Origin of the sequence: Microcoleus vaginatus HSN003, from assembly GCF_022701255.1 — a bacterium.
Lineage (GTDB): Bacteria > Cyanobacteriota > Cyanobacteriia > Cyanobacteriales > Microcoleaceae > Microcoleus > Microcoleus vaginatus_B.
Map to the genome: position 1 here is coordinate 2,988,756 of NZ_CP031705.1, position 115,343 is coordinate 3,104,098.

Sequence of the window (115,343 nt, forward strand, 5' to 3'; positions counted from 1 at the left end):
TGCTTACCGCAAGGCGATCGAATTAAATCCAGATTTTAGCTGGTCTCACAACAATTTAGCAGACGTGCTGCTGAAGCTGGAACGGTGGGAGGAGGCGGTAAATGCTTACCGCAAAGCAACAGAATTAAATCCAGATTTTAGTTGGTCGCACAACTATTTAGCAGACGCGCTAATTAAACTAGGAAGGTGGGATGAGGCAATTTCGGCTTACCAAAGGTCGATCGAACTAAATCCTGACCATTTTTGGGCGCACAACAATTTAGCAGAAGCGCTGGTGAATTTGGAACGGTGGGATGAGGCAGTTGTTGCCTACCGGCGTGCTAACGAAGTTAATGCGAATTTCTTCTGGTCGCAGAACAAATTGGGCGACGCCCTGCTAGAAATGGAAAAGTGGGAGGAAGCGATCGAGGTTTACCGACGCGCGGCCGAGTTAAATCATGATTTTCCGTGGACTTATTACAACATGGCAACGGCTTTTGAGAAGCTGGAACGGTGGGATGAGTCGATCGCCGCTTACCGCCGTGCTGCGGAAATTCAGGCGGATTTGCCGTGGCTTTCGCAAAAGTTGGCTGATGCTTTGAGGATGCGATCGCAGTGGGATTTGAAGGAGGCGATGCGTTTGTACGGGCGCGCGATTCAGGAGAATCGTGATGACGTGCAGTTGTATCACAAGGCTCTGGAGATTGCGCCGAATGATGCTGACCTTTATGTTGGGTTGGCTGATGCTTTGGTGCGGAAGAATTGGTCGGATGGGGCGATCGTCTTTTATCAGATGGCGTTGCAGGTAAATCCCGAATGCGGTGAGGCGCACTTGCAGTTGGGGTCGCTTTTCGCGCAAAAGAATGATATGGAGCGGGCGATCGCTTGTTACCGCCACGCTATTGAGGTTCAACCAAATGGGTATAAACCTTACCAATTGTTAGGCGATGCTTTGAGTGCAAAAGGTCAGCGGGAGGAAGCGATGAACTGTTACCGCCGCGCGATCGAGTTAAAACCTGACGATCCGTATATCCACAACAATTTAGGAGATATGCTGCGACATCAAGGAGATGTGGAGGGAGCGATCGCTTGTTACCGCCGCGCCATAGAACTTAAGTCAGATTTCTCATGGTTCCACTATAATTTAGGGGAAGTATTGACCCAAAAAGGTCGAATAGATGAGGCAAGTTCTTGTTACCGTCAGGCCTTAGAGTTAGAACCCAAGATTTTCTAATTTTCTGTGCAAGATAGTCTGTATTTCGTAAGTTGAGCCATGCTCAAATATCCCATTTACCATTAGAAGCAATCAATCGAGATTAGAGGAATTACCATGAACCCTGAAGCAACTAAGTCCTTGGAAGAAGCCATTCAAAAGACTTTATCCACTCACGCTAAAAATGACAAAAGTTTTCTATGGATGGCATACTGGGTCATCTTTGAGCGTGAAGCAGATCCCGATGGATTAGATAGTTGGTTGGGCGAACTCAGTGCAGGTTTGTCTCGATCTGCTGTCATCAGAAGAATGATTGAATCAAATGAATTTCAAGCACGGCTTCCAGATGGTGAAGTCGGAAACCCACTTCTTCATAAACTTCACAGTGCCAGAATGAAAATGGTCAAGACACTACTTCCACCTGCTAAAGTGGTGTTAGACCTAGGAGGTTATTCCGCCTCAGATCCAAAAGGAGCGTTGCTACAGCTAGGTTATTCTTATGTTCCAGAAAAACTTTACATACTAGACTTCCATCCCGATAAAATGATGTTTCCGGGACCTGAGTGGTCAAAACAGGTTAAGTACAAAGACTGCGAAATTAATTATGTCTATGGAAGTATGACAGACTTAAGTTTATTTGAAGACAATTTTTTCGATCTAATTTGGTCTGGAGAGTCAATAGAACACATCACTGTAGAAGATGCGGAAAAAGTTCTTTCAAAAGCATACAAATTATTAAAACCGGGCGGCAAGTTAGCTCTAGATACCCCTAACAGGCGAGCTACTAAGCTACAAGTTCCCGACGGTTACATACATCCCGAACACAAGCTTGAGTATTATCACAAAGATTTATGCGAACTATTGGAGAAGCATAACTTCAAAATAATTCAATCTAAGGGACTGATTGACCTCTCACAGTCTATAGATACATCAAGTATGGATCATTTCAACGAGGAATTTCTTAACAGTGAAAACCTCAACGATAATCCAGATAAATCGTATTGTTTTTACATATGCTGTATGCGCGCAGAAGATTCATAGAGTTTGAGGGGACTGAATGCTGTCAGCTCATCTTCAAAACAATTTTTGCGAGACTTGATGTTGCAAAATATCTAAATCTGTCTGAGCCTGTTTTGCCGCCTGTCTCCAAGCTTGAGCTTGGGATTCGTACCACTTTTTCTCTTCTATTGTCCTCATAATATATTCCAGGCGATGTCTAATTTTTTGACCTATCGCCTGGGGATTGAATAAAGACCTAATCTCGTTAGCTGCTCTCGCTCCTACTTGCTGTGCTTGCGGATAATTTTCAAAAACATACTGCATGAGCGAAGCTGTATGATCAATATCCGGCTCAGCCCAGATACTACCTTTTGGGTAAAGTCCATAAGCTTCAGTAGTTGCCACTAGATCGTACTTTACCAAAAAACTATTGCCGACATTCATAAAATCGGTATTGGATGAATAAGCCGTAGCTATGACTGGCTTGCCGTAATACATTGCCTCCGCCATAGTCAAACCAAAACCCTCAGCCCGATGTAGCGATACATAGCAGTTACAATTATCTACTAAGGCATGAACCTCTTCCTTGCTTAAATGCCCTTCGATAAGTTGAATAGATGGCCAGTCTTCTGTCATTGCTTTTAGTTGATCGTACTGATTTTGATAGTAAGGATGAGGTCTAAACTTAATAATCAGTAAAACATCTTCATTAGACTTCCCAAAAGCTTTTTTAAACGCCTCAATGGTAGCAAAAGGATTTTTTCGCTCAAAACCGCTGCCCATGTCGAACATGAACAGAAAAATAAATTTGTCTTTAGGTAATCCTAAAGCTTCTCTGCCCAATTCGTTGGGCGGTAAATAAATGCTAGGCGGTAATTTCACAACTGGAAGAGGCGAGACATCGGAAATGGTTTCAGAAGTATAATTACTATAAGTCCACACCTCATCAAATCGATTAAAAGCCCCCATCCAAATATCAGGAAATACCGGAAGTTCCCAAATCCAAAAACCAATATTATAGCGATTATTAAAATATTCCGGATCGATAGAATTCAACAAGGATTCGTGCGGGTTGGTATGGACGATATTAATAGGATAAGAATAATCGCTGGAAAAATTGGTGTATGTAGAATCTAAGTTGCGTTGCGAATCTTCTTTCAGATCCTTGATTGTGAAAGGAATGTTAGCTGCTTCTATGGCTCTGATTGTGCCTCGCACACCCCCGCCCAACCCAAACTCGCCACTCACATGACCGATAATATTAACTCCAAAATTAAAATTTGTGTTATTGAACATGATTGAACTCCTCATCAAAAATATTTACAGTAAATCAAATTGGTCAAGTCTTAGCAAGCCTTTGGTATTGCGCTAGTTCAGATTGAACTTGCTGGGTTGTCTGGCGCCAAACTTGGATTTGGGACTGGGCAAAAGCCGTCTCTTGCTGCATCTGATGAATGCGGGTTGACCAGTTTGTAGATTGGTTCATCCGGTTTCTAATGATTTCCAACCGATTTTTGATTTTGATGCCTTGAAGTTGAGGACTCAGTAAAGACTTGATTTCTTGAGCGGCTCTTGCTCCTACTTGCTGGGCTGCTTGGGGATTTTCAACAACATACTGCATTAATGATGCTGCATGCTCGATACTGGGATCTGCCCAGTAATTGCCTTTAAAGTAAGGCCCATAATCTTCGGTCAGCGTCACTATGTCATATTTTACTGGAAAACTATTGCCGACATTCATAAATTCCATATTAGATGAGTAGCCAGTCGCGATTACGGGTTTGCCGTAGTACATCGCTTCTGCCATTGTCAAACCAAAACCTTCGGCCCGGTGCAGGGAAACATAGGAGTCGCAATTGGCAACTAAAGCATGAAGTTCTTCTCTCTTTAAATGCCCATCTATAAAGTGAACTGGCCAGCCTGCTGCTTGCGCTTTGAGTTGGTCTCGCTCTTTGGGGAAAAAGTTGCCATTAGAAAACTTGAGTACCAGTAAGACATCTTCATTCGATTGAGCAAAAGCTCGCTTAAATGCCTCCAAAGTAGCAAAGGGATTTTTGCGACCTATGGTACTGTGGAAGTCAAACATGAACAAAAAAATAAATTTGTCTTGGGGTAATCCTAATTGTTCTCTATCAAATGACGGTTCGGGAAATTCAAGGCTGGACATCATCTTAATCACAGGGACGGGAGATACGGGGGCGATCGCTTCAGCGCAGTAATTGCTATAAGTCCATATCTCGTCAAATAAAGAAAAGGCGTACAGCCACCCTGGAGGAAATAGCGGCAGTTCCCACGCCCAGAAGCCAATATTGTATCGACCTTTAAAGCATTCGCGATCGACCATGTTGAAAACAACGGGTTCTGGCAGAGTATGAATCAGGTTAATGGGATAGGGATTTTGCTCGGAAAAACTTGTGTAGCTGTTATCTAAATTTCGATGCCAATCTACCTTAATATCCTTGAGTGCATAGGGAACGCCAGCAGCTTCGATCGCTCTGAGAGTGGCCCTCGAACCTTCTCCCAGACCATATTCACCGCTCAGGTGTCCAATAAAATTGATGCCGAAATTAGAATCTATTGTTTGATTGAACATTGTTCGTCTTTTACTTAAGAAATATCTAGAATAAATGCTTGACAACTAAGTGCTATTGTGGTTAAGATTAAGAGTATTTTGCTAACTCTTTCTGTACCTGCAATGCTGTCTGTCTCCAAGCTTGGGCTTGGCGAGCCAATAGATCTCTTTCTGTCTGAAGTTCATGGAACCGATTTGACAACTGGGTATGATTTAGATGTCCCGTGATAAATTCAAGGCGATTTTTTATTTTTATACCTACAGCTTGAGGACTTAATAAAGACCTGATTTCCTTGGCTGCTATTTTTCCTGTTTTCTGAGCTTCCTGATAATTATCAAATACAGACTGCATGAGAAACGCAGCATGAGCAATATCTGGTTCCGCCCAGACACTTCCTTTGGGGTAAGCTCCGTAATCTTCAGTTGTTGTCACCAGTTCGTATTTAACCGGAAAACTATTGCCAACATTCATAAATTCCATATTAGATGAATAGGCTGTGGCTATTACTGGCTTGCCGTAGTACATGGCTTCCGACATTGTTAAACCGAATCCTTCAGCCCGATGCAGAGACACATAACAGTCACAACTATTAACCAAGCCGTGAATCTCTTCTTTTTTCAAATGCCCGTCTATAAACTGAAGAGATGACCAACCCTCAGCTAAATCAATTAGTTCCTGTCGCCGTTGCGGAAAAAGATGAGCATTGGCAAACTTGAGAACGAGCAAAACATCTGGATTAGATTTACCAAAAGCTCGTTTAAATGCCTCAACGGTGGCAAAGGGATTTTTCCGTTCAAAGGAACTGCCAAAGTCAAACATGAATAGAAAAATAAACTTATCTTTTGGTAAGTTGAGGTTTTCTCTTGTTAATAATGGTTGCGGGAATGCGAGGCTAACAGGAATTTTGAGTACAGGAACCTGGGAGACAGCCGAAAATGCTTCTGCACAAAAATTACTGGTAGTCCAGATTTCATCAAATAAATCAAAGGCCCACTGCCATTCAGAGGGAAATACGGGCAGTTCCCATAGCCAGACACCTATATTGTATTTGCCTTTGAAATATTCAGAACCAATGCCGGGAAAGTACCCGGCTAAAATCTGCTTAACCCAATTGGGGTTGGTTTGGACTATGTTGATTGGATATGGATTGTCGTCGGAAAATTTTTTGTAGCTGGTATCGGAGTTGGGTAGCCAATCTATTTTCAGATCCTTAGCTGCCAAGGGAATTTGGGCTGCTTCTAGGGCTCTGAGATTTCCTCTGGCGGCTTCTGCCAAACCAAAATCACCGGTTATATGACCGGCTAAATTTACACCCAAAGAATTATTTAGTTGATGATTTAACATTCGTCTTGTTTTTGGCTTAGTAGAAATAGCTGAAGTAGAAGGCATCTGATCGGCACTGGCCCTCTGTGGCCATCTGCGAGACGGGATTGGTTAAGCTTGGCTGGTCATTGATAATACCTAGCTGTCGCTTAAGGGTAGTCGTCGCAGCCTTTTGTTCACTCATAATAATACCGCCCATCTCCAATAATTATGAGATTATCCTAGTTATGGCTTTCCGCTTTTGTCTCAAGTTTAATGCCGTTTGATAAACTTCAATATCATCACTATTGAGAGCTGCTAGCTTAGCCACCATGTTTTTATCACCCAACACCTTGTTTACATAGGTATGATACCCTTGATATTTATTTTTATTATTCCAACCAATTTCTAACTCTGGCCAATCTAGGATTTCTTTCAAGTTGTTTAGATCATCCTGAAAAAATTCTTGGATACCTATAAAGAAAAAATCGGTGATTTCTATTCCTCGCAGGTATTCAGATATAACATTTTGATTTTCCGGCATCTCGGCAAATTCAACTAAATCAGGTTGAGTCTTATTTACATCTTCTTGAAAATCATTTTCACTCGCTTCAGCAGGCTTACCAATACAATCACAATACCCAGAAATTAAACGAGTAATCGGATGCCTCAGCCATGCAATTAGTTTAGGAGAAGAATATAACAAGCATTCTTTGTACCTGCTAGCTGGAAATTGACCGTGAATCACTTGAGTTTGCAGTCTAATTAAACGCTGATCCAAGATGGTGGCTAAGGGCAATTTGCCATCTTCCCAAAAAACTTGCTCTGCACCGTAAACCTGTTGGAGAACTTTGCCAAATGTTATCCCGGCTGTTTTGGGTACATGAATTGAAATAACTTCTAAACCCAAAGATGAAGATAATAATTCTTTCTTTAGGAGCTTCCACAGCGACTCAAATTCAGGTGATTGTCGCAGTATGGTGAGCAAGTCTTGGCGCGTCCTACTGCCGTTACCTAAATCCTGAATGTGGTGATTTTTCCCTTCCTTATCAGGCTTACGTTTGAGATAAGTCTCATAAGCAACTTCCAAAAATAATCCATCGTTCAGACCCTCAGTTTGTTGCAAAAAAGCTTCGTCCTTGAATACAGGCAGTTGAACTTTAGCTTGCGCTAATTCTCTCGTAATCCTAATTTTCATTATCTGTTCAAGGCGATTTCTAATTTTGTTGCCAACAGCTTGCGGACTCAGCAAAGATTTGATATCTTGAGCAGCTTTAGCACCTACTTGCTGCGCTTCCTGATAATTTTGAAAAACATATTGCATTAAAGACGCAGCATGATCAATGTCGGGTTCTGCCCAAACATTTCCTTGCGAGTAAGGGCCATAATTTTCCGCAAGTGTCACTAAATCGTATTTAACAGGAAAACTATTGCCTACATTCATAAATTCCATATTAGATGAGTAGGCTGTCGCTATCACTGGCTTGCCGTAATACATCGCTTCTGCCATTGTCAAACCAAAGCCCTCAGCACGGTGCAACGATACATAGCAGTCACAGCTTTTAACTAAGCCATAAAGCTCTTCTTTCTTCAAATGCCCATCTATTAAGCGAATGGAGGGCCAGTCCTCCGCTTGCTCTTTCAGTTGTTCTCTCTGCTGAGGATGAAAATGTCCGTTAGAAGACTTTATGACGAGCAATACATCCTCATTGTTTGATTGAGGGAAAGCTTGTTTAAAGGCTTCAATAGTACCCAATGTATTTTTGCGTGCTAGCGTACTGTGAAAATCAAACATAAACAGAAAAACAAATTTTCCTTGAGGTAGTCCTAATGCCTTTCTGTCCACAGATGTTGATGGTAGAGCAATACTAGGTGGTAGTTTGAGAACAGGAATTGGTGATTGCCTAGCTATTGTTTCAGCCGTATAATTACTATAAGTCCAAATCTCATCGAATAAATCAAAAGCATACTCCCAGACGCGGGGTAAAATTGGCAATTCCCAAGCCCAGTAACCAATATTATATCGCCCCTTAAAATATTCAGTACCCAGACCTTCAATCATGCCATCCCCTGGATTGATATGAATCAGGTTGATGGGGTATTGAATATTTTGAGAAACATTTGTGTAGCTATCATCTAAGTTCCTGTGCCAATCTACTTTAATATCATTAATTGTGAAGGGGATACCTACCGATTCCATTCCTCTTAGAGTGCCTCTTGCTCCTTCTCCCAAACCATATTCCCCGCTCACGTGACCTACGAAATTAATACCTAAAGAAGAAGTCAGTGTATTTTTCAACATACCAATTATTGTCCTACCCTCAACGGCTTTTAGAAGAATCAATTTAGAGACAAATTAATTGTCAAGTAACTTGACATTTTTGATCGCATTTTTCAAGCAAGTAAGTTAATATTGCTAGCTATTTTTATTTAACGTACTGCTACTGACACCTTACCATTAAGGCTGCGCCGCATCAATTCTTTCCATTCCGCTGAATTGATTAGCGAGTTGGTATCGAGGTGGACTCCCTTTTCCGAAGAGAATTGGGAAAATTTTTCTAACCAGTCCAAGATAGTTTCTGTTGGTGATAAAGGCGTACACTTCAAAGATTCTTTGAGAAAGTGAGCCATTCCGTTCTGATCGCCTTTGTGATAAGCGTACCATCCCTCCCACAACAGGAGTTTGTACTGAGTCTGACTTTGTTGCACATCAGCCTGCCTGTGAATGACTGGCGGAAGTTTCAATCTTTCCAATTCTCCCTGAGTCTGGTGCAGTTGAGCCTGAGATTGCTCCCACTCTCCCTGAGTCTGGTGCAGTTGAGCCTGAGATTGCTCCAATTCTCCCTGAGTCTGGTGCAGGTGAGCCTGAGATTGCTCCAATTCTCCCTGAGTCTGGTGCAGTTGAGCCTGAGATTGCTCCAATTCTCCCTGAGTCTGGTGCAGTTGAGCCTGAGATTGCTCCAATTCTCCCTGAGTCTGGTGCAGTTGAGCCTGAGATTGCTCCCACTCTCCCTGAGTCTGGTGCAGTTGAGCCTGAGATTGCTCCAATTCTCCCTGAGTCTGGTGCAGTTGAGCCTGAGATTGCTCCAATTCTCCCTGAGTCTGGTGCAGTTGAGCCTGAGATTGCTCCAATTCTCCCTGAGCCTGGTGCAGTTGAGCCTGAGATTGCTCCAATTCTCCCTGAGCCTGGTGCAGTTGAGCCTGAGATTGCTCCAATTCACCCTGAGTCTGGTGCAGTTGAGCCTGAGATTGCTCCAATTCACCCTGAGCCTGGTGCAGTTGAGCCTGAGATTGCTCCAATTCTCCCTGAGTCTGGTGCAGTTGAGCCTGAGATTGCTCCAATTCTCCCTGAGTCTGGTGCAGTTGAGCCTGAGATTGCTCCAATTCTCCCTGAGTCTGGTGCAGTTGAGCCTGAGATTGCTCCAATTCTCCCTGAGTCTGGTGCAGCTCCAACTGAGAGTGTACCAACACTGCTTGAGTTTGGTGCAGTTGAGACTGAGATTGCTCCAACTCTCCCTGAGTCTGGTGCAGTTGAGCCTGAGATTGCTCCAACTCTCCCTGAGTCTGGTGCAGTTGAGTCTGAGATTGCTCCAATTCCGCCTGAGTCTGGTGCAGCTCCAACTGAGAGTGTACCAATACTGCTTGAGTTTGGTGCAGTTGAGACTGAGATTGTGCCAATTCCGTCTGAGTCTGGTGGTGTTGAGACTTAGATTGCTCCAATTCACCCTGAGTCTGGTGCAGTTGAGTCTGAGATTGCTCCAATTCACCCTGAGTCTGGTGCAGTTGCAACTGGGATTGTGCGAATTGACTCTGTGCTTGATGCAATTGCGACTGAGACTGTTCACTAAGTTGCAGAAGCTGGTGGAATCCACCTAATTCATTCCTACGCTTTGCTCGCAGGTTCAGAGCCTCTTGATACAGTTCCATATCGAGACTATTGCTCTGTGCTAACTTCTTGACAATTTCGTTATCATCTAATATTTTTCGTAATTGAATATCATAATCAGGAAATGTATTAGCATTAGTAAAAAGAACGCTAAGATCACTCCACCCCATCATCGTTTTTAAGTCTTCTAAGTCTGACTGGAAAAACTCCTGAATTCCGACAAAGTAAAAATTACTCAGATGATTTTTCCCAATCAATTTAGCTACTATATTTCGCACCCCAGGAAGATTGGCAAACTCTACGATTCCCAAGACGTCCATATTGCGTGGAATACCAACCTTTTGCATCCGCCAAAAAAAGTAATTTGATATTAATCGCATTACAGGGTTTCTCAACCAGATTACTTTTTTAGCATTATGAAAATAGCCTTTGTACTTGTTTAAGGCAAAGTGACCATGAATAACTTTAATGTTTGCTGGTAAAGCAGATGGTTTAATTTGACTTTCGGGAACATTCACATTATCCCTGAAAACAGATTCAGTACCATAAACATCACTTAAAACTTGATAAAATGTTGTTCCTGCTGTTTTGGGTACATGAACCGATATTATTTCCACCTTCGCCTGAGTTTGATATTCGGGCTGGTTGTATTGCTCTAAATCTGTCTGAGGAGGGTGTAATTGCGCCTTGTATTGATCCACTTCCACCCGATTTTTATAGGGCCTATTGTAAAACAGAGGGGTAGGATCGATATTTAAGTCTAAATGAAAATCGTTGGAAACCTTACAAAGCTCTATAACAGCGATCGCATTTGCAAAGGGGAAAGGATGGTTGTACTCTACATTACTAAGTTCTATCTCTTCTATTTCTTCCCAAAGCATTTTGACGCTATCCTTTGTTGGATCTCTATTAATTAATCTTAAGAAACTTGTACGGATGGCTTCTTGAGGAATTCCATATTTTTTTAAGAGTGCCAGATACTGTGCGCTGAACTGAATGTACCATCCTCCATCCGTAAGGACTCCAAAGGGAACTGTAATCAATGCTTTTCCCTCAAGAGCCAGCAAATCGTAGATCTTCGCGATTGCCTTCAGTGGAGCTTCCCGATGATCGCCAATTTCTGTAGACTCACCGTAAGCACCGCCCGGAGCAAGTCCCTGACCTATATGTTCTACGGTAGAGATTGAAACTATAGCATCATATTTTTCCTCGGATTCAAGAGTCATTAAATCTTCGTTATCCACACCTATATCTATTTCAAATTTGTCTATAATTCTTCTTTTAATAACCCCCATCTGTTCGCCCAGTGAGCTTTCATAGCGCGAAAGTACGTTACCCACTTCTAGAACACGGTCTGAATTTTGGAGATTAATCAGAAAGTTAAACCCAATCGAAACTTCAACCGCTCTTTCCGACGGATTGTTATACGGTATGCGATTGTAATATAACTCTTTTCCTTTAAATAAAAATGTTTTTTGCCAGTTTGTCATTTTAGTTCCTCCTTAACGGCAATTAGTTCAACCACAATAATACCTATATACCTCTATGAATTTTGTTGAAACAAATGTTTTCATGTAAGATATTTCATCTACTATTATCTGCACGACTTGGTGCATTTTGTCCTTCGTCTCCTCTCCTGATTTTTCCTTGTTATTGGCTAGATTGCTTCGACCGAAGGCAACTTGCCTCAGTGTGGACAGACTGGTAGGGTTCGCAAAATGTTCCCCATGTCAACCGTAAATCCTCAATTCAGTATTTTACTGTGTTTGAGTAGGGTCAGGTCAGTCCAGTGAGTTCTTGTCTTGCTCGCACACTTCAGTTAAAATCAACTACGTTGCAAGTTTATCACAAGTGGCACTTATTCAAAATGAATGCAGAGAAAACGGCTGTAACCCATATCCACGAAGGAGATCATTTTCTAGAGTCAGGCAATTTAGATGAAGCGATCGCAGCCTACCGCCGTGCCATTGAGCTAAATCCTGACCTATCTTGGTCTCACCACAATTTAGGGGAAGCTCTAGCGAAACTCGGTCAATTCGAGGAAGCGATCGCATCTTACCGCCGCGCCCTAGAACTCAACCCGGATTTTTCTTGGTCTTATCATCACTTGGGGGATGCTTTAGATCGACAACAACAGTGGGAGGAAGCAGTGGCTGCCTTTCGTAAAGCTACTGAACTCAAGGCCGATCACTTTGGTTCTTACTGTGGATTGGGGCAGAGTTTGGTGAAACTGGGCCGGTTAGATGAGGCGATCGCGGCTTACCGCCAAGCAAGTATTCTTAACCCGGATGTGGATTGGATTTACGGCTGCATAGCAGATCTTTTACAGCAGCGAAGAGAGTTGGATTTGGAGGCTGCGATCGCCTCCTACCGCCGTGCAGTACAACTAAATCCAAATGACGTGCAAGCATACCGCAACCTCCTAAATATTCAACCAGATAACTTTGAAATTTATTTGGATTTGGGGAATGCTTTAGCGCAACAGGGGGATTGGCGCGGGGCGATCGACACATATCAAAGAGCGATCCAGCTTAACCCACAAGAGGCTTTAGTTCACAACCTTTTAGGGGAAGCGTTAGAACAACTCGGCGATCTAAACGCAGCAGTTGTTTCGTACCGAAGAGCAATAGAGCTTCACCCATTTTTTATGTCTGACGACCAGTTAGGAAAAGCCTTGGCTAAAGTCAGTTATCTGGAGCAATTTCCCCCGGACGACGCAGCCTTTTTGCAAAAAACCAACCACCTCAGCGATGCAGATTTCGTCCAAGAACTTTTCTGCGCCTATGTGAAACGCTCCCTAGACGAGAAAGGCATTGCGGGGTTTCTGGAAATTATGCAGTCAAGCGGGCGCTCGCGGCCCCAAGCGATCGCTGAAATCATCCGACCATCAACAGAATTTCAAAACAAGTGTAAATCTTTCTTGCCAGCTTCACTTGAGGAAGCTCACTGGCGCTTGGGAGACTTCTTTGCCCAAAAAGGTCAATGGGAGGAAGCCCTTGCCTCTTTCCACCAGGCACTTTCGCTTACACCCTCCATCACTCTAGCCTACCGCCGCTGGGCGGAAAATCTAGCAAAGCAAAATAAATACGACGCCCAAGTAGCTTTGATAGCTAAATTCTTGAACTCTATACTAAATCAATCATATTCAGCGGAATTCTACGCCTGTTTTGGGAAACTACTAGCGCGAAAAGGTCTGGTAAGCGATGCCGTACAGGCTTATGAAAAGTCACTGTTTATTCAACCTACTTCCCCCCACTCAGACGAAGTATATATAAATCTAGGGCAGATAATGCAACAGCAAAATCGACGAGAACAAGCCCTAAGATACTACCAAGAAGCCATAAAATTAAAACCAGATAACTGGGAAGTATACCTCCATGTCGGTCACATTTTATCCGACCAAAAACAACATTATGCTGCCCTAAACTATTACAGAAAATCCATCGAGTTGCAGCCAGAAATTGGAAATCTTTACATTTATTTGGGGCATTGTTTTTTAAAAATAAATGAAATAAATCACGCAATTAACTCTTACCAGAAAGCCCTGGCAAAACCTCCTCAACACTACCACGCTTATCTGGCACTAGCGGGCTGTCTCGTTCAACAAAATAGATTGGAAGAAGCGGTTTATTGTATAGAAGAGTTAATCAGTAAAGAGATTCCAGGAACTTACCTTGAAGCTCAAAAACACTTGGCAAATATTCTGCAGCAACAAGGTAAGCTAGAGGAAGCAAATGTTTGTTTCAAAAAAGCGCAGCCACTAATTCCTCCTCAAGGGTTTTATGCCTCAACTAGAGAGTGGGCCGTTGAATTTAAACTGGATGCAACTAACTATGCAGATATACATCCCCGCCATCAAGTCGAAATTGAGATGCCAAAAACAGTCGATAGAGAGGTGCATCCTGAACTGAAAAGCTGGAAGAAATTTGATTCACCGGCCACCTTTGTTGCCACAGTATCCGACGGAAGATTTTGTCAACTTAATGACAGAAAAACAGCTTACCTGGCGCCAGACCATAAGATCCTGCTAGATGTTTCAAGTGTTATAGATACCGGGAATTTAGGCGAAGTTACGTATTCTCCTATTCACAAAATTGACGGGACAGTAGCAGTTTTATCAGGGAATACAAGTGCCATATATTATCATTGGATGTTGGATACACTGCCAAAATTGGGACTGATAGAATTGAGCGGAATCGTACTCGATAGCATCGACAAATTTGTGGTGAGAAGTTACGATGCGCCCTTTCACAAGGAAACACTAAAGCTATTGGGAATTCCCGAACATAAAATCGTAGATAGCAGGAAATACCCTCATATACAAGCCGATAGGTTAATTGTTTCGTCTTACCCCGGCCTAGTCTGCTGTCCAACTAAATGGGCGGTAGAATTTCTCAGAAGCAAATTTCTGCCCGCCGCAGCGAAACCAAACTCCCTGCCGCCCGAACGCATATATATCAGCCGGAACCTTGGACAGAGCCGGAGAATTATTAATGAAGATGAAGTTTTAGAAGTTTTGCACCAACACGGATTTGTAACTATCTATGCCGAATCAATTTCGCTAGCAGAAACAGCTTCGCTGCTGAGGGGAGCTAAAGTTGTAGTTAGTATGCACGGCGGTGGAGAGACTAACCTGGTATTTTGCAGTCCGGGAACCAAGGTGATAGATATTTTAACGCCCCATCACCCGGCAATATGTTACTATATTCTCAGCCGTCAAGCGGGACTTGATTACTACTACTTAATCGGCGAAAGTATTGAAGGATCTTACTTGCGCCAACTTATTTACCAGATAGACGGTTTTGAAGATACGCTTGTCAACATTGACGCTCTAAAAGCTTTGTTCCAGATGGCTGAAGTTACTTAGAGGCAGGAGAATGGAATAAGTAGGAATGGGTTTTTAAATTAATTCGCTTGCTTGTGCAAGTGTTCCCATTCCACCCAAATTGACTTCAGGAAACTTGATGGTTGATTAAGCCCACAAAAGATAACTTTCTCTCAAAACTGGAATACAGAGATAATTGCGATTTGTAAGTGCAGCTCCTTCTCTAAAAGCCCGAACTACATCAGGACTCCAAGTTGTGTCATCTACAGCTATAACACCAAAGCAATGAGCGACTGTTTGTATGTCTTGCAGACAGGCTTCATATGTATGCAAGCCATCTACAAACGCAAAACATAACTGCTTATTTTTGATTTTAGCAATAGTTTGAGGATCCAAAGAATCCGATCTCACAATATCTATGACATCTCTATAGGCTTCTGTGTTTTTCAAAAAAGTTTCGTACTCCCCACCATGACAATTTTGAGTTCCCAGTTGCCACGGATCTACAGCTATCATTCGTCGGTTATATTTCTTAGCTACTTCAGCTAGCTTAACCGTTGTTCCACCCAAAAAACAGCCAATTTCAATCAAGTCACCAGCCCACCCTTTGGCACAATATTCAGCCACGCTAGCTATTCTTGCACTTTGTTGGATTGAACCTTGCAGAGCTAAAATCACATCCATGCGTTCTTGAGGGATTGTTTCCCACAGTATGCCGATCAAGTTTTTGACATGAGCGCTATAGTAAGAAAGAGTTTTATCGTGATGAACCTGCATTTCTCTAAGTTGATGTTGTGTTTGTTCCAACAAAGTTTCGGTTTGGGTTAACTGATACTTGATTTGTTCACTTTCGTCTTGACGCACTTGTTCTTGCGATTGAATTTGTTCTAGTTCCATTAGGATTTGAACTCCCTTTTATTGTGGTTTACTCGATTCTCTAATTTTTCGGTTTCTCTGTTTCCACTTCATTGTAAGGCACCCAAGCACCCATGGTTTCAGAATTATAACGCAGCCTTTGCTTGCAACTTGCCCTGAAATATATTACCACCAGATGCAAACAAAATATACCGAGTGATAGATATTATTTTTTCCTAAAACAAAATCAACCCAATTTATTTACCTGATTCCCCCAGCTTGCTGAGTTTAAATAATCGCCCCTTCCTACTTCCTCCCTCATTCCCACACATTCCAAGGAGCCTCTCCATTATCCCACAGCTCGTTCAAATACTTGTATTCCCGGTAAGTATCCATCGTGAAAAAGAAACCGCCGTGTCGGTAAGCCATCAATTGCCCTTCCGCAGCCAAACGCTGTAGCGGCTCTTGCTCTAAAACGCACTCATCTCGCCCTAAATAATCAAAAATGGGGCGGTTGAGTATCATGTATCCCGCACTTGCCCAGCCGTCTACTTCAGGTTTCTCAACAAACTCCCGTACCCGGCCGGAATTGTCTACATCTAGCATTCCGAAGCGAGGAATAGGACGCACTGTCGTCACAGTTGCCAGCTTGCCGTGGGACTTGTGAAAATCAGCCAGTTTGCTAATATCTACATCAGCAACTCCATCCCCGTATGTCACCATAAAGTTATCGCGAGCTATATATTTCTCCACCCGTTCACCCGCCCTCCAGTCATGCTTTCCGAGCCAGTTTCCGCCACTGTTACCTTAAAATCTTGCTGGCGATGCTCTTCGTGATAGGTAATGCAATTCTGGCGACCCAAGCAAATAGTAAAATCGGCGTTGCTGAATTGAGGTATGATAAGTGCGGGCAAGGGATGTTTGGGCTACCCGATTTGCCTCGTTTGAGGGCGATTGAAATCATAGGATGGATAGGGAACCGGAACATCCCAAAACTTAAGATAATGAATTACTAACCGAATAGAATGTTTAAGCATTTCTACCGACTTAGAATAGCACAGTGTCTTGCGATGAAGCCGGGCTTGCGTAATGTCGTAGTCGCGTATTCTCGCCCTCTACTCTGGTCATGTAAGTTTTACAGATAATTTGGTCTCCATCTGGGATAAACATGGGGTAAACTGGCCATCCATCTGTGATATAAAAGTAACATTTCCAATTGCCAACTAATTCCCATAGTTGTCGAAAAGTTATAGCACTATGATCTCCCAATACCCATCCTAAAATCCCTGGCTGAAAGTGATTTACTGCCGTCGCTCGCCAAAGCTTATTTTTTTTGACCAACAAACGTTTCTAGTTCATCAAGTTCTCCCACCCGGGGAATTGTGTCTGGTTCGTAAGCATCAGGGAGCAATTCTCCTACTTGCTTGACCCAATTTATAATGCTGGTGTGATGTACTCCTTTAATCCTCTCAATTGCTCGAAAACCCATACCATTGACATACATTTTGAGACATTCACGTTTAACTTCTTCCGAGTAACCTTTATGAGGTTGATAGCAATCTATAAATTGTCTGCCACAACCGACACAAATATAATTCTGTTTACCTTTTTTATGACCATTTTTATTAACATGAGTTGATTGACATTCAGGACATTGCATAAGCTCTGCGTTTTTTGAAGTGTTATTTTTTGGCGCTCGCACTATAACCTTATCATACCCTAATTCAGCAACGCCGTAAAATCATTATTCATCGCTTCATAATTCAGGAAATATTCCTTAATCATGTTGCCTTTGTAGCCCAAACACACAATAAAATCCAGGAAGCCGTAGTGGGCATAGGTCTTCATAATATGCCAGAGAATCGGATACCCCCCCACATCTACTAAGGGCTTGGGACGAAATTCTGTTTCTTCTCGGAGACGTGTCCCCAAACCGCCGGCTAATATAACTACTTGCATTGTTTCACATCTTGAAAAGGGTACACAACCGCTGATAATTCACAACAGGTATTTATTGCAAACAAAGGGCTATTTTTTATGAAAAAATTCTCACACCTTACCCATCCTCGCTTCCACCATCATTCGCACCACATCAGGCATCTTATACTTCGCCTCCCATCCCAATTTTTCTTTTGCCTTAGCCGGATTTCCCCTCCCAACTGCAATCTCCGTCGGTCTGTAGAGACTCGCATCGGTTACTAAATGTTCCTGCCAATCCAAACCCGCAGAAACAAACGCTGTCTGCACAAACTCCTCCAAAGGATAGCTTACACCCGTGGCAATTACATAATCGTCCGGTTCTTCCTGCTGCAGCATCAAATACATCGCCTCCACATATTCCGGCGCCCAACCCCAGTCCCGCTGCACTGAAATATTTCCCAAATGCAGTTTTTCGGAACTACCCGCAGCAATCCGGCACACAACAGATACAATCTTTTGCGTTACAAACCTCTCCGGCCGCAGCGACGACTCGTGATTGAACAAAATACCAGAACACGCAAACAAATTGTACGCTTCCCGATAATTCGCTACTTCCCAAAATGCCGTTGCTTTCGCTACCGCGTAAGGACTTCTGGGGCGAAAAGGCGTATTTTCATCCGCTGGATTGCCTCCGGTATCCCCAAAACATTCGCTGGAACTGGCATTGTAAAGTTTAATTTTGCCGCCTGTAAACCGAATTGCTTCTAACAGATTCAATGTGCCTGTGGCAATGCTTTCGAGGGTTTCAACGGGTTGTTCAAAAGACAGACCGACGGAACTTTGGCCGGCTAGATTGTACACTTCGTCGGGCTCAATTTTCGCTAGAACCTGTAAGACGCTGCGAAAATCGTTGAGAGACATGGATTCTAGTTTTACTCTGTCTCGGATGCCCAAACGGCCCAGGTTTCCGAAACTAGAAATTTGGGCGTCCCTGGAGGTGCCGCAAACTTCATAACCTCGATCGAGCAACAGTTTAGCTAAATAAGCTCCGTCCTGACCTGATATACCACTAATTAACGCTTTTTTCATACCACATTTTACTTCCAAAACTCTACCGTAGCTGTTGCTATTTTTTCAGGTTTTTAACTTTTATAGTCGGAATTTTTATTTTTTTAATATTTGGGGTTTTCGGAGAACTTAACCAAAGCAATTTTAAGCGTTTACTACGAACACACAACAAGTTTATCATCAAGCAGACCCGAAAGCCCGATCGAAGTATTATTGCAAAAAGTTCGATAGCTGGGAGTAGCAGCCTACGGATATCGGGCGCAGGACACGGCAGTGCCTTGCCCTGCGCCATATTTCATCTTCTACTCGCCAACTATCGACTGCCAAAAGTCTCTACCGCTCGAAAACAGAAATAACCAGTCTGCTAGAAATCGACTCAAAAGTACAAAATGTCAGCATTTTTTACCTTCTGCCGAATGACTAATGCCTTCTACCTTCGGATTAAGCTTCCCAACGTTCGGCAACCAATTCAGCCAAGTCAACCACCCGCTGACTGTAGCCCCACTCATTGTCGTACCAAGCCAAAACCTTTACCATGTCGCCATCCATCACCAGCGTTAAGCTGGAATCCAGAATCGAAGAAGCATCACTTCCGCGATAGTCGCATGAAACTAAAGGCAAATCGTTGTACTCCAAAATCCCTTTCATGGAGCCCGAGGCAGCTTCTTTGAACACTTGATTTACTTGCTCGGTAAAAGTCTTTTTCTCTACGTGAGCCACAAAATCGACTACCGACACATTGGGAGTCGGCACGCGCATGGCAATACCGTTTAACTTGCCCTTCAATTCCGGAATCACCAAAGCCACAGCTTGGGCTGCTCCGGTAGAAGTCGGCACAATATTCATTGCTGCCGCCCGGGCCCGTCGCAAGTCGCGGTGGCTGGCATCCAGCAAGCGCTGGTCACCAGTATAGCTGTGGGTAGTGGTCATCATGCCTTTGACGATGCCAAAATTTTCGTGCAGCACTTTCAGTACAGGAGCCAGACAGTTGGTAGTACAGCTAGCATTGCTGATGACTGTGTAGTCACTGTGCTTGTAGTTGTGGTGGTTGACTCCCATCACATAAGTGCCAACTTCTGAACCCTTGCCGGGAGCGGTAATTAGCACTTTTTTAGCGCCGGCAGTGATATGCTTCGATGCACCAGCTTGGTCAACGAAGACGCCGGTCGCTTCAATAATCAGATCAATACCCCAATCTTTCCAAGGCAAGTTTAGCGGGTTGCGATCGCTCACGCATTTAACTGTCTTGCCGTTGAGAGTAATGGAATTTTCATCCGCACTGATGTCCACATTCTTCAACGTTCCCATCATGGAATCGTATCTCAGCAAGTGAGCATTACTTCTGGGATCGGAAGTGTCATTAATAGCTACCAACTCTAGCTGGCTGTTTTCTCTGCCCAGCCAGCAGCGCGTAAAACTGCGCCCAATACGTCCAAAACCATTGATCGCGACTCGAATCACTTTAGTACCTCCTAACGATGGCAGCCTCTAGCTCAGGCTTAAATTTTGGAAAAATTTAAGAATTGACTTATGAGACAAGATCATATCGCAAAGGTCGATCCTTTATAACTTTTTGTGTCGATCAAAAAAGCTTGAACTTTTCTAGAAGGCTGAAATTGCAAGGCAGAAGGCATTAGGCTTTCTGCCGCTGGTTACTGGTAAAGCTGATGGGCTGCAATATAAGTTCGCACAACTTCCGGGACTAAGTAGCGGAGGTTGATCCTTTCGGCGCAGCAGCGGCGGATGTGGCTGGACGAAATCTCGATCGCAGGCATGGACAGCACCTCCCAGCGAATTTCCACGTCCAAAAGAGCCATTTGTTCGGCAACTCGTCGGCCCACAGCATTTGCCTGAACCTGCATCCTGTCCCCTGCAGAAGCGAGGGGTTTTCCACCCGGACAATCTCCCCACTCGGAGAGTTCCCCAATCTCCCCGCTTTCTGCTGTCTCTCGATCTCCCTGAATCGGACGCGGGGCCACCAACCAGTCGCACAACCCGACAATTTCCCTGCACCGGTGCCATTTGGGGAGAGTAAGGAGTGCGTCGCTACCAATAATCCAGTACCACCGATCATCGCCTGGATACAATTTTTGCAAATACAGCAGGGTGTCGATCGCAAAAGAACTGTCCGAAGGATTTGCCGACTGCGGCGAAAGTAGGAAGTCGGGGCGATCGCCGATCGCCAGAGCGAGCATTTCCCGGCGCTGCTCAAAACTTGCCAAATCCCGGCGCCATTTGTGAGGAGGAGAGCGATCCGGTACCCAAATGACTCGATCGAGATTAAATTGACTCGCAGCCCTCTCGGCTACCAACACGTGACCCCAGTGAACCGGGTCAAAAGTCCCCCCCAAAATCGCTATTTTCCCCATATTTCCCAAAACTCAGGATTAGTAGAGACATCACCCAAATTTTATGCTTGTACCCTTTTATCCGTAAGCTCTATCGCTTTTCGACTTATTCGACTAACTGCATAACTTGGTATATATACAATTAAGTGAGAATACATAATCAATAGTTGAGTTGCGATCGTGTCAATCTCTCACTTTCAAGAAAAAATGACCGTACAACTAGATAAATGACTACAAAATGAGCGAAATTTTGTTGTTCGTGGTAGTGTTTGTAAATCCTTATGGGTTTTACCCTCAATCTTGGTAGAAAGGTTGTGGGGCTTTTGCTGCCGTATCCCAGCACAGCAGGTGGATAGAAAGAGAAAGAATGCAGGAGTATGCAACCACCCAAAATGAGTCTATTGGCCCAGACCCCAGACCCCGTTTTCTGTGTTTTCTGTTACCTGCTATTTTCGAGCTGTGACTGTTCCGGAAAACTACTCGGTACTAAGTCATATAGGATACAAGACAAACATCTCTACAAGTCCCGCAAATCTAGGGACGCGCAGAGAATTTTGTACAAAATCTCTAGCGAACTGTATCCTGAAAAAACAATTCTTGATATGATATCGCGTGTTATTGGCGTGGTGTGGTGTGTGAGGAGCGAAGATGCCGAGTTCTGTTGATTTCAACGGTAGACCATTTCATTTCATCGGCATTGGTGGGATTGGGATGTCAGCCCTTGCCTACATTTTAGCTAAACGCAAGTTGCCTGTGTACGGCTCCGACATTAAATCGAGTCACATAACCGAGCGCTTGCAAGGAATAGGAGCTAACATTTTTTGGCGTCAAGACGCCAGCAATTTTGAATTATTTCAAACAGCCCTCAACGGTAGTAGTCCCGACCGGGGGGCACTTGGGGCCGTATCCTCGGCGGTCGCTGGCACCGTAGGGACTTCCGTCGCGACAGCCGAAGCTCCCAAATTGAACGGCAACGGTTCAAGCGGCCAAGCAATTCTAGGATTGCCTCAAGTAGTATGTTCGACGGCTATTCACCCGGAAAATGCCGAATATCGAGCTGCTTTAGATTTGGGCTGTCCGATTTTTCATCGATCGGATGTGTTGGCAGCGTTAATTCAAGATTACCAAAGCATAGCGGTAGCCGGGACTCACGGCAAAACAACTACTAGCAGCTTAATCGGCTTCATGCTGATGGCGGCGGGTCTAGACCCGACGATCGTGGTAGGAGGCGAGGTAAATGCTTGGGAAGGCAATGCCCGTTTGGGAGAAGGCCCCTACTTAGTTGCCGAGGCTGATGAATCCGACGGTTCTCTCGTCAAGCTGGTTGCCAAAATTGGCATAGTGACGAATGTGGAACTGGATCATCCAGACCATTACGATACCCTTGACCAGGTAATAGACACATTTAAGGTGTTTGCCCAAAACTGTCAAACCTTGGTGGGCTGCATTGACGACCAAATCGTCAAAGACTGCCTTCAGCCTCATGTCAGTTATAGCTTGCAGGCGGACAGCGGTGCTGACTACACGGTTTCGGGCGTGGAGTACGGAGCAGAAAGCACCAAGGCACGGATTTGGGAGCGAGGAACTTTCCTAGGGGAAATCGAGTTGAAGTTGCTGGGCACACACAATCTCAGCAATGCACTCGCTGCGGTAGCAGTGGGCCGATTGTTGGGGTTAGAGTTTTCGGCGATTGCCAACGCGATGGCTGGCTTTGAAGGAGCTCGCCGCCGTTTTGAGGTGCGGGGTTTTCACAATGACATTCTGTTTGTGGACGACTACGCCCACCATCCTAGCGAAATTCGTGTCACCTTGGCGGCGGCTCGCTTGCGGATCGAAGGTAGCGAAAAAAATCCCAAATCCCGAAGAGTGGTTGCAATTTTTCAACCCCACCGTTACAGCCGGACTCTGACATTTTTGCCAGAATTCGCTCAATCTTTTGGGGATGCTGATTTGGTTGTGGCTTGCGATATTTATAGTGCTGGGGAACCGAATTTAGGAGAGATTAGCGGGCAACAGGTTGCTGATTTGATTGCTAAAGAAGGCCGAGAGGTTGAGTTTGCGCCTTCCCTGGAGTCAGTCACTAAGTTTTTGACCAAAAATCTGCAACCGGGGGATTTGGCTCTGTTTTTGGGTGCTGGTAATCTGAATCAGATTATTCCAGAGGTTATGGCTTTTTATCAACAAGCCGATCGCCCGAATTAGCTCAATCGTACGCCCAGAAGAGTTGAGCCACAGCCAGGGCGGTGCAGGTTATACCGACACTGCTGAAAGGCTCGCTCAAAGGGGCGGCATAAGTTAGGTAAACGAATTTTCAACCACGTCTTCGAGCGAAGGTATTTTTAAGGATTTTCAAGATGGTGACTATCTCGAATGACTCCTCTGTTAAGGACAATCGGCGAGTGTATTCTCCTATTTCTTTGCGGGGAACTGATTGCAAGATTAATTCCCAAGTTTCGCTGGCGGGTCTGACTTCCTTCCGAGTCGGTGGCCCGGCCGAGTGGTACGTTGCTCCCCGCAGTATGGAGGCTTTGCAAGCGACTTTTGCCTGGGCTGACTCTGAAGGGGTGCCGGTGACTCTGCTGGGTGCGGGTTCTAATTTGTTGGTGAGCGATCGGGGTTTGTCCGGTTTGGTCGTCGGCACTCGCTACCTCAAAGAGGTGAATTTTAATCCAGAAACAGGTCAAGTTACAGCGGGGGCGGGAGAGTCAATTCCCCGCCTTGCTTGGTTGGCCGCTAAACGGGGCTGGAAAGGTCTAGAATGGGCAGTCGGCATACCGGGTACGGTGGGAGGGGCTGTGGTGATGAATGCAGGCGCTCACAGAGGCTGTACTGCTGATATTCTAGTCAATGCTCGCGTCCTATCCCCCGGCGGCAAGGTGGAAATTCTGACTCCCCAAGAGTTGGAGTACCGCTACCGGACTTCGGTGCTGCAAGGGGGCGATCGGCTAGTAACAGAAGCGACTTTCCAGTTACAGCCCGGATTCGATCGATCGCAAGTAATGGCAGAAACTAATGACCATTTCAGCCAGCGGCGGACAACTCAACCTTACCACTTACCGAGCTGTGGCTCAGTCTTCCGTAACCCCGGCCCCAAGACGGCAGGTTGGTTCATCGAACAAGCGGGACTGAAGGGATATCAGATCGGCGGCGCACAAGTGGCTCAGCGCCATGCTAATTTTATTCTTAACTGCGGGTCGGCAACGGCCAATGATATTTTTCAAGTGATCCGCCACGTTCAACAGCAAGTCGAGCAGCGGTGGTCGCTGTTGTTGGAGCCAGAAGTTAGAATACTGGGAGAGTTTCCCTTCTAAGGCATCATTGAAGTAATACGGAAACGGCAGACTGCCAGCCCACACACCATCAAAAAGTAGTTATGACAAAATCAGGACAAGGATTTGGCTTCGGCCTGGGCAAAATGAAAGAACTGACTGAAGCTTTCAAAAAAGCTCAGCAGGTTCAAGAAGGAGCTAAAAAGCTCCAAGAAGAGTTGGATGTAATGGAAATTGAGGGAACTGCCGGCGGCGGCTTGGTCAAGGTTTTTCTCAGCGGCAACCAAGAACCCCGCCGCGTGGAAATCTCACCGGATGCCCTCGGTGAAGGTGCTGATGTGGTTTCTGAACTCGTCACGGTGGCGATGCAGGATGCTTACGCTAAGTCTACGATGACGATGCGGGAGAAAATGGAAGAACTTACCGGCGGACTAAATCTCCCCGGTTTCGGTTAGTCATTAGTCATCAGTCCTCAGTCATCAGTGGTTAGCTATCTGTGTTTAAAAAGAAATCTATAGCTAATGACTGATTGATTTCTCTCAAGTACGAAACTTTGGAAAGAAGAAAGAAAAAATTTTCTTTCTTCTTTCCCATTAAAAATTACCAATTACTAATTATCAATTAAATGTCTTATAAGTTATTGTTTGTCTGCCTCGGAAACATCTGCCGATCGCCCTCAGCAGAAAATATTATGAATCACTTAATTGAACAAGCTGGTTTGAGCGATCGCATTACCTGCGATTCGGCCGGAACTGCTAGCTATCACATTGGTCGTCCTCCTGACAGGCGGATGGCATTAGCGGCAAGGAAGCGGGACATTGAATTGTTAGGCGAAGCCCGCCAATTTACCAAGAAAGATTTTGAAAATTTTGATTTGATTCTGGCTATGGATCGAGACAATTATCGCAATATTCTTGCCCTAGATGCGGCTGGAAAGTATAAAGATAAAGTGCGGCTGATGTGCGATTTTTGCCAGAAATACGACCTTAAAGAAGTGCCAGATCCTTACTACGGCGGCCCGGAGGGATTCGATCGAGTAATTGATTTGCTGCTGGACGCTCAAGCGGGATTGTTGGAGTACGTTGTCAGTCAAGAAAAATTAAGAGTTGGCGGTCAGCAATCAATTTAAATTAAAAAACTGCCTTTTTCCGCCCGAATATTAGCAATGCTGTAGGGGGGACAACGCTAACAAAACTCGTAACTAGGGAGATCACACTTGTTCCCGATCCCGCTCCCAAAATGAGACTGGGGGACAAAGAAAAAGTTAAACTTGTCAATACAAAATGGGGAGAATTGATACTCAAAGCAGCAATTGGCAACAAAATAGATGGATACCAAGGCATTAGCCAAGGTGTAGCAAACAAAAACAAAGTCAGAGTCGTCCATCCAATATCTGATACCAACTTTATTTCCGAATCTTTTTTGCGGAATAATGATTTAATTAACGTCCCTGCATAGTAAACAATCCAGCTTAAATACGCAAAATATTTGAGGAATGATAGAATACTTTCCCTAATTTCAACAGTGACATTTGGCAAAAAATTCAGAAATAAATTGATCGCATGGTGAAAAGAGCGAGCGGTCGCCCCGCCTGTTCCCGGGTTTAAAAGACTTCTCCAAGCTGAAACTGTTGGCATAAATGTATAAGTTATCACCGCGATAATTAATAAAGAAAGCAAGACTGATGCTGCTAAATCTTTCCACCGACGCTGCTTGCAGAGGAAAGCAACAACTAAGGGTAGCCAAATTATAGGTAAGGTTTTTACTAAAAAACCTACCCAAATTGCTAAAATTGCCAAAACATAACGTTGGTAATAAATACATCCTATTAAAACGATCAATGTATTGGCAAGAAGAACGTCAAGGTGAGCATTAGCTATTTGCTCGTTCAATAGCATGGGATTGACTAAATAGGCCAGTGTTATGAGGTTACGGTTTTCAGCATTTGTTAGCAACCGCCAAATTAAGTAGGCATTGAACGTGTGTACCAACACGCAGATTATTTTAAAAATATAAACGGCTAGTAAAGGACTAATTGGTACAGCAAGTGCTGATAGGGCAAAAAAGAATAAAGAAACGGGGCCGTAGGTAGAAGTTTGCCCCCAGTGGAGGAAGGGAGATACGTTAGAAATTAAGGTATCAGGATTATTCAAATAAGGATTAATTTTTTGTAAGCTCATCGCTCCGTAATGCAAGTAAATATAAATGTCACTGCTTTGGGGATAAGCTATGAGGGCAAGTGCCAGAAAGGGGATTGCATACTTGCAAATATCTAGAAAGCTGGAACTTGTCTGTTTTTTTTGAATTAACCAAATAATATATGTAACTGTTGCTATCAAGTAGGAACCGTTAATTAGAAGTCGGATGAGGCTGAAACCGCTGGTAGGGAAATCGTTATAGTTGTCTCCACCCTGTAAAACGCTGTAATACTTGGTGATTCCCATGGAGGTCATGGCCATACAGAAAATTATGGAAGCTGCTAATGCTGCTGCATATAGAATTTTCTGATTTTTTAAGTAATTGTTGACCATGATGTTATTTATTCAGTGTGGTAAGTAAGTGCAGGTAATTTTCTTGGCCCGAGCGTTGGCGGTTATCTGACTAAATGGTGTTCCATCGCAAAGCGAACGAGTTCTGCTCGGTTGTTGCTTTCAGTTTTTCTGAACAAGCTGCTGACGTGCTTTTCGATCGTTCGAGGGCTGAGGTGGAGTGTGGAGCCTATTTGAATATTAGAAAGACCTTCTGTCAGCAAATCTAGCACTTGCCGCTCTCGCTGAGTCAAAGTCGGAGCATTTTGGCTGGGAGATGCCCGTGAAGCGGAGCTATCCCGTAGGGAATCGCCTGTGTTTGACTTGTGAGTTAAAAAATCTGCTTCTGGCTTATCATTGGCTCTGCTGCGTGCCTCTGTTGGCGTTGGTTCGGGTTCGGGGGAACGAGAGGGGGCCTGAGCGATGAGAGCGTAGCGATCGAGCAAAGAGCGAATAACCGCCCCCAATTCCTGGAGTTCAAAAGGTTTAGCCAGATAATTGTCGCACCCCATCTGATAGCCGCGAATCCGTTCCTGCGTGGTCGTGCGTTCCGTCAAAAAAATCACCGGCAGCAAGCGGAAAGCGGGACGAGTCCGAACTCGCCGCACAAATTCGTAGCCATCCATCTCGGGCATTGTAATGTCGGTAACAATCAAATGGGGCTGAAATTCATCTACCAAGCCTAAAGCTTCTTTGCCGTTCTCAGCAGCGATTACAGAGTATCCGGTAATTTCCAGATAATCGGTAATTGACAAGCGAGTCGCGAAATCGTCGTCAGCAACCAGAATCGTTAAGGGCATGGGGGGAAAGTTAAAATTAAACATTAAAAATTAAAAGTGAAATGAGTCACTTTTAATTTTTAATTTTACTGTTTAATTCTCTTGATAACTGGCAGTTAAAGTTGCGGGTTGCCCTAATTTTCCCTCCAAAGCTACGCCGCGCCCGTTGGCGGCCAAATGCCGCAGAGTTTTGTAAATTGTCTCGATTTGCTCTGGTTTTCCTGCTTTTTTGGCTATTTCTGCTACAGAAAGAGGTTTTTCAGCGTTTTTGAGCACTTGCAGTACCCGTTGCTGCAAGTCCAATACAGCAGCGGCTGCTTTTTTGCCTGCTTCGACGCCCGGTTGGTGATAGGCATTGACATTCACCAAAGAACCGTAAAAACCTACGGCTCTTTCGTAGAGGGCGATTAATGCTCCTACTGTCCGAGGGGTGACTTGGGGAATGGTGACAGTAATGGAATCTCGGTGATTTTCGTACAAAGCTTGTCGAGTTCCCTGCAACAAACCCGACAAATAATCTCCTGAAGTGACGCCTGTTTCTACTTCTGGGGAAATGCCTTGCCTGTCTTGCAAAACTTCGATAAATGTTAGGAAGAAATTCGGCACGCCGTCTCGCAGTTGCTGGACGTAGGCGTGCTGGTCGGTGGTGCCTTTGTTGCCGTAAACTGCGATGCCTTGATGAACTGTGTTGCCGTCTAAATCTTGCTGTTTGCCGATCGATTCCATGACTAATTGCTGCAAGTAGCGGCTGAACAATAGCAGTGAATCTTTATACGGCAAAACTACCATATCTTTTTCGCCACGTCCGTTGCAAGCAAAATACCAGGACATTGCTAACAAGGCGGCGGGATTATGTTTGATTTCGGTGGTTCTGGTAGCTTCGTCCATGACTTTCGCGCCGTCGAGCATCGCCCGAATGTCGATGCCTTGCAAAGCTGCTGGCAAAAGTCCGACTGCTGACAATTCGGAAGTGCGTCCTCCCACCCAATCTGCCATTGGAAAAGTGGTGATCCAGCCTTCGGATTTGGCTAATTTGTCGAGTTGGCTGTCAACTCCGGTGATGGCAATTGCTTGTTTGGCAAAATCCAGTTTTTCGGCGGCGAAGGCTTTTTGAACTTCGAGCATCCCGTTGCGGGGTTCGGGGGTGCCGCCGGATTTGGAGATAGTAATTACTAGGGTGCTGGCGAGTTTGTCTTTGATTTTGTTAAGGATGCGATCGATCCCAGCCGGATCTGTGTTGTCGATAAAATGAATTGCTAGGGGCGGAATGTCTGGGGATAAAGCTTCGGAGACAAATTGGGGGCCGAGGGCCGAACCGCCGATGCCGATCGAAATTATGTCGGTAAATTGCGGAGCAAAGGGCGGTTTAATATCGCGGATTTGAACTTTCTTGACAAATGCTTCGAGTTGTGCTATGCCTTCGACTATTTCTTGTTTTAATTCTGGAGTGGGAGCTAAATCAGGGTTTCGCAGCCAGTAGTGGCCCACCATGCGGTTTTCGTCTGGATTGGCGATCGCACCTGCTTCCAAAGCTGCCATGTCTTTGAAAGCTTTGTCAAATTTGGGCTTCATTGTGGCGACGAAAGCGTCGTCGAATCCCATGCGACTGATATCGAGGTAAAGTCCCAATCCAGAGTGATAGTAAAGCCAGTCTTGATAGCGTTGCCAGAGTGCTGTGGCATCCATAGGAATTCTCTACAATTTTTTAATGTTCGATCGGCGTCGTCAGGAATCCACCAATTGTAGTTTAAAACGATCTGATGTACGGCTTTTGCAGAATCCTAATAAATTTAACCATTAGTCGTGTGAAGATAGCCGGAGCCGAAGGCAGGCAGAGCATTCGGCAAAATTAAACAATAAAAATATGACTTGGGCAACACTCTTACTAGGTCGCTCCCCGATTGATGACAACACCCCATAGATAGATCGAAAGTCAAGCAACAGCGGCACAGAGATTTAAGTGTAGTCGGGGTTGGGCTTTGGGGCCTGGTTTAACAATATTCAAATTCGGGCGATCGGGATCTGTAAAATAGGCATTGCGGTCAGGTTAAATATACTTTTAGCTGTCACTCAATAATCGGCTAAAAATATAGTTAACAACTGTCAACCATCTGAAGTGTAGTATAATATACAGATATTATAATTAAAGTGCGATCGACTATGCTTGCTCTATCTCCAGAATTAAAAGAAAGGTTAGCAACTCCGCTCAAAATCGGCGATTTTGAAGTTAAAAGCCGCGTCCTGCAATCGCCCTTATCCGGCGTTACCGATTTGGTATTTCGTCGCCTAGTGCGCCGCTACGCCCCGGATTCGATGATGTACACGGAAATGGTGAACGCTACGGGTTTGCACTACGTGAAGCAACTGCCAAGAATTATGGAAGTTGACCCGAACGAGCGCCCGATTAGCATTCAATTGTTTGACTGCCGGCCGGATTTCTTGGCAGAAGCGGCCCAGAAAGCAGTCGCAGAAGGAGCGGATACTGTTGATATTAATATGGGCTGTCCGGTTAACAAAATTACTAAAAACGGCGGCGGTTCTTCCCTGCTGCGAGATCCGGAAACGGCCGAGGCAATTGTGCGGGCTGTTGTGGAAGCGGTAGATGTTCCTGTCACCGTTAAAACTAGGATTGGTTGGACTGACAAAGAAATTAATATTTTGGAATTTGCGAAGCGGATGGAAGATGCGGGAGCAAAAATGATTACCGTGCACGGCCGCACTCGATCGCAAGGTTACACGGGCCCGGCAAAATGGGAGTGGATTCGCCGAGTGAAAGAAGTTTTATCGATTCCAGTTATTGCTAACGGGGATATTTTTTCAGTGGAAGCAGCGATGCGATGTCTGGAAGAAACCGGCGCAGATGGAGTGATGTGTTCGCGGGGAACTTTGGGCTATCCTTTTTTGGTGGGAGAAGTTGATTATTTCTTGAAAACTGGTGTGGAAAAGATAGCTCCGACACCAATTGAACGCCTCGAATGTGCTAAGGAACATTTGCGGGCTTTGTGGGAATATAAAGGTGAAAGCGGTGTTTGCCAAGCGCGCAAGCACTTAACCTGGTATGCTAAGGGTTTCCCGGGCGCTGGGGAATTGCGGGGCGTGTTGGCGGTGGTAGAAACGGTTGAACAAGGTTGCGATTCGATCGATCGCGCGATCGAGCAATTGCCCGCATAAACCTTACCCGCAGATGTCAATTAGGGATTACAGAAACAAAACCCACCTCTGCGGGCTAAGATTTAAGACACAGTTAAAAATTTGTGTGTGGGGGAAAGCATGGACTCATTAAAAGGGCGAGATTTATTAAGTCTGGCTGATTTAAGCATAGATGAATTAAATTATTTGCTGGATCTAGCAACCAGTTTAAAATCGGGAATGGTGAAGCTGAAACGCAATAAAGTTCTCGGCTTGTTATTTTCTAAAGCTTCAACGCGAACGCGGGTAAGTTTTACAGTAGCAATGTATAAATTGGGAGGGCAAGTGATTGACCTAAATCCCAACGTTACACAAGTCAGTCGCGGCGAACCTTTGGTAGATACAGCCCGGGTTTTAGACAGATATTTAGACATTTTGGCGATTCGGACTTTCGAGCAAAAGGATTTAGCAACTTTTGCCAATTATGCGAAAATTCCTGTGATTAATGCGCTGACAGATGACGAACACCCATGTCAAGTGCTGGCGGATTTAATGACAGTAAAAGAGTGTTTTGGCAAGCTAGAAGGATTGACCCTAACTTATTTTGGTGACGGTAACAACATGGCGAATTCGTTGATGTTGGGCTGTGCAATGACGGGGGTAAATGTCAGAATTGCTTGTCCCGAAGATTTCAAACCAAATTCGGAGATTGTGGAAAAAGCTAAGGCAATTGCTCAGGGAAAAACAGAAGTTACTGTGACTGCTGATGCAGAAGCTGCTGCGAAGAATGCTCAAGTGATTTATACTGATGTTTGGGCGAGTATGGGACAGGAAGAGGAAGCAAAAATCAGGATTCCTTTGTTTGAGCCATATCAGGTAAATGAACAATTGCTGAAGTTAGCAGATAAGAATGCAATTGTATTGCACTGTTTGCCCGCACACCGGGATGAAGAGATTACCGATGCAGTGATTGAGGGCAGTCAATCGCGCGTTTGGGATCAGGCAGAAAATCGGATGCACGCTCAGCAAGCTTTGCTCGCAAGCATTCTCGAAAGCGATTAGGAATTAGCTAAAAATTGGTCTTTCAAGCGGTTTTTAATAGTCCCTTTAGGGCGGGTGAGGAGCAACTGCCCACAAGAAAATTTAATTTTTGTGGAACGGGCATCTTGCCCGTTATTAATGGGGTTTTCAATTGGATATAATTGGTGGCAGCATTTCTTGAATTGCGATATTGAAAGCGGGAAATTCCAGCGGTGAAATGCTCGCAGTTTCCCCAAGAATTACTTCGCTTTGATACCCATCAACTGCGGGTTCTCGAAAAACGTGCAATTGTCGATCGCCCACATTTAGCACCCAATAATCGGCAATTCCCGATCGCGCATAAGCTTTGGCTTTAATTTCGCGATCGAAAGTTAAGCTGCTGTCTGCCACTTCGATAATTAGATATACTTCTGAGGGAGTGGGATGGTGAGTCGCATAGTCAAAAGGATCGATTCTGACTACGGCGATATCCGGTTCGGGTTCAGAATTGTCATCGAGTGCGATCGGGCTTTTATTATAAACAGCAGCCTGATTTCCCAGAAGATTGTGCAGCCGGCTAGCAGTGCGTCTAGTGGCGGAAGCGTGAACAGTTCCTTTTGCACTTATTTTTATAATATTTCCTTCAATTAATTCGACTCGTTCTTCTGGGTAAAAAATTCCGATTTCTCCCAGCTTGTGATACTCTTTAACTGTCCATTTACGGAGCGTAAAAGGGGCTTCTGTTATTAGCATATCTCGATTGATAAATTTATAATTTGATGTGGGATGATTTTATTTTAGCTTATGATATTAACTGATTTAACTGGTTCCCAGGCTCTGCCTGGAAACCGATATCTAGAGGCTCTGCCTCGCAAGCTTTTATGGAAATTGGAGGCAGAGCCTCCGGATCTGCGTTACCAGGCAGAGCCTGGTAACGAGTAGAGTTGACCCCCTACAAACGAGCAAAATTCGCTTTTGTTACTTCGCCCGCAGCAACATTAACTGTTTCTTGAATTTGACTTCCGTCAACTTTCAACTGATAAGTTCCCGGAGAAAGCTCGATCGCCCCAAACCATCCTTTACCATCGGCGCGCAGTTGACGCACCGGGCTAGCACCATCGATCGACTGCAATGTCAAGCTCGCACCGTCGCAAGTTTGAGCGCACTGCTGCAAATTTCCGGTGATCGCACCTGTAGTCGGCCGCGACTTCCAAGGCATATCGGGAACGGCTGCTGCTGTCGCCCACACCGGCTGAGTTTCAACGGTTTTGCCCGTAGCGCCGTCAACGTATTGACTCGGCTGCGAGAGCGCGGTATAAAACCAATCATTGCTCTGCGACAGGTATTTCCAAGGCTGGCGGGGCAAATCTCCGCTGCCGCCCGATCGCAGTTCGACATTGGTGTACACGTTGCTGCTAGCGTAGGAATAGAGCACCGTACCTGCGACGTGATTTCCTTTCGCAGACGGCTGTTCGGCGCGACGAATCTGGCCTAGAGTGTCTTCGATGTAGTTGAGGTAATTGCCGGGGCCGATCGCAATTTGGCGGTTGTACTGGTGGTCTTTGGCGTACTCGATCCAGTTGTCGTAAGCGAGTTTTTGCGATCGTTTGTACTCGCGCTGGTAAGTCATCGGCATCGCCATGTCTACGATCCCTTCTTCCAGCCAAGCGCGCCAATCCTGCAATACTTCTTTGTACGGCTGCGTTTGATACCATCCTGCGTCGTTTTTCGGGCCGTCTCCCCAGGCGATCGTGGCGGCGGTAATTTTAACACGCGGTTTAATCGCAAGGCTTTCTACATAAAGCTTCCGCACTAAATTTGTCACCTGATCGCGCCGCCACTGCATCCACGCGGGATCGGTGGGTGCGGGTTTGCCCGATCGACCTGTTTGCTGATTGAAACGGGCGATCGCAGTTGGATTGTAACCCCAAGTCGGCCCGCCGTAGCGCACATAATCCAACTGTACGCCGTCCACATCGTAACGCTTCAGCAAATCCAAATAGACGGAAACAGTATAATCTACGGCGTCTGGATGGCCGGGATCGAGATAGCCTTGGGCTTCCCCACCGTAAGTCAGCATTGCCCAATTGTCGCTGCCGGGGGCCGAAGGCCCGTGTTGTTGCCAAACGTGACCGGCGGGAAGTTTTGTGCCCGAAACCACAGGCAGCGTCACCATCCAAGCGTGTACTTCAATGCCTGCGGCGTGGGCTTTGTCAATCAAATCTTGCAGGGGATCGAAACCGGGGGGAAGGTTGGGATCGAGGGTGCGGGGTTCGATCGCACTCGTGTAAAAAGCATCGCCACGGCGGCGGACTTGGGCGACGATGGCGTTGGCATTTGCCCGCTGCGCGTCTGCGATCAATTTTGTGACTTCTTGAGGGGTTTTGAAGCCGGGGTTGAAGGCGTCCACCCAGAAGGCGCGAAATTCGGCGGTTTGGGTTTGCGGGGGCATAGTTGCGTTAGCGAAGCCCTCGAAGAGGATCGCCCGGGATGGGAAGTTTGAGAACCAACCAGGAGTCAGCAGAAAACTAATTGTTAAGCCAATCAGGAACAAGCTTGACAAAAAGAATGTTTTGGTATTTCGCATGAGAAGTGTGTGAGAGAGCGTTTAACAGTCCTTTACAGACTTTTGGTTTGAGCGTCCGCTTGACATTTTCGCACATCTTTGCGTTAAAGCAACTTATGGGGTCAAGCTGTGTTCTGGAATAGCGATCGCTTATACTGAACTCTGGTATTTTGTATACGATCACTCTATTTTTTCAATGTACGAACGCACTGATAGTGAGATAGAAGCAATTCAAGAACTTCTTTCGCCACACTTTGGGACTGGCTTTGAGCCTGACGAACTAGCAAATAGCGAACAGATAATAATCCAACAGGTATTGGAATACGTAGGTAGCCGATTTACCCGGATGAAGTATATCCTCGGTCTTGCCCTTGATTTTGCGATCGTCGCACAGCGTCTATCTAATGTTGATGACTCTGCCAAAGAATTAAGAGAGCAGCTTACAATTGAAGAATTATTTAAACGTTACCAAGTTGTCACTGAACGGGGAGAACAACAGGCAAATACACTAACTTTAAAATTTGCTCAATCTACTCAAGTAGGTATCCGACGTATAGAAGAGTCAATTGTTCAATTTTTTCACAGTTTAAATCGTTCTAAATATCCCAGTGCTTATGTTTACAATACAGGTCAATGGCAAAAGTTTCAAGACCTGCTGATTCTGTGTTTTCGTCTGTCCGAGTCTGGACGCTTTCAACTCTGCCAAAAACTTATTGATTTTGGTCTTGAACGATTGCAAAAGAACATATTTGTTACTAGAGAATCGTTACGAGTTCGTTTATTTCCCGAGATAATAAACAATTACCCGCGCAGCGATCCAGATGAGAATGGGGGTTTAGTTTTTCAAGCCATTGCTTGCGGTTATTTCAAAGCCGATCGGCCTCATCTCAGCTTTGTCGTTGATAAGGTACGAACAGGGTCGTCCAGACAGCGCCGTTTTGGAGATATTGACTGTTATTACGGTCTGGATCTAGAAATATCCATAGAAGTAAAAGACTGCCACATTTCGCTTAAAAACCTCAAGCAACAATTGGGAAGTTTCCAGAAACAAGTAACAGGCAATCAAATTCTTGGCGTGGCTTTTGTACTTTCCATAAACAGCGAAGCGCGTTCTCTACTTAGCGACGACGGCATCATTCCGTTCGCACAAGACGAGCTAATTAGATCCGTGAGGATCTGGGATTGGCCAAAGCAGGATGCTGCTGTGCATGAAATGCTTCACTATCTTGCTCACGTTGAACAGAATCCTAGTGCTGTTGCCAGGCTACTAGCATTTATCGGCGAGCGAGATCCCGAACACAACTCTCTTACTTATTATCAAAGTTAAACTATGATTTCAAGAGCAAGCTGAATGGGAAACTTTAAGTCGGCATTGAGCGACTTTACTTTTTGCGATCTGGCTCTAAAAATTTCATCATCTGAGTGGCTTTGATAAGCCTTGACAACTTCCTTGCCTACCGCCAATCCTAGTAGTGGCGGTACGGCATTTCCGACTTGAAGGTACTGTGATGTTCTCGAACCAATAACCTCAAAATCATCATCAAAAGATTGCAGCCTCAATCCTTCGCGGACAGTCAATCCTCGATGCTGACTAGGATGAGTAGCTCGTGCAGACGAAGGTTTTCTCATGTTAGATGTTACAGCAATAGCTGGTTTATTACTAGCTAGTCGAGCATAGCTATTGTGAAAACCGCTGGCTGGTTGAAGGCGCTCGGGAATAGACTTTCGGTTTCCACCATCTGGGATATACTTCAGAATTTCAATTAACTTTTGTGAATGATTGGCAGCCTCGTGATGTAGCAGTATGTTGGCGGTCTTGCGCCTAGCTATTTGATAGTCAGTTTGTGGCATACTCTGGTAAGATTTACATATTCCTCCAGCATTTAATGGCGGTAGATCTGAAATTGCATCAGCTACAGTCACATAATAGTGAGAAATTGGCACTGGAAACTCAGGCGGCAGCAATCCATCAAGCCAACCTATAAAAAAAGCACGTTTTCGCAGTTGGGGTACGCCGTAGTCAGCCGCCTTTAAAAGGCGACATTTCATGTGATAGCCGATATCAGCAAAGCTAGCGATGACTGAATCGCGCACTTTGCCAGACTGCATTACCAGCATTCCTTCAACATTCTCGATAATGACATAAGCAGGACGAATTTCAGCCACCAAGTCGCGAAAATTGCGCCATAAAGAATTGCGAGGATCTGTTATCTCTCGCTTGCCAACAGTGCTGAATCCTTGGCACGGTGCTCCCCCCGTAATAATGTCGATTTCTGCTGCCGAAATTTTAAAGAATTCCTCTATTTCGGAAACAGTTGTCTGGGTTAAGTCAGATACCAGACACGGAAGTGGAGATAGGTTGCGTTCAAAAGTTTGTTTGGCGTTTTCACAGTAATCTATGCCGCCGATCGCTTGAATGCCAGCACGTTTAAAACCCAGAGTTAACCCTCCCATGCCGCAAAATAAGTCAAGGCTGCGCGGAAAACGCTTGGTTTGAGTTTTTGTCATCGTCAGCTACCTCCTGATAGTTTCCACCGGGAAAGTTGTAGATTTTCGCGTCCGCTTGACATTTTCGCACATCGGTGAAATTTTGGGCGAAAATAAACTGAACAGGCGATCGCACTTTTTGAACAAATGATACTACCGCACTTTCAAACCCTAGCCCTTCCGGGTAACAGCTACTCAACTGCAAGCAATTTACTCGATCGAGTAGATGGCTGGCGCCAAGAAGCAACCCGAAAGTTGCAGCAAAGCCAGAGAGGAGAAAAGGGACAATTTTTAACACCTTCCTCAGTCGCAAGTTTGATGGCGGGAATGTTTGAATTTAACTGTCCCGATATATCGCTTTTAGATGCCGGGGCTGGTATTGGTTCCCTGTTAGCAGCCGTTGTTTGCGAACTTTGCCAGCGCCCAAACAAACCGCACAGCCTTCACGTTACAGCTTATGAAATTGACCTTATTTTGATTGAATACCTCAAGCAAACCTTAGAATTGTGCAGTATTGAATGTCAGCATTTTGGGATATCTTTTACCTGTGAGGTTCGCGAAGTTGATTTTATTCAAGACAGCGCCGATATGTTGCAGCCCAATCTATTTACACAACCAGTAAAACGGGAATTTACCCATGCAATTATCAATCCTCCCTATGCCAAAATAGACGCTAAATCCCAAGCCAGAACCTTGCTGCGTTCTATAGGACTAGAAACCAGCAATCTCTACGCTGGCTTTACAGTGGCTGCCGCTTACCTGCTCAAACCAAACGGTGAATTAGTATCGATTACTCCCCGCAGCTTTTGCAACGGTTTATACTTTCGAGATTTCCGCAAAGTATTCCTTCAAATGATGGCTTTACGCCAACTACACATCTTTGAATCCCGACAGTTGCCATTTCGCGATGATGCGGTGCTGCAAGAAACTATTATTGTGCGCGCCACCAAACAAATAGAACAGCCAGATACTGTACTAATTACCTCAAGCAGCAGCGTGGGCGACGACCTGGTTTTGTCTCACCAACTGCCCTATACCGCCCTAATTAATCCCAAAGATTCCGACCAATTTATTCGGATTTTACCGGATTCTCTCAGCCAGAAAGTAGTCGAGCAAATAGCTCAATTTACTTGCACCCTAGAGGAATTAGGCTTAACAGTTTCCACCGGAAAAGTTGTAGATTTTCGTGTTCGCTCTGACTTGCGACTAAAACCTGAGAACGGTACAGTTCCGCTGATTTATCCCGCACACTTCTCCGCTGGCGGTGTTGAATATCCCACAGCCACCAGAAAGCATCAAGCTTTAGCTGTCACGGAAAAAACTGCGGCACTCCTCGTACCTAACGAACATTATGTTTTGAGCAAGCGCTTCTCGTCAAAGGAAGAGAAAAAGCGAATTGTTGCAGTTGTCTGGGATGCCAATAAAATTAATAGTTCTCGCGTTGGCTTTGAGAACCATTTGAACTACTTTCACCAACAGGGACGCGGATTAGACCTCACCCTGGCGCGGGGATTGGCCGTTTATCTAAATTCGAGCTTGGTAGATGCGTTTTTCCGACTGTTCAACGGACACACTCAAGTTAATGCTACGGATTTACGCACTTTGAAGTATCCTAATCTAGAGCAATTACTTTTACTTGGCGCTCAAATTGGAGAAATATTTCCTACACAGCGGGAGATTGATCAACTTGTCGAGAGACAACTGCTTAACCCGACAAATCCGTTAGAAAATAGCCCAATGACAATCAAGAACCGTATTGATGAATCTCTAGAAATACTTGCAGCGCTGGGTTTTCCAAAAGGTCAGCTTAACCCACGTTCCGCCTTAACCCTTCTGGCTTTGCTTGACCTCAAGCCAAAGGATGCTTGGGAATCGGCGAAATCTCCACTTCGGGGAATCACACCAATTATGGAATTTATGGAGCAGGAGTACAGTAAAAAATATGCACCAAATACGCGGGAAACTGTGCGCCGCCAGACTGTGCATCAGTTTTTAGATGCAGGTTTAATTGTTGTTAATCCTGACAGTCCCGAACGTCCGGTCAACAGTCCAAAAACCGCATACCAGATAGAAGAAAGTGCTTTAGAACTGTTGCGAACCTATGGCATTTATGATTGGGACAAGAATGTTCGCGCTTACCTCCTTCATTTTAAGGGAGAAAATTTTTTGCAGGGTTATTCCAAAAATAGAAATATTTGTGAGTCAGAAGGCTGCTAAAATACACTGTTTATATGGCTGCCGCTGGCATCGGAATGACATATACTGTGATGCAAGCAATTTAATTAACCGGAATTGTCGATCGCACTCAGTAAATCAAATAAGTAACTAGGTAAAATATCTCTGCAATGGAAAAAAAGCATAACGCTGGATTGTGGGTATCAGTATTATACTTCGCTCAAGGTCTCCCTTACACCGTCGTTAATTTAATGTCGGTGATTTTTTTGAAAGGTATGGGAACCAGCAACGAGCTCATCGGATTGACAAGTCTGTTGTCTTTTCCTTGGGTTTTAAAAGGTTTGTGGGGCCCCGTGGTTGATTTGTATTCCACCAAACGCAAATGGATTTTAACAACCGAAATCCTTTGTGCTTTTCTGTTTGCTTTCCTAGCTTTTGGTGTATTGACGCCGGCACCGATTATTATATCACTTGTGATCTTTACGGCGATCGCCTTTGTGTCAGCTACCCACGACATCGCCATTGACGGATTTTATTTAAACACTCTCAATAAAGACCAACAAGCACTATTTGTCGGTGTTCGCAACACGGCTTATAGAGGTGCTGTCATTGCCGGAAGCGGTGTATTGGTTTTCTTAGCCGGGAAACTGGCCGAAAACCATTTAGTCGCCGGAAATACAGGCGACACCAAAATATATCAAGACATTCCGCTGTCACTTTTCGGTTCGGATTTTAGCGTGTCTGCGCTTAACTACGGATGGGCGACAGCCTTTGGCATTTGCGCGATTATGTTTGTGCTGATATATCTCTTTCAGCGGTGGTATCTTCCCTATCCTAGAAATTACGACCTAGAATCCGGCGCCCCCCAACAAACAACAAGCTTTATCGAAGCCTTTAAAACTTATTTTCAGCAAGATAAAATTGGTTGGATTGTTACTTATGTCTTGATTTTTAGGTTAGGCGATGCCTTGACGTTTAAAATGGCTCCGCCATTTTTAATGGATAAAGTGGAGAAAGGAGGATTAGCAGTTTCTACATCGGACATGGGTCTGTTATCGGGTACGATTGGGGTAATATTTCTGTTAATAGGAGGGTTACTGGGCGGCTATTTGATTGCCAAACAAGGATTGAAAAAATGGATGTGGCCGACGGCAATTCTCCAAAATTCAACTAACGTGCTGTATTGGCTGTTGGCAATCAATCAACCGGGGATTGAATGGGCTTATGCTGTAAACTCGATCGAGCAATTTACTTACGGACTTGGCGTAGCTGCCTATACAGTGTTCTTGATGCGGACTGTCCGCCCTGAATACGAAGCATCTCACTATGCAATTACAACGGCTTTTATGGCCGCAGGAGTGCTGATTCCGGGGGTTTTTAGCGGCTACTTGCAGGCGAGTCTCGGCTATCAAAATTATTTCTTGATGAGTGCACTGGCTGTCATTCCCGGTATGCTGACCATTTTCTTTCTGCCCCTAGAAGATGAGAAAAAATTGGCATCCATGCCCAGACCGGGACTTGACGATTTCGATTAATATCAAGTCCGGTCTCTATAACAATAATATCCGGGCGGGGGCGGGTTTACCCATGTCTGCACTTTTTTTTCGAGATTTCGGTGAACCCGCCCTTGGAGGAATATTGATGTTTTTAATCATAGAAGAGTATAAATTGTGCGTGTTTGTTTTCCTAAAATAAAATAAGGACACAACATTGTTGTATCCCTACCGAATATCTGTATTGCAAGCCGCCAACTAAATCGCCATAAAATCACTAGCTGTTAGCGGACTCCTGGGAATGCCAGGAATATTAGCTAGAACTTCGCCGTTACTGGCAATTTCGATAATCGTTGAAAAATCTCCTTCAGTAATTCTCACTTGGTTGAAGGTCAAACCTCCGCTCAAACCGATTAAATCTTGACCTTTTTGAAAGTCTACAAGTGTATCTGTACCGGCGCCTACTCCTAACACCATTACGTCGCGTCCAGCGCCACTAATTAAGAGATCCGCACCCGCTCCACCAATGAGCGTATCGTCTCCTTCTGCCCCGTTCAAATTGTCATCCCCTTTGCCACCTAATACCAGGTCGTTGCCGGTGCCAGCGCTGATAATATCGTTGCCTTTGTTGCCGCTGAGAGTGTCGTTTCCCCCATTGCCAGTGATAATATCGTTCTCTCCAAAACCTGATGCTGTATTGTTGGCATCGTCGCCGACTAAATTATTAATTTGGGAGGGAGCTAGAGCAGTTTGCATTGCTGCAACGTTTGCTAAAAATGAGGTTCCCGGAGTGGTTCTTAATTGTTCTAAACTGCTGCGCGATTGCAGCGATGTTCCCAAGGCGGGCAGTGCAAACTCTAAGCCAGCTAACAATTCTAAGTAATCTGAATCTGTAAAAGTGAAATCCGGGCTGCTCAACTGGTCTACAGTGATTTCTGTCTGAGTCAAGCCGGGAGGTGGAGAAGTTAACAAACCGCTTTGCGTGTGCTTGTCCAAGACAAGTAGCGGGTTGATACTCGGGTTAGTAAATGCTTGAAGAACTACTTGTCCGGGGATAAAAGCTTCTCCGCCTAAACTAACAAAATCGCCCGCGACTACGTAGTGAGTTACATTTTTTCCGGCGCCGACTTTCTGCGTGAATGTATCGACTGTACTTTGATCAACTCCGGGAGAATTGAAGGTGACAACATCTCCAATAGTAGATGTGAATTCAGTGGCGGCTAGTTGCGTTAGAGCGCCGCCCAAACCGTGTCCCAGAAGGTCGGGGGGCAAGCTGCTGGGGTTTTTGGCTGTATCTTGACTGATTTGGGTTAGCCAATTTCCTAAGGCTTCTTTGTTGGCTTCAAATTGGTTGAAACCTGTGCCGCGCGGGTCTCCGTTGGCAAGATCGTCTACGGGCGAGTCGGTGCCGCGAAATACTAAAACGGGCGGTTTGTCTGGGGTGGTGGAAATTAAGCCGATCGCGTGAAATCCAGTTCCGGGATCGTCAAAGGTGCGATCGATTTGGTAGCCAGCAGCGGTCAAACCCGTTTGAACTAAACTTTGAGACTGGGGGTCGTTATCTATGTAAACAAGTTGCTTGGCTATAGTTTCGTAAGCGGCGGGGGAGGAGGGCATATTTTTTTTATTTCCTGTCGTTTGATGGGTAATTAGGTTTTCAGCTACTTAACTAAGTTTACTATAAACTTCGTTTATTGACCATATTAATTGGTCATTTTTAGTGGCTTTTTAGGGGCCAATTGAGGAGAGATTTTTTAATAAAAAAAAACAATCTCGTGACAAAACCCATGTCGGTTTCGCGCCACCAAAACTACCAATTTTTATCCCCCTCAAGCTATACAAAATCTACCCGGGTAATAGCGCTGGCACCTACGCCTCTGAGAATAGCAAGAACTTCCCCAGTAACCGGGATACTAATTAAAGCTCCGTCACCCGCTTGGGTTACTATAACTTGAGGAAAAGTTAGACCCCTCGACAGTGTAATTAAATCTTCACCATCTTGAAAATCTAAAATCACATCTCCTCCGCCGCCGGATTCCAATACAAAGCGATCGCGCCCCGCACCACCAATTAAAAAATCGTTGCCAAACTCGCCGGAAACCAAATCGTTTCCGTCGCCACCCTCCAAATAATCGTTATCTCTGCCGCCGTACAAGAAATCGTCGCCATCACCACCGATGATGCTGTCATTACCTCGATTCCCTCTGAGAGTATCGTTACCGCCGTTGCCGATAACTGTATCCTCTCCCGGGCCGCCGGTAGCAATATTGTCGCGAGCGTCGCCTGATAAATAATTCGGTTGTAAGGGAGCTAAACCGTACTGCATTTGTCTGATTAACTGCACAAAAGAAAATTCTGGTGCTGTTCTCAAACTCTCTGCACCGCCTCTGCTTCTGATTGGGATTGACACATTGGCCAGGGGAACATTTAGGGCCGCGATAAATTCGTTAAAATCCGAGTCGTTGTTATAAGTAAATTCGGGACTGTTTAATTGTTCTACAGAAATTTGCCTCTGGAAAAAGCCCACGGGCGGAGTAGTTAACAAATTTTCCGTTCGATGTTTTGCCAAAACAGTTAAGGGATTAATACTCGGGTCTGTAAAACTTTGGATAAATACTTTTCCCGGGATAAATGCTTCCCCAAACAAGCTGACTACATCTCCGCTGACAATGTAGTGACTGACATTTTTGTTGCCTGCCCTGCTGAGATTTCTCCGAAAACTGGTGAATGTACTCGCTGACACTCCTGGAGAGTTGAAAGTAAAAATATCTCCGGTCAGAGATGTGTATTCGGTTGCTACAAGTTGAGCGACTGCTCCGCCCCAACTGTGGCCGATGACATCGGGCAATAATTTGCTGGGGTTTTTATTTGTATCTTGACCGATTTCTGTTAGCCAGTTTTTGATATTATCTTTATTCTTTTCAAATTCAGGTAAACCAATGTCCCGCGAGTCGGAAAAGATTGCGTCGCCGTCGATGAAGTCTGTACCTTTAAATACGAGGGCTGGCGGTTTTTGGGGATAGAATGAACCGAACCCGATCGCATAAAAGTTTGTTTCTGGGTCGTCGAATATGCGATCGATATAGTAGCCATTAGTATCTAGGAAACGCGAAACTTCATTTTGTTCGTTAGGTTTTTGATTCAAAAAAACAATTGATTTAGCCAGAGCTTCATAAACAGCAGGCGAGGCACTCATAATATTAGATGTTGTGGTTGTTGTTATTTGCGATCGCTCTCTTCTTGAGCTAAGTGTCCAATCAACCATTATAGCTGACAATATTTTATGGTACACTTGATAATATCAACTCAAGAATCAAGTTTTTGCGGTTATGGCAATCATTCGTCAATACATTGCTCCATTAATAGCGATATTAGTATTTTTCCTGGCTCTGGTGGCAGTCAGCGCTCGCATATTTTTGCCGGCTGACATGGCTGCCCCGGCACCGATTGAGGAAGCGATCCCCCAAAAGCAAGCGGCAGTAGTGAATCCAATTTTCTTGGGGCTAAATTATTCCGCTTTGCGTATCCGGTGAGCTGATGTCTGCTCAACTAATACCCGGCTACGGGCTGCGCTCAGGATCTGGACTCGATCGGGCAAAACTGGTAAAGTTTATGCACCGGACATATCGAGAGCTTTACCCGGATGGGGAATTGGGACATTTAGCTCAAACTGTCGAGCAGTATTTTTCTAACCAGACGCCGGTTTGGTGGGTAGAGTGCCAGAAAAACAGCCAGGAAGAGGCAGAAATTTTGCCGGTGCTTCCCTCGCAGCCTCTCAATCCACAATCTCAAGTCCAAAATCTTAACTCGGTTGTTGGATGTTTATGGTTGGGAAATGCGATCGACCAAACCACCGGAGAACGCTACGCTCACATTTTTTTGCTGTACGTAGCACCGGAACATCGCCGTCTGGGGATCGGTGCAGCTTTAGTTATTCATGCTGAAAATTGGGCGCGCGAAAGGGGCGATCGGCAAATTGGTTTGCAAGTATTTCTGAGCAATCAGCCGGCGGTGAATCTCTATCAAAAATTAGGCTATCAAAGTCATTCCGTCTCGATGCTCAAGTCTCTTTAAAAAATAAAAGGTAATGTTTGTAGTAAGGACGAAGAGTTTTGATACAGAAAGAAGCTGAAAACTTCGTGACTTTATGGGGACTGAAGTCTTGACTACGAACTTTATGGAGGAGTGAAGTCCTCACTATGAACCACATGAGGACTTCACTCCTCGCTCGGAATACTTTTATTGGTATTATCCTAGTTGCTGTTGACCGTTGTTTGAGTTGCTCAGGAGCATCCTCAGTACGGTAAAGTTTTTTTATGCACAATAACGACTACTCCAACGCCCTTGATACTGACACGGAACTGGAAAGCCCTTTGGAGCAAATTTATGACTCCGAACCCCCGCTGCCAGATCCCGAGGAAATGCTGCCTTTGCTGGAATCCCCGGAACCTCAGCACCGGATGATTGCGGCGCGGGCTTTTTGCGAACTGCAGGACGATCGAGCAATTTCGCATTTAATTAATTTGTTGAGAGACGGTTGCCCCTTGGTGCGGGTGAGCGCGGCTTATGGTTTGGGGCGAAATCCGAGTCCCGATGCTGTGGAACCGCTGATTCTTCAGCTCAACCGCGATTGGAACGGTTACGTTCGCAAAGGGGTAGTTTGGGCCTTGGGAAATTGCAGAGATCACCGCGCTTTGCCATCTTTAATTGATGCTCTGAAAACTGATATTTCGGCGGTGCGTTTGTGGGCGGCGAGTTCTCTGGGTCAAATGGCAAAGGTTGGTTACTATGTGGTAATTACTGCGATTCCGCCGTTGATTCAAGCGCTGCGGGGAGATTCTGTATCTGCTGTGCGGAGCAACTGCGCTTGGGCGATCGGGCAACTGGCGCGCGAATTGCCGAATAATATAGTGTACGCTGGGGCGATCGATGGTTTGATTGAAGCTTTAGAAGAAGATGAAGATATGGGCGTGCGGGAAGATGCTAAATCTTCGTTATTGCGAGTCGGCGACCCGCGCGGATTGCAGATAATTGAAGACTTAGAAATGGAAGGACTTTTGTGATTTAAACGCCCCCATTACTAATGATGCCTTTCATCAGTGCTAAAACAAGTTTTGGGTTCAAAAAAATCTTTGGTTCGCCCCAGAGCAAAGACATTTTGATTAGCTTTCTCATTGCTATGCTCTATGACGCACAGCCAACCATTGAAGACTTAGAAATTATTGACCCTTACGCCGCGCCCAGCGTTACTGGATTAAAAGACACTTACCTGGATGTTAAAGCCAAAATTACAGGCAACAAAACTGTGATTATCGAAATGCAGGTAATAAATGTAGAAGCTTTTACTAAACGGGTAGTGTACAATGCCGCCAAAACCTACGCAACTCAACTCAGACCTAGGGAAGGATACTCTAAATTAAATCCTCTGATTGCTTTAACAATTACTGATTTTATTCTGTTTGAAAATACCGAAAAATTTCTCACTCATTTTGTATTTAAAGAACTCGAAGAAAACTTCGAGTATTATAACAGAGAAATAGAATTAGTGTTTGTCGAACTGCCCAAGTTTAACAAAGAACTAGAACAAGTCGAAAACATAATTCAAAGCTGGATTTATTTTATCAAAAATGCTCCTCTATTCGAGGAAATTCCTGAAAAATTTGCATCCATTCCCGAAATTCAAACAGCTTTTTCCATCGCCAGCCGAACTAATTTAACCCTTAAGGAATTAGAGGAATTGGAAAAGCGGGAAATGTTTTTTGAAGACCAGCGCGGTGCTATTATTAAAAGCCGCCAAGAAGGCATAATTGAGGGGCAAACAGCATTAATCCTGCGTCTACTCGTGCGGCGCACGGGTGAAATCCCACCAGAAATTCAAACTCGCATCCAGCAGCTATCTCTCGAACAATTAGATGATTTAGGAGAAATATTGTTAGATTTTAGCAGTCAAGAGGATTTGATAGCTTGGTTGGAATCGGCTTCAGCATGAATTTATAACTTTTGCAGTCCTGATACTAAATCCGGCTTTCTTTAATACCCCCTTCATTCTTTATTTGCCGCAGGCGGGCTGTGTTTGTTTAGTAGCGGTTTCAACCGCCGAGTTTCTAATCTAATAAGTCGGGTTCCCGGCGCACTATCATGTCATAAAGCGGTTGAAAGCTAAACCATCCCATGCGGTGAGAGCCTACTTGCTGCTGTGTTAAACGCGCACATTCTGGCTGGATGAGAATTGGTTTTCCTGCTGCTTCGGCCATTAACTGGGCTTGACAAGAACGTTCCATTGAAATAAACCACCAAGCTGCTTCATCTACTGTTTGACCTACTGTTAACAGTCCGTGATTTTGTAAAATAATAGCTTTTTTCTCACCTAAAGTTTTGGCGATGCGTTTAGCTTCTTCGATTTCCAAAACAACTCCAGTGTAATCGTCAAATAAAGCTTGGTCTTGATAAAAAGAACAAGCATCTTGCGTCAGCGGGTCAAGCAGGCGGCCCAAACTCGACCAACTTTTGCCGTAGGGAGAATGAGCGTGGGCTGCTGCAATTACGTCGGGGCGGGCGCTGTGCACTTGGGAATGAATGGCAAATGCGGCTTCGTTGACGGGTTTATTTCCTTCAACAACTTCGCCTTTGTGGTTGACTAAAATTAGGTCGCTGACTCGAATTAAACTAAAGTGCATTCCAAAAGAATTGACCCAGAAATGGTCGAGGTGTTCGGGGTCGCGGACTGTGATGTGTCCGGCAATTCCTTCGCTGAATCCGAAGCGGGCAAATAATCGGAATGCGGCGGCTAAACGTTGTTTGCGGTGGCGGCGTTCTTCTTCAAGTGAGTTGAATGTTGGGGGTTGAATGGTGACTTTGGGGATTTTTATTGCAACCATATATTTTATTAGTGAAAAGACGGGAGGCAGAGCCTCCGAATCGGCATTCCCAGTCAGAGACTGGGAACGAGATAATTGGGAATTGTGGGACAGGCATCTTGCCTGCCGTACTAACCTGGGATTTCACTGAGGCGCAAACCTGCGATGTTTTTGCAGTCAAAGGTAGCGTTGTTGCCGGGGAGACGTTCTATTAATTCGATGATTTGTCCGGCGGGGTTTTGCAGAAACCACTGGGTTAATGAGCCGGAGTCTAAAGGACGCTCTGATAGCGGTTTAAAGTTTTTGTTTTGCCATATTTTAGCAGCATTCTGCACGTTTTCGACTCGAATCGCGACGTGGTGAACTGCTTCTAATCCTCTTTCTTGCTGGAAGCGGTCTGTTTGGTCGCCGGCTGCGTGGGGCGCATCTAATACTACTAAGCCGCCTGCTGGCATTAATAAGGTCATTAAATGCAGCCACAAGTCGGAGGGAACATTAATGTTTTCCGCACAAAAGTTGAGCGGGAACAAGTCGGGGCCTTCAACTGTTTTGGCGCCGAAAGGGCGGAAAGATGCGGCGTAGTTTTCGAGTTCGGTTCGGGTGGGAAATGTGATGACAAAGTGGTCGATTGAAACTGCTTCGCCGTACAGGTTTGTCTCAAAAATCCAGTTGGTTAAAAATTCAGGATTGGTAAATTTTGGGTTAAGTTCCACCAAGCCATTTTTTTCTATCAAAGGTGAGTCAAGATGGCTGTCAGTGTGGTTCGGGAATTTTAGGGTTTTCAGCTTAAAGTTTTTCATGTGTTTGACCCCGATGTGGAAGGAGGCAAAACTGCGAATTTCTTCTACAGGCTCAACAGCAATCACATTTTGTGCCTCTTAATTCAAAAATAACACAAAATTTAATAATTGCCCGTGTAAATCGAGTTCATTTGCCGATCGCGTTCCCGGCCAACCACGCCGTAGTCCAAGCACTTTGGAAGTTGAAACCGCCCGTCACGCCGTCGATATCCAAGATTTCGCCAGCAAAGAAAAGTCCGGGACAGCGGCGGCTTTCCATTGTCTTGAAATCGACTTCTTTGAGGTTGACACCGCCGCAGGTGACGAACTCTTCTTTAAATGCGCCTTTTCCGGCAATCTGATATTCGCCTTGAACGAGTTCTAGCAGGAGGCGATCGAGGATTTTGTTAGATAAGTCGGCCCAGCGTTTTTGCTCATCAATGCCGATCGAACTTGTCAAACGTTCCCAGAGGCGGCGCGGCACCGGAAACGGACAGCTAGAGACAATCAATCGGTGCGACAACTGCGACTTCACCGCTAGCAGTTGCTGCCGCAAAACTTCCGCATTGTACTGGGGAAGCCAATTAATCAGCACAGAGGTTTTATAATGGCGATCGTGCAAAAATCTCGCACCCCAAGCCGAAAGTTTCAGTACAGCAGGCCCGCTTAAACCCCAGTGAGTAATTAGCAAAGGCCCGCTTTGTTCTAATTTAGCTCCCGGCAATTTCACCTTAGCATTAGGAACAGAAATGCCGGCTAAATCTTTGATTCTGGTGTCTGAAATATTAAAAGTAAATAGAGAAGGAACAGGCAGTTCTACAGTATTACCTAACTCTTTTGCCCACTTATAACCCAAAGGATTGCTGCCTGTAGCGAGAAGAATGCGATCGCACTTCAATTTCTCCCCCGATTTCAACTCAATTTCAAAACTAGGGGCGGTGTCTTCGTGTTCGCCCTCTGCCGTATTTCCTGTTAATTTCTTTACAGAAACTACTGCATCGCCGGTGCGAATTTTTACGCCTGCATCCTCAGCAGCGCGGATCAAACAGTTAACAATTGTCCCCGAATCGTCTGTGGTCGGAAACATTCGCCCGTCTTCTTCTGTTTTTAACTTCACGCCATGACCGGCAAACCATTCTACAGTATCGCGGGGTTGAAATCGAGTAAAAGCACCGCGCAGAGCTTTCCCACCTCTGGGGTAATTCTGCACTAAAACACCAGGGTCAAAACAAGCGTGAGTAACGTTGCAGCGCCCGCCGCCAGAGATGCGAACTTTTGCCAGGAGTTGCCGGCCAGCTTCTAGTAAAGTGACGCGGGCCTGAGGGTAGGTTTTGGCACAGGTAATTGCACTAAAAAAACCAGCAGCACCGCCGCCAATGACTGTAATTTTGAGCATTCGATCGGACAAATTATTTCTCGCTTATTCTGGTTCAAAATCTGATTTTGCTGCCCCGCAAGTGGGACAAACCCAATCGTCGGGGATATCTTCAAAGGCAGTACCGGGATCTATGCCTCCGTCGGGGTCGCCTTCTGCTGGATCGTAGACGTAATTGCAAACTGTACAAACGTATTTTTGCATTTCCTTAACTCAATTTTATATTGTAAGCCTCTAGATTGTACTTGACAACACAACCTAATGCAATACCACTTTCAAAAACTAATGAGACTTTCGCCAATTCCCCAATTATTAACAATTAAGTTTTTCACAATTATAAAGTCTAAATTTTAATTAAGTCTTGCACAAATCTAAAATCTAAAATCTAAAATCGTCAAAGCCTCCAGAACCGCAGTTCTAGAGGCTTGATTGTATTTTTTATTAATTTAGTGCAATTGCAAGACTAGACTTACGCTAAACGCTTAGTCCAAACGCCGCTTTCATCTTCTTCATACTGCTGGTGAATGGCGTCCCAAGCGGTGTGTTCGGCTTGTATCGAGTCGTTGCTTTCGTCAAATGCGGCGTTGTAGGATTCCATAAAGGTTTTTTGAGCAGCTTCCGACAGGTGCGATCGCACTTCTGGAGACAAATCTGCCGGACTATTGCAGCGACCTTTAACGGCGCGTGGCAGCGTCATCTCGCTAACTGAAACTTCTTCGCCGCCTGCACTTTCTAGCAAGAGTTGAAATTCGCCCGATTTATCTGCGGCGACTTCTGCCATCACGAGAAATTCGCCTGCTTCAACGCGGGTTTGATAGATAGTTGCTTTGTCTTCGGGCATTCCCAAAGTGACTAAAGCGGAAACTAGACCAGCACCGGCCGAACCTGCGATCGCCCCGCTAGCTGCACCCAACAGTGCAGCACCCAGCGGGCCCGCCGAGACTACTGTACCGACAAAGGGAATAACCAACAGGCCGACGCCAGTTAGCAAAGCCAAAAAAGAACCGAATAAGGAACCAAAAATCGCCCCGCTTCGCAGACCGCCTAATATCACATCTTTTTTAGTAATAAAGCCGGCAATTTTAGTTTTAGATTGAAAGTTTTTTCCCATTACTGAGATGTGGTCGCGGGAAACTCCGCGATCGAGCAACCGCCGAATTACGCCGTCTAATTGTTCTTCTTCCTTAAATACGGCTGAAACTGTGCGTTCGGCTAAATATTCCTCGGTCATTGTTCCTCCTAGATCGTTTTTCGATTAGTTATGCTGGCTTTCAGTATAGGAAGACACGGTAGGGCGATCGCATCGACCGCGAGATAGAGGTCGATTTATCGGAGATATAGCATTTCTTACAAAGGTGAGGTACAATAACAGCAGTGAGTAAACCAATTCCAAATATTTGCTGATGTAACTTCACTAAATGCAAACTCTATGGCTTTTGCTAACTCTTTATAATTAGGTGTCTTGATAGAACGGAGAATATTTTTAAGTTTTGACCATAAATTTTCAATTGGGGAGAAATCCGGCGAATAGGGCGACAAGTATATTAATTTAGCCCCTTTTTTTTGGATGGCTTTTTCTACTTCTTCTCCGGTATGAATAGTACAATTATCCATGACTACACAAGCACCTTTCCATAACTTTGGCACTAATTTTCGGATAATAAAAGCCTCAAATGTAATTGCATCAGTTGTACCTATTAAATTAACTGATGTTAGGACTTCTTTGACCGATATAGCTCCAATTATTGAGACATTTCTTCCGCGTTTATTCGGTTTTGATCCCTTGGCTCTTGAACCTTTTAGAGATCGAGCATATAACCTAACCATTGCCAAGTTTACTCCACATTCATCAATGAATATTAAGTCTTTGAAACAAACTTCTCTAATTTTTTGCCAGAACTCGTATCGCAGGTTCTGAACCCTGTCAGTGCCTTTGTCTGACGGGAAAAGAGTTTTTTTTTCAAAGTCATGTTTAAGAGTTTTGCCATTCTTCCCATCGTTGCTACGCTGATGGTAAAACCAATTTTTTGGTACAGTAAATAACGGAGTTCTTCGAGAGTTGCATCATTGTTTGCTTCAATCAATTCCGCTAAAATTAGCAGTTGTTCTGCATTCAGTTTTAATTTGACTCCACATCGCTCAGTGCGAGGAGCAATGTTTTGGGTGTCACGATACTGTTTAACCAATTTTTGGACAAAACTTAGGGCTACACAAAAACGGTTAGCTATTGCTCTTTGTGACAGCGGTTCATTATGGTACACATCCATAATTTTTTGTCTAAAATCAATCGAATAAGTTTTCATTTTTACTAATGCGTGATCCTTGCTAAAATTTGAGATAGTTGTCATTCTAGTGACTGCTGCGGGTCGAGGGACTACTGCTCGAAGATCGCCCTATTTAATTAGAGCTGTATAACATTTTGAAGTTCTATATTTTTCACTCCGTTTAAGTCAGTTATATTATACCTCATCTTTCTAAGAAATGCTATAGTTTGAGGATCTATCAAAAGAGTTAAGCAAGTTTTTAAGGGCGATCGCTCATCTATTACAGATAGTTATTCAACTATAATAAACATTACAACTATTCGGATTATATTCTTATATTGTAACGGTTTGAGTTTGATTAGTTATTCATATTTCCAGGACTAACAATCAGCCTTTTATGCTGCTATCTCCGCGTCGATTTTGTCTTGATTCGCCTAAGAGTAGGCTAGTAAACCATAAATTTGTGTTTGTGATCAAGTCAAGTGCGGTTTTTCATCAATGATTTTTTCGGGAGTCAGCCCAGCATTAAAATCAATAGCAATATTTTCTACGGTAATTCGGGTTTTGGCGAGGCGTGGGTGGCTGTGGCAAGTTCCCGGCGTGCTGACAATTAGCGTTCCAATATCAACGGTAGTTGTCATATTTACCTCGATTGAGTTAACTTTATTCTATTGTAACGCAGCTTCATTTCTACCCGATCGCATTTATCAAGGTTAATCAATGCCATTAGCACCCCTGTTTCCTGTCGTTTATCCCATTCTCAAATCTGCTTTTCCCAGATGTCTGTGGACTGGAGATATCAACAGCCGAGAAATTGCCCTCACATTTGACGACGGGCCGCACCGTCAGCACACACCTCAACTGTTAAAAGTTTTAGATAAATACGACATCAAAGCTAGTTTTTTCTGGCTAGGTTTTTGCGTTGACAGGCATCCAGAAACGGCTAGAGAAGTGTACGATCGCGGACACTGGATCGGCCTCCACGGCTATCAGCATATATCGTTTCCCAAACTCAAAACCCACGAACTCAAACAAAGTTTAGAAGACACGCAAAAAGCAATTGCCAAAGCTTGCGATTTAGACCCAAAATTAATCCGGGACGTGCGCCCGCCCAACGGCATTTTTACGCCACGAACATTAGAGTTATTGCAACAGTGGGAATATCGCCCTGTAATGTGGAGCGTCGTCCCGGAAGATTGGGTGCGACCGGGGGTTATGAAAGTTATGGGTCGCATCGTGCAGCAAACTGAAAACGGATCTATTATTGTACTGCACGACGGCTATTGCGGCGGCGAAGATGTTGCAGCTTCGGCGGATAAAATAATTCCATTGCTTTTGTATAAAGGTTACAAATTCGTGACAGTAGATCGACTGTGGCAACAGACCAACATTCAAATAACAGGAAATTAAATCCATGAAAAAAACACTGTTTCTAGCATCTCTTTGTTTGGCGAGTGCCGGATGGGCGATCGAGCTTTCTCCTGCTTCCCTAAGTGCTGAAACTCCACTTGTAGTGCAGCAGCCAGCCAGGGGTGTATCCGCGCCTGCCCCCAACTCGAAAACCCCGCAAGTGGTACTGCTAAATCCGGGAGTGGAACCACGACAGGAACTGCGTTTAAAACCAGCTATCAATGTCAAAGAAACAACTGTTATGACCCTAAAAATGGATATGGAAATATCCGCCGCCGGTCGGTCTTCGCCTGTGGCTAAAATTCCCGTATCGGTGATGACTTTCGAGACCAAAGTCACTAAAATTGATCCCAACGGCGATATTCACTACGAGTTTGCTTATATTAATGCAGATATCGCCGGTGATACTGGAAATACCCAGTCAGCCGCCCGAGATGCCATGCGTTCCGCACTCAAAAACATGGTGGGAGTGAAAGGGTCTTTCATCATGGACAATCGCGGTTTTCATAAAGGAGGCGACATTATTTTGCCCGAAGGAGCTGACAATAACGTCAAACAAATGGTTCGACAAATGTCTAAATCTTTAGAGCAACTAGCCTCGCCGCTGCCTGCCGAAGCAGTCGGAAAAGGAGCAAAATGGCGCGTTTCTTCTTCCTCAGATTTGACGGGCATGAATGTCAAGGAAATTGCTACCTATGAATTGGCTAGCTGGCAAGATGGAGTTGCGTCTCTGAATGTAAGTATAGAGGAGCAAGCAAACCCTCAAAATATTACCTCTCCCCAACTGCCTGCTGGAACTACCTTAACCCTAAAATCTTTTAGTTCTCAGGGTCGGGGAAAAGTTACAGGGCGCTTGGATAGATTAAATCCTTTTCGCTCTACTGTGTCTATTAGTTCAAATAGCGAAATGAGTGCTAAAACTGCTGGCAGTTCCCAAGAATCAACAATCAAAACAAAAATGGCGATGGAGATGACTTTAGAGTCGAAGTAAGCTTTATTATACCAACTCTAAAAAGTAGGGACACGGCAGGGCCGTGTCCTTAGTCGCCGGTAAATTTTTAATAAATGGTATTAAATCGGGTTAATATAGCTGATATTATATAAACAAAATTTCCTAAAGTTTCGATCGCCAATTTGTAAGTAGAGGAGTCTGTTCTATGATTCGATCACACAGACGGCAAGCTATTATCGGTTTAGTGGTAGCCCTAGGGATAATCATCGGGAATTTCATGTTTCCGGGCCTGAATGTAGCGCCGGCATTTGCTCAAGCCAAATTTAAGGATGTTAACGACCATTGGGCGCAAGCTTGTATTGAGGAGTTAGCAGAGAAAAAAATTATCAGTGGCTACTACGAAGACGGCACTTTTCGCCCGAATCGCCCCGTCAGCCGCGCTGAGTTTGCGGCGATGGTTCGCATGGCTTTTCCCGATGCCAAAACCGTCCGCGCTCCGATCGACTTTGCAGATATTCCTACAAATTACTGGGGTTTTAAAGCAATTCGAGAAGCTTATCAGACGGGTTTTATGTCTGGATACAGTGGCAGTATCTTTAACCCGACTTTGAATATTACCCGCTGGCAGGCTTTGGTAGCTTTAACCAGCGGCTTGAAATATACACCTACGGGGTCGGCGACTGAGGTTTTGGAGGCGAGTTTTGAGGATGCGTCGCAAATTCCCGAACTGGCCAGAAGTGCGATCGCCGCCGCCACAGAAAAACAACTTGTGGTCAATTATCCGGCTGTTAAACAGCTAGAACCTACTCGGAATGTTACTCGCGCCGAAGTCGCAACTTTTTTCTGTCAGGCGATCGCCAAACCCGGCCAAACTGCCTTAGTTCCTGCCGAATATATCGCCCAAGTTCCGGCGAATATCGGCCCCCCGAGAACCACAGAAATCTCAGAAGCTGGGAAAGTTCGGGCGGAAGTTTCTTTCGTAAAAGAAGCAGAAAATGCTAAAAATCTCCGCATCAGAATTATCCGGGATCGTAAAAGTTTATTAGAAGAACCCGTGCTGATTTCAACTCGTTCTCTAGTAGATAACCCCGACCAAAAAGCCAGCGAAGAAATATCAGAAGGACGTTTTTTATCGCTGCGAATCCGTGATTTAGACGGCGACAAGGAACCGGAAGTTCTGGCAGATTTAGTGTCAATCAAAAGCGGCGTCCGCTGCTGCAATTATTCGTTTATTTACCGCTACGACTCGGCAGCTAACAAATACACTCATATCAAGCATTTCTGGGGCAATGTGAGTTACGAAATAGTGGATTTTGGCAAAAATGATATCCCAGAGTTTAAGAGTCAGGACGGCAGATTTTCCGAGGCTTTTACAAATTACGCTGATTCTCGCTTTCCGCTGCAAATTTGGCAGTACCGCCAAGGTAAAATGCAAGATGTTAGCAAAGAGTATCCGGTGGAAGTATACACGAATTCTGCTGAGCTTTGGCTAGAATCTAACAAGCGTTTGAGTGAAAATGGGGAGGTGAAAGGGGTTTTGGCGGCCTTCATGGCGAACAAGTATGTCATGGGCCAGGAGGCGGAAGGTTGGCAGTTATTGGAGAGAGTTTATCAAGGGCGCGATCGCACTGAATTCTTTGGGAAGTTGCGGGAGTTTTTGGTAAGTAGGGGTTATGGTAGTAAGTAGATTTGCAGGTCTTCAAGCGCCGATGAACGCGGATTAAGGCGGATAGTGTCTGTAGGGCGGGTTTGACGAATAATATCTAATTTTCACTAACAATATTACTAAACCCGCCCCCACACAACAGATAACCCACGTCAAATTTTACTTCGATACTAATCCAAAAAATGTACATGATGATTTACCCCTTTGTGGGGGCGGGTTATTTAAATCTTTAGTTACAGGCACGTATTGTGGGTAAAACCTGCTCTTACAGATAGCAGGAAAGTTGACATTTCGATTTAAATCGCCGAGTTATATAAAAAAATAATTTACCACCAAAGTTTAGTATTAAGCTAATCCGCCTTGAAATTCCCTGGCAAAATAAATTTTTACTCTTGTGGGTGGGCAGGAGATCCCGGCCTCAACATATAATTTAAATGCACAACAGCTTATACGTCAAGATAGTACCGTAAAATACCTACTTTTTATCAGCTAAATTCCCTATTAAAATATTCATCTAATTTATGCCCACATATTAATTTGTTTAAATAAACTAAATTTACTAACAAGGTGTGAAAAAATGCAAAGGGCTGTCGCTTTTTAGACCCTAAGCTAAAATAAAGAGAAAATCTCAGATATTTAATCACGGAAAATGGTATATCCACCTGCACCTTGGAATCTGCAAGGTTATGCTGTTCAGACTTTACAATTGGTAGATGTGGCACGAGTGCGCCCCTTGGTTCCCTCTGAGTTAGAAATTGTCTCTTTATTGCCAGGAAAAACCCTAGGCGGCATTTATATATCGTCCTACGGGTTGGGTTCGGTGATGGAGTACAATGAGTTAATTGTAGTTAGCGCGATCGCCAATTATGCTGGAAAATGGGGCGCTTGGATTTCCCACATCTACGTAGACAATCCTAACTCCGTAGCCGGCGGACGGGAAATTTGGGGGCTTCCTAAAGAATTAGCTCAATTTAGTTGGGAAGGTAGCGATTCGGTAAAGGCCGCACCCCTAGGCTACCGCGTCACAGTTAGCCAAGAAAACCGTCAACTGTGCAGCCTCAATTACAGCAAGCAAACTTTAGCCTTACCGCTGCCTTTTAGCGGAAATGTTTTCAGCGCTGACCGCAGCAATTTGCTGTTGTTTAAAGGAGGATTACAGTCTCGCAGCGGTTTGATTAAAGGCCAATTAGAAGTGGCAGAAGAAAGTCCTTTTGTTAGTTTAAACTTAGGTCAGCCCTTGCTAACCGTTGCCTGCGAAGATATGCGTTTAACAGTCGGTGCGCCGGAAGTTGTGGGAAACAGAGCCGTTGAATTCAGTTATTAGCTGTAAACTGCGGGTCTTCGTCCTCAACCTAAAAAAACAGAACAGCCAGAAACCCGGTTTCTTGAAGAAGCCGGGTTTCTGTCGCGGCGTATTAGTTTGAGCTACTTACTAATCTTTTTGAGGAGTTAGGCATCAAACGGCTAAAAACCGGGTTTTTTCCTAAATGCGTCGTTGCGACATCCGAGAAACCGGGTTTTTTTTCGTAAGTCCTATTTTTAAATGCCAGCCCCCGGAGCGGCTTCAGCACCCATTACTAAAACTGTACCGCGAAGGAAATCAATTTGCTGCTGAAAGTCCATCGCTTGAACCTTTCCTAATAAAGCTTTTCCTGCTTCTGGAAATTCATAGTCGGGAGGCATGGGTATAATAGTTCCTTCGTCCATTCCTAATGCTAAGAAATACCAAAAAGCCAGCTTAGTTTCAGGGCTCATCGAGCCGTACATCCGGCTGATTTCAGTATTGGCTTTTGAGGCAATGTCGCGCATTACTTGTAGTTGTTCTTCGTGGGGCAGCGGTTTGACTTGATCGAACAAACCCTGAGCGATTTCGGAACCGGAAGCACCGGGAGCCGCTGGCGTTATTGACTTGCCCATTTCGGTGTAAACAAACCACAGCAAAGCTAATTGGTCGTCTACACTCAAGCTCTGAATATCTGCTTTTCCTTGGTCGTAAGCACCGGAAGTAGTAAATGTCATTCAAGCCTCCAAAATAATATGTATTGCTCAGCTTTCTTAGTTAGAAAACTTTTTTTTTTGCTACTTAGTTAAAGTACCTAATAAATAGTGATGCTAGAATCTTGCTTAAGGCAGATATGATCCCGGACATAAGTTCGTTGAGTAAACTCACCAAAATTGGGAAAATTTGCAACCAAAGGATGAGGAAAATTTGACAAGATTGTTGTGAGCTGTGATCCAGATTAGGATTGTTTAGCCGATCGACGATCGCCTATAATCGCAACAGACCTCTATTTAGGTGGCTGTTATGTCGATCGCAACTGCAAAACGCTTCACCATAGCGGAATATCACCGCCTGACAGAACTGGGGTTCTTTGGTGAGGACGATCGAGTTGAGTTAATCAAGGGAGAACTTGTGAAAATGGCAGCTAAAGGTACCGCTCACGAAACCTGTCTGAGAAGATTATTGCGGGAATTAAGCGCCATAGTAGCAGAGCGGGCAACTTTACAGTGTCAATCTCCCATCGTTTTACCGACAAACAGCGAACCTGAACCTGATTTTTCGCTCGTACAAAATCGCCCTGACGACTATCTATCCTCTCACCCCTGTCCAGGGGATATACTGTTGCTGATTGAGATTGCAGATTCTTCTTTGAGTTACGACAAACAGGTTAAGCTCCCCCTTTATGCTGAAGCCGGAATCTCTAACTATTGGATATTTAATTTATCACAAACTTGCTTGGAATGTTACAGCGAGCCGTATCAGAATGCCCCTGGCCAATTTGGTTATCGCAGGACGCTGATTTTTCTGCCCAACGAGTCTGTTAATCTGCCTTATTTTCACGACTTGGCGCTCGATTTATCGAGAGTGTTTCCGCCAACTATAGAATCCTGAAGGACTCTGATATTATTCCAAAGAAAATAGGCTGGCAAACAGCCAGCCTAGAATCAGGAGAACTTTATTTCCCATTCGTGGAAAGTCTAGCTAAACAAACCCGAAATACCACCGACTGCTATTGCTCCAGCCAAAGCAGAAACAACCACAGAAGTCAGAGCCGTACCGAACAGCCACCAAGCAGCAGTTGCTGCGGCTTCGCGCGCATCTTCTCCTTGCTGCTTGGTCTTTTTCTTGAGCTCTTTGATGCGTTTTTTGGCTTCTGTTTGTAAGCGTTCGGAGCGCAATAAAACGCTGTCCCGGGCTCCTTCCATTTGGTCAACAATTCGGTGAGCGTCAGTCTCGGAAATATCGGAACGAGAACTCAGCAGGGCAACTAAAGTACCGCGATCGAACTCACCTAAACGCTCTTTAATCGCGTCAAATCCGGCCTGCGGGTCGTCAAACACTTTGCGGAAGTCCCGCTTGATGCCTTCGTAGTTGAGCTCTGGTCGATCGAGCGAATTGAGGTAATCCCGAATTTTCCCGAAAATACCATCCATTGCTGACTGAAACTTGTCCTGAACCATTTGAACTTGTTCGACAATTTGGTTGCGGACAGATCCAATTTGGTCGGCAATTTGGTTAGCTTCCTCTTCCGAGATGTCTTCCCGCTGCGACAGCAATGCTACTAGAGTATCGCGGTCAAAGTGCTTCACGCGATCGCCCAAACTTTGGATCCCCATTCCCGGCTCACTAAAGAGCAACTGCAAATCGCGTTTGATGCCTTCAGGATTGAGCGCTTCCTTGTCCGTATTCCGCAAGTAATTTTCCAAACTTCCTTGGAAATCGCGGACTGTTTTTTGAGCGCGAGATGCCAAGCGGCGGGGCGATTTCACGATGCTGCGAATCGAATCTTGCACGCGATCGATCGTCCGATTGATCTGTTCTTCGCTCAAATCTTCCCGTTGCGACAGCAGCTTGACCAAAGTTTCGCGATCGACCTGAGAAAGTCTTTCCCGAAGTGCCAAAGTACCCTCTTTCGGATTTTCAAACAATTTAGTCAAATCCCGATTGATGCCTTCTGGATCAAGTTCATCGAGGTTTGTATTCCGCAGGTACTCGCCAATTTTTCCAGTAACTTCCTCGTACTGTTGCTTAGCTCTATCTGCCACCATTTGCGGCGCGTGGATAATGTTATCGCGCACAGATTCCATCCGGTCGATCGCCTGATTTATCTGTTCTTCGCTGAGGTCTTGGCGCTGTGACAGCAACTGCACCAGCGTATCGCGGTCGAATTGGGACAAGCGTTCTCTCAGTGATTTCAATCCGGCTTCCGGGTCGCTTAAAAGCGTTTGAAACTCGCGCTCGATCGCTTCTGGATTGAGTTCTTCCTTATTAGTATTGCGGAGATAGTCTTCTACCTTTTGCCGCAATTCTTGCGCTTTCGATTTCGCTTGCTCTTGCAATTCTTGAGCTCTAGAAATCACGCGATCGCGCGAACTTTCGAGCCGCCCGATTAACTGATCGGCTTCCTCTGGACTGAAATCTTCCCGCTGACCGAGCAACTGCACCAAAGTATCGCGGTTAAACTGAGACAGGCGATCGCGCAAAGCCTCAAAACCAGCATCCCGGTCTTCCAAAAGCGCTTGGAAATCCCGTTCAATACCTTCAGGATTCAGCTCATCTTTGCCAGTCGATCGCAAATAATTCTCAATCCGGCTGCGTAAATCTTGAGACTGTTCTTCACCAGCAGCAGCTTGCACAATTTCCAACACTTCTTGGCGGACAGCTTCAAGCTGTTCGGCAATTTCCGCCGCCTGTTCGGGAGCAAACCCCTCACGGCGGCCCAGAATCCCTACAAAATAATCGGGATTAAACAGCTCTAACTGGCGCAAAACTGCTCCCGGAGAAGCTTCCGGGTCGTAAATAACATCCCTAAATTCCTGCTTGATTGTCTCCCGGTTGAGATGCCAAGGTTGGGTATTCAGCAAGTAGTTTTCCACATCAGCCTTAGCTGTATTGAAAGGCAGCGCAGGCACTTTGTCGCCCACCTTAGAAGCCAAAGATTTAGCTTGTTCCGTCCCTTTGGCTGTCAGTTGCTGCAACTGACCAGTGATTTTTTCAACATCCAAATCCGACAAATCCGTCCGCGACAACACAGTGTTCACAAGAGCTTCCACACCCAACTGCATCGCTCGCTTCATGCCGCCTGAGCCCGATTCCGATGTACTTTCCAGAATTTGAGACAGCTTGGCGTTGAGTTCGTCAGACTTCAGCAAATCCGGAGCCGCAAACTTGAGAAAATCAACCAACTCTAAATTCGGGTCTTTTTGCTCTTGCTGCTTGCCGAATGTTTGCTTCCAAACGCCTTCGAGTTGGTCGGCAACTTGAGTTATTTCCTCTTGAGAAAAGTCTGTCCGACTCTTAATTAAATCCACAAAAGTCTGGCGGTTAACATTATTCAGAACGTCGCTTCCCGCAAGAGATTTGATATCTGCATCGCCCAGCAACTTTTCAAATTGACCGCGAATTTCTTTAACATCTAGTTTCGGTAACTGCAAAGCACCCACATAATCTTGCAGTGTTTCGCGAATGCTCTCCGGGTCTACCGCCGAACTCAATTCGCGGCGGACAGCGGCAACAGATGCCTCTACAGTGTTGACCATTTGGTCGCTGGCCATCTTGCCGCCGATCGCTGCACCAGCAGTACCCATGACGCCTTGAACGCCTGAAAAAGCAGTTTTTATCAAGGAACCGATCATCGAACCGACGGCGCTAGAACCGAGCCACACCAGCGTTAAAAAGTACGCAGCCCAGATTACCACACCAATAATTGCCGCTCCATCTACCGAGGCAATTGAAGTTAGTTTGACTGCCAGAAAACAAGCCAAAAATAAAGCCAGGTTAACGGTGACTAAAATCCAACCCCCGACTAAACCTTCGATTTTCCGAACTTTAGTGCCTAAACTTTCTGACTCATCATCATCGTCACCGTCGGGCAAAGCCTCGTCCCAATTTGAGATTTTGGCAGCTATCGAGAAATTTGTTAACAGGAATTGGAAGCCGAAAGCCATAATGACTCCGGCGATTAATGCCACGAAAAACTGCGGGCTTAAAAACATCAGCCCTCCGATATCGGGGTGGTCAAATGGCACATCTATTTCTACTGGCATTTGGGAAATATTGAGTTTGGGACTGTACAGCGACATTAATAACTCGCTTTCTAACATAAATTACCTCCTACACTTTTATGCCGAGTTAGGCATAGCAAAACTTTACCCCAACTTTCTTTAGCGGGGATTTTGTAATCTTTAGATGATGGTTTGTTTTGGTCAGGCTTAATCTTACGGAAGCCCTTATTAGTGAAATTGGGATGAGCCGTAAATCACTTCTCTAGTGATCTCATCCTTACTGCTTATTATGCTTGTGGAAGGTAAAAAATAAATCCGTCTAAAGTCAGAAATTAGTTTTTATGAGACTGGTAGCAGCAGAGTTCGCATAAAACGGGCAAGTTTGAGGCGGGGGGCGATCGCCACCAATGATCAATAGTAGTAAAGTGCGATGTGGTACACTCTAAATATCGTAGAGTACGCTACCTACTTAAGGATTCCGTTTGATTTTTAGGTTCAAAACGAGCTAGTAATTCCGAGGGATTGAGCTGCATAATCACTCTGGTGCGATCGAGGGTTTCTAAATCTAATTACAGGCAATTCAACAAACAGGATATCGGGTGCGCCGCCGCCTAGGCTACGAATTTTTGCCGCAGCATTTACCCTCGCAGTTGCGAATGCTGCGAATACAGCCGTACTCCTCGAAACGCTGGCTGTGTTTGCGAACAGTAGGATAGGCAAGTAAATTGAAAGGAATTCCGGTTAGTTTGTAAAGCAATCGACCAGCAGCATGAACAATATCCCAAATTTCGCTTAAATTAGGTTCTCGAACAAATTCTCCTATTTCATCTTTTAAGGCAAGCCACTGAGATTGCACAGTAGGAGAGTGACAATTATCAAATACTGCCATACCTTTTTCGTAATTTTGCCAAATTTTATTCATATATTTAATCAAATCCGCCTCACGTCTGATAATATCAGAAGTTAATCTAAGATTACAATCATCCGGTATTTTAAGGAAATCAGCCATGCGACTCTCTCAAATGCTTTTTGTCACCCTGCGCGAAGACCCGGCAGAAGCAGAAATTCCTAGCCACAAACTATTACTCCGTGCCGGATACATCCGGCGCATCGGTAGCGGTATATACGCTTATCTCCCATTAATGTGGCGAGTTCTCAAAAAAGTATCTCAAATTGTGCGCGAAGAAATGGACGCTACCGGCGCTCAAGAATGCCTCCTCCCGCAATTGCAACCGGCCGATTTGTGGCGGGAATCCGGCCGCTGGGATACCTATACTCAAGCTGAAGGTATTATGTTTGCCATGACAGACAGGCAGCAGCGAGAATTGGGACTGGGCCCAACTCACGAAGAAGTAATTACTACAATTGCTAAAGATATGATTCGTTCTTATCGGCAATTGCCTTTACATCTTTATCAAATTCAAACTAAGTTTCGCGATGAAATTCGCCCGCGTTTTGGGTTGATGCGCGGTCGCGAATTCATTATGAAAGATGGCTATTCTTTCCACACTAACGAAGAAAGTCTGAAAAAAACTTATCAGGATATGGCTCAAGCTTATAGCAATATGCTGCGCCGGTCTGGCTTACAATTCCGAGCAGTAGATGCTGATTCGGGAGCAATTGGCGGTTCTGGTTCTCAAGAGTTTATGGTGCTGGCAGAAGCGGGAGAAGATGAAGTTCTTTATACTGAAGACGGTCAGTATGCCGCTAATGTGGAAAAGGCTGTCTCGATGCCTGCTGATGCGGAACCCTCGCCCTTTGCCACTTTTGAAAAGCGGGAAACGCCGGGAACTGAAACAATTGATAAACTTTGCAAGTTTTTGAAATGTTCTCCGACGCAAGTTGTCAAAAATGTGCTTTACCAGGCTGTTTACGACAATGGCATCACAGTATTGGTATTGGTAAGCATTCGCGGTGACCAAGATGTGAATCAGGTAAAGTTGCTGAATGAATTGACAAAGTTAGCGGGTAATTATCAAGCTAAAACTGTTTTATTTTTGACTGTTCCCGATGCGGAAGCTCAGCGGAAATGGGCTGCTAAATCTTTACCTCTCGGTTATATGGCTCCCGATGTTGCTGATGATTATATCGCTGGAAGCAAGGAGGTAAACTCTAAGTTTTTGCGTTTAGTCGATCGCACTGCAGTTGACCTGACCAACTTTGTCACCGGTTCAAACGAATCAGGATACCACGTTGTCGGGGCGAATTGGAACAAAGAATTTCCTCTACCAGCAACGGTTGTAGGTGTCAGAACAGCCAAAAAAGGCGATCGGGCAGTGCACAACCCCGAACAAACCTTGCAAAGCGCCAGAGGCATCGAAGTCGGCCACATCTTCCAATTAGGCACCAAATACTCCCAAGCAATGGGCGCCACCTACACCAGCGAACAAGGGGAAGAAATGCCCTTTATTATGGGCTGCTACGGCGTCGGCGTGTCGCGGCTAGCTCAATCGGCCGTAGAACAATCCTACGACAAAGACGGGATAATTTGGCCAGTGGCGATCGCCCCGTATCACGCCATCATTAGCATCCCCAATATTTCCGACGCTCAACAAGTAGAAGTCGCCGAAAAACTCTATGCAGAACTCAATCAATCTGGCATTGAAACCCTACTAGATGACCGCGATGAACGAGCCGGAGTTAAATTCAAAGATGCCGATTTAATCGGGATTCCCTATCGCATTGTTCCGGGCCGTTCGCTGAAAGCAGGCAAAGTTGAAGTCGTGGAAAGAGCCAATCACAAATCACATGAAATTCTTGTTGATGAAGTCAATTCTACGTTAAAACAGTGGATTGAAGCCGCCATCAGCTAAGGCTTTTTAACCAGTAAGGTGCGCGCACCGCGCAGCTACATTTAGGCTCGCAATGTACGCGGTGTACACCCTACATTAGCTCCCCTCTTGGGAGCATCTCAATGAAAGCAGCCAAGCTAGAAATTGAAGACAGGAGGCAGGAGACAGGAGACAGGATGCACGAGGAAAGAGGAAGAAAGAAGGAGCCAGAAGAAGTGTTTTTACAAATATGAGATGCTCCCCCCCTCTTCCCTCTTCCTGACATCCATCACATCCGTTACATCCGTTAAATCCGTTACAGAATCCGTTGCCGAACTTCCTTCTTCCTTCTGATGTGAAATTATCTAAAACTTAAAACTCGATATGAATCTGAACCTAAATCAGTTTCTTCGATTCCCTCAATCCCGAATTGGGCGGTACTTAGCCCAAGTAACGGTCGTTGCTGTCGTTTACGCCGTGGGGGCGAGGCTAGCAATTTCAATTCAAGGTGTCAATCCGTTTGCTGCCTCGGTGTGGCCGCCTGCTGGAATTGCCCAAGCTGGACTTTTATTGTTTGGGAAAAAAGTCTGGCCTGCCATTGTTTTGGGTACATTTCTGCTAAATTTTGTTAACCCACATGAGCAGATATTCGTGGTTTGGCTGGGAGGAAACGTCGGGGCCATTCTGCAAGCTGTTGTTGCAGTAACTGCTCTGGGCTGGATGGGGTTTCGTCCATCTCTCGCTCGCTTGAAAGATGTAGTTAATTTAATCTTGTTTGGCGGTGTAATTTGTACTCAAATCAGTTGCACTATTGGCGCGTTTTCCCTATATTTAGCGGGCAAAGTAGATTGGGCAGAATATTGGTCGGTTCGATGGGAGTGGTGCTTGGGAGACACAATGGGAGTTTTAATTTTAACTCCCTTAATCCTAATATTTTTTCGCCCTAAAGTAACCGCCGCTCGTTTAAAAAGACAAACAGAACGCCCGCAAAGATATCTAATTTGGCGGGCAGTATGGTTAATATTATTAATTGGGGTGAGCTGGCTGGTCTTTGTCTCGAAAAATGAAGCTTCTATTTCTCGTTATCCCCTGGAATATTTGCCGTTTCCTTTGATAATTTGGTCTGCGCTCCAATTCGGTCAACGAGCCGCTGTCCTAGCATCGTTCATTGTCTCAAGCATCGCAATTATGGGCAGTTCTCAGGGAGGGGGGCCGTTTATAGCCAAAGCCGACAATATCACTCAGGCTATCTTATTTTTGCAAGCTTTTATGGGTGTAGTTACAATTACCTCGCTGTTATTGGCAGCGACAGTAGCTGAACGCGCCGAGGCAGAAAATTCCCTGCGACAAAGCGAAATTAAATATCGAGAATTGGTGGAAAATGCTAGCAGCATTATTCTGAAATTGGATGCTAACGGCAATATTACTTTTTTTAACGAATTTGCGGAAATATTCTTTGGCTACACTCAGGAAGAAATCATTGGTAAAAATGCAATGGGAACAATTATTCCCCAGACAGACCTCGAAGGGAAGAACTTAGAGTTGGTTTATAATGAAATTTTACAAAATCCCGATCGCTTTACCAACTATGAAAATGAAAACCTCCGGCGCAGTGGCGATCGCGTTTGGGTATCTTGGGCAAATAAACCGCTGGTTGGTTCAGCGGGAGAAATCCTGGGAATCCTCTGCATCGGCACAGATATCACCGATCGCCGAAAAGCTCAAATAGCGCTGCAAAAGCTGAATGAAAAGCTAGAAATTCGAGTTGAAGAGCGGACAAATGCCCTGAAACAAAGCGAACTTCAGCTACAGAAACAGAAATCGGCATTAATTGATTTAGCCAAAAATAAAGCGCTGAATCAAGGCGACTTAACAAAAGCGCTTCAACAAATAACTCAAAGTGCTAGCCGTACTCTGGAAGTTGCCCGATCGAGCGTCTGGGTGTACGATCGCACTAAATCCAAGATGGAGTGCCTAGATTTGTTCGATCGCACTCTCAACCAACACTCCCGCGGTTTGGAATTAGCAGCAGCAGACTATCCTGTCTATTTTCAAGCACTGGGAGAAGAACGCGCAATTGCTGCCTTTGACGCACAAAAAGATTTTAGAACCAGAGAATTTGCGGAATCTTACCTAATTCCCTTGGGCATCACTTCTATGCTAGATACGCCGATTCAAATAGGCGGAGAAACAGCAGGAGTTATTTGTTTGGAACACGTAGGAACTCGCCGTTATTGGACTATTGAAGAACAAAGTTTTGCTGTTTCTCTAGCAGACTCTGTAACTTTCGCAGTGGAAGCGCGAGAACGCCAGCGGGCTGAAGAAGCGCTGCGGCAAGCTGAAGAAAAATACCGCAGCATTTTTGAAAATGCGATCGTCGGCATTTTTCAAACTACCCCAGATGGGCAATATCTCAGCGCCAATCCTGCTTTGGTTCGCATTTACGGTTACAGTTCAGGCGAGGAATTGGTGGGTACACTAACTGATATTAGCAAACAGCTTTATGTTGACCCCGATCTGCGCGCCGAAGTTGTCCGCTTAATAGAAGAACAAGGCAAAGTATCGGATTTTGAATCTCAAATTTACCGCCGAGATGGCAGTATAATTTGGATTTCAGAAAATACTTATACCGTGCGCGATTCCTACGGAAATTTGCTTTATTACGAAGGTACTGTTCAAGACATCACAACTCGCAAACAAGCTGAGGCAGCTTTGCGCTTAGAACAAGAAAAATCCGACCGTCTCCTGCTCAACGTTTTACCACAACCCATTGCCGACAGATTAAAACAAGACCAAAGCATCATCGCCGATACTTTTGCCGAAGTAACAGTATTATTTGCAGATATAGTCGGTTTTACCCAAATTAGTTCCCAAATTTCTCCGACCGAATTAGTTTCTTTGCTTAACGATATTTTTTCCACATTCGATCGCCTAGCAGAAAAGCACGGATTGGAAAAAATTAAGACGATTGGCGACGCTTACATGGTAGTTGGAGGGCTGCCGATGCCCCGCAGCGATCATGCAGAGGCGATCGCCCAAATGGCCCTCGATATGCAGCAGGCAATTATTGACTTCAGCAATACCCACAATCAAGAATTCAGCATCAGAATTGGCATTAACACCGGCCCTGTCGTCGCCGGAGTAATCGGTATTAAAAAATTTATTTATGATTTGTGGGGAGACACAGTTAACACCGCTTCCCGCATGGAATCCCACGGCTTGCCGGGGTGCATTCAAGTCACGTCTGCAATGTATGATATATTGCAGGACAAGTATATATTTGAAAGTCGCGGCGCGATCGAAGTCAAAGGCAAAAGCCAGATGAACACTTATTTTCTTACAGGTATCAAGTTATAGCATCAGGAAGAATGAAGAAGGAACAAGCAATATAAGAAGTCATGTTTCAGAATTAAGAATTTCCTAATCTTCGGGCGCGGTTGCTATAGTTAGTTAAAAATATAACACTCAGTATGAGCCCCCAAAAAATTCACTTTCTGCGATTTCCTAAATCTAGAAATTGGCAATACTTAGCACGAGTAGCTGCCATTGCTTTTGCTTACGCTTTGGGAGCAAAAATAGCAGTTTCAATCCCAGGGGTAAATAAATTAGCTACCTGCGTCTGGCCGCCCGCAGGAATTGCACAAGCTGCAATTTTATTATTTGGTCGGCACGTTTGGCCGGGAATAGCTTTAGGCGTATTTTTTTACGAGACTATTAACCTTGAGGTATCTTTAACACTGGCAACGATTAGTGCCTTTTGCGCTTGTTTGCAAGCGTTGTGCGTATTTACTTTGCTGCAACAGCTAAAGTTTCGCCCCTCACTCGATCGGCTGATCGATGTAGTCAATTTAATTTTCTGCGGGGCTGTAGTTGCCACTCAAATCAACTGCACTCTCGGCACGCTGCGCCTCTGTGTAATTGGTTTAGTTGACTGGAGCGAATATTGGCACATTCGATGGAATTGGTATCTCGGAGATACATTAGGAGTTTTAATTTTTACTCCCCTGCTGTTGATTATATACAACCATAAACAAGCGCCCAGCCCTTCACCAAATACAGGTTCTCAAACAATTGTAAATCGCATCGCTGTCGGAATATGCCTGCTCTTATTAGTAACAGTCAGTTGGCTAGTCTACAACTCAAAAAGTGAAGGTAATCTCTCCGGTTATCCCCTCGAATACTTACCATTTCCCTTGGTAATTTGGGCAACCATTCAATTCGGTCAGGTAGGGGCGGTTTTAGCATCTTTCATTGTATCCAGTATCGCCATTTGGGGCGGTTCTCAGGGAGGGGGCCCCTTTATTGCTAAAGCGGAAAATATCAATCAGGCCATCTTATTTTTGCAGGCTTTTATGAGCGTAATTGTAGTTACATCGCTGCTGTTGGCGGCGACAGTAGCCGAACGCGCATCAGCAGAGGATTCGCTGCGGCAAAGCGAAATTAAGTATCGGGAATTGGTGGAAAATGCTAACAGCATTATTTTAAAACTAGATACGGAAGGAAATATTACTTTTTTTAACGAATTTGCACAGAATTTTTTTGGTTACGATGAAAAAGAAATAATTGGCAAAAACGCAGTGGGAACCATCATTCCCCAGATAGATACAAAAGGAAATGACTTGGCAGCAAAGTTGAGAGATATTTTGGAAAACCCAGAACAATACACGCGAAATGAAGATGAAAGTATCCGGCGTAGTGGCGAGCGGGTTTGGGTATCGTGGGCAAATAAACCGCTGTTTGAGGCGGCAGGAAAGTTCGCGGGAATTCTGGCAATCGGTACGGATATCACAGACCGCAGGCGGGCTGAAATGCAGCTTGTAAAGCTGAATGACGAGTTAGAGTTTAGAGTAGAAGAACGGACTAATGCTCTCAATGATACTTTAAAAGCACTGCGATATCAGCAGGAACAATCCGATCGCTTGCTGTTGAATATTTTGCCTGAAGAAATAGCAAATCGGTTGAAGCGGGGAGACAGTACGATCGCAGACACTTTTGCTGATGTTACTGTCTTATTTGCGGACATAGTAGGCTTTACTCAACTCAGTTCGCGAGTTTCTCCAACGCAATTAGTTGCCTTGCTGAATGACATCTTTTCGACATTTGACAACCTAGCAGAAAGGCACGGTTTGGAAAAAATTAAGACGATTGGCGACGCTTACATGGTAGTTGGAGGCCTGCCCATTCCTCGCCCGGATCACGCAGAAGCGATCGCAGAAATGGCTTTGGATATGCAGCAGGCAATTATTGACTTCAGCAATACCCACAGCCAAGCTTTCAGCATCAGAATCGGCATCAACAGCGGCCCGGTTGTCGCCGGAGTCATCGGTATTAAAAAATTTATTTACGATTTGTGGGGAGACACAGTTAACACCGCTTCCCGCATGGAATCTCACGGCTTGCCTGGGTGTATTCAGGTAACAGAGACAACTTATCAGCAGTTGCGAGAAAAGTATTCCTTTGAAAACCGTGGCGCGATCGAAGTTAAAGGCAAAGGTCAGATGACTACTTATTTACTAAAATGCCGAAAATAGCTCTAGTAAAGGTTTTTATCTAAAAGTAAGGGCGATCGCACTCTTAAATGTGCGATCGCCCTTACTTTTACACTAGCCAAGTTTTTTAAAGCTTGTACAGGTTAATTCCAGCTTCCTTAGCCATTATTTCCAAACCCTTGTGTTCCAAGGTTTTAATTGCCTTTGTAGAAAGGTGCAATTTTACCCAGCGCTTCTCCTGCGGCCACCAAACCCGCTTCCACTGCAAATTTGCCTCTTGCAACTTGTGAGTGCGGTGGTGCGAGTGAGAAACCGCAAAACCGTTATTCGCCTTCTTTCCAGTTAGCTGACATTTCCGTGACATATTGCCCTCCCGATTACCGTTTTTTTGCGTGCAGCATTTCATTATACCTGAAGGAAGAAGGAAGAGGGAAGAAGGCTTGACTTATCCCTTTACCAAGAGAAATAAACTCTTAATCCCCCCCTTAGCAAGGGGGGGTTGGGGGGCTTAATTACATAGCACGTTCTGTCAACTTTGTCAAGACTTGATTCGATCGCTCGACAAAATCCTTCATCCCTTCAGCATCGAAACCCTTCTGGGCCATCAAAGCCAAGTCGTAAACGTGGTGACAAATCATACTCGCCAACTGACTTGACGGAGACTCCCCGCCGCCTTGAATAATCGCACCCTGACTCAAACTAGCCAGATTTTGAATCAGCGGGTGAGACGTATTCACCAGCAAAACGTGTTCTTCGGGGAATTCGGCGGCTTGCTGCTGCAAAAGCGCCGTCATGTCGCGCATCCGGCGCAAAGCTTCTGGCAAAAGTACGATCGCAGGTGGCGTCGCCTCCGCAGAGTCAGACTTCAAAGCTTCTGTACGAATGTTCACTTTCGGCTTATTGAGAGCTTTTTGGAACATTTCTTTAACTTGTTCGCTGCGAGTTTTATTCGTCGCCGGATCGACAATTTCCGCTTCTTTCTCTTTGTCAATTAGCGTTTCGTCGATGTCGGAATCAACCCGCGAGAATTTGACATCTGAGTATTCTCGTTCCAAGAAGCTGATAAAGTGCGTGTCGATGAAAGAATCCATAAACAGCACTTCTAAACCTTGGCTTTTGTGCATGGCGACGTAAGTTGCTTGAGACGCAGGCTCCGTACAATAAAACACACGATTTTCGTGGCGTTTTTGATTGCGTTCCAAATACTCTTTTAGAGTTGTGTAAGGCTGCGTGGAACTAGAATTTTCCGACTTCGGAGTGACATCTTGCCACAAATCTCCTTCCTCTGTTTGCACCTGAACTTCTGGCGTTACAGTTTCTGGCTTCTCGGCTGTTGGTTCGTAGGTGCTGCGGTAGATTAAGATATCTTCGACTTGCTTTTTGAACTTGTCATCGTTGAGAGTTCCAAACTTGACAAAAGTGCCGATATCTTGCCAGCAGCGGATGTATTCGTCACGGTCGTCGCGGTAGAGTTCTTTCAGGCGATCGCCCACTTTTTTGGCAATATAATCAGCGATTCTCCGCACAGTGCGATTGCTTTGCAAAGAACTGCGAGAAACGTTCAGGGGAATATCGGTACTGTCAATGACTCCCCGCAGCGGCATCAAGAATTTCGGGATAATTTCTTCGCAGTGGTCGCTGACAAAAACCTGGTTGCAGAATAGCTTAATATTGCCTTGGGTAACATCGACATCCGGCCGCAGTTTGGGAAAGAAAAGAATGCCGTTGACAATGAAAGGATAATCTGTGTTCAGGTGTACCCACAACAGCGGCTCGTCTTGGAACGGGTAAAGGTAGCGGTAGAGTTCCAAGTAATCTTCTTTTTGCAAATTGCTGGCTGATTCCCGCCAAATTGCTTTGTGCTTGTTGAGTTCCTCTCCCTCAAATTTGATGGGAACTGGCATGAAATCGCAGTAAGTTTTGATTAACTGCTTAATGCGACTGGGTTCTACATATTCTTGTTCTTCGTCTTGGAGGGTAAGAGTAATAGTAGTGCCGCGTTCGATGCGGGAAGATTCTGATAGTTCAAAAGCCGGAGAACCGTCGCAAGACCAGTGTACTGCTTGGGAGCCTTCTTGGTAAGAAAGAGTATCAATCTCTACTTTCTTCGCCACCATGAAAGAAGAGTAGAAACCGAGGCCGAAGTGACCAATGATTGCGTCGTCGCCACTGCCTTGGTATTTTTGAATAAATTCTTCTGCGCTGGAGAAAGCGACTTGGTTGATGTATTTTTTTACCTCATCGGGGGTCATGCCGATGCCGTTATCGGAAATTGAGAGGGTTTTGTTTTCTTTGTCGATCGCTATGGTGATTTCCGGTTCGCCCATGTCGCCGCCGTATTCGCCGGAACGGGAAACCATTTTGAGTTTGGCAATGGCATCGACGCCGTTAGAAATTAGTTCCCGCAAGAAGACTTCGTGGTCAGTATATAGCGACTTCTTGATAATCGGGAAAATATTCTCGGTATGGATGGAGATTGTTCCCTGTTCTAAAACTGTCATAATTTTTCGCTAGGTAATTTTTAGGAAGAGTGATTAGTCAGATGTTGAAGGAAGAAGGAATAAGGAAGGAGGAAGAAGGAAGAAGGAATAAAAATAAATTATTCATCCTTATGTCCGTTTTTTCTCCAGGCTTTGATGTCATTAGTTATTATGCCTGTGATGGACTAATGACTGCTGACTACTGACTACTTAATGATTTTGAGCGATCGCGCTCTCTTTTGCAAAAGGGATTACCCCAAAAAGATGATTCGGTTTCCCTCACATAGTAGCTCACAAAGGCAACCGCAGCAGGAAAGTAGCGCCTTGCCCCAATTCGCTGCGGGCGCTGAGGCTGCCACGATGTGCCCGGGCTATGGTTTGGGCGATCGCCAATCCCAGTCCCGATCCGCCGGTATTGCGCGATCGATCGCTGTTGACTCGGTAAAATCGATCGAATATTCGCTCTAAATCTGCCGCCACTATCCCAATACCCGTATCTTGAACCTGCACGATCGCCTCTTGGTGGCTGCAATCTAAAATAACTGTTACTTTCCCGCCCGCCGGAGTGTATTGAATGGCATTAACAATTAAATTAGCAACTAAGCGATAAAGTTGGTCGGAATTGCCGACAACATTTAATTGCTGCTGCACTCGCACTTCGGATGTTAACGCTACCTTAGAAGCGATCGCCATTGCGGCCAATTCCTCGACTAAATCGCTCACCAAGTCATTCAAACAACACAATTGAGGGCGATCGCGTATCGCTTGATTATCCATGCGAGCCAGCAGCAGCAAATCAGCCACTAACTGAGTTAATCGTCGGTTTTGGCGATCGATCGTCCGCAAAATTTCCCGCGCCTCTTTTTCATCTAATTGAGGCGTCAACAGCGCCGATTCTACAGTCGCCTGCGAAGCCGCTAAAGGCGTCCGCAATTCGTGGGCTGCATCCGCTGTAAACTGTTGAATTTGTCGGTAGGAAGAATAAATCGGTTTCATTGCCAATCCTGCCAATAACCAACTAGAAAAACCTATCAAAATCAATGCTGTAGGCAATCCTAATTTCAAAAGCCATTTCACTGTACTGAGATAATCATTAAAGTCTTGCAGGCTCCGGCCCACTTGAAAATATCCCCAATCTTGCTGTGTTTGGGTGTGTAGCGCTACAGAAATTTGGTGATAAACATTACCTTTGGTGTCAGTTATTGTTTGCCAGTATTGGGAGTTAAATTCTGGCGGTAATTCTGCGGGATAAGCGCCGGCGGTAGCAATTAATTTACCGGAATAATCAAATAAACGAATATAGTAATAGCCTTGGTTGATAGCGCTTAAAATATGGCGGCTTGGCAACTGTTCTTTAATGCCTTTAACTCCCATTAGGCGAAGGTTGGGTAAAAGTTCGTTTACTATAGGCTCCAAGCGTCCGGGCTGCTGCAATTTGAGTTCTAGGCTGTCGTGTAGCGTCCCCGCTACGGACTCTAATTCCCTGTCTATGGCTACCCAGTGAGCGTGGGCGATCGCCTTGTATACGCCAAATCCCAACAAGCTCAAAATCAAACCCATTACAGCCGCATAGGAAATGGCTAATTGCCAGCGAGTTCGGTTAAATAGTTTATTTTGATTCACATTGAGCCGAGCGCTATTTTTTAAGGTAAATATCCCAAGGTAAATAATACATTATTTTCTAATTGTACCAAGAGTTCTGGATTAATTTCACCAATTTTATTTCGCAATCGTGTTTTATCCAAAACTCGCATTTGATGGCACAATGCAACGGAAGCTTGAGTCAATCCTCCCTCACCGCTGGGAATGAAAACACATGAAGGGAGAGAGACACGCCGCAGATTAGTGGTGAGAGGAATACTGATAACAGTAGTCGTGTATCTCGAAATAGTATCATTTTGGAAAATAATTATGGGACGTACACCAGTCTGTTCGGAACCTTGTGTAGGATCGAGGTTTGCAATCCAGATTTCACCCCGTCTGACTGTCATTGCAAATCCTCATGTTTTAGGAGTTCTGCGTATTCGCTCATTCCGAGTTCCGCAAGTTGTCGGTCTTCTTCGGCAAATTCGCTGTAGAGTGCGGCTAAGTTACTTTCATCTACTGCTAGATTAGTAACTAATCTGGCACGAAATTTCAGAAATGCAATAAATTCAAATACTTGTTTTAGTTGTTCGAGATCGAGCTTTTCTAACTCTTGTTGGATTAAATCTTTCATGGCAGTTATTTGTTTATTCGAGTTTTCTATATTATAGCCAGATACTAGAAACGAAATAGAATCCCCCCGCCGTTGCCCCTACAGCTTTAATTTTTCATGCGGTATCCGACGCCGTGAACGGTTTCAATTAAATTCGCGTCGCCAACCGACTCAAGTTTACGCCGCAGCAAGCGCACTTGAGCTGCTACCACATTGCTAAAGCTATCTGCACTCGCTTCCCATAGCTGATTCCGAATTTGGTCAGTGGTGATAATTTGGTTGGGATGTTTCATAAAGTATTCTAGCAGTTGAAACTCTTTGTTTGTTAGAGAAATTATCTGGCTGTTACCACTTGGGTCAAGATGGCACACAGTTCGATTTCCGCAGTCCAAAACCAGATTTTCTACCTGTAGCTGTTGCGGTTGAATTTGGGGCGATCGCCTTTGCAAAGCCCGCAATCTTGCTAACAGTTCCGCCATGCCAAATGGTTTAACTAAATAATCGTCAGCCCCGGCATCTAGTCCCGCCACTTTATCTTCCATTCGGTCTTTGGCTGTTAGCATCAATACGGGCAATGCGCTATTTTTAGCACGCAATCTCCGCAGCAGTTCCAATCCTGATAATCCTGGTAGCAACCAGTCAAAAATAGCCAGGTTATATTGCGTCCACTGACTGTCTAAATATTCCCAAGCTTCACTGCCATCCAAAGCCCAATCAACTATATATTTTTCCTGCTTTAAAGTGCGATCGATCGCTTTCCCTAAATCTGGCTCATCTTCAACTAGCAAAACTCTCATAACTCTAATTTATAGCGGTACATCCTTATACATTGTTACGGATCGACCCCCAACATATAAGCTCGCATACTTAGATGAAATCAGCATGAAATTTTATGAGCGAAACTAATTGGCTCGCAAGCCCCCGGATTCATTCCAACGCGTAGACTGACTGACGGGAATAAATCTAAAATCTAAAATCTACAATCTACAATCTACAATCTACAATCGATTGACTTTCCAGAAAAAGATAACTGTTGACAATAATTGACAACAAGCTGGTAATGTCTTATAATCAACCACGAGTAAATTTTTGATAAAAATTTTCAATAAGTATGACAGATTTATCCGATCGCCCCGCCATGAAAAAGCCGGGGCGCTGGAGTCGCCGCCAACTGCTACAGCTAGGAATAGCTGGTGCTGGGGTAGCGGGGGGCGCGATCGCATTGCAAAATTTGGCCCAAAAACGATCGGCTGTGGCGAGAGTACCGCCAATGCCCGCAGATGCAGTCACCGTCAGCAATATCAACCCGATGCAAATTGCGCGGGATTTTGATTACGGCACGGTGACGCGCGAAAACGGGCGCACGGTACGCGAATTTCGCCTGGAAGCTAATACTTCGATCGTCCAACTTAACAGCGCCGTCACTTTCAACACCTGGAATGTCAACAATCGCGTGCCGGGGCCAACATTGAGGGCAACAGAGGGCGATCGTATCCGCGTCATTTTTTATAACAAAGCCGGAGATTCTCATTCGCTGCACTTTCACGGCGTTCATACCAGCGAAATGGATGGCGTTAAACCAGTGAAACACGGTTCGGTATTTATTTATGAATTCGATGCCAATCCCTACGGAGTGCATCTCTATCACTGCCATATTGAGCCCGTAACTCGCCATATAGGTAAAGGACTCTATGGAATGTTCATCATCGATCCGCCAAAACCCCGCCCTCCCGCCGATGAAATCTTGTTAATCATGGGAGGATACGACGTAAACGACGACAAAAAAAACGAGCTTTACGCTTTTAACGGGTTGCCCAATTATTACATGAACAACCCGATACCTATTTACCAAAATCAGCTAATCCGGCTATATGTTCTCAACTTAATTGAGTACGAAGCGGCAGTAACCTTCCACTTGCACGCCAACTTTTTTGACGTATATCGCACGGGAATGACTTTGACTCCCAGTGAAAGAACCGATGTAATCACCATGGGAGTAGCTGAAAGACATATTTTAGAATTTACTTACGGCTATGCTGGAAAATTTATGTTTCATCCCCATCAAGATGCGATCGCCGAAGCTGGCTGCATGGGTGTATTTGAAGTCATCACTTAAACCCAATCCTGCTACCAGGGTGCGGCGATTCAAATAAAGTATGAAATTATTTGACAAGCTCGATCGCAAATAGGTAGAATGAATAGCTCGCAAATAATTGAGAATTATTCTTAATAACTTGTGAGTCGAAATGCACATAACGTAAAAATTAGCAACTGCCATGTTACCATCCTTTCGCTTATTACCGACCGCTACGGCTACAGCCATCTTTGTTGCTCTGGCCGGTTGCGCTTCCACCCCCACAGCCACCAACACCGGCAGCACAGTCTCACCCGTGGCCACAGCCAGTCCCGCATCCACAAGCGGTCACAGCGGGAATCACGGTGGCAAAGGCGCCATAAACATCAATACTGCCATTCCTTCAGAGTTAGATAAACTCGAAGCCAAGTTAGGAGTACCGGCACTTTCTAACAAAATTCAAGCCAGCCGTCCTTACGGGAAAGTCGAAGAATTGGTATCAAAAAATGTCATTACTCAACCCCAATTCGACGAAATCAAAGACATGGTGACTATTGAAGATGTCGTCCTCACCGGTGAAGCCAAAGATGTAGACTTCATGACTAACATGGGATTGATGAAAGGGCATCTTATGGTAGCAAAAGAACTCTTGGAGCAAGGCAAACCAGACCAGGCAGAACCTCACATCGGGCATCCCGTCGAAGAAATTTATGCCGATGTCGAAAATCAGCTAAACGAGCGTAAAATTCCCGAATTTAAGACTACTCTAACTAAATTGCAGGATTTAGTTAAAGCGGGTGCAAAAGATCCGGCTCAAGTGAATGCAGAATTTGACACATCAATGCAAGCAGTTGACGGAGCAATTGCCACCCTCCCCGAAGCGCAGCGAAAAGATCCGAAATTCGTGCTGCAAGTGATTAACGGCTTGCTGGATACAGCTAATTCCGAATACGCAGCGGCAGTTGCTAACGGCAAAATTTCCGCAATTATTGAATACCAAGATTCGCGGGGTTTTGTCCTGTACGCGGAAAGCCTGTACAAAGATATCGCCGCTCAAGTGGCTAAAACTAGCCCGGAAATTGACAAAGCAATTGTTGCCAACATGACTGAACTTAAGGCAAATTGGCCAACTGCGATCGCACCCCCCGCCCCCGTAAAAACAACCGAACAAGTCAACCAGCTAGTTAAAAAGATCGAAAGCGACAGCCAAAAAGTTCTCAAACCCGCCTCTTAAAAACATTACTCTCATCAACAGCGGTAATTGGTAAATAATCTGCCAATTACCTCGCTCCTTAACCAGTCCCATTCCCACCATAAAAAATGAATTTTGGCGAAGCATTGCCCACCTTTGTAATTACTCTCCGCGAAGGAGTCGAAGCCGCCTTAGTTGTCGGAATCGTTCTCGCTTGCCTCAAAACATCAGGACAAAGTTATTTAAGTCCTTGAGTTTTCGGGGGAGTTGGTGTTGGACTTATTGCCAGCGCTTTGATAGGTGTACTGTTCGGCTGGACTATTCAAATTTTGTCCGCATCCAATCAGCCTTTGGCACCGATTATGGAATCGCTGCTAGAAGCAATTTTTGGGGTTATAGCAATAGCAATGCTGAGCTGGATGCTGATTTGGATGACCAAGCAAGCGCGATTTATGAAAGCCGAAGTCGAAGGCGCTGTGAGTGCCGCCTTAACGCAAAACTCTCATGCTGGTTGGGGCGTATTTAGTTTAGTTTTTATTGCCGTTTTGCGCGAAGGATTTGAAACTGTTTTGTTTGTCGTCGCCAAGTTTCAACAAGTGATTATTCCGGCAATTGGCGCTTTCGCCGGCATTCTCTCCGCCACTGGAATTGGTGTCCTGCTGTTTAAATGGGGAATCCCAATTAATATCCGCCTGTTTTTCAAATATATGGGCATTTTATTGCTTTTTATTGTAGCGGGTTTAGTGGTATTTACATTGGGGCTTTTTGACAGCGCGATGAATATTTTATCGCAAGCAAATCGCGAATCAGCAGCACTGTGTTTTTATTACGAAAGATTTACTAAAATCCACTCTTGCATTCTCGGGCCGATGGTGTGGAATACCTCGAAACTGCTTCCCGAAGAAAAGTTTCCAGGTTGGTTGCTGAGTGCGCTGTTTGGCTACACGGATAAGCTCTATGTCGTGCAGGCGATCGCTTATTTCGTCTTTTTAATTACCGTCGGTGGCATCTACTTCCAAAGTTTGGCAGGTAGAGTGTTTTTCCCATTCAAAAAAACCCAGGCAACTAAATAGGAAATTAAGTGCGATCGAAATACGATCGGCTTTTTAGTCTGAACTTCCCCCTACAAATATACTTACAAAAACTCAAAAGCCTTTCATAACAAAGGTTTTAATTGTTGATCAATAAAATATGTACCCATGTAGATGATTGATATCTGTTTGTAATCGGCAATTATAGCGTTTCTCAGAAAGATGAGGTACAATAACAGCAGTGAGTAAACCAATTCCAAAGATCGGATAATGTAACTTGATTGAACGCAAACTCTATCGCTTTTGCTAATTCTCGATAATTAGTCGTCTTGATAGAACGGAGAATGTTTTTGAGTTTTGACCATAAATGTTCAATTGGTGAGAAGTCGGGCGAATAGGGCGACAAGTATATTAATTTTGCCCCTTTCTTTTTGATGGCTTTTTCTATTTCTTCTCCGGTATGAATAGTACAATTATCCATCACTACACAAACCGCTTTCCAGAGTTTTGGTACTAGCTTTCGGATAATAAAAGCCTCAAATGTAATTGTATCAGTTGTACCTGTTAAATTGATGGATGTTAGGATTTCGTTGACCGATATAGCTCCAATTATTGAGACATTTCTGCCCCGTTTATTCGGTTTTGACCCCTGGGCTCTTGAACCTTTTAGCCTCCCTTGCATATAACCTAACCATTGCCAAGTTTACTCCACATTCATCAATGAATATTAAGTCTTTCAAACAAATTTGTCGAATTTTTTGCCAGAACTAATATCGCAGGTTCTGAACTCTTTCACTGCCTTTGTCTGACGGGAAAAGAGTTTTTTTTTAAGGTCATGTTTAAGAGTTTTGCCATTCTTCCCATCGTTGCTACGCTGATGGTAAAACCAATTTTTTGGTAGAGTAAATAACGGAGTTCTTCGAGAGTCGGATCATTATTTTCTTCAATCAATTTCGCGCTTGATCAGCAGTTGCTCTGCATTCAGTTTTAATTTGAGTCCGCATCGCTCAGTTCGAGGAGCAATATTTTGGGTCTCACGATACTGTTTAATTATTTTTTGGACAAAACTTAGGGCTACACAAAAACGGTTGGCTATTGCTCTTTGTGACAGCGGTTCATTATGGTACACGTCCATAATTTTTTGTCTAAAATCAATCGAATAAGTTTTCATTTTTACTAATGTGTGATACTTGCTAAAATTATTGATAGTTGTCATTCGAGTGACTGCTATGGGGTGAGGGACTACTGCTCGAAGAGCCTTCCATTTAATTAGAGCTGCATAACATTTTAGGTTTCTATATTTTTCACTCCGTTCAAGTCAGTTATATCATACCTCATCTTTCTGAGAAATGCTATATATTGAATGTACAACAATTGAGCGCGAGATCCTGCGTCAGCTATTGCTGATAAATGGGTACAAATTTTTAGCTCAACAGTTGCATCCTTTGTTGAGTAAGAGTTTTAGGACGGTTAGTACATTTGTATGGGGGAAGTCCAGTCTATTGGTGGCCGGAGGCAAAAGTTTAATCATGGTTAATCGACCGGACATGAGATAAGGTGGCGATCGCATCGCATCTAGTATGCCGCGCTCACCCAGTCTCTTAGAGAACCCAAAGGGGTTCTATATTTACCCCCATAAGCATGGATGTATCCACCGCCGATTCCAACCGTAAGCGGCAGATCACAAATGAGTTTCTGCCTGAGCCTTATCTAAGCAAGCTTTCAATTTTTCGGCTAGCACCTGTACATGAGGTTCTTGTAACATACCAAGGTGGGTACCAGGAACCTCATGGAATTCTAATCCTCCAGCAGCAAGTTCGCCCCAGCCCAATTGAGGATCTGCGTAAGAGCTTACACCGGTAATCTGATCTGTAGACCGGAAGAGGGCTACTTGACCAGGGTAGACTTGCGGTACATAGTTTCTTGATGCCTGAATGTTTTCCTGTTGAAAAGTGAAGTCTTGAAGATGGTTAGGCAAGGGTCGTCCGATACCTATGTAAAACTTGCAGCCAATCTCGTTGAGGCTATGATTAAGCTTATCGTTGAACCTCTGGATTTTTCCCTTCACGTTATCCTTCGCCTTCTTTAAAACATATGTTGGTCCGAGTTGTAAAAAGTTACTCCAGTGAGCAGTGAGCAGCTCTCTGCTTGATATTTGTTTGAGTGCCTCTGAAGTGTGTGTATCCAATAAGGCTAGGAGAGCTACCTTTTGGCCTTGCGCGACTAGCTGCTGAGCCATATCGAAGGCTACACTGCCGCCAAAAGACACGCCAGCCAGAAAATAAGGTCCTTCGGGCTGGAGAATCCGCATTTCTTTAATATAGTGAGCGGCTAAGTCCTCAACCCGATTGTGGGGAGCATATTTTCTATCCATAATTTGTGCGGCTAGTCCATACAGGGGTTGTTCTAGACCCAAACGATGTGCTAAAGGGCGGTAGAATAGGAGACCTCTGCCAAGCACATGGATACAGAATAGAGGCGGTTTGGAACCATTAGGTTGAATCACTATCAGTGAGGAACAACGCGATGACAATCCAGAGTGATTCAGAAGGTTAGATGCGCTCTGAAGCTTCGTTGTTGATTTGTTCGGTTCTGAGCTATACCCTTGTTGGCTGAAAATGCTAGCTAGTTCCTCAATAGTCGGTGCTTGGAAGAGGTTAGCCAGAGGGAGATTTCTGCCCAATTTCTTCTCGATTTGTGCGAATAGGCGTGCAGCCAGCATGGAGTGTCCTCCCAAGTCAAAAAAGTTGTCTTTCACGCTGATGGGGTGGACACCTAAAACTTTTTCCCAAATCTGTGTGAGCTGGAGTTCTAATTCATTGCGGGGAGCTACAAAGGTGTTTTCTGACTCTTTCATGATTTGGTCGGGTGCTGGTAGGGCGCGGCGGTCTACTTTGCCGTTGGCAGTCAGGGGCAAAGCCTCTAGAAGTACGAAAGCTCCAGGCACCATATAGTCGGGCAGTTTCTGCTTGAGGAAGCGACGCAGTTCATCGATTGTGGATGCCTGTTCTGGGTGGGAAACGATGTAGGCCACTAAGCTTGTGTTGCCGGAGATATCTTTTCTAGCTGTAACTACGGCTTCTTTCACAGTAGGGTATTGTGCCAGCACCGCTTCAATTTCTCCCAGTTCGATGCGAAAGCCGCGAACCTTCACCTGATTATCTATGCGACCGAGAAACTCAATGTTGCCATTGGGGAGGTAGCGGGCTAGGTCATTGGTTTTATAGAGGCGTGTTCCTGGTTCATCACTAAAAGGGTTTTGGAGAAATTTCTCTTCGGTCAAGTCTGGGCGGTTGAGATAACCCCGGGCTAAGCCGTCGCCGCCGATGTACAACTCGCCGGGAACTCCGATGGGGACAGGCCTCCGGTGGCTATCCAACACATAAACCTGGGTATTGGTAATGGGGCGTCCGATGGGGACGGAGTTACCGAGTTGGTCAGGCTCTGTTATTGGGTAGCAGCAGGTGAAGGTCGTGTTCTCGGTTGGACCATAACCGTTGATTAGCTTACAGTCTCCTATTTTTTGGAGAAATTTCTGGACATGGGGAACAGATAAAACATCACCACCAGCCAATAGTTGACGCAAGGGCTTTAAATCCTCCAGTCGCTCATCCACCATTACGTGAAACAGACCAGTTGTGAGCCACAGAGTTGTGATTTGGTATTGCTGGATAACTTGTCCCAACTCTCCCAAGGATGGCGTATGGGGGGAAAATATCACCAGCCGAGCACCGTTAAGTAAGCTGCCCCAAATTTCCAACGTTGAGGCGTCGAAGGAGATGGGAGCTAGCTGTAGGAAAACTTCTTCTGCTGCTAGGTCGGCATAGTTGGCTCCTTTGACTAACCGCACGACACCTCGATGGATGACACTAACACCTTTGGGCCTGCCTGTAGACCCGGAGGTATACATTACATAGGCTAGGTTGTCAGCCGTCACGCTGCTAATGAGGTTTTCCTGGCTCTCTCGGTTAATGGCGTCCCAGTCAGTGTCTAGGCAGACTACTTTGGCTCGATGTGCGGGAAGTTTCTCAACCTGCGGCTGTTGGGTCAATAGGACTGGGACTTGGGCATCCTCCAGCATGAAGGTGAGACGCTCTTGCGGATATGCTGGGTCTAGTGGTAGATAGGCTGCACCCGCTTTGAGGATGCCTAGGAGTCCTACTAATATATCTAGCGATCGCTCTACACAAATCCCTACACATGTCTCTGGTTCTACCCCCAGCCCTTGCAGGTGGTGTGCTAATTGATTGGCACGGTAATTTAGCTGCTGGTAGGTAAGTTGCTCCTGACCAAAGACTGCGGCAACAGCGTTAGGAGTTTGCTCGGCTTGGGCTTCAAATAACTGATGGATACAGGCGTTATTCGGGTAATCAGTTTGGGTGTTATTCCACTCCACCAGCAACTGATGTTGTTCGGCTGCTGTCAACAGCGGTAAGTCTGAGAGACGCTGTTGAGGGTTGGCGACAATGCCTTCCAGTAAGGTCTGGAAATTCCCCAGCATCCGAGTAATGGTGGCGGAGTTGAAGAGATCGGTGTTGTATTCCAACGAGGCTCTCAGTCCGTGCGCCGTCTCTATCATGAATAGGGTTAGATCGAACTTCGCCGTTTTGCTGTCAATATTCAGGGAGTTGACGGTCAGGTTTGGTAACTCTAAGACTGAGGTTGGAGTGTTCTGTAGAACGAACATCACCTGAAACAGCGGCGTGTGGCTTCGGTCTCGTTCGGGTTGTAGTTCTTCTACGAGCTTTTCAAAGGGTAGGTCTTGATGGGCATAGGCTCCTAAAGCTACCTCACGCACTCGACCTAGCAGTTCTTGGAAACTTTGGTTGCCACTTAGGTAAGTACGCAAGGCTAGGGTATTAACAAAAAATCCAATCAGACCTTCGGCTTCCACTTGGTTGCGACCGGCGATGGGAGTGCCTACGATCATGTCTTCTTGCCCGGTATAGCGGTAGAGGAATGTCTGGAATGCTGCTAACAAGGTCATGAACAGAGTGACCTGCTCCTGCTGGCTCAGGTCTTTAAGTGCCTTGGTTAGGTTTTTGGGTAGCTCCAGAGATTGGTACTCACCCTGATAGGTCTGAATTGGTGAGCGTGGGTAGTCAGTGGGCAGTTGTAGTATGGGGAGGCTGCCACTTAGCTGCTGTTTCCAGTAGTCACGCTGAGACTCTAAAACTTCACCTTGTAGCCACTGGCGCTGCCAGTGGGCAAAATCTGCATATTGGATGGGCAGTTCGGGGAGGGGTGAGGGCTTGCCACTGGAGAAGCCGTCATATAGCGCTGCCACCTCCCGCAAGAAAATATCGTAAGACCAGCCGTCGTAAACAATGTGGTGCATAGTCACGAGCAGCATATATTCCGCTTCTTCTAGGCGCAGGAGTTTGACGCGAAACAATGGTCCAGTAGCTAGGTCGAAGGGTTGTTGAGCCTCCTCGGTGGCAAGGCGTTGAGCTTTAGAAAGCCGCTGGTCTGGAGAAAGTTTTCTCAGGTCTATTATTGGCAGTGTTAAAGCTGTATCTAGGGAGATGACCTGCTTTGGTTGCCCATCCACCGATGGAAAAGTGGTTCTGAGGACTTCATGGCGTCGGACAATTTCCCTCAGGCTCTGCGAGAGTGCGGTTACGTTGAGTAAACCGATTAAGCCAAAGGCAGCGGGAATGTTATAGGCAGGGCTGTCTGGTTCCAATTGAGCGAGCAACCAGAGACGCTGCTGGGCAAAGGAGAGGGGGAGGTTTCCATCCCTTGGGACAGGCAATATGGGAGAAAGATTGGAAGTGGTGGCAGCATTAGCCTTGTGCAGAAATGCGAGGATTTCGGCTTTGCGCTCTTTTAGCTCTTGCAGCAGAGCGGGTGTCAGTGTTTCTTTGGGAGCTTTGTAGCGCAAGCGATCGCCTTCGTTCCATAGCTTCACGTCTAGATGGCGAAGCTCAGACAAAAACTCGTCAATCGTTTTCATAATTCTCCCTCTTCATAATCGTCCATTGTGTCGCTCTCATGAGCTTGTAACTCTTGCACTGCCCAACGAACTGTCTCAATGCGAGCGCCTAACTCAGCCACAGTAGGTGACTCAAATAAAGTACGCAGCGGTAGTTCCACTCCGAAGGCTTGGCGCAAGCGAGAAATAACTTGGGTAGCCAGCAGGGAATGTCCCCCCAATTCAAAGAAGTTGTCGTGGATGCCGAGTCGTTCCAGTCTTAGGACAGAAGCCCAAATATCAGCTAGCTGCTGCTCAATGGGGGTGCGAGGAGCCACAAAGGTTGCTTCCAAGTTAGGTCGTGACTGGTCAGGGGCGGGTAGAGCACGGCGGTCTACTTTGCCGTTAGGGGTTAGGGGCAGGGAATCTAGCAGGACAAAGGCTCCAGGCACCATGTAGTCGGGCAGTTTCTGCTTGAGGAAGTGGCGTAGTCCATCGATGGTGGATGCCTGTTTTTGGTGGGGAACTACATAGGCTACTAGGCGCTTGTCGCCAGGGATGTCTTCTCTAGCTGTGATGGCGACTTCCCGCAGGTTGGGGTGTTGGCTGAGTGCTGACTCAACCTCTCCCAGTTCAATGCGGAAACCGCGAATTTTTACCTGATTATCTATGCGACCTAGAAACTCAATGTTGCCGTCGGGTAGATAACGAGCTAAGTCCCCAGTTTTATAAAGGCGTGTCCCTGGTTCCTTGCTAAAAGGGTTGGGGATGAACTTCTGGTTGGTTAACTCCGGGCGGTTGAGATAGCCTCTGGCTATGCCTGCGCCGCCGATGTGAATCTCGCCAGGTACACCAATAGGAACAGGACTCAAATATTGATTCAGCAGGTAAATCTGCATATTGGCAATCGGGCGACCAATCGGAACCTGTGTTCTGAGTCCCGAAGGCTGACAATGATATACACTGCTCCAGACTGTTCCTTCTGTTGGACCGTATTCGTTGAACAAAGATGTGTGCGCCCGCAGCTTACTATGGCGTTCAACTAACTCTTTGGGACACGGCTCGCCTGCCACAATAACAGTACGAAGACAAGTGAGCTGTTGTGGTTCCGCTTGCTCCAAAATCAGGTTATAGAGAGATGGAAGACTCAATAAATGCGATACATGATGTTGAGCAATTAACTTTGTAAGCTGTAACAGCTCTTGTTGGAACTTTGCTGGTGGTAGTACAAGTAGGCCTCCTTGGCACAATGTCCAAAAGATGCCTGCGATCGAACTGTCAAAGGCAAACGACGAAAGTAATAGGAAACTGGTGACGGGTTCGCTGTAATAAGAAATACGAGCACTGGTGGAGTGGACTAGGTTTTGATGGGTTACCAGCACTCCTTTGGGTTTCCCTGTAGAACCAGATGTGTAGATTGTGTAAGCCAGGTTATCGGCCGTCACGCGGATGACAGGTTTTTCCTCGCTCTCTTGGGCGATTACTTCCCAGTCGGTGTCCAAGCAGAAACGCTGTGCTTTGTACTCGGAAAAACCTGCGATTAGCTTCTGTTGGGTTAATAGCACCGACACCTGGGCATCTTCCAGCATGAAGGCTAGACGATCCTGGGGATACGATGGGTCTAACGGCAAATAAGCCCCACCAGCCTTGAGAATGCCTAGGAGTCCTACGATCATCTCTAGCGATCGCTCTACACAAATTCCGACCAGCATTTCTGGTTCCACACCCAATTTTTGCAGGTAGTGTGCTAGTTGATTGGCACGGCGATTTAGCTCTCGGTAGGTTAGTTGCTCGTTTTCACAAACTACTGCAACAGCATCGGGCGTGCACTCCACCTGCGCCTCAAATAGCTGGTGGATGCACGCCTCCAAAGGATAATCCGCTTTTGTGTTATTCAACGCCACCAGTTGTTGCTGTTGGGCTACCGTCAAGAGGGGTAATTCCCAGAGGCGCTTGTCCGGGTCAGCCACAATCCCTTCTAGTAAAGTCTGAAAGTTGCCTATCATCCGCGAGATAGTGCTGGACTCAAACAAATCCGTGTTGTATTCAAAGCGACCAATAATCCCTTCCGGTCTTTCGTCTAGTTCAAGAGTCAGATCGAGCTTCGCCGTATCGGTTTGGATATCAAGCTGACTCATAGTCCAGCCACAATTCAAAGATGGCATTGGAGGTTCCAAAACAAACGCCACTTGAAACAGAGGGTTATGGCTTAGATTGCGATCGGGTTGGAGTGTTTGTATTAGTTTCTCAAAAGGCAAGTCTTCATAGACATAAGCCCCTAGTGTTATTTCCCGCACTCGTCCCAGTAGCTCTCGAAAACTAGGGGAACCCGACATATCAGTACGCAATACTAGGGTGTTGAGGAAAAACCCGATTAGCCCTTCAAGCTCCGGTCTGTTGCGACCCGCGCTGACCGTGCCCACCACAATATCTTCCTGCTCCGTGTAGCGGTAGAGCAAGGTTTTGAACGCGGCCAGCAGCATCATGAACAGCGTGACTCCCTCTTGTTGCGAGAGAGTTTTGAGCGATGAGGTCAGGTCTTTGGATAGTGTCAGACATTGCCTTGCACCTCGGAAGGTCTGAACTGCGGGTCGCGGACGGTCATAAGGCAGTTGTAGTACAGGCAGGTCGCCCCGTAGTTGCTGTTTCCAGTAGTCCAACTGACTTTCCTGAATCTCTCCAGCCAGCCATTGTCGTTGCCAGAGGGTAAAGTCAGCGTATTGTATGGGCAGTTCTGCAAGTGGGGAGGGTTTGTCGGTAGAGAAAGCTTCGTAGAGTGCTGCGAGTTCTGGAAGAAACACGCTGTAGATCGAAACACCATCAATGACGATGTGGTGAACGGTCAAGAATAACCTGTAGTCTTCATCTGCCAGTTGTATCAACGTAGCTCGCAGCAGTGGCCCAGAAGTTAGGTCAAAAAGCTGCTTAGACTCCCTAGTTGCCAACCGCAAAGCTTCGGATTCCCGTTGGTCTTGTGGGAATTGTCGGAGATCCACTACGGCTAGGTTGAAAGTAGAGGGTGGATCGATCACCTGAACGGGTTGGCCATCTATCGTGATGAAGCGCTCGCGCAGACTTTCGTGACGTTTGATGATTTCGTTGAGGGCTTTTGAGAGGGCATCAACGTCTATAGCACCCGGAATGCGAATGGTGAAGGGTTCATTATAAACAGGACTATTAGGTTCTAATTGTGCAAGGAACCACAGTCGCTGCTGGTTCCACGAGAGAGGCAAGTTTTGGTTCCTGGAAACAAGTTGGATGGGGGGAGCTTGCAAGAAAGGCTTTTCCTGATCACCTGCCTCAATGCGCTGGGCTAGTTCGGCTACAGTTGGAGATGCAAACAGGCTACTTATCGGTAACTCCACCTTTAAGGTGTCACGCAACCGACTTACAATCCTGATAGCGAGTAAGGAATGTCCGCCCAATTCCAAGAACTTGTCGTGGATGCCGACTCGCTCGACGCCCAGCACTTCAGCCCAGATTTCTGCCAGCATTTTTTCAACAGGCGTGCCAGGAGCCACAAATGCTTCTTCCAGATCGGTTCTGGTGGTGTCCGGCACTGGCAGAGCGCGGCGATCGACCTTACCGTTGGGCGTCAGCGGCAGCGCTTCGAGCTGCACAAATGCAGAAGGTATCATGTGATCGGGCAGTTTCTGCTTTAGGTCGCGACGCAGTTCACTGATGGAGAGGACTTGCTCCTGGCTGGGAACCACATAGGCCACTAGGCGCTTGTCATTAAGGTCGTACTCCTGGTCTATAACTACGGCATCCTGAACAGCCCGGTTTTGCATCAGCACTGCCTCAATCTCGCCCAGCTCGATGCGGAAACCACGAATTTTCACCTGATTATCGATGCGACCAAGAAACTCGATGTTGCCGTCCGGTAAATAGCGGGCTAAGTCTCCAGTTTTGTACAGACGTGCTCCGGGTTCGTCACTAAAGGGGTTGGGGATAAACTTCTGGGTCGTCAACTCTGTCCGGTTGAGATAGCCCCGAGCTAAACCGTCGCCACCGATGTGCAGTTCACCCGTAACTCTGATCGGGACGGGTTGGAGATACCGATCCAATATATAAAGCTGAGTATTGGCAATAGGACGACCAATTGGAACCCCTGATAGGGTGGTCTGAGCCGGAACCTCATAGATACAGCATCCAACAACCGTTTCTGTTGGACCGTATTCGTTAATTAGTCTAGTTTCAGGTGCGTGAGTCTGCCAGAATGAAATGCTCTTTTTCGATAAAGCCTCGCCACCGATAATTAAGGCTCTTGTCTGACCCGCCGCCTGCTTACTGGGTAATAACTCACTGAGTAGTGCCAGATGGGCCGGGGTGATTTTGACGAGGCTAAAATTACTTTGAGAACACAAGACGGCACTAAGAGCCTCTATCTCCTGTTTCTCTGGGAGGAATACTACCCTCTGTCCTACCAATAGGGGAGAGAATAAGCTGGTAATGGTTGCGTCGAACCCGATCGAAGAATGAACCGGAGAACCAACCCCATCGGCTACTGCATACGTTTTTATGCACCAGCTAAGATAATTGACCAATCCTTGGTGGACAATCATCGTTCCCTTTGGTTTCCCGGTTGACCCAGAGGTGTAAATTATATAAGCCAAGTTGGCGGCATTAACCCCGCTGTTGAGATTCTCCTCACTCTCCTGAGAAATTAACCCCCAACCTGTATCCAAGCAGATCGCATACGCACCTTGCTCAGGCAATCCAGTTAGCAACTTCTCTTGGGTCACTAGCACCGACACCTGTGAGTCTGACAGCATGAACGCTAGACGTTCTTTCGGATACGCAGGATCTAGAGGCACGTAGGCTCCACCCGCTTTGAGAATACCGAGAAGGCCCACCATCATCTCAAGCGATCGCTCTAGGAAAATCCCCACTAAAACCTCTGGTCCTACCCCCTGTTTTTGCAGGTAGTGCGCTAGCTGATTCGCTCTTGCATTTAGTTCCCGATAGGTCAACTGTTTGTCTTCATAAACTACCGCCACCGCATCGGGTGTCTGCTCCACCTGAGCCTCAAATAACTGATGGATACACTTATCCTTGGGGTAATCTGCCTGAGTATCATTCCACTCCACCAGAATTTTGTGACAATCCTGCTCAGATAGCAGGGGAATTTCGGCAACGCGCCCTTTGGGGTCAGTTACGATACCTTGCAAAAAAGTAGCAAACTGATCCAACATCCTGACAATGCTGTCACCATCTAATGCTTCGGTGTTATAAAGCCAACAGCATTCTTTCCCCTCTGACGGAATCACTAGGGTCAACTCATTACCAGACCCAGCTTGGTGGTCGTCTAGTTTTTCTACCCGCTCTACGACCACCGGAAAAATCGGCTCACGACTCCGATCGGGCAATGAACGAAGAGCCGGATACCTAGCTACGACATCACGCGCATAAGTCTTGTGAAGTTTGGTCAACTCCACCTGCTCCTCAAAGGCTTTAAAAACTTCCTCAAAACTTTGCTCGTAGTCTATATCTACGCGACAAGAAACAATTGAGGCAAAAAAGCCTTCCAGTCCTATCAACTCCCGTTGCAGCTCAACATCTCTAAATCCGATATCAAAACATCCACTTCCTCCTATACGGGCCAGATAAGTAGCAAAAGCAGCAAACAGGAAGTCACTCTGATTCCAAGCAGGATGGCCCTCCAGAAAGGTTGTGACCTCATGCGGTATGGACATCTTTACACTCGTGTACTGCTTTTGATTCAAGTGCGATGCCGTTCGATCGGCATAGGGAACCGTGATGGGCTGTAACGTCGCCAGCTTCTCTACCCAGAAAGCCTCGTGCTGAGCAATTAACCCATCAAACCTCTCAATACGCCTCGCCCTATCCGGCTCGATGTCCTTAAACTGATACCCAACTTGCAGTCCAAATCTCTCGACCAAATCAGGAATCGATAGCGCTTGACCATCGATGGTCAGCACTTGGCGCAGCGCTACCTCGTAACTTGCTGTAGAAACCGTCAAGAAGCTGGGTTCAATCGCCGTGATTGTTCCTGGAGACGACTTAGATAGATCATCTTTAACTTCGAGTTTGGAGATAACGATCAAGTCGCTCCCTATAGCCAACTTCGCCACACCAAGGGCATTGGGGTAGGAACCAAACTCTAATGCCCTAATGTCGGCATCCATATCATAGGCACAACGATTGAACGAGAGTACACCTCCAGCAAAAAGTCTTTTTGAGTGTCCCAAATAGGTTCGCTCATCCAGATTGTGCTTGAAAGCTAACGCTTGACCACTTGAGAGCTCATCAACTAACTCTTCAAACGCACGAATTGCCACTTCATGACATTTCCCAGTGAGAGAAAATGCCGTATCGTCATCAGCAATATCGATAGCAACCTGCTTCAGGATACCGCCGCCCTCAACCGAATCGCTCATCACATACCACGTCACACAATGAGTCTTCTCCCGGTGCATCAAAGCCCAAGAGGTAGCATTGAGTCCCGCATACTTCGGCAGTGGGGCATCCTGATAGTTGATCGCTAACTGGCGCGGCAACTCCAAAATTTCTTTGGGTAATAGCGACCTGTTGACAATGTTGAATAGGTAATCAAAAGGCTGTTGTCTTAAAAATGCTATGAGATTATTATCTGTTGGCTGGATGTGAGGTATGTCCTTTGCCTTCGCCCACCTACTTATCGATACATCAAGGGAGATGACACCGAAAATCTGATGACCCCGCTCTAAAAGAAGTTCAGCACATTGAATAAGTAAAGTTCCTTCTCCAATAAGAAACCAACTAAATTGATTCTGAATATACATAATTTGTATTGCTTATAGTTTGATCCAATCAATCCAACAGTGTTTGCCACGGGGTCTTTCCACGGCTTGGACAATGACTTTATTTGGTAGATAATCATTGTTTCCGGAATGAAAGAGTTCGCCCCACGCTCTAGAAGCCTTGTTAGCTAATTTTAGATTTTAAGTAGTGAGGTTGATATCATCACTCCTCATTCGCTATCTAACGCCAGTCCATCAGCTTTGCCATTGCCAAAGCCTAGCATAGTCTAGCGATCTCCGTGATCCCCGTGATCCCAATCACAAGCGATCGCTGCCTAGCCCGCGTCTTGGTGGGATCAAACTCCAGCCCAGTCCGCTATGGTTCCTGACGGGCAATTGTCAGCAGTTGTTTGTTGCTAATAATTAATGCCGCCATAAGTGAGAGCGCATTAGGAAATCAGCTATCTATTGACTGAAGGTAAAACGACCGTCAACTTTTTCGCCGTTAATATCCGCAGTCATTTTTACTGGATACTGACCAGGTTCTGTGCCGAGAAAAACCACAGCGTAATGTTTGCCCTCAGCATCATACTTGAGAGGTAGGGTTTGCTGCTTTCCATTCGGAAACTGCACTTGAGCCGTCACTTTCGCGTTAGGAACTGGTTCCTTTTTATCCCCTTTTAGCAAATATAAATCTAAATGAGTTCCGGTAGCTTCTTTTTCAGTTACAAACTCTAAATGGTAAGCTCCCGACTCCACAACTTGCCCCCCTTTAGTTGCTTTTGCAGGAGCAGCGTCGGGAGCCGAAGACGCAGGTTGAGAGGCGACAGGAGAGGAAGCTGGACTGCTATTTGTATCGCTTGCTTGGTCGCCTTTATTACAGGCTACCAACAATAACAATCCGAGGCTGCCTAAAATAATTAAATTTGACTTGAGCGGTTTCATTTGTTTGACTCCTTGCTGACAACAATAATAAAATATCACACATTAACTACCTTGGCGTCTTTAAGAGCAACATGAGGTTTTTGAGGTCTTAAAAACTTACCAAATTGAGCATACAAAGCTGGCAAAACTAACAGAGTCAAGGCAGTAGAAGTAAATAACCCGCCTAAAACTACTACTGACAGCGGTTGCAAAATTTCCTTGCCCGCCCCGCCTTCAAATACTAAAGGTGCTAAACCCAAAGCAGAAGTTAAAGCGGTCATCAAGATGGCGTTGAGCCGTTCCATAGAACCTTTAATAATGGCTTCCTTAAAAGGCAGTCCTTCAGCAAATTTAGTGTTGTAGTTGTCTACTAAAAGCAAGCCGTTACGGGTAGCAACGCCGAATAATGTGACGAAACCAACCAGGGAAGCTACAGAGATGATGCCGCCAGTCACAGCTACCGCAATTACTCCTCCTACTAATCCGATCGGCAAATTAATCATAATCATAGCCGTTGAAGGAATTGACTTGACGGACAAGTACATCAATACTGTAATTACCAAAAAGGCGATCGCACTAAAGATCATAATATTTTGCGAAGCTCTTTGTTCTGCTTCAAATTGACCGCCGTACTGGATAAAATAGCCAAAAGGCAACTCTACCTCTCGTTTTACTTTAGCTTGAATTTCATTGACTACCGATCGCAAATCCCTACCTTTAGCATTAGCAGCCGCCACAATCAACCGGGAAACATTCTCGCGGTTAATCGTATTGGGCCCCGTACCGTATTTAACAGTCGCAACTTGGGCGAGGGGAATCTTGTTGCCGCTTGGAGTATCAACCAACAAATTCTGAATAGTTTCTAGGTTGTTTCTGGCTTCAGGCTGCAACCACACAACTAAATCAAAAGTTTGCTGCACCTCCAAAACTTGAGAAACAACTTTGCCGTTTAAAGCTGTCTCAATTATTTCAGAAAGCTCTCCGATTTTCAAACCGTATCTACCCGCAGCTTGACGGTTAAACTTAATTTGAATTTGTTGCACCGGCACCTGCGGTTCGAGTTGCAAATCCACAATTCCCTCAACTGTTTTCATTTGCTCTTCAACTTGGGCACCGATGGTGCGAAGTTGCTCCAAATCCGGGCCAAATATTTTGACAGCAATCTGACTTCTGACACCAGATAAAACCTCATCCATCCGGTGAGAAATAAAACCGCCGATATTTGGTGCAACTCCCGGCAATTTAGCAAATTCCTGCCGCAGCGATTCCAAAGTTTTCGGCCTGTTTTTCATCCCTGATTCGCTTAAACCGATATCAATGTGAGCTAAATTGACTCCCGCAGCATCAGCATCTCCCGGAGCTCTGCCCGATCGCACTTGCACGTATTCAAACCTGGTATCATCCTTAAGTGCATCTTCAATAGCAAAAGCTGCGCTATCTGTTGTCTCCAAAGAAACCCCCGGATAAAGCATAATAGTATTCACCAAAGTTTGCTCCTGAAACTCTGGCAAAAACACCCGCCCAAAAGATGGCAAAATAATTAATGTAGCCACCATGCTAGCAGCAGCTAAAGCTAAAATTATCCCCGAATAACGCATTGACAATTGTATAAAAAAATGATATATGCGCTTACAAAATTGTGGGAGCCAAGGTTCTTGGGAACTCATGCGTTTGGTAGGCAACAAAATAGCGCAAAGGGCCGGAGATATTAACAGCGATTCTAGACTAGAAATCACAACAACTACCAAATAAGTAATCCCCATCGGCGTAAAAATCCGACCTTCTACACCGGGCAAAGTAAAAATAGGAGAAAATACCACAATCCCAATAACAGTCGCTCCAATTAACGAATCGCGCACCTCCTGACTGCCATCAAAAATCACATCCATCACCGGGCGAGGATGAAGAGAAGACGTATTTTCTCTCAAATTGCGGTAGGTATTTTCCGCATAGACGATCGCATCGTCGATCGCAGTGCCGATCGCCACCGACAAACCCCCCAAAGTCATCGTATTCAGCCCCAGCCCCAGCCAATACATCGCCAGCAGCGCCAACAGCCAAGTCAGAAAGAAATCTAGCAAAACAACCGTCAGAGTGCGCCAATTCATCAAAAACGGGATGAGAATAAGGGTGACGATAATACTGCCTTCAACTAAAGCCGATCGCACATTCTCCACCGAGGAATTAATATATTCTTCCTGTCGAAAAGTCACAGTAACTTTAATATCTTTTGGCAGAGCTTGCTGCACCTCAGCCATTGCTGCCTCAACCGCTTTAGTTACCGTCGGAGTATCAGCAACTGGCTGTCTGTTTACCATCACAATTACAGCTTTTTGGCCGTTAAAACTGCCGTCGCCCCGCTTGATTGCAGCACCAATCTTGACATCAGCTACATCACCAATTCTGACGGCTGTTCCGTGGCGAGAGTCGATCGCCGATTGCTGCAAATCTTCCAGAGACTCAATCCGCCCCACCCCTCGGATTAAAGTTTCTCGATCCGGCGTAATTAAATACCCCCCCGGCGCGTTAACATTCGCAGCAGCAGCCGCTTCAGCTACTTGCTGCAACGACACATTAAAAGCTTTCAACTTAGCAGGTTCTACTAATACTTGATACTGCCTTTCTTCGCCGCCGTAAGCTACCACTTGAGCAACCCCAGTCACTGCCAAAAGCCGATTTGTGGCTTGCCAATCAACCAGACGGCGCACTTCCATCAAAGGAGTAGTTTCCGAGGTAAAAGCATAGGTAATAACAGTGCCCACAGGAGAAGTTGTGGGAGAAATTTGCGGTGTTTCTACTCCGGCGGGGAGTTTGCTTTGCGCTTGCTGCAACCGTTCTGTTATCAACTGGCGCGCTTGATAAATTTCAGTTCCCCAATCAAAGATTACCTTAACCACAGAAAGACCCACAGCGGAAGATGAACGCACTGCTGTCACCCCAGGAGTTCCATTAATCGCACTTTCAATTGGCAGTGTTACTAAAGACTCGATTTCTTCCGGGGCGAGCCCTGGTGCTTCTGTCTGGATTTCGACTTGCGGGGGTGCAAAAGGAGGGAAGACATCAAGCGACATTTGGGGGATGATAGAAAATGTCCACAGACTAACCATAATGGTGGCGATAACGACTAGCCAGCGGCGGTTAATTACCCATCTGAGAATTGTGCTAAACATTTGAGTAACTTTGAGTTAATAAAGGCATATTTGTGAAATTAAATTGTTAGTTTCAAGCAATTGTTTACTTCACACTCTTGACTTCGGCCTCTTGAGTTTTAACGTGGTGCTTGTCATTGTGTAACAGCAGTTCATTGTCCAAGGCCGATGCAGAGGCGGAAAAACTATTGTTTCCGGCATTATTTCCAGAATCCGCTGCTATTGCTGGCAATTTCCGCCGATTTCCCCACAACACGCCGGCTGTGAAAGTTAGAAAGGCGATCGCAACTCCTCCCCCTATTCCCGCCCACCATAAAGACACGGGTAAATTATTAAAATTAACCTCTGTTAGCTTGGGAGATGTCTCTTTTTTTGCCTTGTCTTTTGAGGGCTTGCTGTCCCCCCGCAAAGATTGTGCGTAAAGTTGAGGTGCTCGCTGCGTTACTATCAAATCTCCCTCGAATAAACCCCTCTTCACTTCAACTAAATCTCCGGCAGTTTGACCGAGTTCAATTTCAACAGCTTGATAAGCATTGCCATTTTGAACGTAAACGGTTTTTTTACCGTTAACATCCACTACCGCCGCACTCGGAATTGCTAAAATATTTCTTGCAGTTTTGTCGGTTAAAATCTCTAACTCAGCAAACAGTCCTGGCTTTAATTCGCCGTTAATATTATCTAGTTCTGCTTTCACCGGCACAACCCGCGTTTCTCCTTCCACGGATGACCCAATTAAGGCGATTTTTCCCTTGAAAGTGCGATCGGGTAAATTAGCGACTTTTACCCTGACTTCCTGACCCTGTTTTACTTGATTCAGGTCTTTTTCGTAAATATTGGCTGTGGCAAACACGCTGCTGTCGTTTAAGATACTCATCAGCGGTTTTTCCGCCGAGTTTACTGACTCTCCTGGGGTGATTTCGCGATCGGCTACCGTCCCGGAAATCGGAGCAACTACGGTAACGAGTCCTCGATCGTTGGCAACAGTTCCTAATTGTTGCAGCCGCGCTTGATAGGCTGCGTCAGCCAAGCGTATGCGCGACTGAGCGACTTCGACGGCAGTTTTGCCGCGTTTGAGTTGGTTCTCGGCTTCTAGGACTTCCCGGCGACTCTGAGCTCTGGTAAGTTGAGCTTTTGCTTCTGCTACTCTGCCTTGGGATTCGCGCAATTCCCGCATCGGCAGGTCTACTTCGGCTTGTTTAATTTCGGTTTGGGCTTTGATAACTTCAGGACGGCTTTTTGCTTTAGCAACAGTGGCTTGTGCTTCGGCGAAATGAGCTTGGGATTCCAGCATTGTGCGCCGCGCGATCGCCCCAGATGCCACTAATTCTTTGTCGCGATCGAACTGTTCTTTAGCCACTGTCAGTTCAGTTTCTGCCCGCGCTATTTCTGCTTGCGCTATTTCAACTTGACGCTGATAGTTTTCTTTAGCCGCTTGCACCACAGAACGCTTGTTTACTAATTCTTGTTCTTGTTGGTACTGCTTAGTTACCGCTGCCAATTGGGTTTGGGCTTGGGCGATTTCTGCTACGGATATTTGAAGTTGGCGATCGTAATTTTCTTGAGCTAACTTAAAGTCAGCCTGCGCCTGCTGCAAATCCCCTTCAGCTTCGGCTCGTTTCGCGATCGATTCCACGCGCAATTGCCCTAATTCCGCACTCGATAAAACAGCAACAGGTTGACCTTTTGATACTTTGTCACCCGGTTTGACTAGCAACTCAACCACTGTGCCATTGACGGGAGCCCTAACTTCAACTTTTTGGTTGGGTAAAGTCTCAATTTGTCCGGTAGTTTTAATGCCCACAGCCAATCGCTGAGCTTTCACTGACTCAACTTTAATTCCGATCCGCTTCGATGTTTCCGCATCAACAGAAATACTGGCTGGAATTTGAGTCGTTTCGCCGCTGTGGTGAAATTCATCTCCATGTCCCGCGTGTGCCAAAACGACAGCCGGAGAACTTAGCAAAATTAGGCTGAACAAAGTTCCAGAAAAGCTGCTAATAATTGCCGGAGATCGAGCATATTTGTGGGATATCATCGTTGGCATTGTCCTTGAAATCAGGTTGAGTGCCACAGGTTTAGCGGTTGGTATTTTGCCAAGGTAAGTGATACCCATTAAGTAAAGCTACTTATTAGCATTTTCCAAGAAGCGACCGCTAAGCAATGACCGAGAGCTAGAAATGCTCTACTCAACCTAGTATTTCACGGTCAAATGAAATTAGGATGAAATTTCGCCTCAGCAGCCCAGATACCCACCGGCTTCTAAAATACCAATATAAGTTGTGCCTAATCCCAAGCGATTGTGCTGTAGATTTTTTTCCGGTTTTTTTATCTCTGCTTGCGCTTCAATTTCGTTTGTCAATGCGCTCACTAGCTCATCTACGGCTGCATTTGATTTATAAGTGGTGTTTAATTCCAAGCTATTCAATATCATAAACTACCCTCTCTATTTATATAGCTTTTTGCGGACTTATCTACTACTCTAGAGGTAGAGCTGAGCAAGTGTCTACAGTATGGTTACGTAAATTTCTACTACTTTAGAGGTAGGGCGACTCAATTATCTACAGTATGTGTAGGTACTCTCAGGAAACCGAGGTGGAGTCAGACAAATGCTGATAGCCACAGTCGAGCTACCTTACTTTGTCTACCAAGGTTGTCGCCACTTTTTCATTTGCTCAATTTCTTGCTTTGGTGAAGCCAGTATTTTCGGAACTCTTGAGCTACTGTGATTAATATCACTCATTTTCGGGATTGGGTTCACGTTTGGTTGAGGTGAGCTAAATTACTGTTTGTACCAAGCTTGCCGCCACTGTTTCATTTGCTCAATTTCTTGCTTTTGCGAAGTCAGAATTTCTTGAGACAATTTCTTCATTTCCGGGCGTTTTGACTTCTTCAAAGCATCTTCAGCCATCACTACAGCTCCCTCGTGGTGAGGAATCATCGCATTGATAAATCGCAAGTCAAATTGGTCGTCAGCGGCCCCTAAATCCATGCTCATCATCATGCTTTGCATTTGTTCGGGGGTCATTGCCATCATGTGACCCATTGGAGCGTGATAAGCCATCGGCGTACTGCTGGCTTTGGGATACCAAGTTTTTCGCCACTCTTTCATTTGATTTATTTCGCGGTTTTGAGCAGCAATTATATTAGTGGCAAGTTTTTTCATTTCCGGGCGTTTGGATTGTTTAAGAACATCTTGAGCCATGTTTACAGCACCTTGATGGTGTACTGTCATGCCATCAATAAATCGCAAATCGTAGTCGGCATCAGCAGGGCCTAAATCCATTGACATATCGTGATTCATGCCATGATTCATGCCATGATTCATGCCACCCATGCCGCCACCTTGTGCCACGTCTTGCTTGTTGTTTGCTTGGGTTGCAGCCGTAACTTTTGGGGCTTGAGTGTCACTGGAAGGGCCTTTTGAACAAGCTGCAAGCACTCCGCTGGTTACAGCGGCTGCGGCGGTCAATATCAGCGCTGCAAAGCCTGTTTTCAATGAAATTGGTTTCATAGAGCTTATATCCTTAAAAGTGCCATCTATCTTCAGCTTTTCACATATAAATGAAATTAGGATGAAATTTTTGACTCGGACTTGTAAAGAATTATTTCTGTGCTGTCGATCGCACTCAAATTTAAGATGTACAAAACTCACTTGAATCTAATGATGTAGGGTGCACAGTGCGCGCCTTACCCCTATGGGTAGAGTGTCAAACCACTTTTTTCATAATTCCTGATTTATTTTGCAATTCCCCTTGACTCTCCTGCGTACTGGAGACTTTAGAATGGAGTGAATCCATTGATTGAGCAGAGTAGTTTCTGCTGAGGTTCAAACTATGACTTTACAGCTAAAAGTTCCTAAGATGGCTTGTTCTGCTTGTGCGAATACAATCACAAAAGCAGTCGAAGCCATTGACTCAGCCTCGACGGTTGAGGCGGATCTCAAGACAAAAGTGGTCACGATTCAAACCGCTAAGTCAGAAAGTGAAGTTAGGAAAGCGATCGCATCTGCGGGCTATCCAACTATTTAAAGACAGAAGGTAATTGTCTAATTTATGAGGGCATATATGGACAATCTCACACTTAAATTGCGGGGCATGAGTTGTGCTTCTTGTGCTTCATCTATCGAACAAGCAATCCAATCGGTTCCCGGCGTAATTGAGTGCCATGTCAATTTTGGAATGGAACAAGCAACCATCCAATACGACTCCAAGCAAACCAACTTAGAAACAATTCAATCGGCGGTTGATGATGCGGGCTACCAAGCTTTGCCACTTCAAGAAATGGCGGCTGTAGAGGATGATTCCGAACAAGCCGATCGCAAATCTGAATCTCAAACCTTGCAGCGGAAACTCTGGACAGCAGGTATCGTCAGCATCCTGCTAGTTGTGGGCGCTATTCCAGCGATGACCGGCTTGCACCTGCCATTTATTCCCGCATGGCTGCACAATTATTGGTTGCAATTAGCCCTGACATCACCCGTACAATTCTGGTGCGGCAAATCGTTTTATGTGGGAGCTTGGAAATCCCTAAAACGGCGGGTGGCGACAATGGATACCCTGATTGCTTTGGGTACGAGTGCTGCTTACTTTTATTCTGTATTTGTGACATTTTTTCCCGGTTTATTCACAGCCCAAGGTTTAAATTCTGGCGTTTACTACGAAGTAGCCGCTACCGTTGTTGCCTTAATTTTGTTGGGAAAAACCCTAGAAAATCGGGCGAAGGGAGAAACTTCTGAGGCAATTCGCAAACTCATGGGTTTGCAAGCAAAAACTGCTCGGATAATTCGCAACGGGGAAGAGTTGGAAGTGCCGATCGCCAAAGTGGAAATTGGCGATATTGTGCAGGTGCGGCCGGGAGAGCAAATCCCCGTAGATGGAGAGGTAATTGAGGGTGGTTCGACGGTAGACGAAGCAATGGTTACGGGAGAAAGTTTGCCTGTCAAAAAGCAGCTTGGCGACGAAGTTATCGGAGCCACAATTAACAAAACTGGCAGCTTCAAGTTTCGGGCGACAAGAGTTGGCAAAGATACATTTTTAGCTCAAATTGTCAAGATGGTGCAGGAGGCACAGGGTTCAAAAGCACCGATTCAAAAGTTAGCAGACCAAGTGACGGGTTGGTTTGTTCCAACCGTAATTGCCATCGCTTTAGCTACTTTTATTATCTGGTTTAACGCGACGGGAAACTTCACTCTCGCCACAGTGACAATGGTGGGAGTGTTGATTATTGCCTGTCCCTGCGCTTTGGGTTTAGCGACTCCGACTGCTGTGATGGTTGGCACGGGTAAGGGTGCAGAAAACGGAATTTTAATTAAAGGAGCCGAGAGTTTAGAATTGGCTCACAAAATCAAAATTATCGTATTAGATAAAACGGGAACTCTCACTGAAGGTAAGCCGACTGTAACTGATTTTGTGACAATTAAAGGAACGGCGAACAGCAATGAGTTAAAGTTGCTGCAATTGGCGGCGTCTGTAGAGCGAAATTCGGAGCATCCTTTGGGGGAAGCTGTGGTTAGATACGCTCAATCTCAAGAGGTGAAGTTGACGGAGGTTAAGAATTTTGAGGCGATCGCAGGGAGTGGTGTGCGAGGGGTTGTAGTCGGAAAGTCGATCGCCCTGGGAACGCTGAGGTGGATGCAGGAACTAGGCTGCGATACTGAATATCTGGAACTGCGCGGGAGAGCTTTGGAAGCTGCGAGCAAAACGGTTGTTTGGATGGCTGTAGAAGGCAAAATTGAGGCAATTATGGGGATTGCGGATGCTCTCAAACCATCGTCAGCGCAGGCGGTGAAAGCGCTTCAAAAACTCGGTTTGGAGGTGGCGATGCTGACGGGGGATAATCGTGCGACTGCGGAGTCGATCGCCCAATCCGTGGGCATTACTCGCGTTTTTGCCGAAGTTAGACCCCACCAAAAAGCAGCTCAAATCAAAGCCCTGCAAGGGGAAGGAAAAATTGTCGCGATGGTGGGAGACGGGATTAACGACGCGCCGGCTTTAGCCTTAGCAGACGTGGGAATTGCGATCGGCACCGGCACAGATGTGGCGATCGCAGCCAGCGACATCACCTTAATTTCAGGAGATTTGCAAGGCATAGTTACAGCAATTAAACTTTCCCGCGCCACCATGCGAAATATTCGCGAAAATCTGTTTTTTGCGTTTATTTATAACATCGCTGGAATACCGATTGCTGCTGGCATTTTGTACCCCATTTTTGGCTGGCTGCTAAATCCAATTATTGCCGGTGCAGCAATGGCTTTTAGTTCAGTCTCTGTAGTTAGTAATGCTTTGCGATTGCGGAATTTTCAAGCCAAATCTAGTGGATAAATTAGAAGTTCCCCCAAACCTCCTGGTAGGCAAGCCGCACAATCCCTCGATTTATTAACAAAAATCTCTTGCATAAACTCTGGCAAATTTAAAAAATGTTGAACCAACGTCAAATCTTAGGAAGCCTCGGAAGTTTAGGAATTATGCTCGGAATTGCATCGGGAGTGCGAGCAAATCAAATATCAATCCCTCCTGCCAATTCAACCGCTCAATTTCCGCCTATCGAACAGCCGTTAAGTTTAAAAATTGGCGTAACGGCAGGCGGATTGACATTAATTGGTTTAGAATTGTGGTGGTTTTTGTTTAGTAAAAAGCAATCTAAAACTAGGTAAACTTTGCCGGGGCGGTTTTTTCCAGCAAGAAATCGCTAAAATAGATGAAAGCTTAAGAAATTTGGAGTGAGCTAAATGCAACTACTACACACGATGCTCCGAGTCGGCAACCTGGAAGAATCCCTCAAATTTTACACCGAGGTTCTGGGGATGAAATTACTGCGGCAAAAGGAGTATCCAGAGGGTAAATTTACTCTGGCTTTTGTTGGCTACGGCGACGAATCAGACACTACAGTTTTGGAATTAACATACAACTGGGGCGTCGAACAGTACAATTTGGGGGATGCTTACGGTCATATTGCGATCGGGGTTGACGACATTTACGGTACTTGCGAAGAAATTAAAGCTCGCGGTGGTAAAGTTAGTCGCGAACCCGGCCCGATGAAGCACGGTTCAACAGTCATCGCTTTTGTGCAAGATCCAGATGGATACAAAGTTGAATTAATTCAACTGGCGAATCAAGGTAGCAACACCCAGAAAGTAGCAGCAACAACCGCATCCTAACTTTCTTAAGAGGGGGAAGGGGAAGGAAAAACTCTCTTCCCTCTCCCGTTTTCCTTTTGACAACTGTCGTACCCACAACTGTCAACTGTCAACTGTCAACTGAAAATTTTAATTCGATCGCACCGACGGTACAAACTGCTTCAAATAAATTTTTTGCCATAAAATATAAAAACTGCTGCCTATTTGGCTTAAGCTATCAAATTTAGGAATTAATTTAGATTCTCGGCGCTGGTTTAAAGCAGCGATACCCGAAAAAAATATAGCTAATACTAACAAAAATACTACTATCACACTAAATAAAATAGTCCAATAAACTAGAAATTCGCTTGTGTAGCTGACCCCGAATATCCACTTAATCAGTAAATCCGATAAATACAAAAACAGCCCTCCCGAAAACCCCACCCTGAATAATAGCCACGTCCACTTAAACATATCTGTTGCAGTCTTGCTATTTTTGGACGCAGAAAGCTCTAACTCTCTAATTTGGCTGTTAATATTTGAGGTGATTTCATACAAAGTATACTGCAAACCATCTCTGATATAATTGAGTTCATTGTCGAGGTTTATGCACTGCTCGGGTGTACTTTTATCCAAGCTCAGGTTTTGGATTTGTTTGCGGTGCGCCGCCAGTTTATTGTCTAGAGTGTAATCCCATTTTTCCAGCCGATCTACAGTCAAATACAACAGTTCCCTATTAGCATCTAACAAGCTCTGGCAATTTATGATTGACTTAACTAACTTGCTGAGATTGTTGATATGCTCCTCTAGAGTATTTTGGGATTCCCTTTGTTTAGCTGACAATAAACTTGCGAGTTCGACATCCCGATCGCCACACAGCGACAAAGCCTCACCATACAAGTCGTCAATTTCCATTTTACCGAAATACAGTGACGCTTTGTACTCCTCTATTTCGGGAAGAGTCAGACATTCTAAGGGCTGATATTTTACATTAAATTTATATACAAGCGCTGTCAGAATCTGCACCGATTTTCGGTCTAGCTTGTCTTTGTAAGGTTCTAAAATAATTGTAGCTAGATTTTTAACTCTCGCTTCCGGATGGTGCAGGAACTCAAAAATTTTGGCAAGTATTTTGGAGAATTCCCAGTCATTAAAATTATTTTCTGCAACTTCCAAAAAGTTTGTCACCGCTGCATCGTTTTCGGCATTCAATTTGTAAGGGCCCGTAAATGCGATCGCCGCAAATACTCGATCGATCCAAAACAGATATTCTTCGCCATCCATTGACAGCCTCGGCAGCAGCCAGCGCGGCCCATACACCCAAAAATCGAGACAATTCTCATATTCCTTACTGCTGTCATTTCTGCGCCTGTCATCCAAAGCAAATTTGTTGCTTGTTAACACTTTAATTTGCTCTTCTACAACCCGCCGCTCAATTTCCCCTGCATTGATTGTGACATTGACAGCACCTTCCTTGCCTTGTCGTTGCCCTGCTTCATCTAACCAAATTGACTTAATACTAACAGCCGCAGACCACCGAATTAAAGGAGTCGATCCCCCTCGCGCTTCCTGTTCTAGCGCCGCCAGCAGATTTTTGCTAAAATCACTTGATCTAGCCGCTCTCTCACTTGATATCACCCCCTCTCGCACCTTCCCAAATGCCTGAATTCCCAAAGCGCGAAACAGCAAATTCGGATGCGGTTTTCTGACGGATGCCGGTATATTTTCTCTGAATATTCCGCTTTTCGGTACGCCCACAACTTCAGCAAAAGGCTCGATCCCGCACTGTTGCAGAAATTTTTCAATTAGGTTTATTCTTTGCCAAGGTTGAGTATATTTAGTGAGAGTGAAGATTAGCGCTATGCCGCTGCACTCCATTGACTCAGGGATGTTAGGGCGATCGAGTTTCCACACATTGCTCGTCATAATTTGTCGCCAGGACAATTACTAGATATGGACGCCGTTGTTTGATGCTGAATTCAGCATTACATTTACTACTGCTTTTTGTCAATATTAGTCCGGGACGCATAGGGAGTTATAAACCCGGTGTCACGGGTAAATTTCTCATAACTAAAGCCCAGATTTTTCTGATAAACCGGGTTGAGCAATGCTAATTTGCGTCCCGAACTCAATATATAATTTTGCACTAATCGATCAAATGTCACAATTTTAGGTTGAGTCACGAAACCCAACCTATTATAGTCATTTTTTTGTCGGAGCTTTTAAGATTTTGTCCATCAACATTTGGTCAACGATTAAGTCGCTGACAATTTGAGCTCCGTGGGAGGTAAAGTGCAAGCCGTCATTATTTTTTACATAACCTCGCTTACCCGATTTATTAGCAACTACTGGAACTAATTTTCCGTTTTTTCCAAAACTCTCCCAAGTCGAAATATATTCAATTTTTGATGAAGATTTGCTGGCAGTTTTATAAATATCGTTCATAATGGGAAAAGCTTTGAGATACGAAGATTTCTTAGGGATCGATTGACCGATCCAATACACTTTTCTCACAGATGACGAATCCAGTAACTTGGCATATCTGTCCACTCTTTCTTGATAAGCTTTTTGCCATTCTTTGGTCAGAACCGCCCTGCCTTTTCCTTGAGAATCAATGATATTTTGACGGTCATTTGCTCCGAACAAAACTATCACTACATCCGGCTGGTAATTATTCAGAAATTGGCGAGTTCTGGCATACCAATCATAATAATCTATCCGATTTAATCCGGTCGAGGGCTTGTAGTCAATTTTCGTATCGGCAATATTGTATTTTTTCTTAAGAGTGTACTGGAGTTGAATTCCTAAGTCGAACATTACGGAATCTCCAATAAATAAAAATCTGCGATAAGGTCTGGTCAGTTGGGGTTTAGCTGGAGTTGGTTTTTTAGCATTAGCAGGCTTTGGAGGTTCAACGGCCGCTTTTGTTTCGGTTTCGACAGGAGGAAGTTCTGGTTCTTTGGGGAGGCTATCGAAGTTAATATCTTTAATTTTGCTCCAAAAATCTTGTTCGGATTTTCTGAAACCGTCTATTTCGATCAGGCGCGCGGCTTGTTTAATTTCGGGACTGGCGAAAGGAGTTGAAGCGAAGCTTTTCAGAAATAATGATAAGTTGGAAAATATTAAAGTGAGAATGACAGAAGTAACAATTAGCAAAATTTCCCGGTCTTTCATATGTCTTAGAAATTAAAGTAAATAAAAGGCGGAACGGTACTAGGCCCCAACATCAAGATAGTATACACAAGCAGCGAAACTAAGACAACCCGAAAGAAAATGTTTTTTAATGACAATACGGTTTGCAATAGTTGGGAGATGCGATCGCCCCACAAGTTGATCGCGCCGATGACTGCAATTACTAAATACAATTGCCAAAAGTTAAATTGAAAAGTTGCGACGGCCGGATGGACAATTCCTTCAAAAAAACTCACCGCAGTTTCCCAGTTGGGAGTGCCGAAAAATACCCAGCTACAAGTAACAAAACTAAAGGTTAACCACCAACTGCAAAATCTAGCAAATCGGGGAAAGGCATAGTCTAATTTAAAGTGGACAGCGTGGGGGATATCTTTACATAAATGGTTGACAATTAATCCTAAACCGTGAATTGCTCCCCAGAAAATAAAGTTTAAACCTGCGCCGTGCCAAAATCCACCGATCGCCATTGTTAAAAATAAATTGAGGTACTTTCTCAACTTGCCGTATTTGTTGCCGCCCAACGGAAAGTAAACGTAATCCCTCAGCCACTCGGAAAGACTGATGTGCCACCTTTTCCAAAATTCTTGCACGCTGAGCGATCGGTATGGCATATTAAAGTTGGCAATGGGTTTGAAACCCAGCAAACAGGAGATGCCGTTGGCTAAATCTGAATAGCCGCTGAAATCTACGTAAATTAAACAGGAATAGGAAATTGCCGCGAGGATTAAATCGATGCTGCTGTACTGGTGGGGGACTTTGAAGGGTAAGTCAGTGAAGTTAAACAAAAAGCTGGCTAAAGTATATTTTTTAAACAGTCCAGACAAAATCAAAACTATAACTTCTTCAATTTTATAGTCATATTTTTCCGGTGAATTTAGCTGGCCGTAAAATTCGCGAGCTCGCGAGATTGGCCCGGAGGCAATTTGCGGAAAGTAGGTAATGTAGGCGGCATAGTCTATAAATTTGGGACAGGGTATTTTTTGCTGGTAGCAGTCGATTAAATGAGAAATCATTCTAAAAGTGTAGAAAGACACGCCGACGGGGGCGATTATTTGCAAAACTGGAAAGTTGGCTGGAATTTGTAGCTGGTTCAGTACCTCAAATAAGGAAGTTACAAAGAAGTTGCAATATTTAAAGATGCCGAGATAGCCAATGTTAAAAATTAGACCGGAGATTAAAGCACTTTTTTTATACTTACTGTTGCAGAGAACCCGGAGAATGATATAATTAGAGACTGTAGAGAAAACGAGGAGCAAGAGAAAGTCGAAACTCCAAAAAGAATAAAATAATAAACTTGAAACTAACAAGACAATTTTATACAAATCGACTTGGGGTTTCACAGAGACGATCAGGCTAAAAACAATTAGGAAAAAAACTAGAAATTGGTAAGTGGGAAATAGCATAAGTCTCTGCCGATAAAAAATCTTGTGTGTGGCAATATTTTTATAAGTACGGGCGAGGGAAGCTATCCCGAAGAAAATCGCCACAGTCGGTCTGACCGCACCAAATTTCGGGAGGATTGCGAACTGTAAGCTTTTGTAAGAGGTCAATTAGGTCACAACTTCCGCCCTAGTTAACCGCACTCATAAATTCATAATCCTGTTTAAAGATTATGATGGTTATGAGACGATGTATTAACGGATAACAACAGGAATCCCCTTGATTGCGAGGAACCAACGTGCAGCCAACAGACCCTAGCAAATTTACAGATCAAGCCTGGGAAGCCATTGTCAAATCCCAGGATGTCGCCCGCCGCTTTGCCAATCAGCAGCTAGAGGTTGAACATTTAGCCATCGCCCTTCTCGAACAGCAAGGTCAGGCCAACAGCATTTTCAGCAAAGCTGGAGTCGATGCCGCCCGCTTGGCGCAGCAGTTAGATGCTTTTGCCAAACGACAGCCCAGAGTTGCCAACGCTGACCAACTATACCTCGGTCGCGGCTTAGAAGTGATGTTAGATGTTGCCGAGGCCACCAGGGCGACTTGGCAAGATAATTTTATCGCCGTTGAACATTTATTAATTGGCTTAGTAGAAGACGAACGAGTCGGTCGCAGGTTGCTGACAAAAGGCGACGGCCCGCCGGGCCGCCCCGGTTACGATCGCAAACCCCCAGCCGGTACGCTCGATCGACCAAAACTCGAAGAAGCAATCAAATCAGTCCGCGCCACTGCTAAAACCCAAGAAAAAAATTCCGAAACGGGGAAAGCCAGCCGCAGCAGCGCTAAAGCCCAAGATCAAGATGGCGAAGCTAACTCCGACGCCCTCAGCAAGTACGGGCGCGATTTGACAGAAGCCGCCAAAGCCGGCAAACTCGACCCAGTAATCGGCCGCGACGAGGAAATCCGCCGCGTGGTGCAAGTTCTTTCCCGCCGCCAAAAAAACAATCCGGTGTTAATTGGCGATCCCGGAGTCGGAAAAACTGCGATCGCCGAAGGTTTAGCCCAACGAATTGTCAACGGCGACGTACCGGAATCTTTGAAAAATCGCCAGCTATTTAGCCTCGACATGGGCAGTTTAATTGCTGGGGCAAAATTCCGGGGCGAATTTGAAGAACGATTGCGGTCTGTTCTGCGGGAAGTCATCGATTCCGACGGGCAAATTGTCCTATTTATTGACGAATTGCACACGGTTGTTGGCACCGGCGGCGGTGGCAGTTCCGGTTCGGGAATGGATGCGGGAAATTTGTTAAAACCAATGTTGGCCAGAGGCGAATTGCGCTGCATCGGCGCTACAACTCTCGACGAATTCCGCAAGCATATCGAAAAAGATCCTGCCTTGGAACGCCGGTTTCAACAAGTATTTGTCGGCGAACCCAGCGTTGAAGATACTGTTTCGATTTTGCGCGGATTGAAAGACCGTTACGAACGCCACCACGGGGTAAAAATTACTGATTCGGCCCTGGTAGCTGCTGCAACTCTGTCTTTCCGCTATATTTCCGATCGCTTTTTGCCGGACAAGGCGATCGACCTCGTAGATGAAGCGGCCGCCCACTTGAAAATGGAGATTACCTCTAAACCCGTGGAATTGGAAGGAATCGACCGTCGGGTGATGCAGTTGGAAATGGAAAAATTGTCGATCGAAGGTGAAGGAAAAAGCGCTCAAGCCCCTGGGCTCGGCTTCCGCGTCGAACGCATCACATCTGAGATTGACATTTTAAAAGCTAAGCAAGAAAAATTGTCCTCTCAGTGGTTGGGCGAAAAGCAGTTGTTGGATGCAATCAATAAATTGAAAGCAGAAGAAGACCAACTGCGAGTGCAAATCGAACAAGCAGAAAGGGCTTACGATTTGAATAAAGCCGCACAGTTAAAGTACGGCAAGTTGGAAACTGCGGTGCGCGATCGCGAAGCCAAAGAAGCGGAACTTTTGAAACAGCAAGCTCAAGGTTCTTCCCTGCTGCGCGAAAAAGTTACTGAGGGCGATATTGCGGAAATTGTCGCTAAATGGACGGGCATTCCGGTTAACCGGTTGTTAGAATCCGAACGCCAAAAATTGTTGCAATTGGAAAAACACTTGCACCAAAAAGTCATCGGTCAAGAGGAAGCTGTAACAGCCGTGGCGGCGGCAATTCGGCGCGCTAGGGCGGGCATGAAAGACCCCGGAAGGCCGATCGGCTCTTTCTTGTTTATGGGCCCCACAGGCGTCGGAAAAACTGAGTTAGCGCGGGCGTTGGCGGAGTTTTTGTTTGACAGCGATGATGCGATCATCCGCATCGATATGTCGGAATACATGGAGAAGCAAAACGTCTCCCGGTTAGTAGGAGCTCCCCCGGGATATGTCGGTTACGACGAAGGCGGACAACTTTCCGAAGCAGTGCGGAGACGCCCTTATTCGGTGGTGCTATTTGACGAAGTGGAAAAGGCACACCCGGATATATTTAACATTTTGTTGCAAGTGTTGGATGACGGCAGAATTACCGATTCTCAAGGTCGAGTGGTTGACTTTAAAAATACCGTAATTGTGATGACCAGCAATATCGGCAGCGACCACATTTTAGACGTGTTTACTAAGAAGGAAAAAACCGCTAAAAAACCTGCTACTCGCAAGCAGGAAACGAAAGATTTGTCAAGCCCAAAAACAGATTATAAAGTGGCTGCCGACGGTACTGTTGAGGTGTCGGCCGAGCGAGTTGATGTTGATACTGTAACTAAGAGGGAAAACAAGAGTGAAAACAAGAGTGAAAATGAAAATTTATTGACTCAAGAACGGGAGACAGACCAAGAGTACGAACAGATGTTAAAACGGGTGATGACAGCGCTGCGATCGCACTTCCGGCCGGAATTTCTCAATCGGGTGGACGAGATAATTTTGTTCCACACTTTGAGCAAGATCGAATTGCGGCAAATAGTCAGCATTCAAGTGAAGCGGATCGAGCGTTTGTTGGCAGAGCAAAAAATTACTTTGGAACTGTCGGATGCGGCGAAAAACCATATCACAGATGTTGGTTACGACCCGGTTTACGGCGCTCGTCCCTTGAAACGCGCCATCCAGCGGGAGCTGGAAAACCCGCTGGCAAACAAGATTCTGGAAAATGCGTTTGTGGAGGGTGATACAATTGCGATCGACTGCGAAAATAACTCTTTGCAATTTCGCAAAAAAGATTCTCGCCCAGCGCTGACAGGTAACAGCTTATAGTTGCCGAATAGTATAGTTAGGAACAGGCAAGATGCCTGTTCCACAAATACTCAATTTTTTTGTGGAGCAGGCATCCTGCCTGTTATTAAAAATGGTGAAATATATCAAGAATTAGACATGGTGCGGCTACCATAGGCATCCATGCTGTAGGCAGGAACGCGAACCCGGTAATCAATTTCTGTTCCCGTCACTGATTTTGCTAGTTGTTCAAAAGATTCATCGTTCCAATTCCGCTCGTGGATGGGCTTTGACTGTTCCCCGAGGAAATATGCTTGAGTGCCAATTACTGAGGCCGCGACCCAACCGACGATTAAAAGAGCGATTACAATAGCCATATCTGCTTTTTCCTTAACTTTTGTTGCTTTATGTAAACTAATGTAACGAAAGTTTGCAATCAACGTCAAGGTACTGTAATGTCGTGCCAACCGTCCGGCAGGTAGTAAATACCGTACCTAATCCTGAGTCTGTAAGGTGTGCAGGGTGTGCTTAGTCTCAACAAGGGCTCGATCTCCCTGGCACCCCCCTTAACCCTCTTTTGTCACTCTCGTGGTAGTATAAGCAGTAACACACCCCAAAAGCATTGCCAATCCTATGGTAGAGCCTCGTCAACCAGTACCCACAGTCAAATTTATAGATGAATACTGTCAAATTTACCAAAACATATTTCCAGAAGTTAGGAGCTTTGAAGCTTTTAAGTACTTACATGTCGGTATGATATCGGACATAAAACGCAAAACCCTACCATCAATAGCGAAAGTTATAGGGCTAGATAATCATCAAGCATTACACCATTTTTTAACACAATCACCTTGGGATGTAAAAGAATTAAGTCAGCAACGATTAGAATTAATATTATATGTACTTCAAGGGCGTCCAATAGTACTAATAATTGATGAGACAGGAGATAAAAAAAAGGGGAATGCGACTGATTATGTAAAACGGCAGTACATTGGAAATTTAGGTAAAACAGATAATGGTATCGTTGCAGTTACAGCGTATGGTGTTTTATCTGGTCTGACTTTTCCTCTATTATTTGAAGTTTATAAACCGAGAGAAAGACTGCAACCAGGAGATGAATATCTAACTAAACCTGAAATTGCCGCGAAAATGCTCAAACAATTGCGTGCGATGGGATTTAAATTTAATCTTGTCCTAGCAGATAGTTTATACGGAGAGAGTAGTAAAAATTTTATTCAAATACTAGAGGGATTGAATCTAAATTTTATTGTGGCAATTCGCTCTAACCACAAAGCCTGGGGAGTTACAGACGCGAAAGTCAAATATTCAAAGTGGCAAAGATTCAAACGTGTCTTCTCAGATTTAAGCTCGGAATACAGATATATAAGAGAGATTTTTTGTGGTGATAATCCGGAAATTAAATATTGGCAAATCACAACTGATAAAGAGGAGCTGCCCAAAAACACTACTTGGTATGTAATGAGTAAATTTCCCAACATTACACCCCGAGAAGTAGGTAATTTTTATGGTTTAAGAACTTGGGTAGAATATGGTTTGAAGCAAAGTAAAAACGAATTAGGATGGGCAGATTTTCGCCTAACTAATTACCCACAAATAGAAAAATGGTGGGAAATTATTTTTAGCGCTTATTTGATGGTTAGTCTCCACTCTGAACAACTGCTAAAATTACCACCACAATCTGAATCTAATTTTTCATCACATCCTTGGTGGGATCAAGGAAATGGGTGGAAGAATATTCTTAACAACCTCCGTTTAATACTTCAACCATTTGTACTATTTAACTTTATTAAACCTTGGCTACGAGTTTTTACTATTCCTAAGTTATCCGAGGGCTTTTTTCAACTTCAAATGCTTGTCAATAATTTAACTCGTTCAATTTTTCAAAACCTCAATATCCCTTATTTCCAGTTTTCCTCTGCGTAGAGTGACCAAAGAGGGTTAATAAGGGGGGGACAAGAGTGTTCTCAAAGTCCCCCTTATCAAGCTATGCCTTACTCACATCTTTCTTAACAAAATCAGGCTTGACATCCGGGGGGGAATGGGTGGAAACTAATTTCCATGTACCAGCAATGTCATGCAAACGTTGCCAGCCTCGCCACAGGGTCTTGACACCCGGTTCACCATCACATGAACGTCCTAAAAATCCACCTAATTTTGCAATCCAACGAATGCAATTACTTAAAGTTGGGGGTGATTCACTAGGGATAGGAGTCCCATGAATTGTGCAGTAAAGTGCTTGCCATTCATGGGTTTCGAGAATGGTGTCCCCTCCCAGCTCAGGATGATGACGAGATTCGTAAATCATCCACAATAACCGCCATGCCACAATTGTGTAGGTTGAGATTGCCCGTTCGATGCGCTCGGCAGTTTCTAATTGTAGCTGTTCTAAACCGCATCCACTTTTAAGAACGTAATGATAGCGTTCGATTAACCAACGGTAACTGTACCAGCGTAAGCACTGGACAAGATCAGAGAAACCATTAATGGGCAAGGTGGTCAATAACAACCAGCTTACAGGCTTCTCTGTGGTCGGTGGGTTGTTTTCACTAGCCAGAATCACTTGCACTGTCAGCGGCTGTAAATTTTGGTGGTGAGGGTGGCTTTGAGGAGGTAGAATTTCGACTGTTGTAGCCTGCAGGTTCAGAGTCGCTTTACGAGCTTCTCGCTGCGGATTAGCTCGCAATTCCAAGTCCAGTTGTCCGGCGATCGGTACTTTGGCGATCGCACCTTGTAGTCGCTCTACTTCTTTTGTACCATCAGAGTTCTTGACTTGACGGTTGTGATAGGCGCGAATTAACAACTGAGAATTCTCAGGTCTTTCAGTCGCTAAAAAGTCATAGATGTCGGCTTCGCGATCGGCTACCGTTAGTACAGTAATTGATTCTGGCATCACCTTCTGGGTCGCATCAAGAGCTGTTAACCAACGTTGGCTTTCTTTGTCTTTGGTTTCGGTTTGATTTCTGGAATGCTTCTTACCAATAGTCGCAGGATCTCGCGCCCATACTTGTTGGTGCAACACTCCTAATGGTACTCCATTGGCAGAGCTACAAAATACTGAGTGAACTTTCAGACCCCGACTGGTGGCACTATCCAAGTGTCCCATTCCTTTCTTGCTGGGATGGTGGGTGAAATTCAGTTCTGTGGTGTCCTGAATCGCCAGAACCATTGGGTGTACTTTGATTCGTTCGATGGTACTTCTTTGGTGGGCTTGGCGAATCGCATCTGACGAGACTCGTGGAGATGACCAAAAGTCATAAGCCCCTTGGGTGGCTGCCCAATCCCCTGATGCTTGTGGCACAGTGGCATGGGGCTGTGAGGCTAAGTCTGAGACAATTCGCACCAGTCTTTTCTGGCGACGCCGATCGCCTAAACAAGCAAATTGTAGTTCTGCTACTGCCCATTCTGCCGTCATAGTTCCTCACTCGCCTCTGATACCGTAATTTCAGGCTTACTTGATTCGGTTCCTGGTTGTCAATCCTACTCCAAGGGAGCGAGCGCCCGGAGGTCGCTCCGGCTTGAGCCGGAGCGCCTTTGTTAAGAAAGATGTGAGTAAGGCATAGCTTATCAAGGGGGATTTAGGGGGATCTAGACCAATACGGTTCAGTTAAGCTCGATCTCCCTGGCACCCCCCTCCCGGGGGGGACAAGAACTTACTCAAAGTCCCCATTCTTAAGGGAGATGCGAGGGGGATCTCCGAGGAATAAATAGTTTTAACCCAAGCGTATTGGGATCTAGACTGGGCTACCAGCGAGAGATACAGAGGGGTTTCAGGCTTAAGTTGACACGCCTTGGTAGGGTGGGCGCTACCGCCCATCGGTAGCTAGCACAGTACCCGGATTATGAACTGTATCCGAAATAGCAAAACAGATTGTGGAGATTTTAGAGTTAAGAAATTATAAGTTTTGCGTTAATAAATTACGATTAAAACTCTGCCGCTCGCATGAGGAAGAGCGGCCAAATTATAAGTTATGATTTATCAGTTTGGGTTTGAACTAACAAATCCGAATCACCAAATTTTAAGTACAAATTACCAATTACCAATCAGCGCTACAAATCATGCCAAGCTCAATGTTAAATAACGACCCGTTGTGGTTCAAAGACGCGATTATTTACGAAGTACCTGTTCGGGCTTTTGCCGACAGCAATGCAGACGGCATCGGCGACTTTAGAGGACTGACTGAAAAACTGGATTACCTGCAAAACTTGGGAGTAACAGCAATTTGGGTACTGCCATTTTTTCCCTCGCCACTGCGAGACGACGGCTACGATACATCTCACTATACTACCGTCAACCCGATTTACGGCACATTAGAGGATTTTAAAGACCTTTTAGAAGCAGCGCACCAGCGGGGAATTCGAGTCATTATTGAGTTGATTGTCAACCACACTTCCGATCAGCACGCTTGGTTTCAGCGAGCGCGCCGCGCCCCGAAAGGCAGTAACGAACGAGATTTTTATGTGTGGAACGACACCCCGGAAAAATATCAAGATGCTCGGATTATTTTCAAAGATTTTGAAACCTCTAATTGGGCTTGGGATGCGGTAGCAAAAGCTTATTACTGGCACCGTTTTTATTCCCACCAACCCGATTTGAATTACGACAATCCCGCCGTCCGCCAAGCTATCTTAGATGTGGTAGATTTCTGGTTGGCGCTGGGAGTAGACGGACTGCGAATGGATGCGGTGCCTTACCTGTACGAGCGCGAAGGTACTAACTGCGAAAACCTGCCCGAAACTCACC

General features: G+C 45.3%; 81 protein-coding genes and 4 pseudogenes (2 of these 85 cut by a window edge). 34 read left to right on the forward strand and 51 right to left on the reverse strand.

Annotated features, from left to right (window positions below; genetic code table 11):
* Together D0A37_RS13015 and D0A37_RS13020 are read left to right on the forward strand one after the other, a co-directional pair.
* Nucleotides 1-1,213: the 3' end of a tetratricopeptide repeat protein gene (locus D0A37_RS13015; RefSeq protein WP_242724734.1), read on the forward strand. Its footprint begins 1,499 nt before the window's first position; the window shows 1,213 of its 2,712 coding nt (coding positions 1,500-2,712); its start codon lies off the left edge, out of view; it ends in the stop codon at nt 1,211-1,213.
* Between the two features lie 96 nt (nt 1,214-1,309).
* Complete coding sequence (locus D0A37_RS13020) at nt 1,310-2,233, forward strand: methyltransferase domain-containing protein (RefSeq protein ID WP_242724735.1); 924 nt, start codon at nt 1,310-1,312, stop codon at nt 2,231-2,233.
* 33 nt (nt 2,234-2,266) lie between these two features.
* Here the strand turns inward: D0A37_RS13020 and D0A37_RS13025 are convergent, their stop codons facing one another.
* The 5 genes from D0A37_RS13025 to D0A37_RS13045 form a co-directional block, all read right to left on the reverse strand.
* Nucleotides 2,267-3,487 (reverse strand): glycosyltransferase family 4 protein, encoded by a 1,221-nt coding sequence (locus D0A37_RS13025; RefSeq protein WP_242724736.1) that lies wholly within the window; start codon nt 3,485-3,487, stop codon nt 2,267-2,269.
* 43 nt (nt 3,488-3,530) lie between these two features.
* Entirely contained in the window at nt 3,531-4,784 is a 1,254-nt protein-coding gene (locus D0A37_RS13030) for a glycosyltransferase (protein WP_242724737.1), read from the reverse strand.
* Between the two features lie 67 nt (nt 4,785-4,851).
* The gene (locus tag D0A37_RS13035) at nt 4,852-6,108 is read right to left on the reverse strand and encodes a glycosyltransferase family 4 protein (protein ID WP_242724739.1); all 1,257 of its coding nucleotides are present in this window, start codon (nt 6,106-6,108) and stop codon (nt 4,852-4,854) included.
* Nucleotides 6,109-6,295: 187 nt separating this feature from the next.
* Nucleotides 6,296-8,368 carry a glycosyltransferase gene (locus D0A37_RS13040; RefSeq protein ID WP_242724741.1) on the reverse strand — a complete coding sequence of 691 codons (2,073 nt, stop codon included), beginning with the start codon at nt 8,366-8,368 and terminating at the stop codon, nt 6,296-6,298.
* A gap of 128 nt (nt 8,369-8,496) precedes the next feature.
* A complete protein-coding gene (locus D0A37_RS13045) occupies nt 8,497-11,442 on the reverse strand; it encodes a sulfotransferase family 2 domain-containing protein (RefSeq protein WP_242724742.1) in 2,946 nt (981 codons plus the stop codon).
* 377 nt (nt 11,443-11,819) lie between these two features.
* Between D0A37_RS13045 and D0A37_RS13050 the strand changes: the two genes are divergently transcribed.
* Nucleotides 11,820-14,819: a tetratricopeptide repeat protein gene (locus D0A37_RS13050; protein WP_242724744.1), complete on the forward strand. Its 3,000-nt coding sequence runs from the start codon at nt 11,820-11,822 to the stop codon at nt 14,817-14,819.
* A gap of 105 nt (nt 14,820-14,924) precedes the next feature.
* Here the strand turns inward: D0A37_RS13050 and D0A37_RS13055 are convergent, their stop codons facing one another.
* The 8 genes and pseudogenes from D0A37_RS13055 to nadD all read right to left on the reverse strand — a co-directional run bounded on the left by D0A37_RS13055 (nt 14,925) and on the right by nadD (nt 20,989).
* Nucleotides 14,925-15,674 (reverse strand): class I SAM-dependent methyltransferase, encoded by a 750-nt coding sequence (locus D0A37_RS13055; RefSeq protein ID WP_242724746.1) that lies wholly within the window; start codon nt 15,672-15,674, stop codon nt 14,925-14,927.
* A 276-nt stretch (nt 15,675-15,950) separates the two neighbouring features.
* Nucleotides 15,951-16,385 (reverse strand): sugar phosphate nucleotidyltransferase, encoded by a 435-nt coding sequence (locus tag D0A37_RS13060; RefSeq protein WP_242724748.1) that lies wholly within the window; start codon nt 16,383-16,385, stop codon nt 15,951-15,953.
* On the reverse strand, nt 16,370-16,546 hold the full coding sequence (locus D0A37_RS13065) for a hypothetical protein (protein ID WP_242724750.1): 177 nt from the start codon (nt 16,544-16,546) through the stop codon (nt 16,370-16,372). Before D0A37_RS13065 ends, D0A37_RS13060 begins: the two co-directional genes overlap by 16 nt.
* A 12-nt stretch (nt 16,547-16,558) precedes the next feature.
* Nucleotides 16,559-17,292: pseudogene (locus tag D0A37_RS13070) on the reverse strand (IS1 family transposase).
* Between the two features lie 65 nt (nt 17,293-17,357).
* Nucleotides 17,358-17,591 (reverse strand): annotated as a pseudogene (locus tag D0A37_RS13075) (sugar phosphate nucleotidyltransferase); the annotation flags it as partial.
* Between the two features lie 90 nt (nt 17,592-17,681).
* Nucleotides 17,682-18,641, reverse strand: a complete 960-nt coding sequence (locus tag D0A37_RS13080; RefSeq protein ID WP_242724752.1) for a GDP-mannose 4,6-dehydratase — start codon at nt 18,639-18,641, stop codon at nt 17,682-17,684.
* 420 nt (nt 18,642-19,061) lie between these two features.
* Nucleotides 19,062-20,081, reverse strand: coding sequence for a type I glyceraldehyde-3-phosphate dehydrogenase (locus tag D0A37_RS13085; protein ID WP_242724754.1), 1,020 nt, complete (start codon nt 20,079-20,081; stop codon nt 19,062-19,064).
* A gap of 191 nt (nt 20,082-20,272) precedes the next feature.
* Nucleotides 20,273-20,989 (reverse strand): nicotinate (nicotinamide) nucleotide adenylyltransferase, encoded by a 717-nt coding sequence (gene nadD / locus D0A37_RS13090; RefSeq protein WP_242724756.1) that lies wholly within the window; start codon nt 20,987-20,989, stop codon nt 20,273-20,275.
* A gap of 627 nt (nt 20,990-21,616) precedes the next feature.
* On the opposite strand from nadD, the gene murC reads away from it, so the two are divergent.
* The 4 genes from murC (at nt 21,617) to D0A37_RS13110 (ending at nt 25,366) form a co-directional block, all read left to right on the forward strand.
* Complete coding sequence (gene murC / locus D0A37_RS13095) at nt 21,617-23,170, forward strand: UDP-N-acetylmuramate--L-alanine ligase (RefSeq protein ID WP_242724757.1); 1,554 nt, start codon at nt 21,617-21,619, stop codon at nt 23,168-23,170.
* 152 nt (nt 23,171-23,322) lie between these two features.
* Entirely contained in the window at nt 23,323-24,279 is a 957-nt protein-coding gene (gene murB / locus D0A37_RS13100) for a UDP-N-acetylmuramate dehydrogenase (RefSeq protein ID WP_242724758.1), read from the forward strand.
* Between the two features lie 62 nt (nt 24,280-24,341).
* The gene (locus D0A37_RS13105; RefSeq protein WP_006634273.1) at nt 24,342-24,692 is read left to right on the forward strand and encodes a YbaB/EbfC family nucleoid-associated protein; all 351 of its coding nucleotides are present in this window, start codon (nt 24,342-24,344) and stop codon (nt 24,690-24,692) included.
* A gap of 170 nt (nt 24,693-24,862) precedes the next feature.
* Nucleotides 24,863-25,366 carry a low molecular weight protein-tyrosine-phosphatase gene (locus tag D0A37_RS13110; protein WP_242724759.1) on the forward strand — a complete coding sequence of 168 codons (504 nt, stop codon included), beginning with the start codon at nt 24,863-24,865 and terminating at the stop codon, nt 25,364-25,366.
* A 1-nt stretch (nt 25,367) separates the two neighbouring features.
* On the opposite strand, the gene D0A37_RS13115 is transcribed toward D0A37_RS13110, so the two are convergent.
* The 3 genes from D0A37_RS13115 to D0A37_RS13125 all read right to left on the reverse strand — a co-directional run bounded on the left by D0A37_RS13115 (nt 25,368) and on the right by D0A37_RS13125 (nt 29,230).
* Nucleotides 25,368-26,768 (reverse strand): MptA/MptB family glycosyltransferase, encoded by a 1,401-nt coding sequence (locus tag D0A37_RS13115; protein ID WP_242724760.1) that lies wholly within the window; start codon nt 26,766-26,768, stop codon nt 25,368-25,370.
* Nucleotides 26,769-26,830: 62 nt separating this feature from the next.
* A complete protein-coding gene (locus tag D0A37_RS13120; RefSeq protein ID WP_242724761.1) occupies nt 26,831-27,565 on the reverse strand; it encodes a response regulator transcription factor in 735 nt (244 codons plus the stop codon).
* A 72-nt stretch (nt 27,566-27,637) separates the two neighbouring features.
* Entirely contained in the window at nt 27,638-29,230 is a 1,593-nt protein-coding gene (locus D0A37_RS13125) for a glucose-6-phosphate isomerase (RefSeq protein ID WP_242724762.1), read from the reverse strand.
* 474 nt (nt 29,231-29,704) lie between these two features.
* On the opposite strand from D0A37_RS13125, the gene dusB reads away from it, so the two are divergent.
* Together dusB and argF are read left to right on the forward strand one after the other, a co-directional pair.
* Nucleotides 29,705-30,715, forward strand: a complete 1,011-nt coding sequence (dusB, locus tag D0A37_RS13130; RefSeq protein ID WP_242724764.1) for a tRNA dihydrouridine synthase DusB — start codon at nt 29,705-29,707, stop codon at nt 30,713-30,715.
* Between the two features lie 99 nt (nt 30,716-30,814).
* Nucleotides 30,815-31,735 (forward strand): ornithine carbamoyltransferase, encoded by a 921-nt coding sequence (gene argF, locus D0A37_RS13135; RefSeq protein ID WP_242724766.1) that lies wholly within the window; start codon nt 30,815-30,817, stop codon nt 31,733-31,735.
* Nucleotides 31,736-31,861: 126 nt separating this feature from the next.
* Here argF and D0A37_RS13140 read toward each other — a convergent pair whose 3' ends face one another.
* Together D0A37_RS13140 and D0A37_RS13145 are read right to left on the reverse strand one after the other, a co-directional pair.
* Complete coding sequence (locus D0A37_RS13140; protein ID WP_242724767.1) at nt 31,862-32,446, reverse strand: Uma2 family endonuclease; 585 nt, start codon at nt 32,444-32,446, stop codon at nt 31,862-31,864.
* 199 nt (nt 32,447-32,645) lie between these two features.
* Nucleotides 32,646-34,145 carry a family 10 glycosylhydrolase gene (locus D0A37_RS13145; RefSeq protein WP_242724768.1) on the reverse strand — a complete coding sequence of 500 codons (1,500 nt, stop codon included), beginning with the start codon at nt 34,143-34,145 and terminating at the stop codon, nt 32,646-32,648.
* A gap of 310 nt (nt 34,146-34,455) precedes the next feature.
* On the opposite strand from D0A37_RS13145, the gene D0A37_RS13150 reads away from it, so the two are divergent.
* Nucleotides 34,456-35,586 (forward strand): hypothetical protein, encoded by a 1,131-nt coding sequence (locus D0A37_RS13150; protein WP_242724769.1) that lies wholly within the window; start codon nt 34,456-34,458, stop codon nt 35,584-35,586.
* Here D0A37_RS13150 and D0A37_RS13155 read toward each other — a convergent pair.
* A complete protein-coding gene (locus tag D0A37_RS13155; protein WP_242724770.1) occupies nt 35,583-36,767 on the reverse strand; it encodes a DNA cytosine methyltransferase in 1,185 nt (394 codons plus the stop codon). The genes D0A37_RS13150 and D0A37_RS13155 overlap by 4 nt on opposite strands.
* A gap of 126 nt (nt 36,768-36,893) precedes the next feature.
* Here D0A37_RS13155 and D0A37_RS13160 point away from each other — a divergent pair, with 126 nt between their 5' ends.
* Nucleotides 36,894-38,963 carry an Eco57I restriction-modification methylase domain-containing protein gene (locus D0A37_RS13160; protein ID WP_242724772.1) on the forward strand — a complete coding sequence of 690 codons (2,070 nt, stop codon included), beginning with the start codon at nt 36,894-36,896 and terminating at the stop codon, nt 38,961-38,963.
* A gap of 128 nt (nt 38,964-39,091) precedes the next feature.
* Nucleotides 39,092-40,456: an MFS transporter gene (locus tag D0A37_RS13165; RefSeq protein ID WP_242724774.1), complete on the forward strand. Its 1,365-nt coding sequence runs from the start codon at nt 39,092-39,094 to the stop codon at nt 40,454-40,456.
* A 216-nt stretch (nt 40,457-40,672) separates the two neighbouring features.
* Here D0A37_RS13165 and D0A37_RS13170 read toward each other — a convergent pair whose 3' ends face one another.
* Both D0A37_RS13170 and D0A37_RS13175 read right to left on the reverse strand, forming a co-directional pair.
* Nucleotides 40,673-42,031: a calcium-binding protein gene (locus D0A37_RS13170; protein ID WP_242724776.1), complete on the reverse strand. Its 1,359-nt coding sequence runs from the start codon at nt 42,029-42,031 to the stop codon at nt 40,673-40,675.
* A gap of 217 nt (nt 42,032-42,248) precedes the next feature.
* A complete protein-coding gene (locus D0A37_RS13175) occupies nt 42,249-43,610 on the reverse strand; it encodes an alpha/beta hydrolase family protein (protein WP_242724777.1) in 1,362 nt (453 codons plus the stop codon).
* A gap of 133 nt (nt 43,611-43,743) precedes the next feature.
* Between D0A37_RS13175 and D0A37_RS13180 the strand changes: the two genes are divergently transcribed.
* The 4 genes from D0A37_RS13180 to D0A37_RS13195 all read left to right on the forward strand — a co-directional run bounded on the left by D0A37_RS13180 (nt 43,744) and on the right by D0A37_RS13195 (nt 46,403).
* The gene (locus D0A37_RS13180; RefSeq protein WP_242724778.1) at nt 43,744-43,947 is read left to right on the forward strand and encodes a DUF8624 family small hydrophobic protein; all 204 of its coding nucleotides are present in this window, start codon (nt 43,744-43,746) and stop codon (nt 43,945-43,947) included.
* A gap of 4 nt (nt 43,948-43,951) precedes the next feature.
* Nucleotides 43,952-44,488 (forward strand): GNAT family N-acetyltransferase, encoded by a 537-nt coding sequence (locus D0A37_RS13185; protein ID WP_242724779.1) that lies wholly within the window; start codon nt 43,952-43,954, stop codon nt 44,486-44,488.
* A gap of 242 nt (nt 44,489-44,730) precedes the next feature.
* A complete protein-coding gene (locus D0A37_RS13190) occupies nt 44,731-45,477 on the forward strand; it encodes a HEAT repeat domain-containing protein (protein WP_242724780.1) in 747 nt (248 codons plus the stop codon).
* Between the two features lie 23 nt (nt 45,478-45,500).
* Nucleotides 45,501-46,403: an Rpn family recombination-promoting nuclease/putative transposase gene (locus D0A37_RS13195; RefSeq protein ID WP_242725512.1), complete on the forward strand. Its 903-nt coding sequence runs from the start codon at nt 45,501-45,503 to the stop codon at nt 46,401-46,403.
* Between the two features lie 115 nt (nt 46,404-46,518).
* On the opposite strand, the gene D0A37_RS13200 is transcribed toward D0A37_RS13195, so the two are convergent.
* From D0A37_RS13200 to D0A37_RS13230, 7 genes are all read right to left on the reverse strand, one after another.
* On the reverse strand, nt 46,519-47,292 hold the full coding sequence (locus D0A37_RS13200; protein ID WP_242724781.1) for a class II aldolase/adducin family protein: 774 nt from the start codon (nt 47,290-47,292) through the stop codon (nt 46,519-46,521).
* Nucleotides 47,293-47,402: 110 nt separating this feature from the next.
* The gene (locus D0A37_RS13205) at nt 47,403-48,137 is read right to left on the reverse strand and encodes a VOC family protein (protein WP_242724782.1); all 735 of its coding nucleotides are present in this window, start codon (nt 48,135-48,137) and stop codon (nt 47,403-47,405) included.
* A gap of 61 nt (nt 48,138-48,198) precedes the next feature.
* Nucleotides 48,199-49,446 carry a BaiN/RdsA family NAD(P)/FAD-dependent oxidoreductase gene (locus D0A37_RS13210; protein ID WP_242724783.1) on the reverse strand — a complete coding sequence of 416 codons (1,248 nt, stop codon included), beginning with the start codon at nt 49,444-49,446 and terminating at the stop codon, nt 48,199-48,201.
* 24 nt (nt 49,447-49,470) lie between these two features.
* A complete protein-coding gene (gene rd, locus D0A37_RS13215) occupies nt 49,471-49,629 on the reverse strand; it encodes a rubredoxin (RefSeq protein ID WP_242724785.1) in 159 nt (52 codons plus the stop codon).
* Between the two features lie 265 nt (nt 49,630-49,894).
* On the reverse strand, nt 49,895-50,656 hold the full coding sequence (locus D0A37_RS13220; RefSeq protein ID WP_242724787.1) for a ChaB family protein: 762 nt from the start codon (nt 50,654-50,656) through the stop codon (nt 49,895-49,897).
* 116 nt (nt 50,657-50,772) lie between these two features.
* Nucleotides 50,773-51,728, reverse strand: a protein-coding gene (locus D0A37_RS13225) for an IS630 family transposase (protein ID WP_242715677.1) whose coding sequence is annotated in 2 segments (ribosomal slippage) — nt 50,773-51,395 and nt 51,395-51,728 — 957 coding nt in all. Because the reading frame shifts where the segments join, the coding sequence is not laid out codon by codon here.
* A gap of 434 nt (nt 51,729-52,162) precedes the next feature.
* Entirely contained in the window at nt 52,163-52,330 is a 168-nt protein-coding gene (locus tag D0A37_RS13230) for a DUF433 domain-containing protein (protein WP_242724789.1), read from the reverse strand.
* A gap of 79 nt (nt 52,331-52,409) precedes the next feature.
* Here D0A37_RS13230 and D0A37_RS13235 point away from each other — a divergent pair, with 79 nt between their 5' ends.
* From D0A37_RS13235 to D0A37_RS13250, 4 genes are all read left to right on the forward strand, one after another.
* Entirely contained in the window at nt 52,410-53,099 is a 690-nt protein-coding gene (locus D0A37_RS13235; RefSeq protein ID WP_242724791.1) for a polysaccharide deacetylase family protein, read from the forward strand.
* 4 nt (nt 53,100-53,103) lie between these two features.
* On the forward strand, nt 53,104-54,090 hold the full coding sequence (locus D0A37_RS13240; RefSeq protein ID WP_242724793.1) for a DUF6263 family protein: 987 nt from the start codon (nt 53,104-53,106) through the stop codon (nt 54,088-54,090).
* 166 nt (nt 54,091-54,256) lie between these two features.
* A complete protein-coding gene (locus D0A37_RS13245; protein WP_242724795.1) occupies nt 54,257-55,738 on the forward strand; it encodes an S-layer homology domain-containing protein in 1,482 nt (493 codons plus the stop codon).
* A gap of 628 nt (nt 55,739-56,366) precedes the next feature.
* Nucleotides 56,367-57,041, forward strand: a complete 675-nt coding sequence (locus D0A37_RS13250) for an acetoacetate decarboxylase family protein (protein ID WP_242724797.1) — start codon at nt 56,367-56,369, stop codon at nt 57,039-57,041.
* Between the two features lie 215 nt (nt 57,042-57,256).
* Here the strand turns inward: D0A37_RS13250 and D0A37_RS13255 are convergent, their stop codons facing one another.
* Entirely contained in the window at nt 57,257-57,736 is a 480-nt protein-coding gene (locus tag D0A37_RS13255; RefSeq protein WP_242724798.1) for an orange carotenoid protein N-terminal domain-containing protein, read from the reverse strand.
* A 286-nt stretch (nt 57,737-58,022) separates the two neighbouring features.
* Here D0A37_RS13255 and D0A37_RS13260 point away from each other — a divergent pair, with 286 nt between their 5' ends.
* A complete protein-coding gene (locus tag D0A37_RS13260) occupies nt 58,023-58,610 on the forward strand; it encodes a Uma2 family endonuclease (RefSeq protein ID WP_242724800.1) in 588 nt (195 codons plus the stop codon).
* Nucleotides 58,611-58,696: 86 nt separating this feature from the next.
* On the opposite strand, the gene D0A37_RS13265 is transcribed toward D0A37_RS13260, so the two are convergent.
* Both D0A37_RS13265 and D0A37_RS13270 read right to left on the reverse strand, forming a co-directional pair.
* Complete coding sequence (locus D0A37_RS13265) at nt 58,697-61,822, reverse strand: MFS transporter (protein ID WP_242724802.1); 3,126 nt, start codon at nt 61,820-61,822, stop codon at nt 58,697-58,699.
* A gap of 517 nt (nt 61,823-62,339) precedes the next feature.
* On the reverse strand, nt 62,340-62,645 hold the full coding sequence (locus tag D0A37_RS13270; RefSeq protein WP_242724804.1) for a hypothetical protein: 306 nt from the start codon (nt 62,643-62,645) through the stop codon (nt 62,340-62,342).
* A gap of 85 nt (nt 62,646-62,730) precedes the next feature.
* On the opposite strand from D0A37_RS13270, the gene proS reads away from it, so the two are divergent.
* The 3 genes from proS (at nt 62,731) to D0A37_RS13285 (ending at nt 70,025) form a co-directional block, all read left to right on the forward strand.
* Nucleotides 62,731-64,536 (forward strand): proline--tRNA ligase, encoded by a 1,806-nt coding sequence (proS, locus tag D0A37_RS13275; RefSeq protein WP_242724805.1) that lies wholly within the window; start codon nt 62,731-62,733, stop codon nt 64,534-64,536.
* A 342-nt stretch (nt 64,537-64,878) separates the two neighbouring features.
* On the forward strand, nt 64,879-67,851 hold the full coding sequence (locus tag D0A37_RS13280) for an adenylate/guanylate cyclase domain-containing protein (RefSeq protein WP_242724806.1): 2,973 nt from the start codon (nt 64,879-64,881) through the stop codon (nt 67,849-67,851).
* A gap of 113 nt (nt 67,852-67,964) precedes the next feature.
* Nucleotides 67,965-70,025 carry an adenylate/guanylate cyclase domain-containing protein gene (locus D0A37_RS13285; RefSeq protein WP_242724807.1) on the forward strand — a complete coding sequence of 687 codons (2,061 nt, stop codon included), beginning with the start codon at nt 67,965-67,967 and terminating at the stop codon, nt 70,023-70,025.
* An 85-nt stretch (nt 70,026-70,110) separates the two neighbouring features.
* Here the strand turns inward: D0A37_RS13285 and rpmB are convergent, their stop codons facing one another.
* From rpmB to rppA, 6 genes are all read right to left on the reverse strand, one after another.
* Nucleotides 70,111-70,347, reverse strand: coding sequence for a 50S ribosomal protein L28 (rpmB, locus tag D0A37_RS13290; RefSeq protein ID WP_242724808.1), 237 nt, complete (start codon nt 70,345-70,347; stop codon nt 70,111-70,113).
* 148 nt (nt 70,348-70,495) lie between these two features.
* Nucleotides 70,496-72,484 carry a molecular chaperone HtpG gene (gene htpG / locus D0A37_RS13295; protein WP_242724809.1) on the reverse strand — a complete coding sequence of 663 codons (1,989 nt, stop codon included), beginning with the start codon at nt 72,482-72,484 and terminating at the stop codon, nt 70,496-70,498.
* A gap of 270 nt (nt 72,485-72,754) precedes the next feature.
* Nucleotides 72,755-74,086, reverse strand: coding sequence for a two-component system sensor histidine kinase RppB (gene rppB, locus D0A37_RS13300; protein ID WP_242724810.1), 1,332 nt, complete (start codon nt 74,084-74,086; stop codon nt 72,755-72,757).
* 20 nt (nt 74,087-74,106) lie between these two features.
* The gene (locus D0A37_RS13305; protein WP_242724811.1) at nt 74,107-74,454 is read right to left on the reverse strand and encodes a type II toxin-antitoxin system PemK/MazF family toxin; all 348 of its coding nucleotides are present in this window, start codon (nt 74,452-74,454) and stop codon (nt 74,107-74,109) included.
* On the reverse strand, nt 74,451-74,681 hold the full coding sequence (locus D0A37_RS13310) for a hypothetical protein (RefSeq protein WP_242724813.1): 231 nt from the start codon (nt 74,679-74,681) through the stop codon (nt 74,451-74,453). Before D0A37_RS13310 ends, D0A37_RS13305 begins: the two co-directional genes overlap by 4 nt.
* 86 nt (nt 74,682-74,767) lie before the next feature.
* Nucleotides 74,768-75,457, reverse strand: coding sequence for a two-component system response regulator RppA (rppA, locus tag D0A37_RS13315; protein WP_242724815.1), 690 nt, complete (start codon nt 75,455-75,457; stop codon nt 74,768-74,770).
* Nucleotides 75,458-75,771: 314 nt separating this feature from the next.
* Here rppA and D0A37_RS13320 point away from each other — a divergent pair, with 314 nt between their 5' ends.
* The 3 genes and pseudogenes from D0A37_RS13320 to D0A37_RS13330 all read left to right on the forward strand — a co-directional run bounded on the left by D0A37_RS13320 (nt 75,772) and on the right by D0A37_RS13330 (nt 78,999).
* Entirely contained in the window at nt 75,772-76,776 is a 1,005-nt protein-coding gene (locus tag D0A37_RS13320) for a multicopper oxidase domain-containing protein (protein ID WP_242724817.1), read from the forward strand.
* A gap of 160 nt (nt 76,777-76,936) precedes the next feature.
* Entirely contained in the window at nt 76,937-77,968 is a 1,032-nt protein-coding gene (locus D0A37_RS13325; protein ID WP_242724819.1) for a 4-helix bundle domain-containing protein, read from the forward strand.
* An 86-nt stretch (nt 77,969-78,054) separates the two neighbouring features.
* A pseudogene (locus D0A37_RS13330) lies at nt 78,055-78,999 on the forward strand (FTR1 family iron permease).
* Between the two features lie 172 nt (nt 79,000-79,171).
* On the opposite strand, the pseudogene D0A37_RS13335 reads toward D0A37_RS13330, so the two are convergent.
* The 8 genes and pseudogenes from D0A37_RS13335 to D0A37_RS13370 form a co-directional block, all read right to left on the reverse strand.
* Nucleotides 79,172-80,128: pseudogene (locus D0A37_RS13335) on the reverse strand (IS630 family transposase).
* 510 nt (nt 80,129-80,638) lie between these two features.
* Nucleotides 80,639-84,913: a non-ribosomal peptide synthetase gene (locus D0A37_RS13340; RefSeq protein ID WP_242724821.1), complete on the reverse strand. Its 4,275-nt coding sequence runs from the start codon at nt 84,911-84,913 to the stop codon at nt 80,639-80,641.
* Complete coding sequence (locus tag D0A37_RS13345; protein ID WP_242724823.1) at nt 84,910-91,656, reverse strand: non-ribosomal peptide synthetase; 6,747 nt, start codon at nt 91,654-91,656, stop codon at nt 84,910-84,912. The genes D0A37_RS13340 and D0A37_RS13345 overlap by 4 nt, the downstream gene beginning before the upstream one ends.
* A 423-nt stretch (nt 91,657-92,079) precedes the next feature.
* Nucleotides 92,080-92,559, reverse strand: a complete 480-nt coding sequence (locus D0A37_RS13350) for a hypothetical protein (RefSeq protein ID WP_242724826.1) — start codon at nt 92,557-92,559, stop codon at nt 92,080-92,082.
* A 35-nt stretch (nt 92,560-92,594) separates the two neighbouring features.
* Entirely contained in the window at nt 92,595-95,708 is a 3,114-nt protein-coding gene (locus tag D0A37_RS13355) for an efflux RND transporter permease subunit (RefSeq protein ID WP_242724828.1), read from the reverse strand.
* A 64-nt stretch (nt 95,709-95,772) separates the two neighbouring features.
* Complete coding sequence (locus D0A37_RS13360; protein ID WP_242724830.1) at nt 95,773-97,731, reverse strand: efflux RND transporter periplasmic adaptor subunit; 1,959 nt, start codon at nt 97,729-97,731, stop codon at nt 95,773-95,775.
* Nucleotides 97,732-97,920: 189 nt separating this feature from the next.
* On the reverse strand, nt 97,921-98,118 hold the full coding sequence (locus D0A37_RS13365) for a hypothetical protein (protein ID WP_242724832.1): 198 nt from the start codon (nt 98,116-98,118) through the stop codon (nt 97,921-97,923).
* A gap of 348 nt (nt 98,119-98,466) precedes the next feature.
* Entirely contained in the window at nt 98,467-99,198 is a 732-nt protein-coding gene (locus tag D0A37_RS13370; protein WP_242724834.1) for a DUF305 domain-containing protein, read from the reverse strand.
* A gap of 322 nt (nt 99,199-99,520) precedes the next feature.
* Between D0A37_RS13370 and D0A37_RS13375 the strand changes: the two genes are divergently transcribed.
* From D0A37_RS13375 to gloA, 4 genes are all read left to right on the forward strand, one after another.
* Nucleotides 99,521-99,715 carry a heavy-metal-associated domain-containing protein gene (locus D0A37_RS13375; RefSeq protein ID WP_242724836.1) on the forward strand — a complete coding sequence of 65 codons (195 nt, stop codon included), beginning with the start codon at nt 99,521-99,523 and terminating at the stop codon, nt 99,713-99,715.
* A 36-nt stretch (nt 99,716-99,751) separates the two neighbouring features.
* Entirely contained in the window at nt 99,752-102,007 is a 2,256-nt protein-coding gene (locus tag D0A37_RS13380) for a heavy metal translocating P-type ATPase (RefSeq protein WP_242724838.1), read from the forward strand.
* A gap of 95 nt (nt 102,008-102,102) precedes the next feature.
* Nucleotides 102,103-102,339 carry a hypothetical protein gene (locus D0A37_RS13385; protein WP_242724840.1) on the forward strand — a complete coding sequence of 79 codons (237 nt, stop codon included), beginning with the start codon at nt 102,103-102,105 and terminating at the stop codon, nt 102,337-102,339.
* 75 nt (nt 102,340-102,414) lie between these two features.
* Entirely contained in the window at nt 102,415-102,843 is a 429-nt protein-coding gene (gene gloA, locus D0A37_RS13390) for a lactoylglutathione lyase (protein WP_242724842.1), read from the forward strand.
* Nucleotides 102,844-102,951: 108 nt separating this feature from the next.
* Here the strand turns inward: gloA and D0A37_RS13395 are convergent, their stop codons facing one another.
* The 4 genes from D0A37_RS13395 to D0A37_RS13410 all read right to left on the reverse strand — a co-directional run bounded on the left by D0A37_RS13395 (nt 102,952) and on the right by D0A37_RS13410 (nt 107,396).
* Complete coding sequence (locus tag D0A37_RS13395) at nt 102,952-104,727, reverse strand: hypothetical protein (RefSeq protein WP_242724844.1); 1,776 nt, start codon at nt 104,725-104,727, stop codon at nt 102,952-102,954.
* A gap of 68 nt (nt 104,728-104,795) precedes the next feature.
* Nucleotides 104,796-104,984, reverse strand: a complete 189-nt coding sequence (locus D0A37_RS13400; RefSeq protein WP_242724846.1) for a hypothetical protein — start codon at nt 104,982-104,984, stop codon at nt 104,796-104,798.
* Between the two features lie 19 nt (nt 104,985-105,003).
* On the reverse strand, nt 105,004-105,975 hold the full coding sequence (locus D0A37_RS13405) for an SGNH/GDSL hydrolase family protein (RefSeq protein WP_242724847.1): 972 nt from the start codon (nt 105,973-105,975) through the stop codon (nt 105,004-105,006).
* Nucleotides 105,976-105,980: 5 nt separating this feature from the next.
* Nucleotides 105,981-107,396 (reverse strand): MBOAT family O-acyltransferase, encoded by a 1,416-nt coding sequence (locus D0A37_RS13410; RefSeq protein ID WP_242724848.1) that lies wholly within the window; start codon nt 107,394-107,396, stop codon nt 105,981-105,983.
* A gap of 275 nt (nt 107,397-107,671) precedes the next feature.
* Here D0A37_RS13410 and D0A37_RS13415 point away from each other — a divergent pair, with 275 nt between their 5' ends.
* Nucleotides 107,672-110,623, forward strand: coding sequence for an ATP-dependent Clp protease ATP-binding subunit (locus D0A37_RS13415; protein ID WP_242724849.1), 2,952 nt, complete (start codon nt 107,672-107,674; stop codon nt 110,621-110,623).
* A 104-nt stretch (nt 110,624-110,727) separates the two neighbouring features.
* On the opposite strand, the gene D0A37_RS13420 is transcribed toward D0A37_RS13415, so the two are convergent.
* Entirely contained in the window at nt 110,728-110,958 is a 231-nt protein-coding gene (locus D0A37_RS13420; protein WP_242724850.1) for a photosystem II protein, Psb35-related, read from the reverse strand.
* 256 nt (nt 110,959-111,214) lie between these two features.
* On the opposite strand from D0A37_RS13420, the gene D0A37_RS13425 reads away from it, so the two are divergent.
* Nucleotides 111,215-112,525 (forward strand): IS701 family transposase, encoded by a 1,311-nt coding sequence (locus D0A37_RS13425; RefSeq protein ID WP_242716580.1) that lies wholly within the window; start codon nt 111,215-111,217, stop codon nt 112,523-112,525.
* A 61-nt stretch (nt 112,526-112,586) separates the two neighbouring features.
* On the opposite strand, the gene D0A37_RS13430 is transcribed toward D0A37_RS13425, so the two are convergent.
* Nucleotides 112,587-114,014, reverse strand: a complete 1,428-nt coding sequence (locus D0A37_RS13430) for an IS4 family transposase (protein WP_242715793.1) — start codon at nt 114,012-114,014, stop codon at nt 112,587-112,589.
* A 644-nt stretch (nt 114,015-114,658) separates the two neighbouring features.
* Between D0A37_RS13430 and treS the strand changes: the two genes are divergently transcribed.
* A protein-coding gene (treS, locus tag D0A37_RS13435; protein ID WP_242724851.1) for a maltose alpha-D-glucosyltransferase crosses the window boundary here: on the forward strand, nt 114,659-115,343 show its beginning. 2,696 nt of this gene lie beyond the right edge of the window; only the first 685 of its 3,381 coding nucleotides appear in the window; it begins with the start codon at nt 114,659-114,661; its stop codon lies off the right edge, out of view.

What these genes read in the sequence shown, in the direction of transcription:
- D0A37_RS13020 (WP_242724735.1), top strand. Translation starts at nt 1,310, where the DNA reads ATGAACCCTGAAGCAACTAAGTCCTTGGAAGAAGCCATTCAAAAGACT.
- D0A37_RS13025 (WP_242724736.1), bottom strand. Translation starts at nt 3,487, where the DNA reads ATGTTCAATAACACAAATTTTAATTTTGGAGTTAATATTATCGGTCAT.
- D0A37_RS13030 (WP_242724737.1), bottom strand. Translation starts at nt 4,784, where the DNA reads ATGTTCAATCAAACAATAGATTCTAATTTCGGCATCAATTTTATTGGA.
- D0A37_RS13035 (WP_242724739.1), bottom strand. Translation starts at nt 6,108, where the DNA reads ATGTTAAATCATCAACTAAATAATTCTTTGGGTGTAAATTTAGCCGGT.
- D0A37_RS13040 (WP_242724741.1), bottom strand. Translation starts at nt 8,368, where the DNA reads ATGTTGAAAAATACACTGACTTCTTCTTTAGGTATTAATTTCGTAGGT.
- D0A37_RS13045 (WP_242724742.1), bottom strand. Translation starts at nt 11,442, where the DNA reads ATGACAAACTGGCAAAAAACATTTTTATTTAAAGGAAAAGAGTTATAT.
- D0A37_RS13050 (WP_242724744.1), top strand. Translation starts at nt 11,820, where the DNA reads ATGAATGCAGAGAAAACGGCTGTAACCCATATCCACGAAGGAGATCAT.
- D0A37_RS13055 (WP_242724746.1), bottom strand. Translation starts at nt 15,674, where the DNA reads ATGGAACTAGAACAAATTCAATCGCAAGAACAAGTGCGTCAAGACGAA.
- D0A37_RS13080 (WP_242724752.1), bottom strand. Translation starts at nt 18,641, where the DNA reads ATGAAAAAAGCGTTAATTAGTGGTATATCAGGTCAGGACGGAGCTTAT.
- nadD (WP_242724756.1), bottom strand. Translation starts at nt 20,989, where the DNA reads ATGGGGAAAATAGCGATTTTGGGGGGGACTTTTGACCCGGTTCACTGG.
- murC (WP_242724757.1), top strand. Translation starts at nt 21,617, where the DNA reads ATGCCGAGTTCTGTTGATTTCAACGGTAGACCATTTCATTTCATCGGC.
- murB (WP_242724758.1), top strand. Translation starts at nt 23,323, where the DNA reads ATGGTGACTATCTCGAATGACTCCTCTGTTAAGGACAATCGGCGAGTG.
- D0A37_RS13105 (WP_006634273.1), top strand. Translation starts at nt 24,342, where the DNA reads ATGACAAAATCAGGACAAGGATTTGGCTTCGGCCTGGGCAAAATGAAA.
- D0A37_RS13110 (WP_242724759.1), top strand. Translation starts at nt 24,863, where the DNA reads ATGTCTTATAAGTTATTGTTTGTCTGCCTCGGAAACATCTGCCGATCG.
- D0A37_RS13115 (WP_242724760.1), bottom strand. Translation starts at nt 26,768, where the DNA reads ATGGTCAACAATTACTTAAAAAATCAGAAAATTCTATATGCAGCAGCA.
- D0A37_RS13120 (WP_242724761.1), bottom strand. Translation starts at nt 27,565, where the DNA reads ATGCCCTTAACGATTCTGGTTGCTGACGACGATTTCGCGACTCGCTTG.
- D0A37_RS13125 (WP_242724762.1), bottom strand. Translation starts at nt 29,230, where the DNA reads ATGGATGCCACAGCACTCTGGCAACGCTATCAAGACTGGCTTTACTAT.
- dusB (WP_242724764.1), top strand. Translation starts at nt 29,705, where the DNA reads ATGCTTGCTCTATCTCCAGAATTAAAAGAAAGGTTAGCAACTCCGCTC.
- argF (WP_242724766.1), top strand. Translation starts at nt 30,815, where the DNA reads ATGGACTCATTAAAAGGGCGAGATTTATTAAGTCTGGCTGATTTAAGC.
- D0A37_RS13140 (WP_242724767.1), bottom strand. Translation starts at nt 32,446, where the DNA reads ATGCTAATAACAGAAGCCCCTTTTACGCTCCGTAAATGGACAGTTAAA.
- D0A37_RS13145 (WP_242724768.1), bottom strand. Translation starts at nt 34,145, where the DNA reads ATGCCCCCGCAAACCCAAACCGCCGAATTTCGCGCCTTCTGGGTGGAC.
- D0A37_RS13150 (WP_242724769.1), top strand. Translation starts at nt 34,456, where the DNA reads ATGTACGAACGCACTGATAGTGAGATAGAAGCAATTCAAGAACTTCTT.
- D0A37_RS13155 (WP_242724770.1), bottom strand. Translation starts at nt 36,767, where the DNA reads ATGACAAAAACTCAAACCAAGCGTTTTCCGCGCAGCCTTGACTTATTT.
- D0A37_RS13160 (WP_242724772.1), top strand. Translation starts at nt 36,894, where the DNA reads ATGATACTACCGCACTTTCAAACCCTAGCCCTTCCGGGTAACAGCTAC.
- D0A37_RS13165 (WP_242724774.1), top strand. Translation starts at nt 39,092, where the DNA reads ATGGAAAAAAAGCATAACGCTGGATTGTGGGTATCAGTATTATACTTC.
- D0A37_RS13170 (WP_242724776.1), bottom strand. Translation starts at nt 42,031, where the DNA reads ATGCCCTCCTCCCCCGCCGCTTACGAAACTATAGCCAAGCAACTTGTT.
- D0A37_RS13175 (WP_242724777.1), bottom strand. Translation starts at nt 43,610, where the DNA reads ATGAGTGCCTCGCCTGCTGTTTATGAAGCTCTGGCTAAATCAATTGTT.
- D0A37_RS13180 (WP_242724778.1), top strand. Translation starts at nt 43,744, where the DNA reads ATGGCAATCATTCGTCAATACATTGCTCCATTAATAGCGATATTAGTA.
- D0A37_RS13185 (WP_242724779.1), top strand. Translation starts at nt 43,952, where the DNA reads ATGTCTGCTCAACTAATACCCGGCTACGGGCTGCGCTCAGGATCTGGA.
- D0A37_RS13190 (WP_242724780.1), top strand. Translation starts at nt 44,731, where the DNA reads ATGCACAATAACGACTACTCCAACGCCCTTGATACTGACACGGAACTG.
- D0A37_RS13195 (WP_242725512.1), top strand. Translation starts at nt 45,501, where the DNA reads ATGCCTTTCATCAGTGCTAAAACAAGTTTTGGGTTCAAAAAAATCTTT.
- D0A37_RS13200 (WP_242724781.1), bottom strand. Translation starts at nt 47,292, where the DNA reads ATGGTTGCAATAAAAATCCCCAAAGTCACCATTCAACCCCCAACATTC.
- D0A37_RS13210 (WP_242724783.1), bottom strand. Translation starts at nt 49,446, where the DNA reads ATGCTCAAAATTACAGTCATTGGCGGCGGTGCTGCTGGTTTTTTTAGT.
- rd (WP_242724785.1), bottom strand. Translation starts at nt 49,629, where the DNA reads ATGCAAAAATACGTTTGTACAGTTTGCAATTACGTCTACGATCCAGCA.
- D0A37_RS13220 (WP_242724787.1), bottom strand. Translation starts at nt 50,656, where the DNA reads ATGACCGAGGAATATTTAGCCGAACGCACAGTTTCAGCCGTATTTAAG.
- D0A37_RS13230 (WP_242724789.1), bottom strand. Translation starts at nt 52,330, where the DNA reads ATGACAACTACCGTTGATATTGGAACGCTAATTGTCAGCACGCCGGGA.
- D0A37_RS13235 (WP_242724791.1), top strand. Translation starts at nt 52,410, where the DNA reads ATGCCATTAGCACCCCTGTTTCCTGTCGTTTATCCCATTCTCAAATCT.
- D0A37_RS13240 (WP_242724793.1), top strand. Translation starts at nt 53,104, where the DNA reads ATGAAAAAAACACTGTTTCTAGCATCTCTTTGTTTGGCGAGTGCCGGA.
- D0A37_RS13245 (WP_242724795.1), top strand. Translation starts at nt 54,257, where the DNA reads ATGATTCGATCACACAGACGGCAAGCTATTATCGGTTTAGTGGTAGCC.
- D0A37_RS13250 (WP_242724797.1), top strand. Translation starts at nt 56,367, where the DNA reads ATGGTATATCCACCTGCACCTTGGAATCTGCAAGGTTATGCTGTTCAG.
- D0A37_RS13255 (WP_242724798.1), bottom strand. Translation starts at nt 57,736, where the DNA reads ATGACATTTACTACTTCCGGTGCTTACGACCAAGGAAAAGCAGATATT.
- D0A37_RS13260 (WP_242724800.1), top strand. Translation starts at nt 58,023, where the DNA reads ATGTCGATCGCAACTGCAAAACGCTTCACCATAGCGGAATATCACCGC.
- D0A37_RS13265 (WP_242724802.1), bottom strand. Translation starts at nt 61,822, where the DNA reads ATGTTAGAAAGCGAGTTATTAATGTCGCTGTACAGTCCCAAACTCAAT.
- D0A37_RS13270 (WP_242724804.1), bottom strand. Translation starts at nt 62,645, where the DNA reads ATGAATAAAATTTGGCAAAATTACGAAAAAGGTATGGCAGTATTTGAT.
- proS (WP_242724805.1), top strand. Translation starts at nt 62,731, where the DNA reads ATGCGACTCTCTCAAATGCTTTTTGTCACCCTGCGCGAAGACCCGGCA.
- D0A37_RS13280 (WP_242724806.1), top strand. Translation starts at nt 64,879, where the DNA reads ATGAATCTGAACCTAAATCAGTTTCTTCGATTCCCTCAATCCCGAATT.
- D0A37_RS13285 (WP_242724807.1), top strand. Translation starts at nt 67,965, where the DNA reads ATGAGCCCCCAAAAAATTCACTTTCTGCGATTTCCTAAATCTAGAAAT.
- rpmB (WP_242724808.1), bottom strand. Translation starts at nt 70,347, where the DNA reads ATGTCACGGAAATGTCAGCTAACTGGAAAGAAGGCGAATAACGGTTTT.
- htpG (WP_242724809.1), bottom strand. Translation starts at nt 72,484, where the DNA reads ATGACAGTTTTAGAACAGGGAACAATCTCCATCCATACCGAGAATATT.
- D0A37_RS13305 (WP_242724811.1), bottom strand. Translation starts at nt 74,454, where the DNA reads ATGACAGTCAGACGGGGTGAAATCTGGATTGCAAACCTCGATCCTACA.
- D0A37_RS13310 (WP_242724813.1), bottom strand. Translation starts at nt 74,681, where the DNA reads ATGAAAGATTTAATCCAACAAGAGTTAGAAAAGCTCGATCTCGAACAA.
- rppA (WP_242724815.1), bottom strand. Translation starts at nt 75,457, where the DNA reads ATGAGAGTTTTGCTAGTTGAAGATGAGCCAGATTTAGGGAAAGCGATC.
- D0A37_RS13320 (WP_242724817.1), top strand. Translation starts at nt 75,772, where the DNA reads ATGACAGATTTATCCGATCGCCCCGCCATGAAAAAGCCGGGGCGCTGG.
- D0A37_RS13325 (WP_242724819.1), top strand. Translation starts at nt 76,937, where the DNA reads ATGTTACCATCCTTTCGCTTATTACCGACCGCTACGGCTACAGCCATC.
- D0A37_RS13340 (WP_242724821.1), bottom strand. Translation starts at nt 84,913, where the DNA reads ATGAAAACGATTGACGAGTTTTTGTCTGAGCTTCGCCATCTAGACGTG.
- D0A37_RS13345 (WP_242724823.1), bottom strand. Translation starts at nt 91,656, where the DNA reads ATGTATATTCAGAATCAATTTAGTTGGTTTCTTATTGGAGAAGGAACT.
- D0A37_RS13350 (WP_242724826.1), bottom strand. Translation starts at nt 92,559, where the DNA reads ATGAAACCGCTCAAGTCAAATTTAATTATTTTAGGCAGCCTCGGATTG.
- D0A37_RS13355 (WP_242724828.1), bottom strand. Translation starts at nt 95,708, where the DNA reads ATGTTTAGCACAATTCTCAGATGGGTAATTAACCGCCGCTGGCTAGTC.
- D0A37_RS13360 (WP_242724830.1), bottom strand. Translation starts at nt 97,731, where the DNA reads ATGCCAACGATGATATCCCACAAATATGCTCGATCTCCGGCAATTATT.
- D0A37_RS13365 (WP_242724832.1), bottom strand. Translation starts at nt 98,118, where the DNA reads ATGATATTGAATAGCTTGGAATTAAACACCACTTATAAATCAAATGCA.
- D0A37_RS13370 (WP_242724834.1), bottom strand. Translation starts at nt 99,198, where the DNA reads ATGAAACCAATTTCATTGAAAACAGGCTTTGCAGCGCTGATATTGACC.
- D0A37_RS13375 (WP_242724836.1), top strand. Translation starts at nt 99,521, where the DNA reads ATGACTTTACAGCTAAAAGTTCCTAAGATGGCTTGTTCTGCTTGTGCG.
- D0A37_RS13380 (WP_242724838.1), top strand. Translation starts at nt 99,752, where the DNA reads ATGGACAATCTCACACTTAAATTGCGGGGCATGAGTTGTGCTTCTTGT.
- D0A37_RS13385 (WP_242724840.1), top strand. Translation starts at nt 102,103, where the DNA reads ATGTTGAACCAACGTCAAATCTTAGGAAGCCTCGGAAGTTTAGGAATT.
- gloA (WP_242724842.1), top strand. Translation starts at nt 102,415, where the DNA reads ATGCAACTACTACACACGATGCTCCGAGTCGGCAACCTGGAAGAATCC.
- D0A37_RS13395 (WP_242724844.1), bottom strand. Translation starts at nt 104,727, where the DNA reads ATGACGAGCAATGTGTGGAAACTCGATCGCCCTAACATCCCTGAGTCA.
- D0A37_RS13405 (WP_242724847.1), bottom strand. Translation starts at nt 105,975, where the DNA reads ATGAAAGACCGGGAAATTTTGCTAATTGTTACTTCTGTCATTCTCACT.
- D0A37_RS13410 (WP_242724848.1), bottom strand. Translation starts at nt 107,396, where the DNA reads ATGCTATTTCCCACTTACCAATTTCTAGTTTTTTTCCTAATTGTTTTT.
- D0A37_RS13420 (WP_242724850.1), bottom strand. Translation starts at nt 110,958, where the DNA reads ATGGCTATTGTAATCGCTCTTTTAATCGTCGGTTGGGTCGCGGCCTCA.
- D0A37_RS13425 (WP_242716580.1), top strand. Translation starts at nt 111,215, where the DNA reads ATGGTAGAGCCTCGTCAACCAGTACCCACAGTCAAATTTATAGATGAA.
- D0A37_RS13430 (WP_242715793.1), bottom strand. Translation starts at nt 114,014, where the DNA reads ATGACGGCAGAATGGGCAGTAGCAGAACTACAATTTGCTTGTTTAGGC.